Source organism: Lacticaseibacillus chiayiensis (assembly GCF_004123795.1).
Classification (GTDB): domain Bacteria; phylum Bacillota; class Bacilli; order Lactobacillales; family Lactobacillaceae; genus Lacticaseibacillus; species Lacticaseibacillus chiayiensis.
The window spans coordinates 1-115,343 of the sequence record NZ_MSSM01000001.1; the positions used below are offsets into that span (position 1 = coordinate 1).

Below are 115,343 nucleotides of genomic sequence, written 5' to 3' on the forward strand. Positions count from 1 at the left end.
AACTGGTCATTTGAAGCGTTGCCGACAAACGACAAACGAAAAGTTGAGGTGCCGGTTTTTCAGCGATTATTTGCGGCCGACTTTAAAGAACTTCCTGTGTCAGCAATCAAATCAAGCGGTTATGTGGTTGATACGCTAGAAGCAGCCTTTTGGGTGGCGAGTAATGCTCCTGACTTTAATACTGGTATTATGACTGCTGCTAGTTTAGGCGAAGACACCGATACAATTGCGACCATTGCCGCGTCATTGATGGCTGCCAGCGGGCGTGATGTCATATCGGCAGATTGGTGGCAAACGATTGTTAATCGTGCGTTGGCTGAAAGTTACTTGATGCCTTTCGCTGAAAAGTTTGGGGATGCAACCGAAGTAGATGAAAGCGATGGTGTGAAGAAGTAATGGACCGACATGAAGCATCTTGGATTGAAGAAAGTCATCAGGCAATGCATGGATGGGATTTTAGCCACTTAAAGGGTCGTTGCGAGACAGAAGCTCTGCCATGGGATTACCGTGGTTTAGTTCAACAATATCTAAAACCGAATGACGAATGGTTGGATATGGACACAGGTGGCGGGGAATTGATGAGCTCATTTAAGCATCCCGCTGAAAAGACTTCGGTCACAGAAGGTTGGCAACCGAATATTGATTTGTTGAAACGTACCCGGGTAGCACAAGGGATAACGCTCTATGCAGATCCGGAAGGCAAAATGGCGGAAGTGCCGAGTGACCATTTTGAAGTGGTGACGAATAGTCACGGCGGGTTGCCAATTGCTGCAATTTTGCGTGTCTTGCGTCCTGATGGTGTTTTCATTTCCCAACAGGTTGGGGCAACCAATAATTATTCATTATCGAGGTTCTTAAATGGAAAATATGCTCCTGCCTTTCCTGATAACAATCTGTTACAGGTTATAACGCAACTACAGAGCAGCGGTTTCCGGATTCTCAAGGCAGATGCATCTTTTGTTAAAATGCGTTTTACGGATGTTGGTGCCATAGTGTACTATGCGACTGTCATTCCGTGGGAGTTCCCTAACTTTGACGTTAACCGAGCTATGCCGAAACTTCACCAATTACAGGACATCATTGCAAGTGTCGGTGCCATTACAACTTTTGAAGATCGCTTTATCATTGTGGCAAAGAAAAATGAAGACTGAAGTAGGGAGGGAGATTCGGGAGTAGCATTGGTCGCAGTAAGCAATTAATAAGTGAAAAAGGTTGTAAAATCCAAATTAACTTCCGGATTTTACAACCTTTTTGTATTTTTTTAGATGTTGCAAAGCTGATCAAAGGACCAAGTGCTTGATTATTCATATTGAAAAAACGGAGCAAGCCTCTAGCGCTTAGGTGGGTGAGTCTCCAACAAAAGCTCGACTAGTTTTAAAATAGTTGCCCCTGCGACCGGCTGATTCATCAACTCGATGAGAAACGCTTTATTCTTTTTGTTGACGATTGCTTTTAGCGTATCTTCTTCTTTTAAAATTTCAGCAAGTTTCGCAAGCGCTGGATCAATTTTTGCTGGCACTGCTTTGGTCTTTGCAGAGGCCTTTTTGCGTGATTTCTTCGACTGCGGGAACATCTTTTTCAACGTCGCGTTAATTTTATCCCTGTTGAATTCATCCCCACGCATGCCATCATCCCTGCGGCTGTCTTCTTCAAAATTGGCGCCACGGCCGGTTAAGCAATATGGCACAAAAGGCACAGCGGTGGTGTCGGCCTCGATGATTTTTTCCAAGTGAATTTGATGCTGCCAATCGTCGCCGAAGTCATATTGGTAGATCAAATTGCCGAATTCCAGCTCATCTAGCGCTTTGACGTCACTTTCCAGCTCTTCATCACCCATGAAGTCTTCATCAAAGCTAGGAACAAAGAAAAGGTCGCGTGCCTGCGTATTCCAGAACTGATGCAAATGAGCATTTTCCCAACCAAACAGTACCTGAATAACAAGATGCAGCTTGTCGAGGCGCATGTCATCCGGAATGAGCACGCGGCGCCAAACTGGGGGATGCGTATCTTTAAGGGTGATTTTGAGCTGTAAGTATTGACCGGTTGCCATCAGTTTAATCCTCCGTTTTCCTGGAAATCATAGTTGTGTGAGTTCTTGCGTGATTGCCTGCACTTCAGCAAGATTATCCGCAACGGCGCCACTGGCTAGCGGATGACCACCGCCACCGTGACGCACGGCTAGCGTGTTGATCTCCTTGGTTTTACCACGAAGCTCGACGCGGTACTTGCCGTCTTGCCGTTCCGTGAACACGACCCAGCGATCAATGCTGGCGAGTTTGCCGATGTTACCGACTACGCGCTGTTCTTCGCCATATGCTAAATCGAATTGTTTCAGCACGGCTTGTGTAATGATCAAGGAACCGGCGCCGCTTGCAGTAATAATAACATGTTCAAGCGCCCACCCGATGAGACGGCCGACTTTTTCCGGAAATTGATCTTCGCGGCGGCCAATCGCCGGGGCATCAATGCCCGTTGTCAATAGATCTGCGGCTGCCTGGTGTGTACGGGCAGTGGTCAAGTCATATAGAAAACGGCCGGTGTCCCCAATGATGCCGGCATACAAGGCTGCCGCTGCCGGCTTGTTGAGGGTCAACTTTTGGCTGCGCCGGGTCAGCTCCCAGACCATTTCCGAAGCGCTTGAAGCGTTGGTGTCGACCCAGTTGATCGAGCCGAGTTGATCCTCGTTGAGATGGTGATCGATTTTAATGAGCATCTCGCCTTGGTCAAAATGCGATCCGGCCACACGTGAACGGTTGGCAGTGTCAATAACGACCACCAACGCGCCTTTATAAGCAGTCAGCGGAACATCTTGCTGCGGGCCGATCCACGCCAGATTCGGTGCGGGTGGGCCAGCCGTATAAATCACTTTTTGCGGATAAGCGGCCCGAAGCAGCAATGCCAGCCCGGTTTGCGAACCGATAGCGTCTGGGTCGGGGTTGATGTGGCGGTGGATAATGATCGTATCAAAATGGGCAAAAGCGGCTAAAATATCTTCAATATCGGCTGACATAACAGGTTCCTTTCAATGCTGCGGTTATGTAAGATTGTGCTTCTCGCTTGCTAAAATAGCAGGCCTGTACACATACTTAATCGTACTGGTATCAGCGGAAAACACAACTGTTATAATTAACAAAACCAAACTTATTGGGGGAATTTCGGTGAAACGTATTTTAAAATGGCTGGCGATGATCGTTGGCGCCGTCCTGCTGGTTGCAGGTGGGTACCTAATTTATCTTTTTACGACTTATTACCGCTTACCAGATGATCAGGCGCTGAAAGTCAAAAACCAGCAAAATGCCCAGTTTAAGCCAGGTCAGACATACACGGCGATGACCTATAACATCGGCTACGGTTCCTACCCGCCCAGTTATAGTTTCTTCATGGACGGCGGCAAGTATTCGCGCGCTTATAGCAAACAGGCGGTGCGTAAAAGCATCCATGGTATCATTAAAACTACCCAAGCGCAGAATCCTGACATCGCCTTTTATCAGGAAATCGATCCGGACGGCGATCGTTCCCGGCACGTGAATGAAGTGAACATGGTCACGCAGGCGCAAAAACAGTATGCTAATGTTTACGGCCAAAATTACGATTCCGCTTACTTGTTTTATCCGTTTAACCAGCCAATCGGGAAAGCCAAGTCAGGGATTTTAACGTTGAGCAAGGCAAAACTGGACAGTTCACGCCGCTATAGCCTGCCGGTGGATACCGACTTCAATAAGATTATCGACCTTGATCGCGCGTTTACCGCCACAAAAACCACGGTCGCTAATGGCAAGCAATTCATCATGGTCAACATCCACATGTCGGCGTTTACGCCAAATGTTAAGGTACAGCAGGCGCAATTTGCCAAATTATTTAAGTACATTGATCACGTCTACAAGCAAGGCAATTACGTCATGGTCGCCGGCGATTATAACCATCGACTGTTGAAAAACACCGCCGAAGTTTTCCACACCAAAAATCTCGAAGAAACCTGGACCCACTTATTCCCTAAGTCGAAATTACCTGCTGGTTTCCACATTCCGACGATGGGCTTGGCAGAAGCTAAAGTTCCTTCCGTCCGCGCACTTGATCAACCGTATCGACCCGGAAAAAGCTTTGTGACGTTAATTGACGGCTATATTCTGTCACCCAACATCAAAGCCGAAAGTGTTCATGTGGTGTCGACCGGTTTTCAGTACTCCGATCACAATCCGGTCGTGCTGAAGTTCCAGTTGCAATAGTATCTGCATCCTTAGTGGCCTGAAAATAGGGTCACTTTTTTATGCATTCGTTCGTTCCAGCGCCGACGTAAAGCGGTTCGTTTTCCCGTACACATTCATGTGGATACAGATGCAGCAAGCTGTTTTATTGATAAACTAGCTTTCGCCTCCCAATTGGTACACATTATATCCCTCTGTTACACAAGAAACTGCATTTCAGTGTTAACTTTTATAATGCAAATACTTGAAATGCAGTTTCATATGGCGCCATAATCAAGTTGATCGATGAAATCTTATTAGGGAGGGGAAACATCATGTCGATATCTGCTTTTGCACTTATTTTTCTGACGATCTATGTGGGTTTGGCGCAACTCGATGCACTCTCATTGAAGATCGGATTATTTTCACCGGTGTTTGGTGGTGCAGCAACTGGTCTAGTTATGGGCGATCTCAAAACCGGCTTGATTGTCGGTGCGACTCTGCAGTTGGCAACGTTGGGGGTCGCGACTTATGGCGGTGCAACGGTACCGGATTTTCTTTCCGGTTCGGTCATGGGCAGTGCATTTGCGATTATGTCCGGGCGCGGGGCTGCTTATGGCATCGGGCTGGCGATTCCGATTGGCTTGTTGCTGACGCAAATGGATATTCTGGCACGGATGACCAACACGATTTTTCAGCATCATGCTGATCGTTTGGCACTTGAAGGTGACTATAAAGGCGTCGAAAGGAACAACCTTTATGGGATCATTCCGTGGACGGTTTCACGAATGTTGCCGGTTTTTGTCGGCCTGTTCTTTGGCTCGGCGGTTGTTAAAGCCATCAATGCCTGGATTCCAGCGTGGTTGATGACCGGTCTGAAGACGGCCGGGATTATTTTGCCTGCGATGGGGATCGCGATCTTGATGCGATACTTGCCGATCAAGCGCTATTATCCTTATTTCATCCTCGGTTTTGTCTTGATGGCGTACTTCACGAAATCATTCTCTTTGTTGGGCACTGCGCTGGTGGGCTTCGTCTTCGCGGCGATTCACGTGATGGATGCCAATGAGCGTAAGAACAATGGCCCGAGCAAGCCTAACGACAACAGCAACGATAGCGGCAACAGTGACGATGAGGAGGTCGAGATCGATGTCTGATTTGAAATTAAACAAGTTAACTAAAAAAGATCTCAAGCATATTTTCATTCAAAACGTCTTGGGACTGCAGTTGGGCTGGAATTACGAAAAAATGCAAGGCTTAGGCTATGCGTATTCAGTGATGCCCGCTTTGAAACGGCTGTATAAAGACGACCCTGCTAAGATGAAGCAAGCGTTGAACATGGAGATGGGCTTCTTCAATACCACCCCGCAAATGGCCCATTTGATTGTCGGCGCGGATGTTGCCTTGCAGGATCAACTGGGGATGAACGATGAAAATGAAAAAGCCATTGCCGGATTGAAAACTGGGTTAATGGGTCCTTTTGCCGGCGTTGGCGATACCATTTTCGTTGCGATTTACAATGCGATTATTTACTCCATCACGGCCTACCTGGCATTATCGAATCAACCGATCGGCCTGTTGATTCCGGTGGTTGGCTGCCTCGCCATTTTATGGGTGCGCTGGAAGTTGTTCCAAGTCGGGCTGGCACAAGGCACCCGGTTGGCAACGACCTTCGCTGACAGCATGGCGATTTTCACGGAAGGAGCCTCGATTCTTGGGTTGACGGTTGTCGGCGCCATGATTCCAGCCGTCATTAATTACAAACTTGATTTGACCTATAAAGTCGGCAAGGTCACGATGAATGTGCAAAGCATGCTCGATAAAATTATGCCGGCACTGATTCCACTAGCGATTGCTTTATTCTCGTACTGGATTCTGGGGCGGAAGCATATGAATTCAACCCGGCTGATTTTCGTTCTGATTCTGATCGGCATGGTGCTAGGCAACCTTGGCGCGATTTTTGGGTGGATCGGCAGCTTGGTTTAATTTGATAACGATAACGCGTTCACCGGCGCAGAAACCTGCGTGTAAGGATCTCGGTAATGGCCTAAGCCCGGGCCATCACGCCCAAGGCCACTTACACTCCGGTTTCTAAGCGTGCCGGTTCACGCTTACTGAAAGGAAGTGGCCTTTAATGACAATTGTGGCAGCACGGGTTGACGAACGGATGATTCACGGCCAGGTAGCGATGGTGTGGACGAACACAGTCGGCGCCAATCGACTGATGGTCGTCAACGATGAGGTTGTACACGATGACATGGCGATTCAAGGCTTGAAGATTGCTCGGCCGGCTGGGAAAAAACTGGCGATCAGTTCAGTAGCCAAGGCGGTCGAAAATTTGCAAAACGGAAAATTTGCCGCGGATCAGGTGTTTGTGATCACCCGCAATGTTTCAGACATGGCAAAATTAATTGACGGCGGCGTGCCGATTAAGTCGTTTAACGTGGGCAATCTGTCGGAAAAACCCGGCACCAAGAAAATCAAGCCATCGGTGGCGTTATCGCCTGATGATATTGCGACTATTCGGCGTTTGCTTAAACAAGGGGTAACCATTACTGCGCAGATGGTGCCTAACGAAAGTAAAACGTCCATCGCCACCTTTATTGATAAGGCCGAATGACGCCACTTTTAACGCGGGTGCAGGTACGACTTGCGCAGTTAAGCCCGGTTAACCGTGCTTTGGCCCGCCACGTACTTGCCGATCCGGAGGCTTTCGTTGCCCAGACAACGGCGCAAATTGCCAAAGCCAGTGGGGTATCGGCGGCATCCGTGATCCGCTTTGTACGGTTATTTGATTACGATGATTTGCAATCGTTCAAGCTTGCCTTGGTGCGTGACACTAAGACAACAGACGATCCGCAGCCGCTTGATCCGCTGGTGCAAGACGATGATGATTTGCCGACCATGATGCGCAAACTTAGTCAGACAGCGGTGGCTGCAGTACGTGGTTTGCCGGAAGCGTTGGATCAAGATGCAGTTCAGTCGGCAATCACCATATTGCGGCAAGCTCGGCACATTTATCTGATCGGGATCAGTGCATCGGCGTTAGTGGCCCAGGATCTTTATTTAAAACTGATTCGCGCCGGTTATCTGGCAATTTTTGATCATGATGCGCATACAGCGTTGGAGCGAATGTATTATGCGACTTCGGCTGATGCGGTGGTGGCCTTTTCCTATAGTGGGCTGACCAAAGAAGTTGTGTTGGCAGCACAACAGGCACGGCGTAATCACACCCCGGTGATCGCCGTGACCCGCCACGAGCCCAGTCCGTTGCGGGATGCAGCGAGTTGCGTGATTGCCTTGCCGCCAACAGAACCGCTTTTGCGTATCGGTGCCGTGACATCGATGTTCACGGAAACTTATGTTGCCAATATTTTGTTTTTGGGCGTGGTGCATGGCGAGATTAAACGAACCGAACAGAATTATCGGGCGACATCCCAGTTAACCGGGAAATTGAAAATTCGAGGTGAACAATATGGCAATCGCAGACCTAATAACCGAACAAAGAAATCCGGCCAGCATGCACATCGACACGATGACGACGCCTGAGATTGCGGCGTTGATCAACCACGAAGATGCCAAGATTGCGCCGGCGATCGCTAAGGAAGAGGCCCATATTGCCGCGGCGATTGACGAAGCCAGCCAACGCTACAATCGCGGTGGTCGGCTGATTTACGCCGGAGCAGGTACATCGGGGCGGCTGGGCGTTTTGGATGCGGCCGAGCTGGTGCCGACTTATGGCATTCCGCCAGAACGCGCAGTTGGCTTGATCGCTGGCGGCATGTCAGCGATGTTTAAGTCCGTGGAGGGAGCCGAAGATTCTGCTGAACTGGCCGAACACGACCTGAAACACTTGAACCTGAATGCCAATGATACGGTGATCGGGATTGCCGCGTCCGGACGCACGCCGTATGCAGTCGGCGCCTTGACTTACGCGCAACAGATCAAAGCGCTCGCCGTATCGGTCACCTGTGTCGCAGACAGCGAACTGGCCGCCCACGCTAACATTGCGATTGCGCCAGTGGTTGGCCCAGAAGTCATTACCGGTTCAACGCGCATGAAGGCCGGTACCGCCCAGAAAATGGTTCTGAACATGTTGTCGACAGGCGTCATGATTCGCGCTGGAAAAGTATTTAGTAACTTGATGATCGATGTGCAGCCAACGAATGCCAAATTGGTCGATCGTGCGGAACGGATCATTGTTGAAACAACCGGCGTCACTAAGCCTCAAGCTGCTTCCTTGTTGAAAGCCGCGGCGCATAAAGTACCGGTTGCGATCGTCATGGCCAAAACCGGAATGGATGTGGCCGCCGCAACTCAGGTTTTGGCGGCACATGATGGGGTCGTGAGTGCCGTTTTAACCGCGTGGGAGGCTGAACATGGCCGTTAATGCTGACCTAGAAACGCCCATTACCCAGGCCATTCACAACAAAGCTGTTTTTGGGGCCTCTTTTAGTTTGGTTGCGCCGGATGAAAATGCGTTATATTTTCTGGGTTATCAAGGTACCGGTGACGATCATCTACCGTTAATGCCACAGGATCGCTATGATCTGGCATCGCTGACCAAAGTGGTGGGAACCACGACGCGTCTTCTACAATTGCTGGTGGCAGGAGAAATCCGGTTAGATCAGCCGATCGGTTCGTTTGTGTCCGGTTTGCGATACCCACAGCTAACCGTCAAACAGCTGATGTTACATCGCAGCGGGCTACCGGCAGATGTGGTCAACGCACATGACCTAGATCGTGCTGGTTTGATTAAGGCGGTGAAAACCATGGCAGCGATCGCTCCGCCAGACACCGTGACCATTTATTCGGATTTGAATTATATCCTGTTAGGCTGGGCAATTGCGCAAATCGAAGGTTCGTTAGCCACCAGCCTGAAGCAGCACATTTTCGAGCCATTGGGAATGAAGACGACAGGCTATCAACCGCACGGCATTTCCCCGGATGAATTTGTTCCGACTGAAAAGGTTCCCGATCGCGGCGGGATTTTGCGCGGGACGGTTCACGACCACAAGGCATTTTTGCTGGATGGGATTAGCGGTCACGCCGGTTTATTTGCCACGTTAGGCGATTTGACGACTTTCACGCGTCTGTTGGCAGGATTGCCGGTGCGAAATGGTGAAAGCGTGCTGCCGCCTGCTGCCTTTTCCTTGCTTGATCATTTTTGTGTTGGCGGACGCACGTTAGGTTGGCGCTGCTGGTCGGCAAAGTATCATCAATACTGGCACACAGGCTTTACCGGTACGTCGATCGCTTTTGATCGCGACACCCAGCGTGGGTTTGTTTGTCTGACGAATCGGATTTATCCAACTCGCGTCAACCGCAAGTGGGTAAGGGTGCGCATGCAACTGCTCACCCGATTTTTCGGTGTCACCACCTCATGGCCGAATGACTGACAAACAGACGTCATGTTATCTTTTGGTGGACACTAACAATGCCGCCGTTATTGGGTGTATCATCGGAAGTAACTTGGGCTTTGTGCTAGCCGTTGCCTGTTGGGTGAATCACGATGAGATTGCCTCTGCTGATTTGAAACTATGATACGATGGAAAATCAGCGCCCAACCAATAGCTGGCATTTGGCTTGTGATCGGAGATAGGGATGTATGAGCCATGACCATTTAGTTGAACGACTTAACCAGCTGCACCATCAGTTTGCCGAACCGCACGCATTGCTGCTGGCTGATAGAAGCCATCTACTTTTTGGCGCCCACACTGATAAATTGTTCCCGGCTGCCAGTTTAATCAAGCTTGGCATTGCTGCTTATATTAAAAAGCGTGCCGAAGCGGATCCTTTTCAATGGAATCGCATGGTCGAACTGCCAAAAACGGTTGGCGGAGCCGGCGTCTTGCGTTTTATGACGGAACCGTCTTGGTGTGTGCGCGACTTGGTGACGCTCATGCTGATGGTTTCGGATAATCTTGCCGCTAATGCATTGTTGAAATTATATGGCTTGCCGACCATTTCGCGATGGTTGGCGGAGCATTTTCCCGGCACCCAATTGAACCGGGCGTTGATGCAGTCGCACGTGGATAACGATAATCGGATCACGGCCGAGGCGACTTGGCGTCTGCTGCATGATTTGTTAACCCCGACCCAGCAGTCAGCCGATGGGGATTGGTGTGCGCAGGCGTTACGTCATCAGCAAAACCGCACGAAACTTCTGCTGGCGCCAACCATGCAAGCCTTTATCGGTTGGACGGCCGGCAAAACCGGTGAGTTGCCACACTGCGAACACGACGCCGCCTGTTTTGCAGCGGAAGGCGAGCAACTCTACGCCGTGGTCTTGACCACCTTCAATGATCGACGTGAAGACGCCATGCGCTTCAATCAGCAAGTCGGGCAGTTAATCTTGGACGACTTCCAGCAACGGCGGGATCCGCTGTTGTGAGCAGCTGCGAAGGGATGCTAATGCAGTTGCAAAACAAAATGAAAATAGCTTTGGATACACGCGAGATATGGTGGAAGGCGCTCGCGTGTTTTTTGATGGCCTAGTTGTGCGTTGCGAGTCTCCTTTTAGGTTCATAGCACCATCAAATGCTTTGTTTCATTTTTAAACGATACGTTTTACAGAATGCTTACATAATTAATACACCGGGTTGACATCAATCTTTACACAGGCTTGGTAGGCTGTGCCTAAGGAGTTGATGATGAATGAGTATTCGATTAGCGAACATATCAAAGGCTTTTGGCAACACCAAAGTACTTTCCAATATTTCCGTTGAGATCGAACCGGGTGAGTTTTTTGTTATGGTTGGTCCGTCTGGTTCCGGCAAAAGCACGCTTCTGCGAATGATTGCCGGCCTAGCCAGCGTGACAGAGGGACGTATCTATTTTAATGAACGTGATGTCACCGATTTGCCATCCAAGGATCGCAAGCTGGCGATGGTCTTTCAAAACTATGCGTTGCTCCCGTTCATGAATGTCGCGCAAAATGTTCGATTCGGCTTGGAAAACCAAGATCTGTCTGATGATGAAAAGACTGAACGTGTTGAATGGGCGTTGAATTTGGTCCACATGGCAGATTTAAGCGATCGCAAACCCAAAGAACTTTCTGGCGGGCAACAGCAGCGGGTGAGTTTAGCACGTGCCTTGGCCACCAAAGCGCCGGTTGTCTTAATGGATGAGCCGCTATCGAATCTCGATGCGCAATTGCGAACTGAAATGCGCGAAGAAATTGCTCGATTGCACCGTGAAATTGGCATGACACTGATCTATGTCACACATGACCAGGTGGAAGCCATGACGATGGGTGATCGGATTCTAGTATTAAATGACGAAAAAATCCAGCAACTCGGCACACCACTTGACTTATACAATCATCCGGCTAATGAGTTTGTCGCGAAGTTTATCGGCAGCCCAGAGATGAATTTATTGCCGATCACAGTTAATGATGAAGGTGATCGTTTCAGTATTGGGGACGCCTTTTGGACAGACAATGCCTTCGTTTTACCATTTGACTTACCGGCTGGTTCTTACCATCTTGGCATTCGTCCTGAGAAACTTGTGCCGGTTTCGATTGCGAACCCGGACACCATCACCGCGAAAGTCAAAAGTTTGCAACAGCTTGGTAATGACACTTTGATTTTTTGCGATTATGACGGGCAGTCGCTTGTTAGCCGAGTGCCTGAGCAGTTCACGGTGGCCGTCGGAGCTGAGCTGAACTTATTGTTACCAGCTAGTGCTGACGAATGGCACCTCTTCAACGTCGATGATGGCGAGCAGATTGTTGCGGCACCAGAAGAGGGGGCAGCAACTTATGGAGCTTAATAAAGAACTTAATAAAACGACGACCGATTCAAAGGGCAATGTAGTGACCAAGATTCGTGAAAATAACAAACCGGCCTTTTGGTTTTTGATGCCGTCGCTATTGATCCTGACTTTATTTACGTTTTATCCGATGATCATGACGATTTACAACAGCTTCTTTGCGACCAACATTCGTGGCGAGTCGGCAAAATTTGTGGGGCTAAACAACTATTTCGATATTTTTAAAGATCCGTTATTCCTAAAGAGCTTAGCTGGAACCTTGGTCTACGTGGTCTTGTTTGCACTGGTGACAATTGTGCTTGGTGTTGTCTTGGCACGACTGGCAACAATGAAGTTGCGGCGGATCGGTTGGTTTCAGACAGCTTTTGCTGGCACGATGGGCACGAGTGCTGCTGCGGCCTCCATTCTTTGGTTGTTTTTGTTCAACCCATCTGTTGGGATCGTCAGCTTTGCCTTGAAAGCGATGGGCGTCAGCAAGACCAACTTATTAGTTGATCCGACTGGTGCCATGATTGTCATTGTACTTGCCAGTGTCTGGATGGCATTGGGGTTCGCTTTTCTGATTTTGCTCAGTGCGTTTCAGAGTGTACCACCGGAATACTATGAAGTTGCTGATATCGCAGGTTGGTCTCAATTCAAGCAAACGCTGAAAATTACGGTTCCTATGATTTCACCAACTTTGTTTTTCCTCTTCGTTGTTGAAATTATCGATGGATTCAAAATGTTTGCGCAGATCGACTTGATTACTGGTGGCGGTCCTAACAATGCTACAAACTTTTTGGCATATAAGATTTATCAAGATGCATTTGTCTTCCATAATTTTGGAACGGCTAGCGCGGAGTCAATTGTCTTAACCGTCATTATTGCGTTGGCAACATGGATCCAATTTCACTTCACAGAACGGAAGGTGTATTACGCATGACACATGTCAAAACTGGCGCGCGCTACTTACTGTTGACTGTAGTGGCGGTGTTACTTCTGTTCCCGATTTTGTTGGGGATTTGGGCGTCACTGTTACCGACTAAGGACATCGCGGCGGGCAACTTCTTATCGACTAACATTTCGTTGAACAACTACTGGCAGGCGTTTGTGACTACGCCAATCATTCGTTACATGATCAACTCGTTTGTCACTGCTGGACTGATCACCATCGGCCAGTTAGTTCTATGTACACTTGCGGCTTATGCATTTGCGTTCATGAACTTCCGGTATAAGAAACAATTGTTCTTTGCTTTTCTTGTTACGATGATGCTGCCTTTTGAAGCAGAGATCATCCCTAATTTCCAGACAGTGAAAGCATTTGGCTGGTTAAACAATTACGCTGGTCTGACTATTCCGTTCTTCACGTCCGCATTCGGGGTCTTCATGTTGCGGCAAGCCTTTTTGCAAATTCCCACGGATCTGGTGGATTTTGGCAAGTATTTAGGTCTCAGTCGCTTGCAGTTTCTTTGGAAAATTGCAGTGCCTTATAGCCGTAGTATGATGATTACCTTTGCGCTTTATACATTCCTAACTCATTGGAATCAATACCTGTGGCCGTTGATTACGACCTTCACGGATGATTTCCGTCCGGTACAAGTTGGGTTGAAACAGTTGCAGTCCGAAGATACGTTTGCTAATTGGGGCATGGTCATGGCAACCGCAATCATCGTGTTGCTGCCAACCCTCATACTGCTACTGATTGGTCAGAAGTTCTTCAAGCGTAATTTGAATGCAGGGGGGACGAAAGGGTGAAAACCACATATAAGAAAATAATCGCGTTGATCGCAGCGATTGCGGTGATCTTAGGCCTTGTCTTTTTCCTGACCGAGCAACATAAAACCGAAGCGGCTGCGGATAACGGGCGCACAACGATCACCTTTTGGCACTCAATGAACGGGCCGAATGAAAAGGTGTTGGAGAAGTTAGTGGATCAGTTTAACAAAAGTCAGACTAAGTACACAGTCAAGCCGATTTATGCGGGCAGTTATGAACTATCCATTATGAAATATGCCAATACGGTTGGCAGTAACGTCTCTCCTGACTTGATTCAAACTGATCAAGCCAATCAATCAATGATGATTGGACTTAAATCAACGATTCCGGTGCAAAAATTCATTGATCGTGACCACTATGATCTTAGCCAGCTATATCCTGGGGTAACAGCGGCATACAAGATCAACGGTAAACTAGCATCGATGCCGTTTAATTCGTCTAGTTCGGTCATGTATTATAATAAGTCCCTCTTTGAGAAATACGGTATTCCGGATTTGCCGATGTCGCCAACCTATAGCGACATCACCAATGCGGCTGTGGCGTTGACCAAAAAAAGCAAGGGCGCTGTCAAAGGAATGACCTTGCAGATTTATGGTTGGTTACCAGAAGAATTGGTGGCGAACCAGGACGCGTTGGTGGTTAATCACGAAAATGGACGTGAGGCGATGGCGACAAAAGCCACTCTGAATTCACCAGCAATGGTCAAAAGCATGAACTGGCTGCAGGATGTGATCAAGCAGGGGGCTTTCCAAAACTTCGGTACCGGTTCAGCCGCTGGTAATAACCAAAGTGCCGCATTTTTGGCACAAAAGGTCGGAATGTTCATGCAAAGTTCCGCGATGCTTGGCCAATTAAAAAAGAATGCCAAATTTAAATACGGCATTACTTTCACACCCCATCCCGACGGCACCAAAGCCAATGGGGTCGCAATTGGCGGAGCCAGCCTTTGGATCACCAAGGACAAACCGACTGCTGTTCAAGATGGCGCTTGGCAGTTTATGAAATACCTCATGACGCCTAAAGCGCAGGCCGCTTGGCAACTAGGAACTGGTTACTTCGCTGTCAATCAAAAAGCGAACAAGGTTAAGACATTAGCTGACGCGATTAAGAAGAATCCTGCCTTGGCCGTGCCGATTGAGCAACTCAATCAAGGTAAAATCAATGCAGCTACAGCTGGTGCTTTCTTCAGCAACATTCAGCAAGAACGGCAAAACGTTGAGTTAGCTATGCAACAAATTTATGACGGAACGGATGTCAAGAAGGCACTAAACGAGGCTGAAGCAGACACCAACGCTGCGATTGCCAAGACAAACGCTGTTAGCGGTAATTTACTCGATTACAAGCGCTAACTTGTCCAATTCTGACAGCATTGCTGAACATCCAACAGACGCGTATGATCGAGATAACAAATTAAGAAGTTATCCTTTTAAGGGAGTCGCGATGATGCCGAGAGTATATTTTCTATGTACTGGCAATGCCTGTCGAAGTCAGATGGCAGAAGGCTTTGCCAAGCAACTGCTGGGACCTCAATGGCAGGTAAAAAGCGCCGGGCTTGAAGCTCACGGCCTCAATCCGCTTGCCACGCAGGTCATGGCGGAAAAAGGGATCGATATCGCCGGACAACGGTCAAAAGTGATCGATACCGAGGCGTTGCAACATGCAGATCTGATTGTGACACTGTGCGGCGATGCGCGTGATCGCTGCCCGGTGACGCCGCCAGCGGTTCGCCGGTTGCATTGGCCGCTAAAAGATCCGGCCGCAGCTACCGGTTCGCTAGCAGAAGTCATGCAGGCATTTCGCGATGTGCGCGATGAAATCGAAATCCGCGTGCGCGCGTTGGCAACTTTTGCGAATGACAGCCAGAATCAAGATTGAAGACCACAAAGGATCAATGAACGGAGGGTAAGCATGACAGTAGCAATTTATGGACATCGCGGGTACCCTGCCCGTTTTCCGGAAAACAGTCTGCAAGGGTTCGAATACGCCTGTGAGCACGGCATCGATGGGATCGAAACCGACGTCCAAATGAGTGCAGACGGCCACCTCGTCATCATGCATGATGAGCGGGTTGATCGCACCACGGACGGTACCGGCTGGATCGCCGACCTCACGCGGACACAGCTCAAGGGGATGCGGTTGGCCAATGGGGAGCACATCCCGTCGCTACGAGAGGCACTGACGGTTTTTAGCCATTATGATGTGATGGTGAACATCGAATTCAAAACAGGCAAAATCCGGTATCCGGGTATCGAGGCGCTGACGCAGGATTATGTCGAGCAGTTTGACATGCAAGATCGCGTGATTTACTCTTCGTTTAACCACGACAGCATCAATGTGATCCATACATTGGCTCCAAAGATGAAAACCGCTTGGCTGACCAGTCGAGTGCTCATGGGATCGACCTTGCCATCTTACTTAGAAGCCGTGCACATCGAGCATTACAACCCACGCCTCGACAAAGCCCAGCGTGTCTGGACGGTAGACGACCCGCTGAAAATGAAACAACTCATGCGCGAAAAGTATGTCGTCGGGCTCATCACCAACCGCTTTGAAGAAGCAATGGACATGCGCGAGCTGGTGGCGAAAGAGGAAAAGTCGCCGGTGTGAGTGTTTAGAAAAAGAGGCGTTTCGAGATTAGCTCGGAACGCCTCTTTTGCATTTTAAAATTGGAACCCTTAGATGAATTTTGTTAAATCCATCGACTAAAAAGTGCCTTTGCAGCTCGTGCATAAAGGCCTTTAGGGGAAAAACCTTCCCTTTGAATAATTGGCAACAAGCGTCTTATAAATGCACGATTACATGCTGCGCTTTTCATAGAGAATCCTTGAAAACACTTATCATGTTCGCGGCAAGCTTGATCTAGGTTATGAACCGGTCGTTTGTTCCATCCTTTATTACCAGCACCGCAATAATTCCCCCATGCACCGATCGGAAACAGTGCACGTTTTACCCTTTGGACTGTGTCCTCGACGCCTTCTGACTTTACGGAATTAGATAAGGCGTTGATCTGGTTTGCATATTTTACGGTTTCCTCAGATGAATTGGCTTGAAATGCTGCTTCTACATTGACTTCAGGGATCCCATTGTCGTCAAATTCGATAAATTTCTCAACTGTTTCAACAGCAGCGCGCTGTGCATCAGTGAGGGAATCATCTAAGCCCGCGCCTTGCGTCGAAGCTGAGACTGATTGCCCTGAGTAGAGAAATACCCCTAGTAAAGCTCCCAAGATAACAATAATTTTCTTCATTTGAACTCCTGTCCAGAAAATCAATAATTTGCGCCAAATAAAACAATGAACAAGAGGATATATACATCTCCAGCCAACATTACAAAAACAGTTAGATAAAGAATGATCTTTAACCATTTAGGTATTGCTTGCTTTTAAAGGTACTAACAGCAAAAATAATCAAAAAGACGAATACTAGGAGTGGAATTAGTGCGATAGACAACCTCTCCCTTATAATTGGCATGTGACCTCCTTTCGAAGAACAGTTGATGCTGCTGAACTGTAGCGCTTACATTGTGACCGACACACCCCTAAAAGTCAAGTGTAATCATCGAAAAACGCATAAAATATTTATTAATAATATTTTTAGAAACTTATATTATTAAACTAAAACTTGGCAGACTACATAAATACCAATTTTACATTTATTAGATTGTTAATAGAATTGTCTGAGAATGCTAAATAAATATTACTTGTTTGTCATGAGCAAGTTAACGGGAATATAAATAAGCTAGACCTGGTAACTAACTCAAATTTTTTTAAGGGCAAAACCATCGTGTCAGACGCATTCATTACCGAATACCGATCTGTTACAGAGTATCTGATGACATCGCAAAAATGGACTGCCGCTGGATATGAGCAGTGGACTGGTGATTATAATAAAGCCGATCCATGGTTAATCGCGTGTGCCTTGAACAAAAAGATGACCATTATCACAAATGAGAACAAGACTGGCCCTAATGGTCTTCCAAGCAAAGTAGAGCCCAAGATTCCATACGTCGCTAATAAATTGGGTGTTGCTACAATGAACTTTTGGGATTTTCTTGATAATGAAAAGTTCATTGCTGAATAAACATTTTCACCCAAATTTTCCCCTCTTGAATTGGCAATGCCAAATTTAAAGGGGTATTTTTGTATTTGAAGCTGCGGTTTAGCAGTGAATGACACGGAAGTCGAATCTGTCGCGCTCACTTAACTGGCACTTTCGACACTACCAATTTCAAACAAGGAGTTGAATCCATGGCCGATGAATTTGTCGCCCACCCGCTAATTACCATAACCAATGTGATTTGGAGCTTTTCCCGTAGCACGCATCAGCTGCAGATTTTGCTGATTCACCGTGCTGATGAACCGTTTGCCGGTTACTGGGCGCTGCCGGAGACGACGCTGCGGATTCGGGAAAGTGCCGATGCGGCGGCTATTCGTTTGATTCGCGATAAAATTAGCGTTCATGTCAATCGCGGGTCGACCGAACAGCTGGCCACTTTCACCGATCCGGCACGCACGCCAGGGGAACGGGCACTGGCGCTCACTTACATGACCTATCTGCCGACCATGCCGAAATTGCGGCCGGGCTATGGCGCCACCGATGCGCGTTGGTTTGCCTTCGAGGCCGTCGCCGGGGATGAACAGCTGCAAAATGGCCGCCTGACGTTTCACGTGAATCAGCAAGCCGCCGACCTAGCATTTGACCACGCGCGGATCCTCAGCGTTGCCATTCAGCGGATTCGCAACAAGCTCGATTATCAGCCGACAATTTTACAAGTCCTCGGGCCTACGTTTACGTTAAAAGAAGCGCGCGAGGTTTACGCACCGTTTCTCCATACCACCGCCTCCGCAATCGATAACTCTAACTTCAAAAAGACCCACCAGCGGCTGTTTATTGAAGTCGGCATTGCCCATGACCGCAGCCGCAGCGGGCGACCGCCGAAACTTTTCAAGTTGGCCTAGTTGAAAAATACCAAAAGACCGCGTATCGTTGTCACCAAATAAAAGTCTTCCGTACTTTTATGCAACCTTAGTTTAAGTAAAAAGTACTTTAATTAGAAAGGATTGTTCTTGATGGCACATTCACATGAAGCATTGCTGATCATTGACTACACCAATGACTTTGTCGCTGATAAAGGCGCCTTGACTTGTGGGAAAGCCGGACAGGTACTGGCACCTACGATTGTTAAATTGGCTGATGAATTTCTTCAGCAAGATGGCTGGGTTTATTTGCCAACTGACGTACACACGCCACATGATCCCTATCATCCGGAAAGCAAATTATTTCCGCCGCATAATGTTCGCGGTACTTGGGGACGGGAATTTTATGGCGCATTGGCACCTTGGTACGCTGCCCATCATGATGAGGAACGCGTCAACATGTTCGACAAAACGCGCTACTCCGCATTTGCCGGCACGCCTTTAGATCTACGATTACGGGAACGCAAAATCGACACGGTCCATTTAGTTGGCGTCTGCACCGACATTTGCGTGCTGCACACCGCAGTCGATGCTTATAACCTCAACTATCAGATGGTTGTGCACAAAAATGGCGTGGCGGCTTTAACCCAAGCAGGACAGGACTGGGCCTTGGACCATTTTGCCCATGTGCTTGGCGCTACCGTTACCGAATAAAATCGTTTATGAAACAAAAGAAGGCTTAATTTATGAATATGAACCAAGCGATGTTGACGGATCTTTATGAATTTTCAATGGCCAATGGGTATTGTGCTACCTTGCCGCATGAGGACCAGGCAGTTTTTGATCTCTTTTTCCGCACGGTGCCGGATCAAGGCAGTTTTGTCATCGCGGCTGGTCTGCAGCAAGTGGTTGAAGCGTTACGCGACTTTCACTTTACCGATGCAGATATTACGTACTTGCGGTCACTGAAGCTTTACTCCGAGACCTTCTTGGACTATTTGAAAAAAATGCACCTCGACTGCACCGTTTTGGCCTTACCTGAAGGCACACCGGTCTTTCCGCGAGAGCCATTGTTAACCGTTCAAGGGCCATTGATGCAGGTCCAGTTGCTGGAAACGCTACTGCTGAACATTGTCAATCACCAGTCACTGATTGCGACCAAGGCGCGGCGCATCACGGCGGCTGCAGAAGGCCGGCCGGTCATGGAATTCGGGGCGCGGCGGGCGCAAGGGCCTGACGCCTCGGTTTATGGGGCACGCGCGGCCGTTATTGGCGGGTGCAGCAGTACCTCCAACGTGTTGGCTGCCCAGCAATTCAACATTCCGGCAGCCGGAACCATGGCGCATAGCTGGGTGGAAGCATTTCCAGATGAATTAAGCGCATTTCGGGCATGGGCGAAGGTTTATCCCGACAACAGCGCCTTGCTGGTCGATACGTATGATGTTCTTAAATCCGGTGTACCCAACGCCATTACGGTCTTCAAGGAGCTCAAAGCAGCTGGCCATCATCCAGTGGGCATCCGCATTGACTCCGGCGATATTACCCAGCTGGCCAAGCGAGCGCGCCAGATGCTAGACGCTGCCGGTTTCCCGGATGCCAAAATCACGGCCTCTAATGCCTTGGACGAAACCGTGGTTCAGTCCTTACTTAAGGAAGGCGCCCCGATCGACAACTTTGGCATTGGCGAAAACTTAATCACAAGCGCCTCGTCACCGGTTTTGAGCGGCGTGTATAAAATGGCTGCCATGCAGTCAAATGGTCAATGGTTACCGAAAATCAAAGTTAGTGCCAGCCGTGAAAAAACGACACTGCCAAGCCACAAACAGGTTTATCGCCTGTATCACCAAAATAGCAAACAGGCCTTCGCTGACATCATTGCCTTAGCCGATGAAACGCTGCCGCAAGAAATCGCCGCAGTCAGCGCCAACCCATTGGCCACCCACCCACAAGTCACACTGCGCGACTTTTCCGCCCGCCCGCTTTTGAAGCCAGCCTTTGATCCGGCCAAGGAACTACCTGTGACAACCGATGTCTTTGCCATTCAAAAATATGCGCGTCAAGAATTGGCTCAGCTGCCTGAGGCCACTCAACGACTCGTCAATCCCGATCTCTACCCGGTGTATCTGACGCCTAAGCTGGCAACTTTGCAACAACAGCTCATTGACGAGCATCATCAGAAGTAATCCATTTAGCTTTCGCTGTTTCTTGGAAACGTCATCTAGAACAATTTAGATGACGTTTTTTTTGTACTTTTTAAAATAACGTTGACAGCGCCAACAGAATGAACGCCCCTAAAATGCTATTCAGGCAATGTGTTATATTATTGACGTTTGTTAACAACTCTAACCGATCCTTAAGGGCGAGAAGATCGTAAATGAGGTGAACCAAGGTTGGGAAAAAGCACTACTTGGAGGATACTATCCGTTGTTTTGTTAACAAAATGTAAGTAGATGTCAAAAAGATACAATCGTCGTTATATCAGCCAGTTTAAGCCCTTTAGGCCACTTTACTATTTAATAAATTGAATTGTATTGTAATATAATTATTTAGATGTATACTAATGGTGGATCAAAAAGCGTATGTGTTTCGCGCCAAATGGGTCTGCTGATAAGTGCTCAACTGATTTGGCACAAAACACGTGGTTGTTATAAATTGGAGGGGATACAAATGTGGAAACATGCCAAGCTATATGTTTATAGCGCAGCTGTTTTATTCATGACGACACTTGTCATGTTATGTGTACCCGGAACCAGCGTGTCGAATGCGGCAAGCAATAGCAGTACTGGTTCCGGTTCTGAAAATGTCTCAACTCGAGCGAAGGTGGTCAAGGATACCAGTGTTACCAATCTAGTACCGAATCCTAACAACGACAACAACTCACTTGAGAAGAATGGTGTAGCAATTACCACTCAGTTTAAGACCACATATAAGAATGGTTCGAGTGTGATTACACCAGTATCCACTAACTCAGACTCAATCACGAACTTTACGGATCTGAGTAGCTTTGCTGAAATCGGCACGATGAAGAACAGTTCTTCAAGCGCGAAAAATATCAATGCGGTTTTTGAAGCGACGAACTTTAATAATGTTCCCAAAGAAGACATTCAAGCCGATGTTTCTGGAGCACCAGTTTTCAGCCAGGATATGACTAAAGCAGGCCTTAAGGTGTTCTATAGTGCCAAACCAGGCGAATATCTTTCGAAGAGTGATTATCTAAGCAAGTATTCTTCATGGAATAAATTGATCGCCGTTCAGATTACCGGTAGTTTAGCTGCCAAAACCACGGTGACGATGACAACACCGCTTGCTTTGAGTAATACAACGGACACCACGATTGGAGCGGCCTATTATAATCTTTCGACTGTGACCGTTGGGACGTTGGTCTTTGGCGATAATGGCATGGGATCGCGGACGAATACCCGATTCTCCGTACCATTTCCGTTGAACATTACCGGTTATTTTGCAACCAAGAAAGATTCGGATACAAAATATACCGCTCTGCCTGATTCAATTCAAAAATTGATGCCAACGACAACGCCTAATGCGGATGTCACAGGTTATAATTTCTCCTATCTACTTGATCAACCGGATAAAACCGGCACCTTATACAAAGGCGGGTTTTTCTCAGTTGATTTAACACGGATCATGAATGCCATCAAAGATCAGGGATTGTCAGTCGATGTTGGTGAGAATGGCCAGTTCGTCTCCAGATATCTGTACGATACTGAATCTGAGCCTGAGGTTGTGATTGTTGATGAAAATGGTAAGCCTATTCGCATTCCTAAGAATGATTGCTACGTTGAAATCCATCAAGTGATTGATACCAAAGATACAACGATTAAGGAAGGTAGCACCTGGAATCCTAAAGATAATCTTGTATCGGCAATTTCACCTAAGGATGGCAGCAATATTTCATCCCAGATCAAGACAACTGGCACAGTTGATACCGGCAAGCCAGGTACTTATGCCGTTAAATATAGCTACACACTAGGTGGCGTGACAATTTCGAAGACGGCGCATGTCACGGTCTCCAAGCCGGCTCCGGTTAAAGGCGGCAACGTCACGGTTTCCTATGAGACGACTGACGGTACGAAGTTAGCACCAGATGTTACCTTGAGTGGCAATGTCGGTGAAACTTATACGGCAACTCAGAAACAATTTGAAGGTTATAAGTTTAAGTCAGTTAACGGCCAGCCAACCGGGAAGTTCACTAGCGACCCGCAGAAGGTTGTCTTCATTTATGAAAAACAAGGGGTTCTGCCAAGCACTGGTGGTAGCAGTTCCAGCTCAAGCAGCTCGACCGCTCCCAGCTCAGGTTCCAGCTCAAGCAGCTCAAGCGTTGAACCAAGCTCTAGCGAAAGCAGTGGTTCGAGTGTTCCGAGCTCCAGCGTAACGCCCAGTGAAAGCAGCGGCTCGAAGGTTCCAAGTTCCAGCTCGGCTTCTAGTGAAAGCAGCAGCTCGAATAAACCAAGTTCCAGCACAAGCAGTAGCTCAAGTAGCTCGAATGAACCAAGTTCCAGCGTAAGCAGTAGCTCAAGTAGCTCGAATGAACCAAGTTCTAGCGTAAGCAGTAGCTCAAGTAGCTCGGAAAAACCGAGTTCCAGCACAAGCAGTAGTTCCAGCAGCTCAACAACGCCAAGCTCCAAACCTAGTGCAGGCGGCGTCATCACACCGGGCATCAATGACAACGGCGGTCATGGTGGCAATGGCCCACAATTACCTAATGTGACAGGCAATGACAATGGTACCAACAAGCATCGTTTGCCACAGACCAGCGAAGCCATTAACACATTCGTTGGTATTGTCGGCGCCATGATCGTACTGATTGGCATCGTTGGCTTGACTGCACGTCACTTGGCACGCCGAGCAAAATAATGAGGTGGCTAAGAGATGGTTTCAAAAGTAGCTTTTGGAATCTGTTGATATGACCATCAAAAGAGAACGCGTAGACATTTAATCTGCGCGTTCTTTTTGTGCGTTCAGATGCCAATTCACAACATCCGTGAAAGAAATGAGCCTGGCTCTCATGAATATGAAAATTATAATCGAAAAAGTGCAAGGCCATTTTCAGAGGAACTGAACCTTAGCGGGGTCGCTTGATATATAACACGCGTTGGAACAAACTCATGATAAAAATATTTCTATTTTCGGAAAAATATTTCAGGAAACCGATTTTTCCTCCTCATCGAAAGAACTTTCCAGTTGAAAACAACTCGTGAATGCGGTTACAATTCGCTCAGGTGGTGCCAACCACCTAAATGATATGTTTTGCGAGGGTTATGCAAACGTTGAGGAGGAGTTTCTCGATGCACCAAGGGTCAAAGAAGCAGCAATATCGGGTGCCACGTTCGTTGTTATACAGCAGTGCAGTTTTATCATTGACGGCGACTGCCATTTATTATACCAGCACGATCCCAGTGTCGGCGGTTAAGGCGGCAGATCCGTCTAGCAGCAAAGCAATTGCCAAGGAGGCCACAAGTAACTTGCAGATCATCAGTGTGACGAAACAGGCGCACTATTTTGAAATTACTTATTCGAATAATCTCAAAGCGCGGTTATTCGTGTTGGCGGATAATCAATTCCGCTTTTACGCCGATCCGAGCGGTAAGTTTGCAGCGCCGGCGCAATCCGGCGATGGGCTGAATGCGAAAATTTTCACCAAAACTGTTGATACGTCGGCCACCAAGCCGTTTGATGCTGCACAATTGTCGAACGACGCTAAGGGCTGGCAGATTCAGACCAAGGCGATCACGATTGACTTTGATAAGGCAGCGGCCACGTTGCAGGTTTTGCAAGGCAACAAAGTAGTGATGGCCGAACAGCAGCCACTTGCAATTGCCGGCAACCAGACAACACAGATTCTAAAACGCAGCAGCCAGGATCATTTCTTTGGCGGCGGCACGCAAAACGGGAATTTTACGCTGACTGGCAAAAAGATCAAAATCCAAAACACCAACAACTGGGTCGATGGCGGCGTTGCGTCGCCTAATCCGTTTTACTGGTCCACAGCTGGTTACGGCGTGGTGCGCAATACCTTTACGCCAGGGACGTATGATTTTGATGCGGCTGGGGATGGTCAAGTTAAGACTACCCATCAGGAAGAGCGGTTTGATGCCGTGTACTTCTTTGATGCCAAGCCGTCAGATTTACTGAAAGACTATTATGATCTCACCGGTGCACCGGCGATGATGCCGCGGTATGGTTTTTATGAGGCGCATCTGAATGCCTATAATCGCGATACCTGGGTGCCGGTGACGGCCGATACGCCGGGCGCGATTAAATTTGAAGACGGCAAGTATTACAAGGAATATCAGCCGGGCAAGGTGCCAGCGGGGCAAAGTGGCATCAAGGAGTCGCTCAATGGTGAGCTGAACAACTATCAATTCAGCGCTCGTGCCGTGATTGATCGCTATGCCAAGAACGATATGCCGCTGGGTTGGGTGTTGCCCAATGACGGGTACGGTGCCGGCTATGGCCAAACCGATTCGTTGGCTGGCAACTTGGCCAACCTCAAGGAATTTGCGGATTACGCCGACAAACATGGCGTCGCAACCGGTTTATGGACCCAACAAAATCTCTCGCCAGTCGATCCAGCGCATCCCAAACCGGACGACCGCGACTTTGCCAAAGAAGTGGCCAATGGCGTCAAGGCGTTGAAAACCGATGTGGCCTGGGTCGGCTCCGGCTATTCTTTTGGCCTAGACGGACTGGAAAAGGCTAAGCAGATGCAGACCAAAGTCAAAGGCGATGATTTACGACCGTTTGCAATTACGCTTGACGGCTGGGCCGGGACGCAGCGTTATGCCGGTATTTGGACTGGCGATCAAACTGGCGGTCAATGGGAATACATTCGCTTCCACATCCCGACGTACATCGGCACAGGCTTATCCGGCCAGCCGTATGTCGGTTCCGATATGGACGGCATTTTTGGCGGCGGCAATCCGATTGTCAACGCCCGCGATTTTCAGTGGAAAGCTTTCACGCCGATTCAGCTGAATATGGACGGCTGGGGCAGTAATCCCAAGACGCCATTTTCCTTCGATGACCAAACGACCGCCATCAATCGCGCTTACAACAAGCAAAAGACAATGCTGATGCCTTACAACTATACCGCCTCAGCGCAAAGCGTTTTCGATGGTAAGCCAATGGTGCGTGGGTTGTTCATGGATTATCCGACAATCCCCGAAGCCTACACGGACTTGGTGAAGTACGAATACCTGTGGGGCGACAACTTCCTGGTGGCACCGATTTACCAAAACACCGCGGCGGACGCTAAAGGCAATGATGTCCGGAATGGTATTTATCTGCCCGATAAAAATCAGGTATGGGTCGATTATTACACCGGCAAGGAATATCGCGGCGGCCAAGTGCTCAACAACTTTGACGCACCGATCTGGAAGCTCCCGGTTTTCGTCAAAAAAGGTGCCGTGATTCCGACCACGCCAGCGCACAATACGCCAAAAGCCTTTGATCAAACCAAGCGGCAATTCCAGATTTTCCCGGCAGCAGGCAAGAATGACTTCACGGTTTATGAAGACGATGGCATTTCGCAAAAGTATCTAAAAGGAGCCCACGCACAGACCAAAATCACCAGCGAACTGCAAAAAGATCAGCTGCAAGTCACCGTTGATCCGCTCACAGGCGATTACAGCGGCTTGGATCCGGACCGCACCAGCGAATTCGCCATTCGTATCAGCGGCCAGCCGAAAAAAGTCACGGCAACGGTTGGTGGCAAGGAAGTCACGCTAAAGGTCGTCGACAACCTTCAAGATTACGAAGCCGGCAGCAACGTTTACTTTGTCAACAAACAGTACCACACCAATACCTATCTGGAAAAATTGGCCGACAAGCAAATTGACCAAAACTTCGTGCAGGTGAAGCTGGGCAAAACGAACGTTAAAACCAATGGCATTAAGTTAACCGTGTCTGGCATTGACGCTGCTGATGACCCAAGCACCGAAAACCTGCCGGAAAGCGATCAGGTACTGGTGCCAAGCGATGTGAAACAAGACGATAAAACTACCACGGATACGGCGGTTGGCATTAACTGGAGCCCGACTAAAGACGCGGCCAGTTATGATGTGAAAGCAGATGGCGTCATTTACCGTAATCTCCAACAGCCAGCATTTGTGTTGAGCCAAGTCAAAGAGAAGTCCAAGCACACCTTCCAAGTGCGGACTGTCACGACCAAGGCTGTGTCAAAATGGAGCACTGAGCAGACGTTCAGTTCCAAAGAAAATCCGATGCGTCTAGCCGTGAAAATGCGCAATCCCAAAGTGACCTCGCCGATCAAAGATACTCCGGTTTGGCAAGGCAAGGACACCGTCGACAACCTTTTCGATCAGGACTTGGACACCATGGCCCACAGCAACTGGTTCGCGGATACGCCAAAGCAGTCGCCAACGCCGATGACGATCACCACCGAATTGGATGGCGTGTATGATCTCGATCACGTCACCTATGTCCCACGTGAAAACGGTGGTAACGGCAATCTGTCAGCACTAACCGTTGAAACCAGTCTGGATGGCATTCACTGGCATCAGGCCGGTGCAGGCAAAGGCTGGAAATGGGACAGCACTGACAAAACCGTTCACTTTGGCGAGAACGAAAAAGCCAAGTACGTCCGCTTTCTGATTCCGGAGAAGTCGACGGTGGGTGATTTTGTCTCCGGCCGCGAGCTGCTGCTTTTCAAACGGGATGGCACCAACAAGGCCACACTGGGCGATATTACCAATGATGGCCAGGTGAACGATGACGATAAAACGTCCTTGATGAACTATGCCGGCTTAACCGCCAATATCGATAGCGATTTTAACGGTTATGTCCAAAATGGCGACCTGAATCGCAACGGGGTTATTGATGCGTTTGACATTAACTATGTCATGACCAAGTTGGGCAAGGAGCCGGTGACGAAACCGGATAAAATCGCGCCGGCCGGAACCTTGTCGTTGCAGACCGACAAACCGACTTATGTACCGGGTGAGACGATGACATTAACGTTGGTCGGCAATCATCTGGACAAGGTGAACAGCCTGTTTGCGCGCTTGCCGTTGACGGATGCAAATGTGGACTTGGTGAAAGTCGAACCGACCAAGGCAACCGCTAACATGGTTAACTTCAGCAAAATCAGCACGCACGGTGACAACAGCCGCGATGTGTATCTGATTTTTGCCAATGAAGGCCAGCAACCGCGCTTATCTGGGAACCAAAAGTTGGCAACCATCACGCTGAAAACCAAAACCCAGATGCCCAAAGTGGACCTGCAATTTGCGTTGCGTGATCTGATGTTGACAAATCAATGGGGACCGGGAACCTTGCCACAAGACCCTGCGACCGTGGCTGTGCAACAATCTGCAAGCGAACAGGCGCAGGCTAAGACTAAGTTGGCGGCATTGTTGGATGCGGTTCATGCGCTAAATCCGAAACTTTTCACCACCAACAGCTGGCAGGCAGTCGCAACCGCTCGCGACATGGCCGCGCAGTTAGTGAAAGATGATACTGCTTCAACTGAAGCGCTCACGAAGGCGTACACTGATTTGCAAAAGGCCTTGCAACAGTTGGAGGCTGATCGCGGCGTGACCCTGGCGCAGCTAAAAGGACTCATTGATGCAGCTGAGACCCTGAAACCCGACGTATACACGGAGGCCAGTTTCGCCAACCTGCAGGCAGCGGTTGTCGCGGCTAAACCGGTCAATGCTGACGAACATGCCACCCAAACGCAGATTCAATCGGCTATTCAGGCCATCACTGCGGCATGGGTGGCATTGGAACTCAAGCCGCAGCCAACGCCGGTCACCGATCTGGCACAGTGGCTTCAAGTTGCTGCAACGTTTAAGGCAAACGACTACACACCTGCCAGCTATGCCAAATTAACCGATGCCATTACAGCAGGCAAAAAAGTCGCCGCGGATTCAAATGCGTCTTCAGCCGAACAACAGGCGGCGGTCGATCAATTAAAGGCAGCCATTGATGCGTTATTGCCACGCGCCAACAAGCAAGCGCTGGAAACGGTCATGGCAACGGCCGACAAATTAAGCGCCAGCGCCTACACTGCAAATTCCTACGCCAAACTGCAGGATGCGTTAAAAGCAGCCCTCCCGCTTTTAACCGATCCAAACGTCACCCAGGAAGCAGTCGCGCAACAAACGACCGCGGTCTGGAACGCCATCAACCAACTCGTCAAACTGCCGGATAAAACCGAGCTGGTCAAATTCATCACGCAGGCAGCCGGGCTGAAAAAAGCTGACTACACAGAAGCAAGCTTTGCCGACGTCGAAACGGCTTTGGCACAGGTCCGCACCGTTCAAAAAGATCCGGATGCAACCGAATCACAAGTAGCCAAGGCCGTTGCCGATCTCAAAACGGCGATCGATCACCTTGTGAAAGCGGCGCCGGAACCGGGCAAAAAGGATCCGATAACGCCGCCAGCACCTGCACCGAAGCCGAGACCGACACCAGGCGGCTTCCAAGGCGGCAAGCCAAGCGCGTCTGGGGAAATACCGGCAAAAGGGAAAGAAACAAATGATTCTGACAACATTCCTAAGACAGGCGAACAAACACAGTCAGTCTTGGCTGTTTTGGGCGCTGCCTTAATTGGGGTATTAGGGTATGTTAAGTTGCGTAAGCGTAAGCATGAATAGTTGATTGTAGCATTTGTTGTGTGACACAATAGGTCGACATCTCCTGTGAGGTGGCGGCCTTTTGTTTGCTGAGCATGAGTTGGCCCGCTTAGAAGTCGGAATGTAAGCGGCCTTGAGCATGATGCCCTGGGTTTAGGCCATTGCGACCAAGGCCCTTACACGCAGATTTCTGGGCCAATGAACGCGTTATGGCGAGAAAAGGTTTGGCAGTGTTGGGGCATTTTCTCAGACGAAAAGACGAAAATTTAAACGGAGGTAGGTAAATTGAAGCATAAGGGACTTTGGCTAACAAACGGGATTCTGGCAATTGCGTTACTTGCGCTAATCATCACAGTATTGGTGCGTCAAGTTGATGGAACCGATCATGTTGAGACATTCCAATCACGTCTAATGTCGCTCGCAGTCATAGCGGTGGTGATACTGGTGATTGTCCTTGTAGAAGGCATTTACTTGTTGCTTTCCAAGCGGCGTTCATGAGCACTGACGGACTAATATCAAGATTTGGCAGTCCATAGACCGCACGCATGTTTTTAGATATTAAAAAACCCGCGATATGATTGGTCGCGGGCGTAACATCTGATAAGCTATGACTGGCAGAGAGTTATAAGCGGTGGCGCTTCGCAATCGAAAGAAGGTGATGCCGATGGTTTTAGGACTATCGAACCACATTCCTACGAAAGGAGGTGCCGGTTTGTCTGTGATTGACGCATGTGCGGCAATCACGACTTGTCTCGGCTCATTCATTGTTGTGGTCAGCGTGTCTACACGTCTGGTTACGGCTTTGATAAAACTGTGTCATGCAGTTTACGAGCTGAAGCAAGCGCTCGGAAAATTCCGAGAAAAGTAGGCAGACTAAAAGCCGCGTTAGCTTTGGCAAAAGATCGCGGCTTTTAGTTGCGTAATATGCCACCGTACTTTTAACGGTTCTGCTGTACCACAAGGGGCGTCTTGTTAGCGCAAGGCACCTCTTGCTTACAGATTTATTATAACAGGTTCGAATTCATAGCGGAACCCGTTTATGACGATTCGGGTTCCTGACTTGCTATCGATAAACAATGCCTTCAGGTTTACTTAAATTCATCGCCAATTGCCTCATTCCTGAAATGTCATCAACTACAATGGTAAGCGAGGTGATGGGATGGCAACGAAGGATTTGAATTTGCTAATCGCACAGCTGCAAGCCATTGCACAGTCCGGGCGCTACTATACAAAAGATGTCTTTGACCGCGAACGCTACGATCAGTTGGCGGCGACTACTAAGCAGCTGGTCATGCTGCTAGGCGATGCTACTCCAGAACAAGCCCGACTATTTGTGGATCAAGACATTGGCTATGTGACGCCAAAAGTCGATGTGCGAGCGGTCACGTTTATCGATGATCGCCTGTTAATGGTTCAGGAGCGTGCTGGCGAAACGTGGTCTATACCTGGTGGCTGGGCCGATTTAGGCTATAGTGCCGGCGAAATCGCGGTGAAAGAAACACGCGAAGAGGCCGGCTTGACGGTTAAACCCACGCAGCTACTGGCCGTCTATTCAGTGCGCAAACGCGACTATGCACCACAGAGCACTCGCGATGTGTACAAGTTTTTCATTGCCTGCGAGCCTGTGACGCATACTTTAAAAACGGGGGTTGAGACTGAAAACGTCAAAACTTTCAGTCGTGAAGAAGCGCTGGCACTGCCGTTATCGCGGCAACGAAATTTGCCTGCTGATGTTGCTATGGCGTTTGCGGCACACGCTTCTGAGCAGTGGGAGACGGAGTTTGATTGATCGGTTGCTAGCGAAAAGGAAAGACGATTGAAATAAAAAGACGTTCCCAAGTACAAATTTTCTTTACACATCGGCTAGTGCGTCTCGGTTAGAGGTCTTACATTTTCATACCGTTTCATAAAGGATGGACGGGGCGCAACTGGCTGCATTGGACCCCATGCTGAGTCGTACTCATCATGCTATCGGCACAGTCATTACAGGAGGAAAGCCATGCAAATTAAAACGCGTAAACAGGGGAACTCCCTCACATTGATAGTTCCGAAAGAATTCAACATTGCACCCGGACAAAGAGTTGTGCCTAAGTTAAGAGCTAACGGCATTTTCTACCGGTTTGTTGACGATAAAGACGACTTTTTTGACTTTTCGACGGATGTTCTCAAATCCTTAGTTGCCCAAGGTTTAACAGGCAATGAACTAGTTAGCGAGTTTAATCGTCAAAAACACGCCATTTCAGCATCATTAAGTACGTTAGCTAACGATTATGATGTGATAACTCTTTCTCGTAAAGAGTTGAAGAAAAAAATTGGCCTCTGATATTGAACGTATCAAAAGACCGAATATGGCTCGCGTACAAGGCTAGATCTTCGGCAACCCTTATCATACTCTTGGCCGGATCGCATGAAGAATTCTATACTTCATTGAAAAGGCTGCTGTAATTCGTTTTTTGCTTAGTAAAAGCTGTGTCAGTTAAGCTGTAGACCAACAGGACAACTGACCCGACACCACATTGCAATAAAAGTGATGTGATGCTCGGGCTTTTTAGTACACTTAACTTCAACTGAGGCCATTGAAGTAATGCCAGGCTGTTTGCGGTTATCCGGATGGTAGCCCGACCCTTTTTAAATGCACTTCACTGAAGGCGGTCTGGGGCAGTCCCCACGCAAAAGTTGTTAGGGGACCTATATGTATACGAATGAACAAGTTAAACGATTTCAGCTTGTCAAGCTGCAGTTAGCCATTGCTGAGGCAAAAGCTTTTTCGCAGCCATCACTTTTCAGTTTGCTGGCGCGAATCGGCTATATTCAGCTTGACAGCATTAACGTCACCAATGCTAGAAGCGAGGAATTAGAAGTGCACCTATCATTTGGGAATGTGCTCAACATAAGTTAAAAAAGTTTTCGCTCGTTAATCCGTGGCAATCGTCTTCCCAAAATAAACGTAATGACAGTCAAAATCACCACAATACCAAGACTGACCAACCGAACCAGCGAGTAACTGATCACGACTGATGAATGCGCATTGGCTTGATCAAAAAGGCTGGTCAAGTCTGTATGGGTTAAAAGAGCGGCAATTAAGCCACCGAAAACGAGCATGGCTTGTAACAGAATGCTTCCTAAATAAGCATTTCGATATTTAACAGCGAGGCGGTTCGCTGGGGTAGATAGGTTGAATCGGTAAACTTGATGGTTAAGCAAAATACTGTTTGCGCTGCCGATGAAGCCGATCAGGAAAAATCCGGCTGGGGAGACAACGGGGACAAGCATAAGCCAGCTTCCCAGCATGAACCCAAGCAATTGTAGCTGCAAATTTGCGATGTGACGAAATTTGTTTTGAATGGCTTGTCTCACAACCTGGGCTAATATGAGTCCAAGACCATATGCGATATAAGCACCTATCATTAAGCCTTGATCATGGATCGCAAATAAAATGTACAACATAGCAAAGGTTTCATAGACGCCATTGATAAACGAGCTTTGAATGAGCCACCATGGAAAATCAATCCGAATTTGGTGATGCAGGGCAATACGTAAAATGAATAGAAAGAAGCCAAAGGTAAACACGACCATCAAGCCGACACCGAGCGAATTTGCAAAGAAACGGGTAAAACGCAGACAGAAAACAATCGCGGTCAACCAAAAGAAAAGTTCTAAATCAGTTTTTGATGATGTTTTTGCAACAAAGGTAGGAGTCTGCAACGACTTTGCGAACTTAGGAAGGCATAGCAAAAACACCAAGCCACCAGTCACAAATGCCAATAACACCCAGAAGCCTGTTCGTATTTGGCCGCCCAATAGAATCAAGCCTAACGTTACGATGCTGTAAAGCAGAAATCCCAGCATTTCAATCGTAGCAAAGTTCCAATGCCAAACGCGCCGCTCACGGTAATAAACGGCTTGATAGGCTGGCAAGAAAGCACTGGCACCGCACCCTAGAACAAATGCTGCCGTATCTTGAATGACTGGCTGCGACGATGCATTGAGCAAAATCAAAGATGCAACACATAGCCATAAACAATTGCGAGCTAGACGATAAGCATTTTGGACATCACCAAATCCATTCACCAGTAACAGACCGGTTTTCGTTCCAGTATAGAAGAAAATATAAGGTAAATAAGCTGTAGGCGATTGATCACGATAGAGTGTTGCAAAAACAAGCAGCGGCAACAAGGAAATTAGATTAGCCACTGCAAACAAACCGCCCTGAAGCCACTTACCACCAGTTGTTAAAGGTGTTACATTCATGTTGGTCAACCTTCTTTATGTTCGGCTATTGGAATAAGTCGAGCTTAAAGCAGATGATCGCTGAAAACAATAGAAGGAAGGTAGTCCGTCTGTATCGAGAGTTGACGTCATTGACTGTAACGCAGGTGTGGACGGAGTAGACCAGCTAGTGGCTCTCTTTGTCCTAGAGAAAGTGTTCGCATATCGTTTTCTACATGCAAAATTGCCTTTACTAAATGTTCCGGGCGATTAACCCACAGCTGACGAACAAAACTATCCGTCTTCACTTCCTTGATGCCTAAACCGCCAATTGTTGGACTTGCTTTGAAAAAAGTACTTGGTTTGAGTTTTTTGGGCTCTTCGCCATGGTGCCGTCGCCGGTAATTTTGGTACTTTTTTAGCCAATCTGGCTCTGCGTATAACTGTATCGCTTCGATTTCTGGACGAGTTACAAAATACTTAGTTTGACGGATCTGTCGTTTATACAAATATGGTACAGAGATTTCCCGTTTAAGACTGTCGAGAATCACTAATAAATCAATCCCTGTACCAAAGTCTCTTTGTAAATACTTTTCGGCTAATAATTGCCCTTTTAACAATCTGGGAACAACCCTCTCATCTGAGATTAGGTCATCCGGCGTCACAGTTAAGCAATCATTTTCTAAAAGAATCTCGAGAATGGCTGTTTCGGCGGTTCCTTCCGCAACAATCAATGATCGCGTCATTTAGCAGCCCTCAATGAAACCTCAAAAGGCATCTTTTCTGCAAGCTCTTTTTTTAAAGCAGCAAGGTGTTCATCGCTAGGTGCTGTGCCGCCAATATAATTCGATTTGAACACTTCGCTCTTCTTTAGATCCCCGCGAATGTCAAGGTCACTGTATCTATAAACATGAGTTCGTTCTCTTCGCGCCAAAATGTAGTTTTCATCTTTACGTTCAGAATCGTCAATCAGTTCAAGATAGTGTGTTGAATAGACCAAGGACGCTTTAGCGATGTTGATCCGTGGATTCTGAAAAAAAGAAATGAAGTCTTCAACAATGCGCTTATTAATGTGTAGCTCGACCTCGTCAATAAGCAAAGTGGCTCCAAACCTGATTGCATTGTACATTTGGTAAAACAAAGTGATGCCACGAACAGTACCTGAGGAAAGATAATGCATGATGCCTTGAAAGGTGGGAGCAACATATGGCTCGTTTTGCCCTTTGAATTTCAATTGAACATCAATTACGCGACGAGTTTTTTTGTCAGTTTTATAATGCAAATATTCGATAGAATCATCTAGATACTGAATTAAGCTCATCGGTGTCACATCGATAAACGTCATGACGCGATTTGTGTCGACTTCGCTGACCATAGAAATGACCTCAGAGATCTTCTCACCTCCCTTAAATGCCCGGAATGATGAGTCTTTGGGGCTAAGCATCGCACTGACCTCGGCACTTAAATCAGATCGTTTCTGGACTAATTGAGAAGTCTTAAAATCAAATTGATCTTTTTTGCGGGCTGAGATCCCTAGCTTCTTTCTATATATTTCCTCAGCAGCAACAACCCACTGACCGTCTTCATCCTGTGCAAAAACAGTTTGAATCTGGTACCGCATCCCGCTAGTAGCAGCAATGTCAGCTATTACGGTAACATTGTCTGCACCGCGCAAACTATACTGCAAAGCCGTTTGATCAATCGACTGGTCCTCTAGATAAAAGGCGCTTAATCCATCAAATAAATTGAAAAGTGTACTTTTGCCAGAAGCATTTACGCCAACAACGCCAATCGTCCTGTTGAGATATAACGCGTGTCCATAATCAATAACTCGGTTAGCTGTCGTGCCATTATTTTGTCCGATTGCCTGAATTGAAAACTTTGTGCCGTCTTCAAACAAGGCATGCCCCGAGATTTCAAAACTGACGAGCTTAATCATAGCGTCCTCCTTTAGCGCGGATGTTACGTCAATAATGAAATTATAAAGCACAAAAAGAAATAAGTACAGCAATTGCAACGTTAAAATCGTTATAAATGTTAATAGCAGAATGGCGTGGCAACAAAATATTCGCCTTCTGCCTGCCAAAAAAGAGACGGGAAGTTTGTATATAGACTTTTGAACGGCAAACGGTGCACACTCTGCGGGTAGGTTCACACTAATTCCCTCGCTTCAATGTGGTTGACCAGTTTAAATAGCGAGTTATAGCAAGGCGTGTAAATATTTGCAAATTTAATTGGTATTTTGTAAAAAATAAAAAATAGATTTGTTGACCCTCGGTGGCAAACGTACACGAATAGCCTATCATGAATAGGGACATGTCATCCATATTCCAGTAGTCACCGAATGTTTCCCGTGAAACATTCCTCGCACCCTTGCAATTAGCTGAAAAAATACTATGATCTTGGTTAAACTCTTTTGAAAGCAGGGATGCGCATGTCAACACCAACTCATGAAGAAGTGATTCGTCCCATGACAGCAGCCGATGATGCACCGGTTGCTGCGTTGATTCGTGAATGTTTGAAGGCCGCTGATTTGGATCGACCGGGAACGGTTTACTTTGACGCGGGTCTGGATCATCTGAGCCAATTTTACGGCGCAAAGCCAAACCGCAATTATTTTGTTGCGACCCGTGATGGCCAAGTGTTGGGTGGCGTCGGCATTGCCGAATATGATCCGACGCATGGTGTTGCCGAACTGCAGAAATTTTATGTACATGGTAAACTGCAAGGCCACGGTATTGGCAAGCGCTTGTTGCGTCACGCCTTGGACTATGCCCAACAGGCAGGTTATCAGTCGGTTTACCTTGAGACCTATCACACGCTGAAAACCGCGGTTCACGTTTACCAAGAGTTCGGATTCACTTCCTTGTCTGGTCCGCTGGTGACGGCGCAGCATCAATTGATGGATCAGTTTTTGCTGAAGAAGTTTGCTTAACGTGCGGATTTTGTTGGCAGGCGAAGCAAATGATGATCGAGCAACAACGTCATAACCGTATGCTCGGCAGCGCCTTTTTCCTTATTCACAGATTACGCACACTACAACCTTTACCGCTTTTTTGCAACACAAAACCCCCATCCGCCATAACCATGACGAATGGGGGTTTTAACTTCATATTTAAGAGGCCGAGTTAATCTAGCTTACGCGCCGCAACATCAACCCACCGACGCCGCTTGACGCTCACCCTTCTGAACGCCAGCCGCATCTTCCAACGCCTTTGCCGCCAGCAGATTCTCTTCAGCCATCATCGGCACGCGACCCAGTGGATCGAGGCCGATGTTGAGCAGGTAGTTGATGCCGAAGTCGTTGAGATGTTGCTTGTAGCGGAAAAGTGTCCGCGGCGTTTTCCAGTTTTGATCGTGGTAGGAAAAGCCCCACGAATCATTAATGGTGCCCGCGGTTTCGTACAAGCCCAGCGGTGACGGTTTGAAACCGGCGATGTCGTTGTAGTCCACATCGGTTTTGTTCATGTCTTCTTTGTGTTTCGGAATTTCGTTGTCGCCGAGTGAAACATAGTCGTATTTGCCGTTACCCAGGCGCGAGTTGATCAGGCAGTTTGGCTGTAACTCGCGAACCGTGTCGTAAATCAGCTGGCTTTGCGTTTCCGACAGCGTCATCGGCACATCGAACCAAGCCGTGGCGATGTCGCCGTAGTTGGTCATGATTTCCTTGATTTGCGGCAGGATTTTGCGATCAAAACAGCGGTCGAAGTTTTTCTGGGTTTCATCCGGGAAGTCCCAACTGTTGTCCCAAGTTGTGCCGGCCGTGTCGAGGTGGTTGGACTTGTAGCCGCCGCCGTCTGGTTCATGCCAGTCCAGATCTTGCGAGTAGTAGAGGCCGAATTTGAGCCCAGCGTTGCGACAGGCTTCGGCCAGTTCGCCGATGACGTCGCGGTGGAACGGGGTGGCGTCGTAAACATTGTACGGATCGACTTGCGAGCGGTACATCGCAAAACCGTCGTGATGTTTGGTGGTGACGACGAGGTACTGCATGCCGCACTTTTTGGCTAAAGTCACGATGGCATCGGCGTCAAAATAAACCGGATTAAACGCGGTGGCAAGGCGGCCGTATTCAACATTGGAAATCTGGAACTTGGATTGAATCCATTCGGCATAGACACTTGATGACTCGCCGCGGTATTCCCCAGCGAGCACTGAGTACAAACCCCAGTGGATCATCATGCCGTACTTGGCGTTTTTGAACCATGTCACTTGTTCGTTCACAACAATTGCCTCCTCTATTAAATGGTCAGTTGATCTTTTTTAACAACAATCAGGTCGTACGCGGCGAGGAGGACGAAGAAAAGGCCGCTCCACAGAATCATGTTGCCTGGTCCGGCATTGCCGACCATGCCGCCGAAGAATTGGAAGAAGTACGGGGCCACCAAGCCGCCGATGTTGATGCCGATGATGATAATGGAGGTCGTGAAGTTCATGGAGTCTTTTGGTGAGTAATGCACCATTCTCGCTGTCAGCGCCGGGTGGACGATGCCATTGCAGAAGCCTGAGACCAGCACCAGCACCAGTAACAGCGGAATCGATTCGGTGAAGGCCATGACGATCATGGTGGTGGCGACGATGATCTCGGCAATCGCCACGGTGTACTTGCCGAACCACTTGGCAATTTTCTCGAATGCCACGCCGGAGACGATCGAGCACAGCACCAGGAAGCCGAAAATGCGGGTTGCGTCTGCCGCGGTGCCGACGTGGTTGTTGACCATGTAACTGGCGAGCTTCAACCCGATCGCCGAGTAGAAAAGGCAAACGAACAGGAAAATGATGGCCAATTGAATCACGCCGCCGTTAGTTGTTGGCTTAGCCTTGGCCACTTCTTCGACAACTTCGCCACCTTCTTCAACCACGATATTGTCGTATTGCTTAGGCACCAGCAGCATGACCAAAATAATCGGTACCAGCAGGAAGAGGAAAACTAAGTAAGTCGTGTGCCAGCTGATGTTGATCAGGAAGCCGGCAATGAACAGCATGATCGCATCGCCAATCGAGCCGATCGAATTTCGCCAGCCGAGCAAGCGATTCCGCGTATCCTCTGGAAACAAATCGGTGATGTAAGACACACTCAGCGGCGTGAAAACGCCCATACCGACGCCAAACATGGCCCGGGAAATTAAAATCGCCGGGTAGCTGAAGAAGAACGCCGGAATGATGCCAAAAATCAGCGAGATCGTTAAACCGGCGATCACCGTATACTTTTTACCCAATAAGTTGGAGACCAGGCCGCTGATGACGGTGCCCAGCAGAACGCCGGCAGTTGGAACCACCACCAGTAGTTCCACGTTGGCGCGGGAAACATCGGAAAAATATTTTTCCATTAACGGAATCGTGCCAGATACGGCATTGCTGACCGATATCAGAAACGAAATCGATAAAATACCAAGCGCTAAGAACGGCGAGCGCTTGTCTTCGGGGACGTTGGTAGATGTTAACATGATGCCACTTCCTTCGTTAAGTTTTGTCGCGTTTCGTTACCCAACCAGAAAAAAATGCGCCGGCAACGTGCTAAATTAGCACGGTTTCCGGTGACTTAACAACTAAGGCGCCTGTCAAAATATGAATATTTTAGTATATACTAGTTAGTACATACTGATTATAACCGGCCACTTGTTGAAAAACAAGCAAAAATGAAAGGGCATTCATGTGCGTCATGAAGCGAGTTTTAAGCGCCTGTATGAACGCGGTGCCGATTCAGGAGGATTTTTAGGCAGCGGCTAGGCTAACTAATGAACAGCAGACTTTTTTAATTAACGTAAACGGTTGCAGTTTAAAAGCAGATCAAATAGTATATACTAAAAAGTATAGATGCAAGCGGATCATGTTGACTTGATCAAACCACCGTAGCGACAGTCCGCCAACCAAGAAAACGGAGGCTAATGAAATGGCAAAATTTGAAGAGGTCGCAGATGCGTTGAGTCACCGGGTGCGCGATGGCATTTATACCACGAGCCAGCGCCTGCCGTCTGAATATGATTTAGCCAAAGAATTCGGGGTGAGTCGGCTAACGGTGCGCAAAGCAATCGACCTGTTGATTCGCAAGCAGCTGTTAGTGAAATCGCCAGGCAAAGGCACGTACGTCATGTCGTATTCGGATAAAGTTGAAAGCGGGCGGATGGGGCTACAAGGCTTCACTGAAGCAGCCAAGGCGTATGGCAAGGAAAGCCGCACCGAAGTTTTAAGCTTTGGCTCGCTGGATCCGATCCCGGAAGAAATCGGCCGGGTGCTGGGTTGTGATCAACAAGTCCACAAAACCGTTGATTTGCTGGTCCGCCGCCGCTTTTGGGATGAAGAACCGATGACTGTCGAACACGTCGCCATCTGTCACGAGTACATCGACGGCTTGAAGGCGAAGGATTTTGAAGGCTCACTGTTTGCCTTGCTCGAAAAGCGGGTCGCAATTGCTTACTCGCACCAGGAAGTCGAAGCCGTGCTGATGGATCCGGATCTGGCGGCGTTACTTGACGGGAAAAAAGGCGATCCGCTGTTGCTGGTCCATTCCGTAACCTACACCGCCGACGCCAAGCCGATTTTGTATGACATTTCGTACTACCGCGCCGACAAGTATTCTTTCAAGTCAACGTTGACACGCGATCACGTATGAAAACGGAGGAGCGGATGCCGTTGAAAAAAGAAACGTTAGCTGCCTTGTATGATGTCCATCGCACGGAATTCATGACGGCACTGCGCTCAGTCATGCAAATCAAAAGTGTCCGCGGGCCGCGTTGTCCCGATGCCCCGTTTGGTTCCGGCCCGCGCGCAGCCCTAGATGCAGTCGCCGAGCTTGGCACAGCGTACGGATTTCAAACCAACGTAATTGAGTCAGCCATGACGACCATTCAATGGGGTGACGATGACGACCATTACATCGGCATCGTTGGCCACTTGGATGTCGTTCTGGCTGGCGAAACCGCGTGGCATTTTCCACCATTTGATCTGACCGAGCAAAATGGCCGCTTATACGGACGCGGGATTCTCGACAACAAAGGGCCGAGCATGGCATGCTTGTTTGGGATGAAGCTGCTAAAAGACGCTGGCTACCAACCGCGAAAAACGATCCGTCTCATCTTGGGATCCGATGAAGAAAGCGGATCGGCTGACGTGTCGCGTTACCTTGCCAGCCAAGCACCGCCTGAATTTGGCTTCACGCCAGATTGCAAGTTTCCGGTGGTGTACGGCGAACGCGGCATCGTGAACTATCAATTAACGACGCCAATCACAGACGGGTCACTTGATGACATCGGCGAAATTCGCGGTGATCAGGCCAGCGATCATGTGCCCGATCAGCTCGAAGTGACAGTTAATGGTGAAACCATCAGTGCGAGAGGCAGACGGGCACCCAGCAACGCGCCGGAACTCGGCCAAAACGCGATCACGCAACTAGCCGAAAAGTTACTTAATCAACGAGCCGTGCACGGGCAACTCGCCACTTACTGCCAGTGGTTAGTCAACAAGCTAGCTAAGCAACATGATGGCGCCGGCTTAGGGATGGCGTTTGCGGACGCCGCCAGCGGCAGTCTCATCGTCACCCCATACCAGTGGCAAAAGTCCGGCCAAACGTTGACCATACAGCTGGCCATGCGCTACCCGGTTTCCTACCACGAAGCCGATGTCACGCAAGCCCTGACCGCGGCGGTATTACCAAGCACAGACATCAAAGTCATCCGCAGCCTGCCCAGTGTTTTACACGATCGACAGGATCCCCGCCTGCAGGATTTGACCCAAGCATACGAACAGATCACCGGCCAACCCGGGCAACTCGTCACCACCACCGGCGCAACATACGCCCGCGTGATGCCGAACATCGTGGCGTTTGGGCCATCTTTTCCCGGGCAAAAGGGCATTGCCCATAACGCGGATGAATGGATGGATAAGTACGATCTTAAATTAAATATGATGATTGATATGGTAGCGATGATGAAACTAGGAGGGATGACTGATTGAATAAGACAAACTGGGGCGCGATTGCTACTTGGCGCATGGCACATGATGGCGTCAAAAAGGCCAGCAAACTGCTGCAGGCCAATGGCGACGCCGGGGATGCGGTCGAAACGCTGATCAAAACTGTTGAAGCTTATCCCTATTACAAATCGGTCGGATACGGCGGTCTGCCCAATGAAAATGGGGTCGTGGAAATGGACGCCGGCTTTATGGACGGCGACACCTTAGCCCAAGGCGCCGTTGCCGGCATTCACGATGTTTTCCATGCCGTCTCGGTCGCACGCGCGTTGAGCCGTGAACATTACAACAGTTTCCTGGTTGGCGAAGGCGCCACCCAATACGCCCAAGTTAACGGGTTTGAGATGCGCAACATGCTGACAGACCGCGCCAAGCAACGTTGGGAAAAGCGGCGCCAGGAAATTGCTGATGCCAAGGTCAAACCTTATGACGGCCATGACACAGTCGGGGCAATCACGCTGGCGCCAAGCGGATCCATGGCCGCGGCGACGTCAACATCCGGCTTGTTCATGAAACGCCCCGGCCGCGTCGGCGATTCCCCACTGTCCGGCTCCGGCTTCTACGTCGACAGCGACATTGGTGGCGCGGCAGCTACCGGTTTAGGCGAAGACATCATGAAAGGCTGCCTGTCCTACGACATCGTTCGCCGCATGGGTGAAGGCCGCACACCGCAACAAGCCTGCGATGAAGCCGTCTATCCGTTCATCGAAAAGCTCAAGCGCCGCTATGGCAAAGCCGGTGAATTCTCCTTAATTGCGCTGAATCACACCGGCAACTGGGGCGTGGCAACCAACGTGGAATTCACCTTCAGCGTCGCCACCGCCACCCAGGAACCGGCTATCCTCATCGCACATCCAGGCCCGAATCAGACAACCAAAATCGAACCGATCACCCAGGCATGGCTCGACGCGTATGAAAAACGCATCAAGGCACCGATTGATCAGCAAGGACATTGATCAAGTTGGAGAAAGAGGAAGCAACATGAAGCAATACCTAGCTATTGACGTCGGCGGCACCATGACCAAATATGCGTTGGTATCCGAAACCGGCGACTTGTCCGAGCAAGGCAAACAGCCAACCGTCCACAGCAAGTTGACTGATTTCACCACGGCCATGGTTCAACTGATTCAACGCTATCAAACCCGAATTGCCGGCATCGGTTTGGCCTTACCCGGCGTTGTCGATCCGTCATCCGGCACCGTCAAAGCTTGCGCCGCCTTACCGTTTTTGGAGAATGTTGCGTTAACTGCTCGGCTCACGAAAGCCGCCAAAATTAAAGCACCGATCGTCATCGAAAACGACGGCAACGCTGCAGCACTAGCCGAATTTTGGCGCGGTCAACTCGTTGGCACCACCAACAGCGCCATGGTCGTCTTAGGAACCGGTGTTGGCACATCACTCTTCATCAACGGCCGCCTCTACACCGGCAGCCATCAAGTCGGCGGTGAATCCAGCTTCATGGTCACCAACGGCTTGCGTCCGATCACCCGCGACCAGACTGCAGCCGGTCTCTCCGCCGTCAAAACCGTCAACGCCATGGCCGCTGCGCTCAACATCCACCGAACACCACTTGGCCCGCGCGTTTTTCAGGCACTCAAACCCGATACGCCGGCCGCCGCCATCCTCGATCGCTTCACCCGCGGCGTGGCAGCCATGATCTACAACATGCAAACCGTGTTGGATCTGGAAAAAATTGTCATCGGCGGCGGCATCAGTGCCCAGCCGCGGGTCATCGAAGCCATTCAAGCAGAGGTGGCTGCTTATCGCAAAGTTACGGAGCTTGCTGCCAAGACGATTCACATGCCCATCATCGAAGCCGCTAAATACCGCAATGAAGCCAACCTCATCGGCGCGGTGGTACCGTTACTGCAGGAAAACGTTTAATTTCAGCACGATCGCAAGTCCCACGTGCCCAAAAATCGACAAGCAAGCTTTCAAAAAACCGGTACTAGAGAAAAAATCGCTCTAGCACCGGTTTTTTTAGTCTCTTGGGATGCAATCAGATCATCACGAATCCGCCGACGAGCCATCTTTCCGCGGAATCTTCTTAATCACCCGCGCAGGATTACCAGCCACCACTAAATTCGCACCAAAACTATGCGTCACCGTGGCATTGGCACCAATCACCGTATTATCGCCAATCGACACACCCGGCAACACCACAGCGCCACCGCCAATCCAGACATTATTGCCAATCGTAATCGGGGCACCTTCGCCCATCCGCTCACGACGGCCCGCCGGATCAAGCGGATGCGACGCCGAATAAAGCTGCACCAACGGCCCAAACATACAATCATCGCCAATCGTAATCGGCGCAATATCCAACATCACATTGTTGTAGTTGCAAATAAAATTGTCACCCACATGAATGTTATACCCAAAATCACAATGAAAATCAGGCTGCACATACACATTCGCGCCAACACTACCAAACAACTGCCGAATCAACGTCTCCTTATGCGCGTCATCCGTCGTACAACGATTCATCTCCCGACACAACCTCCGCGCCCGCTCCTCATCCGCCGCCAACTCAGCATCAAAAATCCGATAAGGCTGACCAGCAAGGAACTTTTGCTTTTCTGTCTTCAATGATGTCACTTCCTTGGTTTAAGTAAAGCGGTTTCTTGGGGGGTGGGGCAAGGGCAGGAGGTTGTTTGGTTGGGACAGAAGATTGGATTTAGAAATTTATTGCAGTAAAAAATATTTAGAGGGAAAAAGTACTGACCGCTTTAGCTTGAGAACGGTACCTTTTCTATGAATTGAGAGTTTGAAAAATCAGACTATATTTTTCATTCGTGTCACTACATCAAGCTATATCGATTTGTCATCACTTTCATTTAGTCGAACAATGACACGATAAGTTTCCGGCTTAAGCGCCCAGAGCATACCCTTGTTGATTTCTGATAAGGGAACAGTACCTGCGATTAACGGCTTTACGTCCACAGTACCGTTGTTTAGCAATTTCATGGCTTTAAGAAAATCACTTGAGTCCGAATTTGCGCTCCCCATTAATTTTGTCATTCGACGATGGAGCGTGTGTGGGCTAATAGAAATTGGCGTATCTGGATGAAAAGAGCTGTAGAGAATAACGCGTCCGTCAATGGCCGCCATTGACACTGCCTGTTCAGCGACGGGCGAAATAGGCAGTGTGTCAAATACAACGTCTGCGCCATTTCCTTCTATCAGCGTTTTAATTGTGTTAACTGGATCCACAGTTTTTGGGTTGATTAAATCATCGAAACCAAGTTGTTTCAAAAATTTTTGACGATTTTCATCTGGTTCACTGATGATGACCCGCGCTCCACGCTCTCGTGCGAGGATCGCATGAAATACGCCCATAATACCTGCACCGATGACGACTACATCATCACCTAGTTCAACTTTTGCGGTGTCCACGCTATGAACAACGCAAGATAAGGGTTCGGTAAGGGCCGCTTCTTCATACGTCAATTGATCACCAATTTTAAAAAGTTTGGTTACCGGAACAGCCAAATATTCTGCTAGTCCGCCCATACCGCGAATATTTAACCCACCCACATGATTTTCGTAGGAAAAACGGGTGCAGCTTCCTTCGTGACCTGTTCGGCAATTGTCGCAGTAACCGCAAGAAGTTAAGAGACCAACGACAACACGGGTTCCGACCCGCCATAAATCTGTATCTACTTTTGGCCCAACGTCAACGATTATCCCAGACTCTTCGTGGCCACCAATAAAAGGAAAGTGAACTTTGTTAATTCCTGTGAAAACTCGTTGCTCCCAAGTACAAAGGGCACACGCTTTTAGCTTTACGAGAACCTCGTCGTCCTTAATTTTTGGCTTATCAATTCTTTCGACATCTAATTGCTTGATGCCACTGAAAACTGCTGCATTCATAGTTGTCATCATGTTAGCCCTCCTTGACTGAATTTCTCTCATATTTTTTATAAATCGCAAAGGCCTCGTCTGCATTCGCATTATTATGAACCAATGCATTCAAGGCAGCCACTGTTCCAATTGGGTTTCGGCTTTGAGTGATATTCCGCCCCACAGCTACACCACGAGCACCGGTCTGCATACAATGTTGAACAAACTTGAAGTAGGTTAATGTGTCCGTTTTAGGTCCGCCCAATGCTAGAACAGGCCGACTAGTATTATTTATGATCAGGGCATCTGCTTCTGCACCTGTAAATCGAGTTTTTATGATGTCAGCTCCTAACTCGGTACTCAGTCGGGCTGCAGTTGCAATGTAACGTGGATCATTTGATTTTGAAGAAGTAACGGGATAGCCAAATGGCAAAGTTTCTGCAATCACCGGCATTCCCCACTTTGCTGACTGATGGGCAAGCTTGACCAACATTTTGTTGGAAGTGGCTTCTCTAACAGCGGTACCGGGAAAGGTCATGCAAACAACGCCGGATGCGCCGATTCTAAGTGCATCTTTAATATCGAAGAAGAGGTGAGTATCAGGTACTGACGAGTCATAAATATCAGCGCTTGCGTCGACACGAAGCACTGTAGTGACGTGAGCTAGTTCACGCTCATAAGTTTGTGCTTGACCGTATGTCACTAAAGCGGCATCTAAACCAGCATCAACTAATTGACTAACCTGTGTAGTTGTCTCATCAATACCCGCTGTCCTCATTGAGAAAACGAAACCGTCTAATGCTGCCACAACTGCGCGCCCATCTGAAGCAAATATCTGATTCATTCTTCTAAGCTTGCTCATGATAATTTTCCTTTCATCAAAAAACGCCCAAAAATCCCTGAAATAGAAATTTTTGAGCGTCTCCTTACATTGCTCTAAGCGAATATTTAGTTTTTCTTGAATGAGAGCTTGCCATTTTCATTACGTCGGTATCTTTAATCCTAGTCAGCCGGATTCAGTGGTTTTTGAAATTCATGATGACCACAAGTTTTGTCGGCTAGTTGCAACAAACTGATAACCTGCCGAGAATGCTAACTTAACTTGATCCTCTGTTTCTATCAAGCCACTTGCGATCAACGGCTTATGCATAAACACGTGCTTGAGGTGGTCAGTCTCGTTGACTGCACAGATAGCCGGTAGAACTTGAACAGCGTCATAGTTGTCAGCATTTTTTAAAATATCGGCCGCTTTTGCCAAAGAAAGTGAATCTATTAAAGGAAGCCGATAGACCGTGGTCATTCCTAAATGCTTTCCTTGAGTGAGTGCGCGAACATTGCTGGTTAAAATGCCGTCTAAATGATAGAGATTTTTAAGCAAGTGCATACCAACGTCGTCCGCTTTAAAACCAGCCAAAATGTCAATGTGGACGACCGCCTGTTTCTTCTGCTTATGAATGGCCTGAACAAAGCCCTTCAAATTTCCAATTGAAACACCAGATAATAAAATGACTTTTGCTGGTGCCTGTAAAGCATAATTGAGATTACGCCCGTTTATCGAGGAGGGGATGATCATCCGTGTATTAAAAATAACCAAATCACCTCTCTTTACGCGATACAGCAAAACAATTGTAACAGAATCTGAATGGGCAAAAACGGTCACTTACTAAACAACGGCTTTTAACAGTTTAGTGACCTGTGCTTGTGGGTCAGGAGCGTCAAAGACATAGGAGCCAGCGACAAAAATATTAGCACCGGCTGCTGCGCAATCTTTGATCGTTACATCGTTAATACCACCATCAACTTCAATATCAAACTTCAGCCCCAGGCTGTCTCGTTGCTTAGCCAGCTCTCTAACCTTATCGACCATTTGAGGAATAAACTTTTGCCCGCCGAACCCGGGATTGACGGTCATAATCAATACTTGATCCACCAGTGGCAACACTTCTTTAGCAGCATCAACAGGTGTCCCTGGGTTCAAAACCAGGCCGGCTTTTGCGCCAGATTTCTTGATTTCTTGAACAACGCGGTAGATGTGAACCGAGGCTTCTAAATGCACCATGATCATATCACCACCAGCTTTGGCAAATTCTGGTGCGAACTCATCGGGATTGTCAATCATTAAGTGACAATCAAGTTTTAATAAAGTTGCTTTATGAAGGTCGGAAACCATTTTTGGCCCGAAAGTAATGTTTGGGACAAAATGACCATCCATGACATCAACGTGAAGCATGTGAATGCCAGAGTCTTTAACTTTATCGATATCGTGCATCAAGTTTGAAAAGTCAGCACTTAATATTGAAGGTGCGATTTCGATTGACATTTTCTTTCCTCCGAATAACTCTGTCTAATTTAGATAATCCAGAACACACCGCCAACGACACCAATTCCAACAAGAATGAGTAAGACCGTAGTTGGCTTGAACTTTTTACGCAACAAATAGTAGGTGAGCAGCGTAACGGCCATGGGAAGTAACCCGAGAACCAGTTTATCAAGTATTCCCGTTTGGACTTTCATAACAGTCTTACCCAGGTGTAACTTCATCGGTGTAGAAATTTTAACAAAGGTTGCTGACAAGGCGCCGATGACAATAGGCCCTAGTGTTTGCGCATACGTCATAACGGTGGGTAATAACGAACCCTGTAAAATTTTAGCGATGCCTTCCTTACCTAAGTTATAACCTTGCATCCAAGCAAGATACCCAATAGACCAAATAATCGCTAAGTGTAAGACGGCAAATAAAACTGGTCCCATTAAAATGTTCCCTTTTGCCGCAAAACTAATAGTAAATGACAATAAAATTGGAATTAAAGTACCTTGCCATAAGGTATCGCCAATTCCTGCTAAGGGCCCCATCAGACCAGTTTTCAGACCATTAATCGTTTCATCAGTAATCGGTGCACCATTGGCTTTTTGTTCTTCCATGGCAATGGTAACCCCAAGGATTGAGCCGCCAAAATGTGGTTCAGTGTTGAAAAATTGCATGTGGCGCAGTAAGGCAGCTTTCATTTCTTCTTCATCGTCACCGTATAACTTTTTGAAAATGGGTGAAAGTGCATGGATGACCCCTGTGGCCTGTAAACGTTCATAGTTGTAATTAGCGTGTGAGAAAAATGTCCACCGCCAAAAAGCTTTAACCACATCACGCTTACTCAACTTTTTTGCATCAAGCTTTTTTTCTGAAGGCAATTCTTTTTCTTCGAGTTCTTTTTTGTCTTCTTCACTCATGCTTGTTCACCTCGTTTCAAGAATAACTGGGTGTAAATGTAGGCAATGATTGCTGCAAAGATAGCAATTGGTAAAATTGCGAGCTTTGAATAAACAGCAACCATGAATCCCAAAAGAAAGAATACAATGGTTCCTTTACTACTCATCGCATGTAAGTTCATCGCAATTCCTAAAGCTGGTAAAATACCACCGATAACCGTTAATACATGCAATGGCGTACCGGCTAATCCTCCAATAACCTGTTTAACCGGGCCTGCACCGAAGTAAGTTGCCAGCATAGCGGGGATGACAGAAAATAGAAACATTGTTATTTGCGGCGGCCATACATGCAAGAAATCAATCCGATTCAAATTGCCTTCTTCGGCTGCTTTATCTGCCATGTGAACGAAAGTAATATCAACCGTCATATGAAGAACCCAGATCATAGTTCCTACAAGACTAATAGGAACAGCCAGTGTGATCGCGACTGATGGCGAAACATTTGATGCCATGCCTAATGCGGTACCCAATGTCCCAGCTAATGCCGTATCCATGGGGACAGCGCCACCTGCGCCAATCCAAGCTAGAAACGGTAATTGAATGGCGGCACCATAGATGGTTCCTTTAACCGGATCGCCAAGAATCAAGCCAACTAAGGCACCATTGACTAGAGGACGCATGATGGTATGAGTGCCTGCCAAGGAAACCCAGGGCGTCCCCATCTGACCGAGGTAGTAAACAACCCCAATCAGGAAAGCTTGCCAGAGATGAATTGTCATATCTCTATTCCTCCGTTTTTACTTCAACAAGTTTTTGACATCTGTTGCTCCATCGCTTGGTACAATTTGGATCTTGACGTCGACACCTGTATCAATCAGCTTCTGCATAATAGCTTTCTCATCGTCTGAAGCAGAAATGTTCTTGTAGAACTTTTTCCTTTGAGGATTTGCACCCATACCACCAATTACCACTTTATCAAGACTGACCCCAGCATCCACCAAATCAAGATAAGCTTTTGGCGTTTTTGCCAACAAGAGTAGTTTGTCGTTACCATGATCCGCCTTAAGAAAGTCCGGCCCCTCAGCAACACTTAAAACATCTAACTTAATTCCTTGAGGCACTGACATGGACATGATGCTCTTCAAAAAATCATCTTTTGCTGTTGCATCATCAACAATAACAATGTGGTTGCCCTCCGTATACTGCAACCACGCAGTCATGACTTGGCCGTGAATTAGGCGATCGTCAACACGAGCTAATACGATTTTTGACATGATATTTCCCCCTAACGTTTTGTTTGCGAATTGCGTGCGTCTAGTTCATCCCAAAAGTTTTTGATACCAACTTTTGCGGTTTCAAATGCAGCATTCGTGATTTGTTCAATGTTTTGCCCCATCATTCGTGCATTGATTGCTTCGATAATCATCGGTAAGTTAACGCCTGTGATCAGTTGGATCTTGACGTCCTTAATTCTGCTTGCGCAAAGTGCTGCCTGATTATATGGGCTAGCCGCAAAGAGATCGGTGAATACAATGACACCATCGCCTTCATCCTCTTTTCGGATTAATTTTTCCAACTTCAACCCAAATTCAGAAACATCATTGCCTTCAAATAAACCAATTTCGCCAATGTTTTCTTGCTCGCCAATAATTAGCTTAACTGCGTCCAGAAAACCTGATGCTAATTTTCCATGAGTTGCAATGACAAAACCAACCATATTCTCAACTTCCTTCTTTCATAGAATCATCACCGTTCGTAATCGACCTTCAATCGTTACCATTCAAATTTAAGAACGGCTTTGTACCAAGCCTTACTTGCAACAATGTCTTCAAATGCTTTATTCAAATCAGATGCGCTTCTGATGATTGTTTCTTTTTCAGGCAGTAATTTACGAAGCGTATCTTGATATGCTTGACTTTGACTCATAGACTTAACAACTGCTTCAAAATCAGGCGTTGTAGAACGGCTAGTGCCATAGAACGTCAAACCCTTTTCCAAAATATCTCGTGTGTCAATCGGTACGAGATCTTCACTAACACCCATGAGGACAAATTTGCCTGTGCGTTTGATGACTTTAATGCCTTCGTTAATGGCACTTGAGCTAAAGTTTCCGCCAGTTGCTTCGAAGATCACATCAAACTGTTCGCCGGCATTGTCAAAATCATAGTCCGTTACCAATTCCTTATTAGCAAAGTCAAATTCGTTTAATCGATCAGGAACTGCTCCGAATACAGTTAAATGGTCCTTGTCGATACCACGAATATAATGCAAAACTGCTGCAGCCATGTAACCGACAGGGCCATCACCGAATAATGCTACTCGGCAATTCGGTTTTGTTAACTCATCAGCAACATGACTGGTTGCGTGATAGCCAACAGTGCTGACCTCTGTTAAAATCGCAATTTCATCTGGAATGTTTTCTGGAAGGGGAACCACTGCCCGGTCTGGCTGAACTAAGTCGCTTTGTGCAATCCCATCATAACCACTGCTCAAAAAGACAGAGTCAGTGCTGTAATTGTCAGGGACTGAGTCTTTCTTTGTTTCTCCACGCAACATATAACCAGGAACATTTGGAACGATGACAACGCGTTGGCCTTTTTTGAATTTGTCACTCATGGTTTCTTTAATCGTGCCGATGCCTTCATGTAACAAAGCCATTGGTAATTTTTTGGCTAATGCTTCTGGACGACGTTTACCAGCGAAGTAACGATCGTCAGCATGGCAAACACTTGCCATTAATGGCTGAATATTGACAAACCCAGGCCGCAGTTCGTGCTTTAGCATTACTTCTTCAATATCGCCAGGCTTCAGCAATCTGTAAGACTTAGATGTAATTTCCTTACTTTCAACAGTGTTCTTTAACATGATTTAGCCTCCATATTTTTTGCAACCGTTTTCATGGAGGACTATAACACGGTCTTTTTAACTTTGCAATATTTTGCACTCGAAGATTTTGACATTATTTGCAAAGCAATGAGCAAAGGCTAGCTCCATCAAGTATCGGATGACACGAAGGAATGTTAATATTGCTTTATACTTTTGGCATACTTAGGCAATTGAATTAATATTTGGAGGCGGTCCCGGTGAATTACATTGAACGACAGCAAAGCATTTTAAAAAAATTGAACAGTAATGGCAGCGTCAGTATTTCGGATTTAGTGAAAGATTTATCTGTATCACGCGAAACCCTAAGAAAAGACATTGCAGAGTTAGGAAATCAGGGGAAACTAAGAGTGATTCGAGGTGGAGCTGTCCTGAACAAACCTGTAAATGAAACAATTTATGACCAAAGACGCAAAGAGAACTTCCAAGAAAAGCTCTCGATCGCAAAGAATGCCGTCAAACTCATATCTGAAGGTGATTCCGTTTTCGTAGGCAATGGAACAACTGCTGCCTTGGTTGCTCAAGAAATCAAAGCACGTGGCTTTAAGGGGATTGTTGTTATCACAACATCAATCAATGTTCTGCTAGAACTGCGATATGACGAAACGATTCAACTGGTTTTGCTTGGCGGCGGATTGCGGCGTATTGAAGGCTCATTGTCTGGCCCGCTAACACTCGCTAACATTGATGGTGTCTTCTGCGATATCGGTTTTTTTGGATCTGGAGGTGTAAGCATTAGTAGTGGTGTGACCAATCATTACTTTTCTGAAATTGAGGTAGACAAAAAGATGATGCAACACTGCCGCAAAAAGGTGTTGTTGGCTGACCACTCCAAGTTTACTAAGATGAATCCCTTTAGAACGGCTTCAATAAGCGATTATGACGTTATTTTGTCTGACAAAGGCCTTAGCTCAGCAACCATTACAGCGATGGAAAGACGCGGTGTTGAAGTTATCGTGTGATAATCAAGCCGGAATTGCCATTGATTGAATTAAACGAAAAATAAATCTGAAAGGGGTTTCAAATTCTTATTTGTGTGGTATTATTGCTGTGCAAACAAATGCAAAGTTTAGCAAAGGAGATTGCCAATTATGGACGAAACAGTTGAAAAGACCACCGATTATTCATCGAAAGCCTATCTGGATGAAGTCGACAAATATTGGCGGGCAGCGAACTACCTGTCAGTGGGCCAACTATACTTGAAAGACAATCCGCTGTTGAAGCGGCCGTTGAAGGCATCAGATGTGAAAGTGCATCCGATTGGCCACTGGGGCACGATTTCAGGTCAAAACTTTATCTATGCACATTTGAATCGGGTCATTAACAAATACAATCTGAACATGTTTTACATTGAAGGTCCGGGTCATGGTGGCCAGGTGATGGTGTCGAATTCCTATTTGGACGGCAGTTATTCCGAACTGTATCCAAAGATTGAGCAGAATGCGCAAGGCCTACAACGCTTATTCAAACAGTTCTCGTTTCCTGGCGGCGTGGCGTCTCATGCCGATCCGAAGACACCAGGTTCCATTCACGAAGGCGGTGAGCTGGGTTACTCCATTCTCCACGGTGCCGGTGCTGTATTGGATAATCCCGGTTTAATTGCGGCAGTTGTTGTTGGTGACGGCGAGTCGGAAACCGGTCCGTTGGCGACCTCTTGGCAAGTCAATAAGTTTCTCAACCCAGTGACGGATGGCACGGTGCTGCCGATCCTGAACCTGAATGGCTTTAAGATTGCGAACCCGACTGTTTTGTCGAGGGAATCCCATGAAGAGCTGGAAGATTACTTCAAAGGTTTGGGCTGGGATCCGCATTTTGTCGAAGGCAAGGATCCGGCTAAGATGCATGTTTTGATGGCGGCTGAAATGGACAAGATCATCGAAGAAATCCAAGCAATTCGAAAGAACGCTAAGGACAACGATGATGAAAGCCGTCCGGCATGGCCGATGCTGGTCTTCCGTGCACCCAAAGGCTGGACGGGTCCGAAAGAATGGGACGGCGAACCGATTGAAGGCTCGTTCCGCGCCCACCAGATTCCGATTCCGGTCGACCAAGGCGATATGCAACATGCCGATCAACTGGTTGACTGGCTGAAGTCCTACCGTCCGGACGAGTTGTTTAATGATGATGGCACCTTGAAAGTCGACATTAAGGCGATCATTCCTAAGGGTGACAAACGCATGGCGATGAACCCAGTTACCAACGGCGGGAAGTTGGCTAAGCATCTGGAGAAACCGAACCCATCTGATTACGCTTTGGACAATAAGGATCACGGTGCGATCGAAGGTCAGGACATGATGGTGCTCGGTGCCTATATCCGTGATCTGATCAAATTCAATGAAAAAAACAAGAACTTCCGCGGCTTTGGGCCGGATGAAACCCTGTCCAACCGCTTGAACAAGGTCTTCGAAGCCACCAAGCGGCAGTGGCTGGAACCAACCGATCCGCCGTATGATGCCCTTTTAGCAACCCATGGCCGAATCATTGATTCCATGCTTTCTGAACACATGGACGAAGGCATGTTAGAGGCCTATACCCTGACCGGCCGCTATGGCTTCTTTGCCAGCTACGAATCCTTCCTGCGTGTGGTTGATTCCATGCTCACTCAGCATTTCAAATGGTTACGCAACGCCCATGAAGAAGCTGATTGGCGTGCCGATGTGCCATCTTTGAACGTCATCGCTTCTTCCACGGCGTTCCAGCAGGATCACAACGGTTACTCCCATCAAGATCCCGGTGTCATCAACCACTTGGCCGAAAAGAAAACCAAATATATTCGCGCTTATCTGCCTGCCGATGCCAACACGCTGGTTCGGGTCTTTGATAAGGCTGTTGACTCCAAGCAGTTGATCAATCTGATTGTTTCCAGCAAACATCCACGTCCACAATGGTTCACCGATACCGAGGCTAAGGACTTGGTTGAAAAGGGTCTGGGCATCATTGATTGGGCTAGCACCGATCAAGACGCGGAACCGGATCTGGTTATTGCGGCTGCCGGTTCTGAACCAACGCTGGAAAGCCTGGCCGCCATCTCCATCCTGCACAAGGCTTTACCAGACCTCAAGATTCGCTTCATCAATGTCGTTGATCTGCTTAAGCTGAAGAAAGACGATCCGCGTGGCTTGTCCGATGATGAATTCGATATGTACTTCACCAAAGACAAACCGGTCATCTTCGCTTATCATGGCTATGATGACCTAATCAAAGACATCTTCTTCGATCGCCATAACCACAACCTGCATGTTCACGGCTATCGTGAAGAAGGCGACATCACGACCCCATTTGATATGCGGGTACGTAACGACCTGGATCGGTTCCACTTGGTCAAGGAAGCTGTCTTAGATGTGCCGACCTTCACCGAAAAAGGTGCTCATCTGATGCAGGAAATGGATGATCTCCTGCAGAAGCACCACGATTATATTCGGGAAGCCGGAACGGATCTGCCGGAAGTTCAGGAATGGCAGTGGGCTCCGTTGAAGTAATGTTCATCCTCCTTGGGAAATTTGGTAAATATTCTGAAGGCGTTCTCTCGTGAAGGGCGCCTTTTGTGTTGTTAGCCGTCAAAGCAATGGATTATTGTGGATCTTTTTAAAGGGTAAAGCAAAGCCGAGATAAATAGCTCACTGCCATTTGAATCGGAGACAAGGTATTTGCGGTGGATGAAAGACTTAAACATAGCCAAAATGTGTATAAATACTTTGTTTAAGGTTCGACACTTCATCACTGGCCCATGAGAGATTGCAAGACTCATGGGCTTTTCGTTTTTAAAATGGAATCGATACCATATCCATGTATTAGAAAAAGAATGGTTTCAAAATTTATAGCAAACTTGAAACGAGGCAGTTTCCGTTCATGAATAATCGCGTATGTTAACATTTTGTATCATCACAACAGAGCCACTTTTAGGCAGGTAATGGAGCAATTATAAATTAACAACTTTTAAAAGGCCAATTCATAAATAATACATAAAATTATATCCATTTCCCGATCGTTAAAATCCAAAAAGAGTTGACATGATCATTTAGCATTTGGTATTTTGGCTTTGAAAGATGCGTTTCGTAAGAAGTGCTTTTTTTGTTTTCAATCACTTGGGCGGTTCAGAAGATAACTTTTTGATGAGATGCTTGCTTTTGAAAGGTATTGGAATTGCCAAATCTACTGGAAGTGCTATGGGGAAACTTAATGGTCTAACGTGCATGGGGTTGAGGGTGAATGGGAAGCTTAAAATGGTATGCTGGCGGCAGTGATCGGGCTGAACAGGCTATACGGATCATCGATGAACTGTTTCGTGAATTAGAAGGCGATTCTCAAACCGAGCCTTTACAGCAGATGTTACGGAAGTATAAGGATGCTTTAGTGCAAACACAAGCAGCAGTTCCATTTATTCTGAGTCGCATGAACATGGAGATCTTGAACGTTCTGATCTGCAACAAGATCACGTTAGCGAAACCGCAGTCTGACAAAATTGGTCAGCTTTCTTCCTTATTGAACATCCGGTATGGCTACTAGTGGCGATGCGTTGTGGCAGCCGGGTTTTAGAGCGTATGGAAACAGCCTTTAAACGCACTTAAAACTGTAGGCTTAACAATTGGTGACAACAAGCTGGTTTTCTAGCCGGAAGTAAGGGTTTCTAAGTTTAAGAAGGCGAGTCAGTTTAAAGTCGTCTTTTTGAATTTTTTCGGCGTTCAACCGATGAAGGGGCTGAGAGGACACTTAGATGAAAATGAAAGCGATGGCATCGCGGCTGTTGACAGCGTATCAAGCGATTAAAGGCACACTGTTCATTTGTTTGACGATCAGCATCGGTTATTTGTTTCTGTTTATGCTGGTTTCATATTTTCGCGTTTCAACAGCTGATTTTCTAATCAGCGTTCCTTTAACTAAAGAAGGCCAGTTGTGGCGATCTGTTCCGTCTCTCCTGTTTCATGCTAACTGGGTTCATTTTTTAAGCAATCTCTTGGGCATTATCTTACTAGGCCCATTTATTGAAAGGCGGATGGGTGCGTTTGGGTTTGTGGTGGCGTTTATCGTGATCGGATTTGCGTCTGATTTAATTTATGCATACCTTCTTGGACCCGTCATTGAAGCTTATCTTGGTCCTGTTGCTTACGTTTCTACTGTTCTTGGTGCTTCTTCGGCTGTGATGGGATTGATCCCGTTGGCCCTTATGACAGCTGCGATTAAGGCGCCGCCGATGTCAAAGTTTAAACGGGTTTTGTTTGGCGTCATCATTTACTTCCTAGTCTTATCGTCTTTGCCATTTTGGAGTGAGGGGATTGAGGAGCAAGTTAGCGACTTATGCCATCTGGCCGGCTTGCTTAGCGGCATTTTTGTGAGCGTTGCGATTTTAGTTGGTGCGTTCTTTCAAAAATTAAAAAAGCAGGACAGATGGCATGACAAAAAGATGGATACGCCGTGTCATTGAGTTGGTGATCATGACTTTGGCGATCGCTGTTGCGGCTTTTGGCATTGCACCAGTACCGGCTGATGCAGAAGAAGACGGTTACGCGTCTTCTTACCAGTTGCAGGATCAAAATGGAGAGGCGATCTCATGTTAGGAGTTGGCTGTGTGGCGACAGGCTTGATGGGTAAAGTGAATGTCGGATGGTTGCCACAACATTTGAATCCGTTTAAATGGATTGGCTTGACTGATTATTAGAGTGTGGTGGCGGGACAGAGACTTGTAGATGGTTATATAGTAACGATAATTATCATTATATCGACACGCTCAATGTGTCTTGTGTATTTAAAACAACAGACGAAAGGACAAAAACGGTGATAATTAAAATGCTATAGTGCTTTTCCGTTGACGTTGATGTGGCCAAAAAGTAACGTAATAAACACAGGAGGGATATATGAATTTTGCAACAATGAACTTGCGAGGGTTATTGGCGGGAAGAGGTACAAGGTATACCTAAGAAATACGCTTGTTGGAATAGCAAACAGTTTCAGTGACGTTGCGGTAATTTTCCTCTTTTAAAAAGATTCATATAAGCGTGTCGTAAGATGCAGAAATACGATCAATTTAAAAATGGTCGTCACCTCACCATCTTTTAGAGTGACAACTATTTTTACTAGGACGTACAGCAATGGTTTAGCTTTTTCACACATGGTGTAAAGTTTAAGTGGGTGATATGTGAATAGACAAAAAGGGAGCGAATCCCTTCGTGCTAGAATGTTAATTGCAAGAAAAACAGCTAGCTATTAGGAGGAATTCGCTCTTGTCATCTATGGTACAACAAATCAGCGCAGATATGGTAAAACAGTTCAGTTCTTGACGCCGTCTTTTTCACAGACACATGACGCCGTCTTTTTCACGGCCCTAGTTGACAAACCTCTAACAAAATGTAAAATATAGAGTGTTGTTGTGATGTAATCGCTTTACGCGAGCATGTGCGACTTTTCTTGATCTAACTCATGAGTTAACCAAATATTGATAAGGTGCGATCGTTAAGAGCATGACTTGTCCTAATTAAGGGGTGTATTTGGCCTTCATTAGGGTAAGTCTTTTTTCTTCAGCATCAGCAAGGAGGGAGTCTGCCTGTGGTCATCGAACGTGTTTTGAATAACAACGCATGCCTATCTGAGAATCACGATGGGCTCCCGGTTTTGTTAATGGGTAAGGGACTGTGTTTTGGGAAGCGAAAGGGCTCACCGGTTGACATGGACTTGGTGGATAAGACTTTCATTCTTAAAGACCATGACACCATGAACCAGTTCACTGATCTGGCGATTGATGTGCCGATGAATGAGATCATGATTGCAGAGAAGGTCATCAATTATGCGAAGATTCGCACCGGGAAAAAGTATAGCGAATCGATTTACGTTAATTTGACGGACCATTTGCATAACACGATTAAACAGGCTAAAGAGGGAATCCAGTTAAGCAATCCGCTAAAGTGGGATATTGCTCGGTTCTATCCGGATGAATACGCTGTTGGTCAAAAAGCTATTCAAATCGTCAATGATGAGATAGGTGTGGCCTTGAAAGACGATGAAGCGGCGTTTATTGCCTTGCATTTTGTGAATGCGGACACTTCAAATGGGACCGAACAAAATCGTGCTTATGACGTGACCAAGATTATGAAGGAAGTCGAGGGCATTGTTAAGGACTTCTTTAACACCGAGTTTGATGAGAATTCGCTCGCTTACTACCGTTTTATTACCCATTTGAAGTTTTTTGCACAACGTCTGCTAGAAGGACAGCATTATGAAGACGATGATTTGGATCTACTCGAGACGATCAAGCGTCGTTATCCTCGTCCTTATGCCTGTTGCAAGCAGATTCAAGCCTATATTCAGAAGAAGTATCATTTTAATGTGACTGATACTGAAATGATGTATATGACAGTTCACATCAGTCGTCTAGTTAAAAATCTTTAGGGTGTTATCTTAGTGAAGAGCATGACCTAAATGAGTGATAGGATTCTTATCGCTTGTTTGGGTCTTTTTATTTGGAAAGGAAGAATAAATATGGATTATTCTGAAGTAGCGCGTTCGATTGTCAAAGCAGTCGGCGGCAAACAAAACATCAGGTCGTTGACGCATTGTGTCACCCGACTACGGTTCTACTTAAAAGACGAACAAAAGGCTTCTGATACAGCCGTTAAAGATATTGATGGAGTTTTGGGTGTCAATCATCAGTCAGGTCAATATCAAATCATTATTGGTAATGGCGTCGGCACTTATTATGACAATATTATGGCTTTGGGTGGTATTCAAGCTGCCAATGCTGATACCACGAGTGATGCGGCTGAAGATGAAACTAAAGGCCACACGAATTTATTTGACACGTTTGCCAACTTTATCTCCTCGTGTATGTCACCCTTGATTCCTGCGTTAATTGGCGGTGGCATGATGAAGGTCATTGTCATTCTATTGCCACTGATCCACGTGTTAAGTACCAATAGTCAAACCTATAAGATTCTTGCTATTTTCGGCGATGCGCCGTTTTATTTCCTACCCGTCATGCTTGCCTTTACAGCTGCGAATTACTTCAAAGTGTCCCAGATCCTGGCAGTGGTGATTGCAGGCATCATGATTCATCCGGATTTCTTAGCAATGGTCAATGCGGCCAAACCGGTACATTTCATCGGTATCCCTGTGACCTTATTTAATTATTCATCTTCAGTGATCCCGATCCTAATGGTTGTGTGGGCGATGAAATATATCGAAAAGGGTCTTAAACGAGTCATTCCAAATTCGATCAAGAGTATCGCATTGCCGCTACTTGAAATTTTCATCATGGGTTTTTTGGCGTTGATCGTCATTGGCCCAATTGGATCATTTGCTGGTAAAGGATTGTCTGCCGCCATTCTTTTTATTCAATCAAAAGTCGGTTGGTTGGCGATGTCATTGATGGCGGCTTTCATGCCTTTGATTGTCATGACTGGGATGCACTGGGCTTTCGCGCCAATTTTCTTAGCCGCCTCAGTAGCCACTCCGGATTCTTTGATTTTACCTGCGATGTTGGCTGCTAATGTGGCTCAAGGTGCAGCGAGTCTAGCCGTTGCCATTCGAACCAAGAATGAAAAGACACGTCAAGTTGCGGGTGCAGCCAGTATCTCAGCATTACTGGCAGGCGTGACCGAGCCTTCATTGTATGGTGTCACCTTAAAGTATCGTCGTCCCCTTTATGCTTCAATGATTGCGGGTGGCATCACCGGACTCTTCATGGGCATTGTCCATCTGAAGGCATTTGCCTTTGCTGTGCCATCTTTTGTTGCCTTGCCGCAATTCATGAGTAACGGTCAAACTCAGAACTTTATGTTTGCCTTAATTGCTTTAGTTATGTCATTTGTTATGTCATTTGTTTTAACGTTGGTCCTTGGCTGGGATGATGGGCCTGAAACAACATCAGTACCAAAACAAAAATCGAATCTAGCAACTAACGAACCGGCTTTGGCACTCGCTGATGATACTGGCAGTAATGGCACTGTCACAGAGAGTGAGACGGATTCTGATACAGTCAGTTCTGGTGTCCGGACAACGAAACGGATTTACAGTCCGGTTCAAGGTGAATTGATCACAATGGCAAGCATTCCTGATGATACTTTTGCCAAAGGAATGTTAGGGAAAGGTTGCGGCATCATTCCTGAAGATAATCACTTCTATGCACCCTTTGATGGTACGGTTGAAACGGTATTCCCAACTAAACATGCCATTGGTTTAAAGAGCAAGACTGGCATCGAACTATTAATTCACATTGGATTGGATACGGTTGATCTGAAAGGAAAACCATTTACGGCGCATGTCAGTCAGGGTGACCATGTCAAGCAAGGTCAATTATTAATGGATGCTGATCTGAAAGCCATTAAAGCAGCAGGGTATGATATCACCACACCACTGGTTGTAACAAATTCCAAAGACTTTGTTGAAGTGACGACGAGTGATAAGACCCAAGTTTCAACTCAAGATCCAGTTCTCTACATCATCTAGGAGGAATAAGAATGACTCAATTTCCAAAAGGCTTTTTATGGGGCGGTGCTACTGCCGCCAATCAACTTGAAGGTGCGTACAACGTTGACGGTAAAGGGCTGTCTGTTGCCGATGTTTTACCTGGAGGCAAGGAGCGTTTCGCCATTGTGAATGATCCACATTTCGATTGGCGTATTCATGCTGACAAGTACCATTATCCTAACCATGAGGGGATCGATTATTACCATCACTACAAGGAAGACATTGCGTTGTTTGCCGAGATGGGTTTTAAGTGTTACCGTTTTTCAATCGCATGGAGCCGCATTTTCCCGAATGGCGATGAGACGACGCCGAATGAAAAAGGGTTAGCATTTTATGATGATGTTATCGCGACTTGCCTTAACTACGGCATTCAACCGGTCATTACCCTATCTCATTATGAAATGCCACTCCATCTGATTACTAGCTACGGTGGTTGGAAGAATCGTAAACTGATCGATTTTTTCAAGCATTACGCAGATGTTGTCCTAACCCGTTATCGTGATCAGGTTCATTACTGGATGACGTTCAATGAAATCAATAGTGCAATGACCATGCCAATTATGGGTCAGGGATTGGCACCAAGTAATGGCAGTGAAAGCAAACAAAATATTTTTCAAGCTTGGCATAATCAGTTTGTCGCTGGCGCCTATGCGGTTTCTAAAGCTCATGAATTGAACTCGGAAAATAAGATTGGTTGTATGTTGCTGTATGCCACCAGTTACGCATTTGACAGTAATCCAAAGAATCAACTGGCGACACTGAAACATAATCAAGCCTTCAATCAATTTTGTGGGGATGTACAGGTACGCGGTGAGTATCCCGGTTATTCAGATCAATTAATGGCGTCATTTGGATTCAGGATATCTGATTTAGACATCACAGACGCAGATTTAGCTTTACTTAAGGCTAATCCAGTTGATTACATCGGCTTCAGCTACTATATGTCAACGGTTGTCGATGTCGTCGACAAAAACAAGCCTCAAGCCAATGGCAATCTTATTGGTGGCGTTGCTAATCCGTTTTTAAAGTCCAGTGACTGGGGATGGCAAATTGATCCCACAGGTCTACGGATTGCGTTAAACGAGCTCTACTACCGCTATCAAAAGCCTGTCTTTGTGGTTGAAAATGGCTTAGGAGCAGTTGATAAGCCAGACCAGCATCACTTTGTTCAGGATGATTATCGGATCGATTATTTGCGTCAACACATCCAAGCCATGGCGGGTGCGATTGATGATGGTGTTGATTTAATGGGCTACACACCGTGGGGATGCATTGATCTGGTCAGTGCAACGACTGGGCAGATGTCTAAGCGGTATGGATTCATTTATGTTGATCTTGATGATGATGGTCAAGGAAGCTTGAAGCGGTACAAAAAGGCATCCTTTGACTGGTATCGGCGAGTTATTGCGACTAATGGCGAAAAGTTGTAGGGGTCGTAATAGGCATGCTAGAAACACATTAAAGGAGCACGGCCTTTTAACGATTGTGGATAATACTTTTCTGACGCCTTATCTCCAGCAACCGCTTAATCTGGGTGCTGACATTGTGATTCACAGTGCCACCAAATATTTAGGCGGACATAGCGATGTTTTGGCGGGGCTGGTTGTGACCAAGGCGCCGGCGTTGAGCAAACAAATCGGTTATTTGCAGAATGCACTGAGCCCAATATTAGCGCCGGAAGCAGCCAATCTCGCTCGGCGTGGCAATGAAACCCTTAGCTTGCGAATGGATCGGGAACAGGAAAATGCGTTGGCAATTGCGCAACATCTAGAAGCATGCTAAAACATTCGCAAAAAAGGATTAGATATGATACGATTCACTCACCGAGACCTAATTGACAAGGTTTGTGGGTTGATGGAAACTACAAGATTATTGCTCATCATTCAGTTGATATAGAGGCAACAAGCGGATAATCCTGCGGTGAGTGGGGCGATGATCGAGCCAAAAAGTCACGCATGACAACACCTCCTTGCGAGGCGGTTGCCATTTACGAGCAGCCTTGTTTGTTATTGGAAAATAGTCGTCAACTCGCTTTCTGAGAGACGACTATTTTTTTGTACTGGTTCGGATCGCTCGTATTGTGATAAAGGTCAGCGGGTAAAAACGTGAATGCTGAACTAAAGCATCAAAAAACAGGTATCGTACCAGCAAGCAAATTGCCCGTACAATACCTGTTTCTTCATATTCATAAGCGTTAGACACGGAAATAGAAATATAATGCTCTGCTATCATCCAAGCTCATGCCATATGATCGCCATGCACAACCTCAACATGATACCCATGCTGCTCAAGGACATCCGCATAGTTATCAGGTAATTGCTGATCAAACCGGAAGCGGATGAGCGGCTTGAATGTGCCTTTATCGGTTCGTGTACCAAAAGTGTGATCATCGCCTGGACCGCTGGGTAAGTGATCAATGACAACTTGATGTAGGTCGCCGCGTTGACGCGCTTGGATTAGGGCGGTTAAGAGGCGATCGAGATTCGTAATGGTCACTGGCTGCATCATGCTCATCTCCTCGGTGATTAACAGCTTTGTCTGTTTCGCTTTAGTTTAGACGCGCTTTTTTCGGGATGCAAAGCCCATGAAGCTGAAAATGCTGACGATGGCGAGACCGATGGTAGCTAGCGGGCTTTGTGTTTCACCAGCTTGCGGCATGGTTTTACCGGCTGCAGCTTGTTTGGTTTCGTTGGCTGCGGTGCCGTTTTTGGCAGCAGGCGTGTTGTTTTGGCCGCGATGCTGGTTGTCGAGAACAACCAGTTTCGGACCTTGCTGACCATTGTTGCCGTTATCAGTTATTGGCGTGCCATTGCCGGTTGACGGATTTTGGCCGCCATCGTTGCTACCATTACCGCTGTTGGTGCCAGTACCAGTGGTTGGTGTGGTTGCGCCCGTGCCAGTGGCCGGATTTTGGCCGCCGCCAGTACCACCGTTGTTGCCTTGATTGCCACCATTGCCGGTTGTACCGCCGTTACTGTTACCGCCTGGCTGACCGTTGTTGCCGTTATCGCCAGGTGTTGGCGTCGGTGTTTTAACCTTGACGACATGGAAGACTTTGGTGACTTTATTGCCGACCATATCGACGGCGGTGACAGTGAAGTAGTTGTCGCCGTCTCTTAGTGTGTAGGTTTGGCTGAAGTCGGCCGCACCATATGGGTTGGAAGTCGTTGATAACGGATCGAGATGGTTATTGAAGCCGGCCAGATTCCTTTGGTGAACCACGTTATCGCCGTTGGTGTAAAGCCGGTAGCCGTTGATGTTGTCGTTGACGGTGCCGGAAACGGTGAAGGTGTCGCTGGTGGTGGTGATGTCATAGTTGCCTTTGTCATCAACCTTCAGCGTGTCGGCTTGCGGCATGTCGAGGGTTGGGAAAATGGTGTCGAGGTAGATTTGCAGTTCGCCGTATGCGGTCTTGGTTGACTTTGAACCATCGGTAGCCGGTTCGGTTAGCCGATAGCCAATCGATTGCTGTTCGGCGGCTTTGAAAGGCACGGTGAAGCTGAACTTGCCGTCTGCACCGATCGTCACGGTTTTGGCCGCTTCGGTGGCGCTGGTGACGGTCAGGATTTTACCAGCCGGGTTATCGACGTGGCCGGTGATGGTGAGTTGACCGGTTTGGGCGTTGTAGATGTCGGCGACTTGATCGGCACCAACCAGCGTGAAGGAATTGTCGTTGAATTTATCAAATTTCAAACCGGCAGTTGGCTGGGCGTGGGTCGTGATTTGGGAAAAGGCGCGGCCTCCTAGCACTGGCGCTCCGCTTGTCATCCTAGCGTTGGCCGCAGCCGTAGCGTTGTCTTGCAACGGGATGAGAACATGAACGTTCTTCTGGCTGAAATGGCCGTAGCCGGCAGTGCCATTAGCATCCAAAAAGACAATCATTTCATCACCGTCTGCGCGGCCAGCTTCTTCATAAGTTCCGAAGTCTGCAGTCGGCGAAAGGACGGTGCCGATAAAGTCTCCATATGGTGCAGATTCAGTCAAATTGAAGGTGACTGTCCCGGTCTTTGGATCGACCGTGCCAGGGAAGACTTTGCCGGTTTGTGCATCAGTGGCATAGACGATCCAGTCGACACCAGCGGGTACTTGAGCATAGGCCGTAAAGCTGGTTTGGTCAGAAACTGCCTGGATGAATCCGTCACTACCACGCCAAATATTGTGAGGACCGTCGCCGACTTTCCAGGTGAATTGCGGGGCGATATCGGATGTTGGCATGGTTGTATCGGTTTGATGTGTCCCGGTGGTTGCTTGTAAGGAGACGCTGGTTTTGTTACCAGCGACGTCGGTTAATGTCAGCGTCAGGCTGCCGTTGCTGTTTTCAAGCGCGGCTTTTTGGGCAGCGCTTAATTCAAAGCTTAGTGTGCCGTCATTATTTTGGCCGTTGTTGTTTAAGTTCACGCCGTATGCTTTGTTGCCGATTTTCAGAGCTACATCGCTAAACTTGGTGAACCCGGTGCCTTGGTCGTCGTAATGGAAGGAGACGCGACCGTCTTGATAGCTTAAGCCGGAGAGCGTCGGGGCAACCGTGTCGACGGCGACTGGCAAGTCATAGTCCTGATTTTGCTGGGATCCGGTGTTGTATTGCTCGGTCACCAGCCGGTATGTGTACTTGCCGTCCGGAGCAGTGACGTATTTGCCAGTGGCCTGATCGTAGACTTTGCCATCCCAGGTGAAGGCATTGGGATCAAGCCGCATGTCGGTGCTGAGGCCGAGATCGGAATTGAAGTCGTTGCCGTTTTGCAAGTAGGACTTCGACGTGTTGTTTTCCTTATCCAGCACGCGCACCACATGTCCTTGGGCATCTAAAATCTGAATGGTTACGGACTTTAGGTTCTGCTTGGAGAAGACGTACGGGAAAATAGTATCACTGGCGCCATCGCCGTTGGGGGAGAACGATACTTTCTTGTTGTCAACATAAGTTGGAATCAGCGTCCAGGTGTACTTGCCGGTGGTATCGGTGTTGACGAGGTTGCTGAGTGAGGCGGCATCCGTGACGCCCAGCGGATTGTTGTTGTTATCGACTAAGTAGCCGCCGTTGAAAATGGATTCACCACTGTTGGCCGGAGCATCGATGACTTGTTCATTGGTGAGATCACCATAGTAGCCGAGATACGGGACGCTGATCGTTTGCGCGGCATCGGTGGCTTTAAATGTGAGGTAACCTTCGACCAGCTGATCAGGGGACACGGTATCGTCAAGCGATAACGTGAAAGTGACTTGTTTGGTTTCGCCGGCTGCCAAGGTGAAGTTGGCCGTGTCGGTGTTGACGGTTGCGCCGACCAGCGTTTGATCGTGAACGGTGTTGCCGTTGCTGGCATCCCGGACTTGGGTGAGCGGGCCGCCGTTGGTATCCACCACATAATTTTGGGCGATTTTGCCATGGTTCGTCAGGGTGACGGTGAAGGTTGTGGTTTTCCCGATTTTACCTAAGGAAACGGAACCGGCGTCTTTGTTGCCTTCAGCACTGACGGTCAAATCGCCGGCTTTGGCAACATCAATTTGGCCAGCACCTTGCCGCCGTGGCGAGATGTAGGTGTCCGGATAATTGATGTCTTTCATCGGTTCAGCCGCGTTCATGAGCGCTAACTTAACGGCTTTGACAAGGTCAGCGCCTTTTAAGTCAGGCTGAGTGGCCTTGATTTTTTGCATCACGAGCAAAGCTGCACCGGCGTTGAATGGGCCGGCCATGGACGTGCCGGATTCGACGGCATAGGTTTGCGTGTTGGTGGCTGGATCAATGGCAGTTGACGTGACGTTGTCGCCAGGTGCGGCAATGTCTGGTTTCAACGTGTAGTCGGCCATGGGTCCCCAAGATGAAAAGCCATCCATTTCGGACTTATCGCCAGTGGCACTGGTTTCGGCTGCCACGGTCATCGCTGAAGCGGCAGCACCGGGATCGCCGATGGTGGAGTCGTTTTTCGGCGCGTAAGCCGTGGAAATATCGTTAGGCGTTTTGGCGCCGATGATGCTGCCGGCGATGGCGTTGTTACCAGCGGAAATCGAGACGAAAACGCCGTGCTCGGTAGCATATTGAACCGCAGCCTGTTCTTCATCGGTTAAGTCCTGCTCGGTGACCCCGATGCCGAGGGACATCTGAATGGCGTTGGCGCCGAGTGTGACAGCATCGCGAATCGCCCGGGAAATATCGTTGGCATTTTCATCCGGGAATTCGTCGATGACTTGCATGGCGAGGATCTGAGCTTCTGGAGCCACGCCTTTGACATAAGTAGAAGCATCTTCTTTGCCGGTGGCGCCGTCTACGATGGTGCCATTCGCGGCAATGATCCCGGCAACGTGCTCGCCGTGGGTGGAGCCTGACTCGGTGATGCCGGTGTTGACGCTATCGTTATTCACATAATCGTAGGCAAAAGGGATCTTGCTGTTGACGTAGGTGCCATAGCCCAGCTTGGCAATCGCGGCTTCGGCTTTTTCTTTGGTGATGGAGGCGGTGCTGTCGTCACTGAGACGGAGGTCGGCATGCGGCTGAACGCCGGAGTCGATGACGGCGACGACCATGCCCTGGCCTTGATAGCCTTCATCCCATAGCCCTTTGACGTTGCCTTTGGTCAGGGTGTCTTGATTAGCTGGCCCGGGATCAGCGGTGGCAACAGAACTGGCTTGGCTCTTACTGTCCGTTGTGGCCGTGTTGGTTGCGGTTGCCGTGGCGCTTGCTTGGCTAGTGGCCGTTGTTGCCGTTTGGCTGGCACCGCTACTGGTGTTTGGTTGCGTGGTTACGCTAGACGCCGCTGCGGTAGTTTTCGCTGTCGCAGATGTGGCTTGCTGGGTCGCAGTTTGCGGCTGACTAGCACTACTCTGCGTATTTTGGGCAGGTGCTGCTTGTCTCTGAGTTGCGCTACTTTTGGTCGCTGCAGTTTGCGCTGCGTTGCTAGTGGCATCGCTTGCTGTCGCCTGGTTGGCAGTTGTTTGAGCAGCTGGTTGCGCCTGCGCATTGGTTGATTGAGCCGTCTGACTCGCCTTTTCTGTCAGTGTTGTCGTTGTATCGGCGGCAACGGACTGGGTGGCGGTGCCGCCCAAGACAATCAAACTCGTACCAAAAGTAATGATCCCGGCAGTCATCCATTTGGTGCCCGCCTTATACATCTTATAGTGTCGCTTCATTTCGGTCGTCGAATTTTTATTCATGTACGCCCGGCCCCCTTAGATTTTGTATTAAAAAAATGAGACTTGAAAGAAATGCCCAAAATACCCAAAATTTTCACATTTTAAAAACAGTTTCTTCTCATTTGTTCTTAATAGCAAAAAGCTTATAACCCGAGGTGGCTTCTGTCAAGACATGGACGGGATTTTTAGCAGTGATGCTGCGAATTTGCTTGTCATTTTGTTTTTTGAAAAATTATATTTCTTATGTTGACTGTAATCGAAAGGAAAACAGTCGAAGTTTTGGTGAACGCTTAAAAGCCCGATATCTGCATAGCTTGAACGCAAACACCGGACTTTTTGAAGCTGGAGTATTAAAAAATCTGTTTTTAAGTTAGCCTAAATCATGAATAAGAAACAAGACTCATGAAGCAGCTGCGAACTCAATCTATTCTTATAACCGAATCGCGGTTGGACTGATCTGGAAGTAATCGACTAAGTAACTTGCGACCCCATCATCGTCGTTGGACGGCACGGTAATGTCAGCAATTTTCTTAATGGCTGGAATGGCATTGCCCATGGCGACACCGATGCCGGCGTACTCGATCATATCCTTATCGTTTTCCTCATCACCAAAAGCGGCAAGTTGCTCACGCGGAATGCGGTAAAAGTTGAGCGCTGCTTTTAACCCATTCATCTTGTTGACATTTTCAGGCATGATTTCCAACAATGTCCGGCGTGAACGAGCCACGTTGAGATTCTTCAGTGATTTTGCAGCAGTCGCGGCGGCATCGACCATGTCAGGTTCACCGGCGATCACAACCTTGAAAATCGGCAACTTAGCCGGGACCTTATCGAAGGTCGTGTCTGTAAAAGGCATCAGCTTAGGAATTAGCGTTTGGTAACTTGATTTACCAAACTCGGTCAATGAATAAACTTTATCTTCGCCGACAATGTCCAGCTTAAAACCATTTTCTTTGACCAGCTCATAAACCGGTTCGACTTGCTCCTTGGTCAAAGCCGTTACCTTAATCACGGTATGCTCACGAACCAGCCGAACCAAGCCGCCATTGAAGCAAACGCAAACGTCGTCATTTTTGGTGACATGCAGTTCCTCCAAGAATGGTTTCAATGTGGCAAACGGTCGGCCTGAACAAAGAATAATGCGGATACCTTTGCGATTCAGGTAACGAAGCACGTCGCGATTCGTGACGCTGAGCTCCTTCTTGCTGTTAAGTAACGTGTTATCCATATCAAGTGCGATGGCTTTAAGCATAATTAACTCCCTTTCTAACTTTACGCAGTTCACGCTTATTATATCAGAGTTTCTAGTTCTAAAAACGTTTTCAGAACTGGCTAAACCAAAATTGACTCTGGCCGACTCTTATTGATTTACGTAAAAATGGTATGGTAATAGATTTTAGAGGATGTGTTGAGAATGTTTGACAAGTTGAAAAGCCCGTATACTAGTGTTCTCGCTTAACCTAAAACATGTTGACACCTGCCATGGTGCACGATTTTTCATCCACGAAGGAAAATGACTGGATTAAGTTGCGTTCAAGTAACCGCTACCATGAGTGTCGAAAGATGAAAAGGAGCGATATTTATGACTGATTGGTTAGGCTTGGAAGGTAAGACGGTTATTGTGACAGGCGGTTCATCAGGGATTGGCGCTGCTATTGTCGAAGAGTTGATTCACAACGGGGCTAACGTTGTCAATGGCGACCTTAAGGAAGGCGACTTCAAAGATCCAAAGCTGATTTATGTTGCGACCGATGTGACGGATACGGATGCAGTTGAGAAGCTGGCTGCTACTGCCGAAGAGATTAACGGTGAGATTTGGGGCGTTGTCAATAATGCCGGCATTAACAAACCACGGGTATTGGTTGATCCTAAAGCGCCGCACGGTAAATATGAGTTGGATGTGCCGACATTTGAACAAATTTTCAGTGTCAATGTCAAAAGTGTGTTTCTGGTATCGCAGGCAGTTGTGCGGCGGATGATCAAACAAGGTCATGGTGTGGTGGTCAACATGTCATCTGAAGCAGGCTTGGAAGGTTCTGTTGGTCAAAGTGTATATGCTGCCAGCAAGGGTGCGATTAACGGGTTTACCCGTTCTTGGGCCAAAGAGCTGGGCAAATATCATATCCGCGTGGTTGGTGTTGCACCTGGCATTATGGAAGCAACCGGCTTGCGAACCCCTAGTTATGAGGAAGCCCTGGCCTATACCCGAGACACGACAGTTGAAGCGATTCGGGCAGGTTATAGTTCTACTTCAACCACCCCACTTGGGCGCAGTGGCAAATTGAGTGAAGTAGCTGATTTGGTTAATTACTTCTTGTCGAATCGCGCCAGCTACATCACCGGCGTAACGACCAATGTTGCAGGAGGCAAATCCAGAGGGTAAGCATTTGGTAGGAGGAGGTCAACCTGATTGAATAGTTTGGATTATCGACTTTTGCGCTATCTTCTGGCAAATGGCACCTCCAGTTTGGATGAATTGGCTGAAAGCGAAAATGTTTCGACCCGAACGATGCAAAAATATATTCATGAACTCGGCGAGTCACTAGGAGACGCAGCGGAAATCCGCATCAACAAAAGCGGCTATTTTCTGCATATCCTGAATTATCGCAAATTTTCGCTCATTCAATCAGGCGTCTTCAAACAAAATATTGACAATAACGACAAGCAAAAGCGGCAGGCAGAAATCTTGTTTCGGCTGATTCAAGAGCGCGAGTTTGTACCAATGGACGACATTGCCGATCAACTAACGGTAAGCCGCGGGACTCTGCTGAAGGATTTAACGGCATGTCGTATGTGGTTGAAGCCTTATGATCTCAGCATCGAAAGCGCCACCAGTCGTGGAATTAAGCTTCGGGTTGGTTCGACCGTTGATTTAACGATGCTGATTTATAATCGGTTGTTTGACTATGTGCAGGCGCGGCTGTTCAGTGATCAAACGCTGGTGGCAGTCGTCATTGATCGTTTGAACGCAGCTAAAATCAAAACAAGTACCACCCAGATCTTTGAAAAGGTGATGCAAATTGTTGTGTTTCTTAAACAACATCATTATAAACTCAGCGGTATCAGTCCATACTATACGAACTTAATGGAAGCATCGCCGTTGTTCATTAATATCCTTGAAGATATCGAAGATCGTTGTCACGTGACGTTTACCCAAGAAGAATACAATTTTCTGGCTTTCCCATTTAACCTTTATGCCAACAAATTGCTGTCAGCGGAAAAGTTAAAGCAAAAAGTCGAGGCTAACAAAGTGATTTTCGATCAGGTTGCTGACGAGATCCGCAGTTTGGTCGATGCCAAGATCGATTATGAGCAGTTTTATCAAGCAACCAAGTATCATCTAATCTTTTTGATTAATCGCGGCATTTTCCATATTTCTCCGTCTGACTATTTAACCAATAAAATGTTGCAGCGGTTTCAGCTAGCGGCGGATATGGCGATGGTGATGATTGATAAGCTGGAAGAAATTCTAGGGATTCATATTGCCGATGTCGAGATTAATTATCTGACGGTTTACTTTGAAATGGCGTTGCAGCATGCGGATAATGTGTCGCCGGATCAGCCACAGGTCGGATTCTTTTCCAGTATGGGGCAAAGTGTTTTGCGCTATTTACAAAATCAACTGGATACGATGTTTGAATCCAAGGTGCGCATTCGCACATTTCAGGATGAAACCGATATTTTGACGCATCAGGATCAACTGATCATGGTTTTTACCGATCGACCGCTGGCATTCCGGCTGAAGATTCCGGTGGTGATGATGGGCGATATTTTCCGCGATCGAGTGTTGGAAACGAAGGTGCGGGCTTCGGCGGTGCAACATGAAATTGATGCCGGGCGGATTATCTGGCGGGCGCAGACGTATGCGAACCGACCGAATCAATCCTATGAAGCGGTCTTACGTGCGACGTTGAAGGCTGACAGTGAAGCTGGTTTGGTCGACGCCGGGTTTATTGATCGCTTGATTCAACATGAATCCACAACGAAATTTGTGTTGGATAATGGTGCGGCTATCCCACATGCCATCGCTGACATTGATCAAAATCGCCTGTTTTTGCATCTGAGTGTGTTGACGCATGCGATGACGATTGGCGGAAAGTCTGTGAGTTACATTTTTGTGATCGGTATTCCCCGCGTGTTAGGTAAGAAGGCTTTGGAAGATTTATCGATGCTTTATGACTTACTCTTTTTGCTGGCAGTCAATGAAACTGCAATGGCAAATTTACGCAAGATTTCCGATAACCATGATCCTTTGACCGTTGTGACGGAGGGCTTATAAAATGAATGTTTTGATACTTGGTATTTTCGTTGCCGCAGCATTCTTGTTGCAGGCTTTGATGGTTTATTTTCAGATCCGCAACTTTGCCCACAACTATCATGAGGTGCGCCAAGGCGGTCGCGTGTTGATCGGCAAAAATCCGCGACGGTTTCGGCAAGGCAGCTTGATGTTAATCGGACTGGATCCTGATGATCGGATTCAGGAAATTCGGATTATGAAGGGGCTCACGGTTTTCAGTCGATTTCGCGAGGTCGATCGGTTCGATGGCGAATCGGTTGCTGAAGTCGGTGCTGATTACGCGACGTTGCATAAGCTGAGCCGCACCGAACGAGAATGCTTTCTAAACGCGTATCGCAATTATGTGAACTATAAAACGAATAATCTCAGTTTTGAAGACTTTGATACGAGTCGCGTCAGCATGTTTTCGTTGCCGATTTTTAGCGAAATCAGCATGAAACTGAAAGCGATTCCGCAGATGCTGACACATATATTCAAGAAAAAGATAATTTAGGGGGATGACATCATGCAATATATTTCTGATTTTGCCGCTGGATTCATGAAGCTGTTTCAAACTGGCGGAAAAACGTTTATTAGCTGGATGACCAGCATTGTGCCAGTGGTTTTGCTGCTGTTGGTTCTGATGAATACGATTATTGCGTTCATTGGGGAAGCGCGTATCGAACGGTTTGCGCAAAAAGCCAGCCGTAATGTGTTGATGCGCTATCTGGTTTTACCGTTTCTGGCGGCATTTATGTTGGGTAATCCAATGTGCTTTACACTGGCCCGTTTCTTGCCGGAATATTACAAGCCAAGTTATTACGCAGCCCAAGCACAGTTTTGCCATACCAGTAATGGTGTATTTCCCCACATTAATCCAGGTGAATTGTTTGTCTGGTTGGGGATTGCGCAAGGCGTGCAGAAGCTTGGTCTGAATCAAATGGATCTTGCCATTCGCTACATGTTGGTCGGCATTGTCATGAACTTCATCGGCGGTTGGGTCACTGATTTCACAACAGCCTATGTATCCAAGCAAACTGGAATTACGCTCAGCAAGACGGTTGACTTGTCAACGAGAGCATAAAGGCGGCAATTACAATAGCACTTTCAAATCAAGGAGGCTTTATGAATTATGGCCGAACAAAAATGGCATAGCATTCAAGTAGTCAAAGGATCAGGTGGTTATGGCGGTCCATTGACGATCACACCGACTGAACAGAAGCATAAATTTATCTATGTAACCGGTGGCAACCGCCCCGCCATCGTCGATAAGATTGCGGAATTAACCGGGATGGAGGCCGTAGACGGATTCAAAACGTCCATCCCTGAAGACGAAACAGCATTAGCAATCATTGACTGCGGCGGTACATTACGTTGCGGTATTTATCCAAAGAAAAATATTTTAACGATTAATGTTTTACCGACTGGGAAATCCGGCCCGTTGGCAAAGTATATTGTGCCGAAATTGTATGTTTCAAACGTTGATGTCGATCAGATTACGGCATTGCCTGATGATGCTGTTCCTGATCAGTCCCTGAACGGCGTGCCGCTTGATCAACGCGGCGAAGCGGGTAAGCAACAGGAAGCCACTGCTGAATCAACCGCCGCACTTTCTTCGACGGGGGAAACCTCAGAAGCAAAGGCAGATGAAGCGGCCGCTGAAGCTCGGGAAGCTAAGTTTGACACGGACAAGACGATTACGGCGCAAATGAAAAAGCCTAATTTCATTGCGCGAATCGGCATTGGCGCTGGGAAAGTAATCGCAACTTTTAACCAAGCCGCTAAAGATTCAGTTCAGACGATGTTGAACACGGTTATTCCATTCATGGCCTTTGTTGCCTTGCTTATTGGGATTATTCAAGGATCAGGCTTAGGTAACTGGTTTGCTAAGCTGATGACACCGCTAGCTGGCAATATTTTTGGATTGATTGCGATTGGCTTTATCTGCTCATTGCCATTCTTATCACCGATTCTCGGTCCGGGCGCAGTTATTGCCCAAGTTATCGGAACGCTTATCGGGGTCGAAATTGGCCGCGGTAACATCCAACCGCAATATGCGCTGCCAGCTTTGTTTGCGATTAATACGCAGAACGCGGCGGACTTTATTCCCGTTGGACTGGGACTTGAAGAAGCAGATTCAAAAACGGTTGAAGTTGGCGTTGTTTCCGTTTTGTATTCACGCTTCCTAAACGGCGTGCCACGTGTTGTTGTTGCGTGGCTAGCAAGTTTCGGGCTGTATGCAAAGTAAGCAGTATTTTTGAGAGGTGAGGATAGTGTCGTCAGTAGCAGAAAAAACAAAATATGAAACAAGGATTCTAGAGGTTGGTTCAGACGCGCGGGGTTTCAAAGATATTAACATGGCTATTCTTTTCGGTGATGAGGCGCCGGATGCTTTGCGCTCGTCTTGCTTCATCATTCAAGTCACCAAAATTCTAGAACCGATCCAGGCGGGAGACGTGATGGTATTTGGTGATCAGGCTTATACCATTACGGCAGTTGGTGATGAGGTGAATACAAATCTAGGCAACCTCGGTCACACAGCAGTGGTGTTTGATGGTTCGACCACACCTGAACTTGCCGGATCGCTTTATTTAGAACAAAAACCATATCCACAACTAGACGTGGGCACTGTCATCAAAATTATTAAGGAGGTCTAGGTCATGTTCATTGATACAGCCAATCTCGCACAAATCAAGGAAATGTTGGGATTTAACCAATTTGAGGGCGTTACCACAAATCCCAAGCTTCTTCTAAAAGAAGGCAATCCACGATTTGAACAATTGACTCAGATTCGGGCGTTAAAACCGGGTGTTCTTTTTGTCCAGTTGGTAGGAGATACTGAAGCAGAATTATTGGCAGATTATCACGAATTACGTAAACGTTTTCCAGACACTGACGACACGCGAATGGCGTTTAAGGTGCCATTATTTGAACCGGGATACAGAGCAATTTCGACAATCCGCTCTGAAAAACCGGATGAGTGTCTATTAGGCACGGCTGTTTATTCCGTTCGCCAAGGTTTCATGGCATGCGTTGTTGACTGCGATTATATTGCCCCGTACGTGAACCGCATGGAGCAGTTGGACATCGATCCATATCGCATGATTGCCGAGACTCACGCTTTTTATCAGAAAACCGACACGCACATTAAGATTATGGGTGCAAGTTTCAAAAATGCGTCACAGGTGATGGCGGCAATCAAAGTTGGTGCAGAGAACGTTACGATCAGCTATGATATTTTCCAACAGTTGATGACCAATGCTGCAGCAGATGATGCCATCAGGGTCTTCAATGCAGAAGGCCGGCAGCTGGATCAAAAAGCAGGTGTCTAAAGCATAGACAGATGCGCTAAAAGAAGAAGGATTAAGCACATGCCAAGCATAAGAAAGCGCCGTGAAGTTCCGAGTAGTTGGGACTGCATGGCGCTTTTTGCGTGCCAGCATCAAGTTTAAATGGTCGGATCATATGGGAAGCGAATGGCGTTACCACCTTTGATAAACCAAATATTGACAACTACTCGATTGATTTTCCTTGTTATTTTATAAAATTAAAGCAGGAATTTTGCACGAATTGAACGGTCGCATTGTGAAACCAACAAAGCTGCCAATTTTTAATGTTCCAAAACAAAGACAGTTCCGCCAACCTGTTATACACCGGATAAATGCTAATTTATAAGCATCTTAATAATAAACTAACGAACCATCATCAGACCGCAATTTACATAAATGGAACAGACCAATCAATTTTTTGTTGACCCGATCACATATTATTGCACGATTAATCGTGCAAACATTTCCTGTTGTTTCGTTTGAGAAAGCGCTTTACAGTAGTGATAGACATGAATAGCAAAGGGGGTGAACAGATGCCATTAAGCAACCGGCAGCGACAACTTGTTTTGCAGTTGTTGAATGCCGAAGGGGCGGTGACGGCGAAACAGCTGGCTGAGTCGGCGGCGGTGAGTGTGCGGACCGTGAAGTATGATCTGACCGATATTCGTGATTGGTTGGCTGCGAAAGGTTCGGCTCTGAAGAGTGCCCCACGCAAAGGAATTTGGATTGAAGCCGATGATGCTGCTAGGGCGGTTCTGCGTGAGAAAATCGATGAACAAATTGCCGATCATTATTTAGCGCCGAATGAACGGATCATCCGCATGATTTTGATTCTTGCGCAAACCGGTGATTATACGACCCAGCAACAGTTTCAAGCGTGGGTCAATGTCAGCCAGACAACGGTGAACAATGATCTTAAGAAACTGGCGGTTTATCTGCAGCAGTTCAACGTGAAGCTGACCAGTAAAAACTACTATGGTTACAAGCTCAATGGCGCGGAACTCGATATTCGCCGCTTGCTGGAACAGCTGATTACCCAACAGTTGAATCGCAAGACGCTGATGGCCGAATTGGTGGACAGTCTCAGCACGAAAATCGAACCGAAACGAGCCGTGATGTTAACTGGCGAGGCCACGTTTGACCATGCTTTTAACACGATTTTGAAGGAAGCCATTCACCTAGGCAAAACAGAACCGCGCATCCCTGATCCTAGCGTGCTGATTGCGATGATTATTCGGTTGACGATTGGCGTGATTCGCCAAGGATTCAACCAGTTAGTGAATAGTTATCATCGCGTTGAGCAGCCTGCTGCTAACCAGCATTTTGTCGACAAGCTGATGATGAGAACGCTGGATTTTTATAATCTGCCAGCGCTGACGGATGATGTTGCGTATTACCTCGGTCAACGCGATGATGAACAGCCAGTGGCGCAGGATCATAACTTAGTGGCGATGACGCATCGAATCATTTTGGCGGTTGGCGCGCTGGTCGATCACGATTTCAGCCATGACAGTCAACTGCAGGAAAATCTGTACCTGCACCTGAGCCAATCTTTGGGCGAGAAGAGTCAGCTTTTGGAATATAGCCCGTTCACGCAAGACATTAAGCAAGAATATCCGGACTTATTTGCGGCCATCGAAAAAACCGTCAACAAGGAGCTGGCCGATGATCAAGCGGTGTTGAGCGAGGCATTTGTTTCTTTTATCGCGTTGCATTTCATGGTGTCGCTTAATCGTGACAGTCAAATGCGGACGGTGCGGGTTGCCTATGTTTGTGCGACGGGCATCGGGATTACCAACCTGATTCAGCAACGGATCGCTTCGGCCATTCCGAACATCGAACTGGTGGGCTTTGCGTCCATTGACGATGCCCGCGCCTTAATCGCCCGCGAGCAACCGGAATTGGTCATCAGCGTTTTCCCACTGAAAAATGTCGACGTTCAGGTGATCGAAGTCCAGCCACTGCCGAATGCTACCGACATTGCCGCCATTCGCCAGGCAGTCGCTAAAAAATTGCAGGTACCGCTGACGCAAATCAAATCGCAACACCCTGTCGTCTCGATCAAGCCCAAACCTAATCTGGAGCAGCAGACCCAGCAGACGATTTTGACGATGTTCAGCATCTATTCCGAACTTAAGCTGCAACTACCGACCAAAATCGATCCGTACTATGGCGACGCGTTCATGATCCACGTTTTTCTGGCTGTTCAACGCATTATGTTTAACAAGCAGTATCAGGGAAAACCGAATCATGATGATCCGAAACTGGTTGGAACCGTCGAGCACGTCTTTTCCGATCATGGGCTGGCGATTAATCGAGCTGAGGTGCATGCAATTCTGGAATACTTGAGTTTGAGTCACGCATCATCATAGAAGGGGGATGACACCACTGGAAGCCAACGATGAACTACCGGAAGAAGTCCAAATGATGATCAAGCAAAGCAGTGATACCGAGGCGGCGGAAGCACTAGTTCATTATGTGATTAAATTGTCCGCTGCTGCGACGATTCATTTTACCGATGTTCAGTTGCAGGTGCTCACGAATCACCTGATCGAAATGCTGAACCGTTCACGGTCGGGTGAGCAACTCCCAGCGGTCGATCCGCAAATGTTTGCTGACGTTTCGCAAAAATCGCTGGATTTAGCTGATCAAGTTGTACGGCATATCGGACATTTGGCCGTTGCCGAAAAGTATATTTTATCGATTCATTTTGAAGCAGCACAAAACAAAATTTGAAGATAACGCGTTCATCGGCGCAGGAGCTTGCATGTAAGGACCTTGGTCGCAATGGCCAAAATCGGGCCATTACGCCCAAGGCCGCTTACACGCCAGCTCCTAAGCGCGCCGGTTCACGCTCAAGGAGGATTTTATCATGGTTAAAGTTGTTATCGCAGATCGCATGGGTAAAGGTCAAAACGTTGCCAAAGGGGTTGAAGCAGCTGGCGGTACCGCTGTTGTCGTACCGGGCATGGGCGCTGATATGCGTTTGGGTCAGGTCATGGATAAAGAAAAAGCCGATATGGGCATCAGCTTCTGCGGTTCTGGCGGTGCCGGTGCGATTACCGCGCATACGCAATTTGGCTGGCCGGAACGTCACGGGATGCGCTCGATTCAAGAAGGTGTGACCGCGATTGAAGAAGGTAACAAGGTGCTCGGTTTTGGATTTATGGATCAGGAAGCGTTGGGCAAAGCTTTGGTTGAGGCGTGGGAAAAGAAGTATCCAGAAGCTTAAGGAGGGAACGAGATGACGGTCGTGAATGAAACCAAACGTCAGGTGATTACCGTTTCCGGCAAAGGCGAAACCAAACAACAGGCATTTGCCGCCGCTTTTAGCAGCATTCAAAAGCAGCTGGTTGGTGAGGCAGACGAGGCCATTTTACGGATTATTCCGGAGAAAGTTGAACCGCTTAAGTTAGTTAAGTCCAGTTATACCGAAAAATTTCTGTTTTTCTTTTTCAAGCGGACACGCACGACTTATGCGGTTACGCTGGCCGTGACGGTTGCGGTGACCGCGATTGATCTTGATGCGTTGACGTTTGAAGATGTCACGGCGCCGTCACCGGATGCACTTTCCTTGCCAAATTTGAAAAATATGTTGAAGGGTGTGAAATGAATTGCCAATCTTAACAATCTTATTCCAGTCAATCATTATTGGCGGACTGGTAGGTTTTGCGGCAGGCGTTGGGGCAGCGCGGATGTTTACGGCACCGAAAACCCAGGCTTTGGGCGCATTCCGTACCTTGGGCGAAATGAACGCGGCAGAAGGCGATCCGGCTTCGCATTTTAGCTTCGGCCTTGGGTTCTTCTTCAATGCGTGGGCATCAACGGTTGGTGCTGGCGCGTTTACTCAGGATATTACCCATCGTGTGATCCCTAACTGGGCGGCGGCAGGTTTATTGATGAAAAATCGCAATGTCGAACAGACCATGCACAATCCTAAAAAGATGGGGATTGCCGGTGCGATTGTTGGCGCACTGGTCGTGGTTTTCCTGAACGTCACTTCCAGTTCGATTCCGGAGTCACTGCAGGTCACAGCGGTGAAGGTGCTGGTACCAGCGGCAAATCAATTGATCAATCTGGTGATGCCGATTCTGTTCTGGCTGGCAGCGATTGATGCTGGCCGCCGTTCAGGATTGTTCGGAACCGTTTTTGGCGGACTGTCGGCGATGATCATGGGCAATGCGGTGCCAGGCGTGGTGCTGGGCATTTTAATCGGCAAAGGGGTCGACGAACTCGGCTGGACGCGGATTACCAAGTCCATTTTGGCCGCCGCGATTCTGTTGTTCGTTCTGTCTGGCTTCTTCCGTGGTTTCGACTTGAACTTGCTGAAGTCGTTTAACCTGAATGCACCAGGCTGGTTGTCGAATGTCCATCAAATGATAGGCGGAAAGTAGAGGTGTTGACGCATGGCGGATAAACAAACCACCGCAACTGCTGACGAGGAATTAAAGGCGGTTGCGAACGAACATGACTTTTGGCACGCAGACTGGGGCTTCGTGGTGATTGTCGCATTGATGTCGGCCGGGGTCTTTGCCGGAACGTCAATGTACTACAATTATGGTGTCGGTGCCTTCAATGAAGTCGCAATCGTGGCGATGTTGAAGGCAGGGATGACAGGCGGTTCTTATGGTGCCGCGGCGGCGTTTGGTGCCAGTTTCCTGTTTGCCCGAATTTTGGAAGGGTCACTCGTCGGCATTCTGGATCTTGGCGGGTCAATTCTAACCGGTGTCGGCATCGGAATTCCCGCGATCCTGCTGTCGGTTGGCGCTAAATCCTTAGTGTCCAATTTTGGCTTGGCGCTTTTGACCGGTGCGGTGTTGGGATTAGCAATCGGCACGATCATTTTCCTGGTTCGAAAATTTACGATTAATCAAAGTAACGCCACGTTTGGCGCGGATGTCATGATGGGCGCCGGGAACCAAACCGGCCGTTTCCTTGGCCCGCTGATCATCTTAAGCGCGGTCACCGCCAGCATTCCGATCGGGATCGGCAGCACGATCGGCGCAGCACTTTTCTATGCTTGGAAAAAACCAATTCCAGGCGGCGCGATTATTGGGGCTATGATTATGGGGTTTTTCTTCCCGGTCAAGTTGTAAGAGCGAAAAGGGTTTAGAAAGGCAGGTCCTCACTTGTGTTTGATGTTTTAATCAAGAACGGTAAAACGGAACGCGAACAGCCGATTGAAGTCGGCATTAAGGGAAACCGCATTGCGGCGATTGCGCCTAAGTTGGAAGGTGCTAGCGGCGAAAAAGAAATCGACTTGCACGGGCAGTCGTATGTCAGTGCCGGCTGGATTGACGATCATGTGCACTGTTATGAAAAGTTAACGTTGTATTTTGACGATCCCGATGCAAATGGTTACAAAACCGGCGTCACCACGGTCATCGATGCCGGCTCAACCGGTGCGGACAATATCCGGGATTTTTATAAGATCACCCGCGACAAGAAAACCAACGTCTATGCTTTGATCAATATCGGGCGTACGGGCATTTTAGCACAAGACGAATTAGGCGATATGGACAAGGTCAGCAAAGAAGACCTATTTGATGCCGTGGTTGATTTGCCTGACTTCATCGTCGGGATCAAAGCCCGCGAAAGCCATTCAGTCGTGATTGACAATGGCATCAAGCCGTTACTGGCGGCGCGCTCGTACGCGGCGTTGCTCGGACACTTGCCGATTATGGTTCATGTCGGCGCCAACCCGCCGGAACTTAAGGATATTCTGCAAGCGATGGGCAGCGGCGATGTTTTGACGCATGCTTACAATGGCAAGCCAAATGGGATGATTGATGAAAACGGCGAAATCAAGGACTTTGTTTACGATGCGTATGATCGCGGTGTTGTTTTCGATGTCGGCCACGGAACCGATTCGTTTAATTTTAAAACCATGAAAATTGCCCGCGACCATGGGCTGGATCCGAAGTCGCTGAGCACCGATATTTATCACCGCAATCGGGAAAACGGACCGGTGTATGACATGGCGACAACGATGGAAAAAATGTTGCAAGTCGGCTACACGCTGCCAGAAGTGATTCGGATGGTGACGTTTGCGCCGGCCGATACGTTCCATCTGCTGAACAAAGGACGACTGCGGCCAGGCAAAGATGCCGATATAACCATTTACAATGTCACGCCGGGTGATAAGGTATTAACGGATTCGAATGGCAACACGGAAACCGGCCATCAATTGATCACCCCGATCTGTACCATTGTTGGCGGGACGGTATACGACTTGGAGGCACAGCGAGCATGACAGATTATTACAGCACTTACGATTTGAAGCACGTGATTAACGCCAGCGGCAAAATGACCATTTTAGGCGTGTCCAAAGTTCCGGAAGCCGCGATTGAGGCGCAGCAGTTTGGTGACACCCACTTTTTTGAAATGAAGGATCTGACCGACAAAACTGGTGCCTTCATCGCTAAAAAATTAGGAACAGAAGGCGCGCTGGTCGTGAACTCCGCTTCTGCCGGTATTGCCGAAGCGGTGGCTGGCATCATCGGCCAAGGCAGCAAGTATCACGCGTACCATCCCTTTTCACCACGGTACACGAAGCGCGAGATTATCCTACCAAAAGGCCAAAATGTCGACTATGGCACGCCGGAAGAAGTCATGATCGAACTCGGCGGTGGCCAGGTGGTTGAGGCCGGCTATGCCAATATGTGCACGCCGGAACACGTGGAAATGATGATCACCGAGAACACCGCGGCCATTTTCTATGTGAAAAGCCACCATGCCGTGCAAAAGAGCATGTTGACGATTGAAGAAGCGCTGGCAGTGGCACATAAGCATGAGCTGCCGTTGATTCTCGATGCGGCAGCGGAAGAAGATCTGAAGAAGTATGTCGATATGGGCGTTGATGTGGTACTGTTCTCCGGAGCCAAGGCGATTGAAGGTCCAGCGTCCGGCCTCGTTTTCGGCAAGGAGCCGTATATCAGTTGGACCAAGTTGCAGGGACTGGGCATCGGTCGCGCGATGAAGATCGGCAAGGAAAATATCCTCGGCTTCACCACCGCACTCATGCATTATCTCGACAACGGCCCGGAATCCGGTGAAGCGATGAAAGTCCGGCTGCACCCATTCGTGGCGGCGCTCAATGACGTCCCGCACCTCAACGTCAAGGAGGTCCAAGACGCTGCCGGCCGGCCAATTTTCCGCGCCGCTGTGACCGTCGAAGCGTCCAGCCCGAAAGACGCCAAGCAAGTCACGGCCGAACTCAAAGCCGGCGATCCGGCAATTTACACCCGCGAATATCGCGCGAACGAAGGCATCATCGAGTTCGACATCCGCGCCGTCGACCAAGCCGAAATGGATCTGATTGTGAACCGCCTCAAGGAAATTCTTGCATAGAAAGGATTGCTCCCATGAATCTAATCCCAAACTATTACAAAAATCGTGTTGCCCTGAACGTTTTGGCTGGATCCGTTGAAAATTCCAAAGAAATTTACGAAGCCGCGGAGGGTCATGTGGTGGTCGGCGTTCTGACCAAAAACTACGCCACCGATGAAGCCGCGATTGAAGACATGAAGCAATACCAGGCCGTCACCGAAAACGGCTTATCAGTCGGTCTCGGCGCCGGCGACCCGAACCAAAGTGCGATGGTCAGCCGTGTCTCCAAGGTCTTACAGCCGCAACACGTCAACCAGGTTTTCACCGGCGTCGGTACCAGCCGGGCACTGCTTGGCCAAAGCGACACTGTGATCAACGGCCTAGTTTCGCCGACCGGTAAAATCGGCGTAGTCAACATCGCCACCGGTCCCAAAAGCAGTCAAAAAGCAGCCGGCGAAGTACCAGTCGCTACGGCCATCGCGTTGCTACAAGACATGGGCGGCACCAGCTTCAAATTCTTCCCCATGGGCGGCCTGAAGCATGAAACCGAATATCGGGCCGTCGCCAAAGCCTGCGCCGAAGAAGGCTTCAACCTTGAGCCAACCGGCGGCATCGATCTCGATAATTTCGAACCGATTCTCCAGATTGCGTTGGATGCCGGCGTTAAGCAGATCATTCCGCATGTTTATAGTTCGATCATTGACAAGGCGACTGGTTTGACGCGTCCGGAAGATGTGGCTGAGTTGTGGGCGATTACCAAGCGGTTGGTGGATGCTAGCGAGTTGGTGGCGGCGGAGTAGGACGGTTTTTGTAGCGAAGCGTATTTGAAAGTAATAGAAGTTAAGAGCCTACAGATCGAGCAAGCGTTCCTCGCGTGTTGCTTGATCTGTAGGCTCTTTTGAACATTAAAGTCTTCTTGGCTGGCGAAACATTCTTGATTAAGCAATTCGACGGAGTTCTAGTCCTTGCCTATAAGTTAGTCCTAGTTGCAATAACAAAAAAATGCCGAAGATTATGACCGAAATGGTATTTTGAGAAAAATCAATAAAGTGCTGAAGTGCCTGTGGCAAGAGAAACATTGCAAGAATCATAAGCGTCATCAATAAAATGCCATGACGATTTGGTTGAATCGTATAGCGGGCGTTTGTTTGAATAATCGTGTAAACTTTCGAACGATTAATCAGACTTTGGACAAGTCGAATTTGATCCCCTTTCTTCAGATCGAGTTTTAAAGCTAGACCTTCATAGACAGAGCCAACTGGTTGACCATTGACGAAGACTAATGTGGGAGCATTACTCCGCATTGGCGATTTTGGTCGTTGCAAGATGATCATTTCTTTACCCTCCAATTGAAACCAAGAACTTAAACGCAAACCAAGCTTAAGCACAAAAGAAAACGCTGTCAAATAAATTTACTTAAGACAAAATTGTTTACAAAACAGAAGAAGCAGGTTAAAATCTGTGCGTAAAATGAAAGCGTTATCAATTGGCTTTTTGGAGAATGGAGGAAAGATGATGACAATCGTCAATGTACGAGTGGATGGTCGGTTGATTCATGGGCAAGTGGCACGAATTTGGACGGGTGCTATCAATGCAACACGCATTATGGTACTCGGTGATAAAGTCGCAAGTGATGATTTGGAAAAAACCGCATTAAAGCTTGCAAGACCAAGTCAGGTGGCCCTGAGTATTCTGCCGCCGGATCGAGCAGGAGCAAACTTTCTTGCCGGTCGTTATAACAGTCAAAATGTTTTCATTGTCACGCGTGAGCCAGAAGCACTTCTTAACTTGGTGGAAGCAGGTGTTCCGATAAAGGAGGTCAACGTTGGCAATTTGTCGACTGGAGAAGACAGAACATCAATCTTTAAAAGTGTCGCCGTTTCAAATGACGAGGCTCAAATATTTAAAAAGTTAGCAGCACATGGTGTTCGAATTTACCATCAAATGGTTCCAAATGACCCTCAGGAAGACTTTATGGCAGCCTTAAAGAAGGAGGAGTCTTCATTATGAATCAATTGAGTATGGCTCAAATTATCCTACTGTCGTTATTTGCTTTTTTTCAAATTAATGAAATCATCACATTGGGTATCGGTTTTGGGAACCCGGTTAATGCTGGTTTAATTGCTGGTCTGATTGTTGGTGACATGAAACTTGGGCTGGCGGTCGGTGCAACATTGCAGTTAATGATCCTTGGTGTTGGCACTTTTGGTGGTGCTTCAATTCCGGATTATGCTACAGGAGCAATTATTGGTACTGCCATCGCGCATATTTCTGGTAAAGGGATTAATTATGGGATTGGTGTTGGTATTCCTGTTGGCTTGCTGATGGTGCAACTGGATATTTTGGCACGGTTTGCTAATACGTATTTTGCGCACCGAATTAATCGTGCAATCGGAAAGAATGACGACAAAGCAGTGGTAAGAAATTCGCTATATGGTGCAATACCTTGGGGGATTTCTCGAGCATTGCCGGTATTCTTAGTCTTGATTTTTGGCGAGTCCTTTGTCAAAAATGTTCTGAATTATTTGCCACAATGGCTGATGGGTGGGTTGAAAGCAGCTGGAACCATGCTGCCAGCAGTCGGTATTGCAATTTTAATGCATTATCTACCGATCAAGAAATTTGCAGCTTATATTATTTTTGGATTCATCGGCGCTGCCTATCTGAAGATACCGATGCTCGGTGTGGCTTTGGCCGGTGTTGGTTTCGCCATTCTTTACTATCAAAAACTAATGAATAGTAATGGTGAACAGCCTCATATTAAGGGAGACGGGTTAGATACGGAGAAAGCGAAGGAACTCGGTATTGGAGAGGAGATTACGGGCGATGAAGAATGAGACAACAGCTCGACCTGTACAAAAGCTGACCAAGAAAGATTTAAGAAGTGCAAATATTCGCTGGATTTTTACCTCATCCCTTAGTTGGAACTATGAAACGATGATGGCGCCGGGATATGTTGGTTCACAAATGCCTATTTTGCGTCGTTTATATGGTAATGATCCTGAGAAGATGAAGCGGATGATGGCGCTGCAAGCTGAGTTCTTCAATACAAGTCCGCATATGGGGTCCATTATTCAAGGAATTGACATTGCATTAGAGGAACAGCAAGGAACTGCGGCCGAAGATGCAATTCGTGGCGTGAAGACTGGTTTGATGGGACCCTTTGCTGCTGTGGGTGATACGTTATTGGGCACTGTTCAGTCAACCATTTTTGGGGCAATTGCTTCTTACATGGCGCTGAAAGGGAATCCGACCGGTTCCATTTTATGGATGGGCGCTCTGGCTGCCCTATATATCTGGGGATTTACTTGGATGCCGTTTGCTTATAAACGAGGTGTTGAACTCGTCACAACGATGAGTTCACGTTTAGCAGCTTTGACTGATGCCGCAACTCTCCTCGGCGTAACGGTTATTGGGGCGTTGATTCCAACTGTTATTAATATTAATGTCCCATTTGTATTCAAAGTCGGCAAAGTAACGATGAAGCTGCAGACCACGCTGAATCAGATCATGCCATCGCTAGTTCCAATTTTGTTAGTCGCATTTGTTTACTGGTTGCTGGATCGTAAGCATATGAATTCTACCCGTGCGACATGGTTCGTTTTGATTTTAGCGATAGTTCTCTATAATTTGAAAATTGTTGGCTAACTTAAAAAATGGCTCAACTTAAAAGGTTGGGTCATTTCTTTTAAAGAATAGGTGGTGTCACGATGGAAGTGATTTTGTTAAGCCATGGGCGATTTGCTGAGGAAATTCTAAAAAGTGCGGAAATGATTCTTGGCAACTTAGACAACTTTACTGCTTTAGGCCTTCAACCAAGCGAAGGACCAGACCAGTTGGCCGAACGAGTAAAAAAGTTAATTGATTCGAGTGGTGATCCAGATAAATTGATTATTGTTGATTTGTTGGGTGGAACACCGAGCAATGTTGCGATAAGCATGATGGCTCAGAATCCAGATCTGCGTGTGCTGAGCGGGTTAAATCTTCCGATGATTTTGGCCATTGTCAATCAAACGTTATTAGGACAAAAGCCATCAAATCAGGAAATCATTCAAGCTGGGCAACAAGGTGTTTTAGATGTTAGGGAAGCTGCAAACAATCTAAACGCTAATGAGGATGACGAAACATGAACGACACAAGGGTTATTCGTTAAAGAGGGAAGTTACTATGGTCAGTATTCGTAAAATTGCAGAAGAAGCAAACGTTTCACCTGGAACCGTTTCTAGAGTTCTTAATCATGACCCAACACTGTCTGTGACGGCGCAAACGCGGTACAAGATTGAGATGATTGCGAAACGACTGAATTATTCTAAGTTGGCGCGTAAGACACCACTGACCATTGCGTTGGTGACGACAATGGATTTAGACGAAGCTACATCAAACATCTACTATCAGCACGTCAAGCAAGGGATCCTAGGTGAATTAAAAAGAATCGGTGCCAGATTAGGCCCCACGGTGTATCTCAGTTCGGCGGTAACGCAACCAGCATTCGATAGTATTAAGTATGCGGACGGGGTTATTGTGATTGGCGGGTTAACGCGGAACGGCCTCGAACGTGTTCTTGAATTAAATGAACATGCAGTCGTCATTGACGACCGCTACGAATCGATTCAGGTTGATCGCGTTAACGCTGATTCCGCCAATGGCACAAAGCAGGCATTGGCGAAATTGGACGAGTGGGCAAAAGGCGATATCGTTTACGTCGGTGGCAAACGGTACGTCACTGATCTTGATGGCACTAAGACGAAGACTGAAGACGAAATTCGTTTAAAGACTTACCAAGCATGGATGCAAGTGCACACAGACAAAGATGGTAAAGCTATTCTTGTGGGTTGGGATTGCAATGCCGGATATGAAGCTGCAAAACGTTTAGCTGGATTGCCGAACCTTCCCAAGGGCATCTTGGCCGGTAACGATACGCTGGCAATGGGCATTATGCGCGGGCTTCATGAAGCAGGTTACCACGCGCCCGATGATTATCACATTATTGGGTTTGATGACATTCGGGAGTCACAGTACTTTATCCCGCGGCTGTCGTCAGTTCACATTCCTGAAGAAGAACTGGGTCGGACGGCTGTTCATAGTGTTCAGGCTCGACTAAACGAGTGGCGTTCTGCAACGTCAACAAATTTGTTGAGTGTCGAGTTGAAGCTACGAGAAAGCACAGGTGATGAACATTATGGTAGACAACGAGATGATGAGGAGGAAAAGATAAAATGAAGACTGTTATAACGCCGAAAATGTTGCCAGGCAGCCGCTCTAGCGAATTGCTTCAAAATCCGGACAGAGGGTTTCGACTTGAAGTATATTTAAATGTTGCAAGCAACAAGGGCATCTATGAGTATGCTGATTGGAATGCGATCGATGCACTTAAACATGAGGTTTCATTGTACAGAGAGGAACAACCAACCATTGCCCAAGTTTACTTTTATTTAACGGACTATCGCGATAGACCACTTGATCAAACAGCATTCCAGAATATGCAAGCTTACTTCGATGCCATCAATCAGCTGCATTTGAAAGCATTGCTTCGGTTTGCTTATGTTTGGGACGATGCCAATCCAACAAGGCAAGCGGCAACGCTATCGATGATGAAAACGCATCTTCAGCAGCTAGCGCCATTTCTGCAAAAGAATCGTGCGGCAATTTATGCTTTACAAGCCGGGATGATTGGTGCGTGGGGAGAGTGGGCGTTTCGTTCAAGGGAAAGGATTGACGAAACTGAGCTGCTCAAGAGCCTTTTGGTTAATACGCCAGATGATCTTAAAATTCAGGTGCGGTATCTAAATATTAAAAATCGCAACCTAAATGTTGATGATGCCGTTAGCCTAAGTCGAATTGGATTCCATGATGATTTTTTGATTGGTATACCGCATATTTGGAATACGGCTGGCAAAAATGAAAAATCAAGTGAGTATCAACAACTATTGCGTGATTCGAAACAGACATTAGTTGATGGCGAAATGAGCTGGTTCTGGGCAAACCCTATTTATCTGAAGACACCGTTCATTGACCCCGTGATGATGGTGAACCGTTTAGTGAAAGGCTCATTCACTACGTTTAGCTTGGCACATAATTATCAAGAGGGAGAAACCGGATCGTTTACTTCAACAACATGGAAAAACGAACTCAAACGCGCTGGTGTCTCAGAAGAAGAATTACCTTCTGGCGGATCGCTTGCTGAATGGAAGGACGTGCCAATCACACCACAAATTTTGCACGATCACCATTGGCCATTTCAGGAAAGCTGGTTCGTTGACGAAAAGCAAAAACCCATTCAGCGTAATTACTTTGAATATATCCGTGATTATTTAGGATATCGTATTTCAGTAAAAAGCATCGCCTATGGTCCCAAGACTGACATCGTTCAGGTCATTTTGCGCAACGACGGTTTTGCTGCACCGCTTGGACTTGATCGTATCAGTTTGATGGTAATTGGCCAATCTCATCAGACGCTGGGAGAAGCAAATATACCTAAAGCTTCTCTTGTCAGTGGCCAAGATGTGAGCTTTGTTGTGCCAATTCAAAGAGGACAGACACCCATTAGTCTTGGCATCTTACTTAGAGCTACAAACGGCGAAACAGCGAGGGTCGCCAATTTGGCTGAATTTGCAGATGGGATTAACTGGTTTGCATTTTCGTGAGGTGTATTGACATGAGAAAAACGATTAAGTTGGTGTCTCTGATCGGCTTGTTGTTGATTGGCATAGCCGGCTTTCGCGGTTCAAGCAATGCACAAGCGGCGACTAGCAAAGACATTGCTGTAAAAGCGCTGACTGCTGGCGAAGACCATCAGCTACTAAACAATCAAGATCGTGGTCTCAGACTGGAAGTGAATTTAGATGTTCATTCTGGTATGGGGCTTTGGGGAAACGCCAATAAAACTGGCATTGACCAACTCAGTCAAGCCGTTAGCAACTTTAGCACCGATCAACCCAAGTTGGCTCAAGTTTATTTTTATCTGACAGCTTACAAGGATAAGCCGTTAGATGAAAAGGCATTTTCTGAAATGAATGATTATTTCCAAGCGCTGGCGCAACATCATATCAAAGCAGTTTTGCGTTTCGCTTATATTTGGGATGATGCTAATCCAAAAGCGCAAGAGCCGACAACAACCACGGTTTTGCAACATTTACACCAGCTGGAGCCGTGGATTAAAGCTCACCGCGACCAAATTTCTGTTCTGCAAGCGGGCTTGATTGGCTCATGGGGCGAATGGGACGGCGGCGCGCGCAGAAGAATGGACGAAAAATCCATTTTACGAACCTTGCTTGCGGTCACGCCGAAAGATCTGCCGATTCAGGTGCGGTATTACAATATTAAGGCTAACGATGTCGCTAGGAGTTCGGCTGACTGGAATCGTGTTGGCTTTCATGACGACTATCTCATTGGAAACCTTCATGAATGGAATACAGCGGGGAATGACCCAAACTCCGCGGCTTGGAAGGCAATGGCAACTGAGTCCAAGACAGTGCCTGTAGATGGCGAAATGATTTGGGGTGTCGCTAATGCTAGCGATCATGGTGGGAAACTCATTTCGGCCAAATTAAGCGCACAGCGTTTAGCTCAGCATCATTTTACGTCCCTCAGTCTAGCGCACAATTACAAAGAAGACGGCCAACCATATTCGATGATGAGTTGGCAACACCAGTATATAAATCGTGCTATTTTGGATCGGTTGGGGTTACCTTATCAGCCATCTTGGTTCAAAAAGTCAGATGGCGAGAATGTAAATCGAACATGGTTTGATTACATTCGTGATTATTTAGGTTACCGAGTTGCCTTGACTAAGGCAAATGAAGCGACTGTTAATGGGCAAACCACGTATCAACTAACCTTAAAAAATTACGGATTTGCTGCCCCGATGCTAACCGCACAAGCCAAGTTTGTACTGCTTGATAAAGACAAAAAGATAGTTGCTGAAAAGTCCGTTGATAATTTCAAGGATCTTCAAACTGGCAGTGAAGAGACAACAAATTGGTCCGTAACGGAAACAAATCAGACGAAAGCCAAGTATCTTGCGTTCTTTTTCGCCGGTTATGACGGCACGGGAAATCGCTTGGCTAATGATATGACATTTTCAGAAGGTTACAATATCATTTCGACATTTTAAGAGGATAAGGTCATGAAAATCAAAACAGAAATGCAGCTTCTTGGCTTATTCGTCATTATCTTGAGTGGCTGCTATCTAGTTGTTAGTTCGCGGTCAATTGTGGTTAACGCAACGGCTAGTGAACTGGCGCCATCTAGCAATCTAACACCAAAAGTTTCCGCCAGTGGCGTGACAGGCGTTGAGGGTACAAGTGATAGCAACTGGTCACTGCTTGCAAATACCAGCAATACGCAAGATGTGAATTTTAGGAAAAGTGACAATGCTTATTTTCAGTATGATTACGAAGAACCCGTTGCAGTTGCCGGGATCCGGTTGACAGGATGGTGGCCGAATGGTCAGGGTATCAGTAACCTGACGTTTGCTTCGAAAAATGCAGATGGCACTTGGCATAAGAGCGATCCAATTGCGATTGCGTGGACCTCCCAAGGTGCTGGTCCTGAAACGCTCCAGATCGCTTTGAAGACAATCGTGAAAGCACAAAGTTATCGGATCTATATTAATTCGGCTAATCATACATGGGGAGATAAAATCACGATGCATCAACTTCAACCCATTGTTAAACAAAGTCAGAGTGCCGTAACGGCGCCAGAAGTTACGTTTGATGGTTTGGCAATCACCGCCGGAACTGCCGACAACCTGGTTAACAATCCCACGCATCATGACATCGATTTTGTGCCAAGCAACAGACAGAATAGTATCAGCTATCATTATGCGAGTTCAGTCTATGTAGATTCACTGAATTTGATCGGCTGGTTTCCGAAAGACCAAGGCGTGAAGACGCTCACTGTTCAGTATGAGGAAAATGGCACTTGGAAAGATGCCGGTAATGCCAATATTCAGGTGCCGTGGAAGACACCCGCTGGTCAGGCGAAAGAGGAACCTTTGAGTTTGGCTCTAAGAAATCCGATTATTGCCTCAAATTTTCGCATCGTGATTAATGACTATTTTGCAAGCTTTGGCAAAAAAATCTCAATGAGGCTCTTGGCTCCGAACCCAATCAGGGTTGGACTGGACATGCCTGCTGCTGATATTAATTCCGTTTATAGCGCCATTAAGAATTTCGGATTAATTGGTACAGCAGCAGGTGAATTTCAAGCACAAGCGGCGGCTGACTTTATGGCTAATAGCCAGGCAATTATTGGGAAATTAAGCGCCGCCACAGATGATCAACAACCGGCATTAAAAAAACAATTTACGGATGAGGTAGTAAAATTAGCCGCAACTCAACAGGATCATGAATCTGAGCTGTCCCTGCAAAATGCTGACTTAAGTGAACTCACACCGTTAAAGTGGCTCTCCGATCAGCAATTAGGCACGTTCATTGACCTTACTTCGTCACCATCTGGAGCAACGGTCAGCGTCATTCTGAGGTTGAAAAACAATCAAGCTGTTTCGGGTTTGACACTCAATGTGCCTGATCAAAAGTATGCGCCTAACCAACTTCGAATCTTTGCAAATGTGAACGGTAGCTGGCAGTCGATATATGATGATTCGTTGACATGGTCAGCTGATTGGTTTGATGACGACAGTGTTGCAGGGCAGAATGTGCCATTTTCCAGTACTGTTAACACGAATGAGCTTAGAATCGATTTGCCTGAGGGGAGATCTAAGATAAGTGAGTTGGCTATCCAGTAGTTCAGCTTGTTGAGGTTAATAGTTGCAGTTAGGACGATAGCGGTGTTAGTGCTGAACAAGCATAATAAGTTCTGGAAGGATAGAATGTGTTGTTTAAAAACTAGGGTAGTGGCGGTGGAATTAAGCAAGCACTTACTTAAAAGTAGGTGCTTTTCTTATGCCTTTTGCCAGTTGTCTCATCCATGTCCACAAACATCATGTCCAAACCTCTGGACATCAGTTTATGTGGATCAATCGAAGGCACCCGTATACTGTAACTGTAAGCGTTTGCAGTGGTGAGGAGGTGTTTAACAAGTGAATCATATTGGCGATCTCGATCAGGCACTGCTGGATTACTTGTCCCGGAATAGTGGATTTGTGAACGCAAGCGAGGTTGCAAGGGCGTTAGGAACATCGACGAAAACCATTTATCGCCACATTGATCAGATTAATGAACGATCTGACGAGCCGGTTATTCAGATGATTCGCGGAAAAGGGGCACGTCTTTTACCCAGTGCGTTGCCGGATCTAAAAGCGTCGAATGAAGCCGTTGATGGCACCAATCAGAGCAGCCTTGAGCGTAGAAACCAAATCTTAGAGCAGCTATTGTTTCGCGCGCCGCTAAAGATTTCGCTGACAGACTTATACGCTGACCAATATGTGAGCGATGCGACGATTGACAATGATCTGTTGTATCTTAAACGTCGCTTGCTTAAACAGAAACTGCACCTTGTCCGTGTCAACAACACGGTTCATCTCGAAGGCGAGGAGACGGACATTCGGGAGCAACTAAGCAGTGTTTTACAAAATATGTCTGCTATTACTAACGGCGGTAAGATCGAGGGCATTACGGATTATGATCAACAATTTATCACTACCCAGGTTCAGGTCATTGAACAGGCGACGGGTGGCAAGCTGGCCTATCCATACAATGTCAATATTTTGTCGCATTTGTATATTCTGATCCAACGTGTTCGTCGTCAAGGCAAGGCTGAGCAGCTCAAAATTGTCAACAGTGGTGAAGTTCGGAAGTTGATGTTGAAAAACCTGCACCTTTATCGATTGGCAGAAATCGTGATTAACAATACGGAAAAATATTTAGCTAAGAAGTTGCCACCTGAAGAGACGGATTATCTTTTCCAATATCTGATTTCGTCGCGAATCGATGACGGAGCACCGAATGTCAAGATGCTTTCATATAGCCAAAAAGTTCTCGATGTCTCGCAATTCTTAATTCGTTATGTCAATGAACATCTACCAGTTGCACACATTCAGCTAAAGGCATGGCGTGAGTTGGCTGGGCATGTCGCGCCGCTCATTAATCGGCTTGAAAATAATATCGCTGTCACAAACGGCCTGTTAGCGGATATTAAGCGTGAATATGCAAAGTTGTTTGAGGTGTTGACTGCTGGAACCCAAGCTGCCGCAAAAGAATTTCAATTGCCGGAAATCTCGGCCAATGAAGTCGGTTTTATTGTGATGTATTTCGCGCGTTTCTTGGAGCAACAGGATCACAAAATTCAAACACTCGTCATTTGTGCCAGTGGGATTGGTACTTCTGAGTTGTTACGCGTGAAGTTAGAGAAAACTTTTCGCGAATTGAAAATCGATCAGACGGCGACAGGATTGTTGTCAGACATTGATCTTAATTCGTTGAAAAACACGGACTTGATCGTCTCAACGATTGATCTCAAGGGTTCCCAGTATGACAAGCTGGCAATTCCAAAAGTGTTAGTTAGCGCTGTGTTGTCGAACTTGGATAAGGAGAAAATTCGTCATGCCATTAAAGAAATCAAGTGATGTGCCGTTAGTTAGGTTGAAAGCGCCAGTGAATCAGAAGCACCTTTTTGAACTGATTGCCGAAGTCTTGCATCCCGAGACACTTGATCTGACACCCGCTTTGGTCGAAAAGCTTGTGACTGAACGCGAACGTGAAGGCGAGACATATATCGGTTATGGGACGATCATTTTGCACTTGATTTCGGAAAAAGTTATGCAAACCACGGTGCTCTTGGTCAAAACTGATTCGCTGCTGAACTGGCACTCAGACTACTCTGGCGAAGTGCATCAGATAAACAAACTTGTTGTATTAGCTATCTCACCACATGACCAGAACGGTGAGCGTTTTCGCCCTGTTATGCAAAAACTGGCTGATGCAGATTCAATTAATCAATTGTTTGAAATGGAGTGAACGTTATGGAGAAGACACGTATCAATCATTTCTTCTCGGATCAGGTAATTGACTTTAATCAGTCTTTCCCTGATCGAAATGCAGTATTGCAGTCGGTTGCAAATCGTTTAACTGATGTCGGCGCAGTCAAGCCGACTTTTGGAGATGCCATTATCGCTCGAGAGAAAACATATCCAACAGGGTTGAAGCTTAATGATGGTGTGGGAGTAGCTATCCCGCATACTGACGCTGATCAAGTATTGCATGATCAAATCGGTTTTGTCGCATTGAAAAAGCCGGTTACATTCCGGCAAATGGCAAGTGCAACTGAGGTGGTAGAGGTCAGTTATCTGTTTGTCTTAGCATTAAAAACTGCCCATCAGCAACTGGATATGCTTCAAAAGTTAATGGGCCTATTTTCGGACGACAACGCCATGGCAGCATTTCAACGAATCACAACAGTTGCGTCATTCGTTGATTTTATGACTGAACGTGGTATCGAGTAACAGCTGGTATTGAAACCAAAGGAGGAGAGCTCAAATGCAAGTGATTCAATGGATCGTCAACCTAGGCGCAAGTGTTTTCTTGCCGATATTGCTTTTTCTTTTCGGATTAGCGCTGCGAATTAAACCAGGCAAGGCATTTAAGTCTGCGTTAACGATCGGTATTGGTTTTATCGGGTTAAATCTTGTGATTAACCTGCTGACAACAAGCCTAGGACCGGCGACAAAAGCGATGATCAGTAACTATGGCCTGCATCTTAGCAGCATTGATGTTGGTTGGCCAGCTGCTTCAGCAATTGCGTATGGTACGGCATTAGGTGCCATGGCGATTCCGGTGGGCGTAGGCACGAATATCATCTTACTGATTTTGGGCCTAACCAAAACGCTGGACGTCGACATTTGGAATTATTGGCATGTGGCATTTGCCGGTTCAATTCTGTACACGCTGACAGGCAATATGTGGTTGGGACTGGCTACGATGGTTGTGGTGACCATGTTTACCTATTTCTTTGCCGATCTGAGTGCGCCGACTGTTGCCAAGTATTACGGTCTGGAGGGCATTTCGTTTCCACACGGCTTATCTGCGCCAGGTTACGTCTTCGCGCTTCCTTTTAACTGGTTGTTTGATCGCATCCCTGGTATCAACAAAATTCATCTCGATGCCGAGACCATTCAAAAACGTCTAGGTGTATTCGGCGATACCACAGTTATTGGCGCTGTGATTGGATTGGTTATCGGCTTACTGGCGCAACAACCGATTAACAAAGTGTTGAACTTAGCTGTCAGCATGGCCGCGGTCATGATGCTCATGCCTCGGATGGTTTCACTACTGATGGAAGGTTTAACCCCGATTTCGGAAGGCGCCAATGACATGATCAAAAAACACTTTCCAGGTCGAAAACTATATATCGGTATGGATAGTGCACTGGCGATCGGCCAAGGCTCCGTATTATCTGCAGCATTGCTATTGGTACCGATCACGCTATTGCTTGCAGTTGTGCTACCAGGCAACAAAGTATTACCTTTTGGCGATTTAGCAACCATTCCGTTCTTCATTGCGTTGTTTGCAGCTGTTTTCAAGGGCGACATTTTCAGAACTGTCATTGCCGGCACCGTTGATATTGCTATTAGTCTCTATGTTGCCAGTTGGGCTGCACCACTAATCACCAAGCTAGCAAAAGCGGCAAGTTTCAACATGGGCGGCAACAATTCGATATCTGCATTGAGTGACGGCGGTTTGTGGACCAACTTTATTTACCTGATGATGGGTGAAAAGTTTCAGTGGATCGGCATTGCGGTTTTGTTCCTAGTTGCCTTGGGATTGCTATTCTGGCTTAACAAGATTCGCGATAAAAGTGAAAAAGTAACGGCATAAAGTTTAAAAAGGAGAGAACAAACATGACCAAAAAATTATTAGTTATCTGCGGAACTGGTGTGGCAACTTCAACGGTTGTAATGGGTAAGTTAAAGACGTGGCTTGAGCAACAAGGACTCAGCAAGAATGTCAAGTTGTACCAGAGCAAGGTTGCTGAAGAAGTCAATCACATTGATGATTACGATATTGTTGTTTCGACGACATTGGTGCCAGATTCGATTAAAGAAAAGGTTATTGATGGCGTACCGCTGTTAACAGGTGTAGGTGCAGACAAAGTTTACGCAGAAATCAAACAGGATATTGAAGACGGGGAGGCTGCTAAATAATGCTCATTTCTTCGAAAGATTTGTTGCTGACGGCACGCGCAGGAGGGTTCGCGATTCCGCACTTCAACTTTTGGGATGAGATATCAGCTCGAACACATGTTGCAGCGGCAGAGCAGAAGCATGTACCGATTTTACTTGCTTGGGCACAAAAACACGAAGCTGACATCAGTATTGATGAAGCCTTGAATTTAGGTAAATTTTACGGTGCCCAAGCGAAAGTACCGATTGTGCTGCATCTAGATCATGGTTTTTCGCCTGATTTAGTGAAATATGGTGTGAATCATGGTTTTACGTCCGTGATGATTGACGCCTCGGCTGAGAAATTCGATAAAAATGTTGCAATGACCAAAGACGTGGTCGATTATGCACATCAACGCGGCGTGGTTGTGGAAGCCGAGATCGGGCATGTTGGAACTGGCTTGAGTGAGGATGATGCCAACCAATATACCGAAGTCGAGGCGGCAGTTGAGTTTGTTAAACGGACTCAAGTTGATTCGTTGGCGGTTTCAATCGGGACTTCCCATGGCGTTTACAAGAGTGCAAAAACGCCACATTTGAATTTTGAACGCCTCAGTGAGTTGCGAAAAGCGGTTCCGATTCCCTTAGTTTTACATGGCGGGTCATCTTCAGGTGACGACAATCTTAACAAAGCAGCAAGGTTAGGTATTACTAAAGTCAATATTTATACTGATTTGGCCAATGCTGCGCTTCATGAGGCACAGGCGCAAAAATATGCAAGTGTTCTTAAAATGATTGAAGCTGAACAAGACGCCATTAAATCACTGGATGAACATTACATTGATGTTTTCGATACCGTCAAATTGAATCAGGTCGAAACAGCAACAGCACTTGGCGCTCTATAGTGGTCATTTTCAGGAAGGGATGATGTTGGTATGGCAAAGATCAAGAAACCATTTTTCATTGTGAACCCTAAGTCTTATCTTTACGGGGATGATGTCGTCAAACTCGCGAAAATTGCGGACAAAGTTGCGAGCCAGTATCACTTAGACTGTTTGTTTACCGGTCAATTAATTGACCTGCCGCGCATCAAGGCTGCGACAACGCATCTGACCATCACGGCACAGCACATGGATCCCTTACATCCGGGACGGGGCATGGGTCATGTTTTACCAGAAGCCTTAAAAGCAGCAGGTGTTGAAGCGGTTGTATTGAATCATGCAGAAAAACCGCTTGGCATCGGCGTTTTGGATCAAACGATTACGCGTGCCAAGGCAGTGGGCCTCATGACGATTGTATGTTCTGACACGCCATCCGAGAGCAAGGCAATCGCGACCTTGCATCCGACCATGATGATTTGCGAGCCAACCAGTCTGATCGGTACCGGCAGCATCAGTAATGGGGATTATATCAAGTCAACTAACGAAGCGGTGCGTCGTGTTGACCCCGACATTTTAATCATGCAAGCAGCTGGTGTTAGCACCGGTGAGGATGTGAAGAAAGTTCTGCAATTAGGAGCAGATGGTACCGGTGGGACAAGTGGCATCATTGAGGCGCCAGACTGGCAGGCAAAGTTGGAAGAAATGATGGGCGCTATGGCAGCTTATAAGGAGGCACAATTAGCATGACCGTTAAAAGTGAAGTGCTAGACTTAACATCAAATGGACACAGAGTTACTTTTCACAATGTAACTGATCAAGTCAAACAATTCGTTAAAGATAGTGGTGTTCAGAACGGTATCTGTGTCGTTCAATCACCACACACAACTTGTTCGGTAATCTTTGAAGAATTCACCCACGACCGAGACTTTAATGGCGATGAATATTTGCTGGTTGATATGAGTCGTCTGTTAGACAAACTTGTTCCGCGTGAACTGACAGAAAATACAAACTATAAGTATCCTGGTCCGAAACACATTGATTTCCTGCACAGCATTCAAGACAATCCCGCATATAAGGGCAATGATGGCACGGTGCTAAATGGCGATGCCCATATTCGAGCGTCAATGTTTGGTGCCAGTGAAACCTTTGTCATCCGCGATGGTGTGCTTCAAACGGGTACGGTTGGTTACATCTACTTTGTCGACTGGGATCAAAATCGCGTCCGGACTCGGCACTGCAATGTGTTAGTGGAAGGTGAAGCGTAAGTGGTGATCTTGTTCAAGTGCTGAAACAATGATCTCATGGCAGAAAATCTGCGCGGGCACGACTGTTTCAGCAGTTGAAACCTGGTAAAAGAGAATTCATGGAATTTTGAACGTCCGGGTTATGGCCACGGGCGTTTTGCTTTAAAATATGTGGATCGTAGGACACTCACAGCTCCTGTCGTTTATCTGCCCGATTCGAGATCTTGGCTAGTGTTCTGGCCTGCTAGTATGTGCGGCTGTGAACGATATAGTGAGTCCATGGGCAGTCAACCGGATTCTTTGAAAATGTACTTGAAAATGTGCTACGTGTCAGAGCTTAGTACACGTTCTCTTTATCAAAGTCGCCTAGCTTTTCATTATCCATTCGGTGCGTGACGACATCCAGTGTGCCTGTCCGATGCAGAAATGCCAACTCTTCCAATTCTCTATAACGAGATTTGTTTAGCAAGACAACACTCTTATTGGAGCCTGTTAGCTGATCGAGGGTTACCCCTATTGCTTCGTTTCCGACCGCCACTTTGTTCAGTACATCGGACAGGTTTTTATGCAATGCTGCAGGCGTATACGTCTTCATAGCGAAAGCCTCCTAATTTAATTGTTTTGTTGACATCAAGATTACGGGAATATGCGCTAGTTAGCAATTTAAAAGTACTATAGGGCGAAAAGTTCTGATAAAATCAAAGGGTAAGGTGTTCGGTGCTTATGGCATTGACAAAACACAGCGAAACAGCGTATTCTACCCTTTGTAGACAGTAATCATTACTATTTAATTTGCGCATAAGTGAACATTGTGAGATTGTTATACACTTTTGGTTGTTTCTGTTGGAGAAGCGGATAATGAAGCGAGGGTGTTAAAGATGAAGGATTTGTTGATCAAGCACCAATTGGAAGAATGTCACCCGATTCGTGAATATAAAGCGCAGATGATCCTGAAGGCAATGACGGCGACGGCAACCATGTCTGAGCCCAAGGCCAAATTGGAGGCTTTGCGCCAGGCCAATCAACGCACCAATGCGGTCATCGAAAAAGTTGTCGATCAGGTTAAAAAAGATCGGACCGTATTTTGTCGGGAACAGTGCGGGCTGTACCAGCTGCGTGAGCAAAAAGTTAATCGGATTCTGAGTGAACTTATATCTGAGTCAAAATAGCCTTTATGGGAAAACAGCAACAAGGAGTTTGCTGATTTACAAAGGCTACGCGGCATGCGTACGTATATTTCCACGCTAAAGCCGATTTGAAATTAAACACTTAAATTTATCATGAGGTGAACTTTATAGCGGCTGAAGATCAGATCACTACGACAATTCGTCTCGGCACGGCCACAAAAGAGGCTGCAGAAAAGGTGTTTAAGGCTATGGGCATGGACTTGAACGCTGGCATCAATATTTTTCTAAAGCAAGTCATTCGCGATCAGGCATTGCCTTTTACGCCAACAGCCAGAGACCCACTTGATCAAGCAACTGAAAATTCACTTCAGGACTTAAAAGATGGTAGATTTCAAGATTTTGAAAATGTGGAGAGTCTTTTTGAAGATTTGCATGATGAAATTAACAAATGAGGCTATGGAGTCGTGCGAAATGCACGACTCTTTTCTTTGATTCAAAATTTATGTGCTGTAAAAGTCGCCTGTATTTCTTGAGATACTGGCAACCAAAAAAAGGCGGTACAACTTCATGGGGCCATTTGAAGTTGTGCCACCTTTTTGGCTGATCAGTCTGTTTGATCAGCATGTTCTTCAGCCTGATCTGGTTCTAAATCAGATCCATTCGTTGCAATGACATGCTGATACCAATAGAAGGAATCTTTTTTAAGCCTGCGATCAGAGCCTTTGCCATTGTTGTCCCGATCGACGTAGATTAAACCGTATCGCTTTGCCATTTCTCCCGTGCTGGCAGAAACGAGGTCAATCGGGCTCCACATTGTATAACCAATGACGTTGACACCGTCTGTGACAGTTGCAAGCTTCATCTGTTCGATGTGATCGTGCAAATACTTAATGCGATAATCATCGTGAACTTTACCGTCAGAAGTCAGCTTGTCATAAGCGCCAATGCCGTTTTCGACAATCATAATCGGTTTGTGCCAACGATCATTAGCCCAGTTAAGGATATAGCGCAGGCCAACTGGATCAATTTGCCATCCCCATGCTGACTTTTGCAAATAAGGGTTCGAAACTAAATCATGATGTTCGTCAAATTCAACTTTGCCGTCTTGCCGCGCTTCGGTTGCAAAGGAGAAATAGTAGGACATACCCAAAAAGTCAGCAGTTCCTGCTTGTAAATCCTTTTTGTCACTTTCCGTCATGGTGATGTCGTACTGCTTACTCTTGAAATAATTTAAAAGCCAAGCCGGATAGTGTCCCGTTAACTGAACGTCGCCAAAATAATAGCGATACTGCATAGCGCGTAATGCAAACATTTGATCATCTGGTTTGGCTGTCAAGGAATAGATAGGCACCATAGCTAGCATAGCGCCTACTTGTAAACTTGGATTGATCTTGTGTGCGGCTTGAACGGCTTTGGCACTTGCGACCATTTCGTTATGGGCCGCTTGGAACATAGCTTCTTCCCAATTGTCGGTGGCATCAAGCTGTAGCCCTGAATCTTGAAGGAGGTGCTGCGGAAGTCGCCAATCGGATTGATTGTCGATTTCGTTAAAAGTAAGCCAATATTTTACCTTGTCTTTATAACGCTGAAAGACCGTGGTAGCAAAACGTACAAAGAATTCAATTAATTTACGGTTTCGCCAGCCGCCGTATGCTTTGACTAAATGATAAGGCATTTCAAAGTGCGATAACGTGATGACCGGTTGGATGCCTTTCGACAGAAGCGTATCGAACAGGTCGTCATAATACTTGAGACCTTCCTCATTGGGTGTTGTTTCATCACCATTCGGGAAGATTCTGGTCCATGCAATTGAGGTGCGCAAGACTTTGAGGCCTAGATCGGCAAATAAGTCGATATCTTCGGGATAGGTTTTGTAGAAGTCAATCCCCCAGTGATTTGGGTAATTTTTTTGCGGATCAATGTGTTCGGTTACCTGACGAACAGGCTGGTCCCGACTCGCTGCAGTCATGATATCTGCAATTGAGACACCCTTGCCACCAGCCTGCCAGTTTCCTTCCACCTGATGGGCAGCCATGGCGCCTCCCCACAAAAAATTGGGAGGCATTGAGGTTTTCTTTACCATAATCATTAAACTTCCTTTGATGGAGATTTTATAAATATCCAGTTTCTGTTTGGGCTTGTTTTGCAAATATTGCCCCTGCATTTCGCTGTTAAAAAATTAAGCTGATACGATTCACCTGACATCAGACTAATTGGATGTTTTAGCGTCAGCCAATCTCTTGTATAGATCCACAATCTCACCAGCAAGATCGCGAAAAGTGATGGCGTTCATTAAATGGTCTTGTGAATGCACCATCAACAAAGTCACGGGAACGTGCTTTCCTTGGGCTTCATTGGTTAACATGCTTGACTGTGAGTTGTGGGCTTTGGCCAAAAAGTCATCCGCTTCTTTCAGCTTACTATCTGCTTCTTTAAATTTGCCTTCTTTTGCAGCAGAAATAGCTTCAAAGGCAGAGCTTTTGGCATTGCCGCCGTTTACAATCAGACCCATGACGGTTTCCAAGTTGTTATCATTTTCGCTTGGTTTGGTGTCTGTCTCTTTTGACATTGTTTTGCTCCTGTTAGTTGTCTTCTTTGTTGATGATTTTGAGTGCTGCCTGTAAAACATTTTCGCCGTTCATCATGCCATAGTCCTGCATGTTGATCACTTCAACTGGAAAATCATATTTGGCAGCCAAGTCTTTTTGCATATAACGAACTTGAGGCCCGAGCATCATCACATTCGGATCGCCATCGCTGATTTTGTTGTTGATATCAGCTGAAGCCGTTGCCGAAATATCGACATCAATATTGTCCTTTTCTGCAGCTTTTTGCATCTTGGTTACCAATAAGCTTGTTGACATACCGGCATTGCAAACGAGTAGAATCTTTTTCTTAGCCATTGTATTTAATCTCCCTTGGTAAAATTCAACGATTAAAAAGCAACCGTTTTCAAACAACAGCCTAAATATAATTCATGGGTATCAATTTTGCAAGTGCCCATGAATTTTTATTTAGTGAGTCTAACCCCTCACGATTGATTTGATGAGTGCTAATGTTCTTTTATTGCGTGGGTTGTGGCAATATAGAATTAACTTGAATTCGTTTCTAGGAAAGGGATTTTTTGATGACGAAATATCAAGAAATTGCGGATAATATCGCGCAATCAATTCGTAATGGGGAATATCCAGACAAGTTGCCGACCGAAGCAGATTTAATCAATCGATATCAGGCTGGACGAAATACAATACGCCGAGCGATTGATGTTGTTTATCGCAGCGGGCTTCTTAGGCGTGTGCAAGGTTCGGGTTTTTATGTCAATCACATGCCGGCAACGTCTAATACCATTATCAACTTAGTCACACGCGCTGACGTAGCGATGCATAATAAGCATCAACATCTGACCTCTCACGTGATTACTTTTGACAAGATCAAAGCGGGTGCAGATTTAGCCAGATCACTTGACGTTTCAAAAAGTAGTGAATTGTATCGAGTTGTCCGACTACGCTACCTGCATGCTGCCCTTTATTGTTTAGAAGAGGCCTATTTTACCCTCAAAGCGGTTCCGTTTTTGTCGCCTGAGGCCGTTAATCATTCTATTTTTGATTTTTTGCATGACGCTTATCAGATTCGGATCTCTGAGTCAGAGAATCTTGTCCGGCTCGCAATGTTGACAGCGGAGCAAGCAGCAGTTATGAAACAACCAGAAGGCAGGCCGGTGCTTGCACTGGATCAGACGAATTATTACGGAAAAGGGGTTCCGTTTAATTATTCGACAAGCTATTACGTCTATCCTGACTTGGGGTTTTATTCACGATCATTTCCGGTCACAGCCGGTTAAAAGTCGGATTGGCACTTTTTGGTTGATGTGATAGTTGTTCAATTAAAATAACCCATCAAGGATTCGGAATTTTGGCTGAATCCTTGATGGGCTATTTGTATTTGACGTTAAGAGCGGTGCAAGCTCGTAAGCAAAGCTTCTGTTACCAGGTGTCGGGCGGGTTAATGCTAACATCAGCAACCATATTACTTTTTTGATACGGAAAATGCGTTTTGGAGTATTCGAATGGTTCGCCTTCTTCCGTGTAACTAATTTGTTTAATGACTAGGACCGGATCATTTATGGGGACACCCATAGCTTTGACGTCTTCTTTACTGGCTTTAGCGGCAGCAATAATGCGGTGTGACCGCGAAATTCGTAGGTGGTCGACTTGGGCGAGGTGTTTGTAGATGGAACCCTCAAGTACTTTTTTGGTTAGTGTTGTTAACTTTGTGGGCATAATCGTATGTTCATAGGCAAAAACTTCACCGTCAATATATCGCACCCGACGAATGACATAGACAGGTTCGTTGGGGCTGATAAGCAAGGCTTGTTGCTCTTCTTTGGTTGGCAACCGCGCGCTTAGTTCAAGGACTTTACTTGTCACGTTGCGTCCGGCATATGTTCTGGTCGCACCAACCGGCTTATCGATGGATGCCTCTAATTTGCTTTGATGAACATCCTTGCGTAAAAAAGTGCCGGCACCACGTTTAACATAAACAACGTCATCCTGAATGAGTTGTTCAATGGCCTTACGTATGGTCAGACGTGTGGTGTTGAATTCGTTAGCCAGACTTTCCTGATCAGGCAATAAATCACCGGGCTGATAAGAGCCATCGGTGAATTTTTTTCGCAATTTTTGAGCAATTGTTTGATATTTATACATTGGTGTTCTGACACCTCCTTATTTCCTGAAACTTAATGAGGTTTTATTTATTATTTTACGGCAATTACGCTGTTAATTCGAGTCCCATTTTGTTATATGTATACACTTATTTAAAAAATTGTGTTTACATGAATGACGACCCGTGCCATAATGTAACCGAATTCATTGAGGATTCAAGGAGTAAGCGTCACTGCATCAATGTAAAAGCTTTCTTGTGGGTTGTTTTACCAATGTCTGTCAACTCATTTTGAGACGGAACACCCCTGATACAGTGAACGTTCAGTCACATTAACGTGTTCACCAGTCCAGAAACCTGCGTGTAAGGACCTTGGTCGCAATGGCCAAGTTCGGGCCATCACGGGCCAAGGCCACTTACACTCCAGTTTCTAAGCGGGCTGGTTCACGCTCACATTAACGCGTTCACCAGCCCAGAAACCTGCGTGTAAGGACCTTGGCCGCAATGGCAAAGAACGCCATCATGCCCAAGGCCGCTTACACTCCGGCTTCTAAGCGGGCTGGTTCACGCTCGGGAGGATTATAAAATGTCTCAGCCACTACCCCGCGGTTTTCTGTGGGGAAATTCAACATCAAGTATGCAAACGGAAGGAGGATGGGATGAAGGCGGAAAAGGTCGATCCGTTTATGACATTCGATCAGCCACCAACAATAGCAGTGACTGGCGTGTCGCGATTGACGAGTATCATCGCTACGATGAGGATATTGATCTCATGGCGAATCAAGGCATGAACTGCTATCGTTTTCAGATTTCGTGGAGTCGAGTGTGCCCAACCGGAGATGGTGATTTCAACGAGGAAGGTATTCAGTTCTACGACAATTTGATCAACAAACTTCTGGACCACAACATGACGCCGATGATTTGTCTTTATCATTTTGACATGCCATTAGCTTTAGCAGAAAAGTATAACGGCTTTATTGATCGCCATGTCGTAGATGCATTTGTTCGTTTCGGAAAAGAAATGATCAATCGGTTTGCTGACAAGGTTCCGTACTGGATTACTTTTAACGAACAAAACCTTTATTCGATGTCTGAAGTTTTTCGAATTTCGGGTTATCTAAAGGGCTCGCAGTCCGATGCCGACCTGTATCGGATTAGTCACCATGTGATGGTTGCGCACGCGAAAGTTGCGAATTATTTGCATGACCACACGCACGCCAAGATTGGTGGCATGTTGGCATATCAGGAGGTTTATCCGGCAACGTCTAGACCACGCGATATTCTTTATGCTCGAAGAATTGATGAATTTCTCAATCGAAATTTGTTAGATGTTTTCGTTCATGGCCGTTACTCATCGGAAGTTTTTGCTTTTCTGAAGAATCACCATATTGACCTAGATTTGACTGAAGAAGATCAGAAAGCTTTTGAGCAGTTACACAGTGATTTTATTGCGTTTAGCTATTATCGTTCTTTGCAAATCAGCAGCGATCACGTGCCAATTGGCATTATTCCCAATCGATATCTTGACTTTGGTGCAGGAGAAGTTCCTGGACTGCCGGTCAATGAGTGGGGCTGGAATATTGATCCAATGGGGTTCCGCGATATTTTGACCAAAACGTACAATCAATATCACTTACCGATGTTTCCGATCGAAAACGGCATTGGCATGCGTGAGCAGTATAACGGTTCAATGATTCAAGATGATTATCGAATTGATTATCATCGTCAGCATATTCAAGCGCTAAAGAAAGCCGTTTTCGAGGATGGCGTTGATGTTATCGGTTACCTTGGTTGGGGATTGATTGATATTCCAAGCTCTTCAGGAAACATGGATAAGCGGTATGGCATGGTTTATGTTAATCGAACGAATCATGACTTGAAGGATTTAAAACGGATTCCTAAAAAAAGCTATGGATGGTTTAAACACGTCATCAAAACCAATGGCGCCGATTTGGATCAATAAAACTTTTGATTTGTTCCATCAATAATGGGAGATGAATTGCATGGGTTTAGAGAATTCAAAATTTGGGCAGGCATTTGTTAAATTCGCTGTAAAACTGGGTGACGAAATTCACTTGCGATCATTGCGCGATGCTTTTGCAACGATTATGCCTTTATATATCTTGGCAGGGTTGGCAACACTTTTCAATAACACTGTATTTACTTGGATCTTTAAAGGTAAGACGTTGCTTCAGGTACAGTACTGGGGCACCATGTTGTCCAATGCAACGTTGAACGTTTCGAGTTTACTCATTGCGACGATGATCGGTTATTTTTTGGCCAAGAATCGCGGGTTTAATAATCCGATTGCTTCAGCGATGGTTTCAATGGCAGCTTTAATTACCATGATGCCAAATACGGTTTCCTTAATTCCGACTGGGAGTAAGAAAGCAATCGACGTCACGGGTGCCTTGTCATTTAGTAATATGGGCACAACCGGCATGTTTGCCGGGATTATTATTGGCTTACTTGCAACAGAATTATTCATCTGGGTATCCCATATCAAGCACTTGCAGGTTCATTTGGGCGATCAAGTGCCACCGGCTGTCGGTAATTCGTTTAATGTTTTGATTCCAATCATTCTGGTTCTTTCGTTCTTTGCTTTCATCTCAACCGTTCTGTTTGATACCACTTCAATGAACCTGATCAGTTTGATTACAACGTTTATTCAGGAACCTTTACGGCATATTGGTACTGGCGTTGTCGGGACCATTATTATTTACACGTTGGCCAATCTGCTATGGCTCTTTGGTATTCACTTCTCGGTCATTTACAGTTCGATTCTGGAACCATTATTGATCATCAATATCGTTCAGAATACAGCGGCTTATAGTGCCGGACATGCGATTCCTAACGTCATTAATTTGTCGCTCGTTCAATCATTTGGATTAATTGGTGGTTCAGGCGGTACGCTTTGCTTGCTGGTAGCGACTTTTCTGGTTAGTCGGAATAAAGCTGCGCGCAACGTTAGTAAACTTGCGGCTTTACCAGGCGTCTTCAACATCAATGAACCCGTTATCTTCGGTTATCCGATCGTCTATAACGTTTCGCTGATTATTCCATTCATTTTACTGCCTTCAATCGGTATCTTTATTGCTTGGTTAGCGACAACATTAGGGTGGATGAGTCCGATGGTGATTCAAGTTCCTTGGACGACACCTGTTTTCATGAATGCATTTTTGGCTACGTCCGGTGACTGGCGTTCGATTGTTGTTCAAGCTGTCGTTGTCCTAATTGGCATCTTACTTTACATCCCATTTGTCAAAGTTAATGACAATGTTGTGGCACGACAGGCGGCAGAAGCTGCTAAAGAGGACTAACAAGTCAAAAAACTGAATTAGTTTGGACAAGATCAAAAAACTTCATTTTTAAGTCTTATCTCTCTGATCAAAAGGACAGACACATCTGCGCTTTTGATCAGAGAGTTTTCATTTCGGATGAATGCTGGCACGAAACATAAACATTAATTGCAGAAATATTAAAAGCTCTGTTGGTGATTGGACCCGGTTGCATTACATTTGACTTGTTGGTCATGTTAACACCATTTCTAAAAAGGAAACCTAGCGCTTGTAGTCTCGATTGGCGAGGCACAATTTTCCAGTGATTTGGCTCGTTAACAATATCGACACAAATCAATATAAAGCATTTTTTAGAAGGTGACGACTGCTAATAACATAAGCCAGCTACCACAATAACCGTCCAGGAGTGTGACCTTGGACGGTTATTCGCGTGGGTTGATGAGCTAGAGAGATTTGTTGACCTGAGGCTAGTTTTCGTCAGTCAGTTGTTGAATGGAAGCACGTTCGACAATTTTGGGTGGAAATTCAAGACTGTTAACTTTTTGATGCGCAAGTTGTTTAAGCAACATTTCTGCCGCGGTAATACCCATTTGGCTTTTTGGGTGACTGGCGGTTGTTAACTTGGGGGTGATATATGCCGACATCGTGTAGTTGTCGAAGCCAACAACTGAGATGTCTTTGGGAATCAGATAACCTTGGTCTTGTAGCCAAGCAATCAAACGAATGGCCAGTTGATCATTATAAGCCGCAATTGCTGTGGGAGGATTGGTGGAATTGAGAAAAGGCTGCAATTTGAGCGCGAGATTTTCAAATGATTCTTCTGATTGGTAAAGAATCAGATTACTGAAGGTGGTTAGCTCAGGATGGTTTTGATAGGCCCTTACAAATCCGTGCATCCGGTCAACACCTTGTTGGTCATCAATCTGGAACATACCAAGGATGGATTGGTGTTTGGCTTTAAAAAGCAGTTGCATCAAATCGTATTCAGATTGTTCGTCGGCTGTTTTAATGACAGGGACATCTAGTTCGGGATATTTTGCGTGAATAAAGATCATGGGGATGTGACGACGCAACAATTCGCGGTAAATGTCAAGGTTTGGGCTTAGTGTGGCGCTTTTTGTTGGTTCAACAATCAGACCGTTAATTGGCGTATCCAGCAAGGTCATTAAATTTTGACGTTCTCGTGCCACGTCGTTATGCGTGTTGCTCAAAATAATCGAATAGTCTTGTTTAGCGAGAACTTGATCGATCCCTAAAATTATTTTGGGGAAAATATAATCAGCTAAATGTGTCGTCAAAACGCCGATCAGTTTTTGGCTGTTAGGTGGAGCAACTGGTTGGCTTGGATCGCCAACGAAAAAACCGCTTCCTTGACGAGAAACAATGTAACCCTCAGCTCGCATCTTTTTTAGAGCTTGACGCAGTGAATAGCGAGTCACTTTGAGCATGTTAAGCAGTTCTTGCTCAGTTGGGAGCTTGTCGCCTACTTGATAGTCACCAGACAGGAGCATCGCCTTTAACGACTTTTCGACTTTTGTAATGTCAGATTTCATAATTAGGTCCTTTCGGAAAGAGATCTCTGCTAATTTTAGTTCGAACTAATTCAGGAGTAAACAAATAATTCAATAAAGCTGTTGACTTTTGAAAGCGATTGCGCAAAAATAATTATATGGGAACGGTATTTCCTAAAAAGAAATTTGTGGGAGGGATATTTTTGATTAAAATGGTGAGAATTGACGAGAGACTTGTCCATGGTCAAGTGGCGCTCGTCTGGAGTCGCAATTTGGGAGTTGACCGCATTTTAGTGGTTAATGACAAAGCGGCAGCTGATCCAGTTCAGACTGCTACTTTGAAAATGGCAGCTCCGGACACTGCTAAACTAATTGTTTTGGATCGTTCTAAGGCAAAAACGTTACTTAATGACCCAAGACTGAATGACTTTAAGGTGCTTGTTGTTGTTAACAATCCGTCAGATGCTCGTTTCGTTGTGGAAAATGCCAACCATGTTGATCTAGTGAACATTGGTAATTTTGGGAAAGTTGACAAAGACGCAACGAGAAAGCGTATTAATGACAACTTGCTTCTCAATGATCAAGATATTGCTGATCTTAAGGCAATTGCTGCAAAAGGAATCAAGGTTGAATATCAGCTAGTACCTGATCAAGGTAAGACTTCACTTGATCAAATCATTTCTCAGGAGGCAAACTAATGGTTATTAAAGCGTTACTAGTAGGAATCATTATGTTTTTTGCCAAGTTCTTTGATTGGGGTTACTTTAACGTTCAACTTCGTCCTATCATGCTTGGACCAATCGTTGGCTTGGCTTTGGGTGATTTACGTGAAGGCGTGCTCATGGGTGCTGCTATTGAAGCGGTTTTCTTGGGAACGTTTTCTGTTGGGGGATCAGTTCCTTCCGATATTGCGTCAGCCGCTATTTTTGGTACAGCGTTCGGCATTCTGTTGGGTAAAGGCACTTCAGCTGCCGTTGCCTTGTCGGTGCCGATTGGGTTACTAGCAAATTTACTGTTTAACTTCATTGCTGGATTTATTTTTAATTTTGTTGTTGCATTTGAAGACCGGGCAGTCGCTGACCATAAAGATAAGCTATTCACGTTTTGGCACATATTTGCCATGCTCTTCTACCCTACTGTTTTCGGTGTCATGGCATTCGTCGTTATGATGATCGGTGTTCAACCCGTTCAGCACTTTATGAATGCATTGCCGCCATACATTAATAATGCGTTAACTGCAATGTCCGCTGCTTTGCCTGCATTAGGGATGGCGATTCTAACGAATTCGATGTGGGATAAAAGTATTCTACCATTTTTCTTCATCGGATTTATTCTTGCAGCTTACCTCAAATTGCAGACGATGCCGATCGCCGTTCTCGGTGCTGCAGTTGCTGTTTATTATGTTTACAATGACTTTCAACATCGCAAAGAAATTAAGGCGCTTAAAGCTAGCGGTGTTGGGTCGAAGTCAGATAAGGGTGAAAATGGAGAAATGGAGGACTTCCTGTCATGAGCTCAATTACTGCGAAATTATCTCCTGAAGAAAGAAAAGATGTCAGTCGCATTTACTGGCGTGGCTTTACTGTCATGAATGAAATGACTTACGTACGAATGCAGGGACCAGGTTTTGGTTGGACCTTGATGCCTTTGCTGCGTAAGATTTATAAAGATGATGATGAATACTATGAAGCCCTTGCGCGACATATGCAGTATTTCAACACCAACCCGGTTTTCCTGCCGTTTATCCAAGGTATTGTCTATTCAATGGAAAAGCAAAATGCTAAGAAGCCAATTGATAATATCGAGGAATCTGTTCAAGGCTTGAAAGTCGGCTTGATGGGACCATTGGCAGGCTTAGGGGATTCCTTCTTCACTGGTACATGGCGCGTGATTACCACTGGTGTTGGCTTAGGCTTGGCGTCGAAAGGGAATGTTTTAGGCGCAATTCTCTTCTTCGTCTTATTCCATGTTCCTTACTATCTAGTCCGTTACTATAGTGGTTTCTTTGGCTACTCTGTTGGTGCTAGTTTCATCAGTAAAGCGCAAGAAAGTGGTTTGTTAAATTCGATTACTCGTGGATGTTCGATACTTGGTTTGATGATGATCGGAGCCATGACATTCCTGAATGTGCCTTTGAAGTTTAGCTTTGCGACGAAGCTAGGTGGTGTTCCGTTCAAACTCCAGACGCTTATGGATGGTATTTTGAAAGGGTTACTGCCATTATTGGTTGTCTGGCTTTTGATCTGGTTGATCCGCTCCAAGAAGGTTTCCGTGACCGCGCTGCTTATTGGCGTCATTGTTATCTCGGCGCTACTCGGCGGATTTGGTATTATTGCATAAACCGGCAGCTGCCTGAACTCAAAAAAGTGTCACAAAATATATTGAACTGAAACCAGTTCATGCTATGGCACCAAGCAATTAGTTTGGAATAAAACTTGATTGCTTGGTGTCTTTTGGCTCAACAAGGCGTAATGAAAATATTTTAAAGAGGGGCATCGAGTTAGTATGATTATTCAAGGCACGTACACTTCTGAAGTGTTGCAAAGCAAACGGCCTTTTGTAGCAGTTTTACCAGAAAAGCCGGACGATGACACAAAAACGATTTTCTTGTTACATGGCGTTGGCACTGATTATACCGAGTGGCTGATTAATGTGCCGTTAGAGCAATGGGCAAAGGACAATAACATTGCCTTTATGTGTCCAAATGGCGGCAATACGTTTTACACGGACCATGCTAACAACGAGAATTATGGTGCTGCCATTGGTGATGAGTTTTATCATGTGATGGCGAGAACCTTTCCGTTTAATATGCAGTATGCTAACACGTCCATTGCCGGTTTCTCAATGGGTGGTTATGGCGCGATCCGTTTAGGCTTGAAATATCAGCATTACAGCAACATTGGAGGGTTCTCTCCGGCGTTTGTCTTTTACAAGCGGCACCGTAATGATCCCTTGTTCAAGGAAGTCTTCTACAAAGGGCTTGAAGGATCTGACAATGACTGTGTGAAGCTTTATCAGGATCGTCTACAATCAGGAGCTGCGATGCCAGAAATCACACTGTTTTGCGGCAATGAAGATCCGCTTGATAAGTATACCCAAGAGTTTTATCACAACATTACGGCGATTAAGCAGCACCATTTAATTGCTTATCATCAACAAGCTGGATTCCATAGCTTCGATTTATGGTTACCCGCGTTGAAAGAATTTATCAAAAACAAGATTGTTGGTCAAAAGACTGACACTGGAGACGTGTGGCAGACGCTGACAAATTGAAAGCTTGAGATAAGTCCCCTTCGTATTTAGGGTGAAGTCCGCATATAAAAAAAGCGGCAGTCAAATTTTTTTGGCTGCCGCTTTTTTATCAAGAAAAACGCTATAGTGATGAATGTTGCCTCAATAGGCCTCCAAAAGGTTCATCGGTCCATGGCAAGGCTATATCGCGTTGGCGTTTCCCAGTGATTTTGATTGGTAGAATACTATATCCAGAATGTTTGAGATCATAGCGTTTCCAATGATCCATCAGCAGATAAGGTTGCGAGTCAACGGTAAAGATATAAGCGGGTTGACCATCGTAGGTTGTCCTTGACATGGGGCCTTCGCACGGATTATCAATTAATTTCTGACCAGAAAAAAGGAAATGGGAGCGGGAGAACAGAGCAGGATTCGGTGACCAACCAGTGGTGCCTGAGGTGATCATGAAGTACCAAGCGCCTTGATGCAGGATTGTTGGAGCCTCACGCTCTTGATCCTCAAAAACTTTGGCCATGAAGCCGGTGCAATTAAGATAATCGTCGGTTAATTCACTGAAGTAGATGGTCTTGTTCATGTCAGACGAATGCACAAGATATGCTTTATCACCGTCTTGGTAAAGCGTCATGTCACGGCTATCTTTTTGGTTAGGTCGCAAAATATGTTGTACCGTAAATGGTCCTGTGGCGCTGGCAGATGTTGCGACGATGCAACCAGCAAATTGATAATTGGCGGTGTCATAATGGGCCCACATCACAAAATTGTGATGTTTTTCGTTAAAAAGTACTTTCGGGCGTTCAACGATGCTGTCTTTGGTAATGGTACCAGTTTTATCGGAAGCGACTGTTAACACGTTGTTTTTGAATTTCCAATTTTGTAGATCAGTTGATTCGTAACAGCTGATACCGACAAAAGGGATAGTGTTCAACCCGTTATCAGATTGGACATTGGCTGCATCTTTATTTTCACCATACCAATAATAGGTATTTTCATGTGCGATGATACAACCACCATGAGCTTGAATGAGATGACCGTCTTGATCTTGCCATGGCTGGCCATTTTGATTTGCCATAAGATTAAAAACTCCTTTCAAAAAACATACGGTATGAATTAATGCCCATACGATCATTGAAAACGCTAACTGGCTCTTGCAACCTACATGTTTTTGCAGTGATTAGATATTTGCAGCTATTGTTGTGTCAGTCAATCGTGACCGAACTATTTTGAAGCAAACCTGTTCGTCTGGTGCCGGCATCAACATGTCATCCTTGAAGTGCTTTCACCAAAAAAGTTCCGGAAATTACAAGGCATTTCCAGAACTTTTGTTTTTAAAGCGTATAGTCAATGAAAGAAAAGATTAGAGGGACTGTCATTCGATTAGCGAGTTAGATAGCCACCATCAACAGGTACAATGGCACCGTTAATATAGTTAGCAGCATCGCTTGCTAAGAAGACAGAAACACCCATCAGTTCATAAGGTTCTGCCCAGTGGCCAGCTGGAATCCGGCTAAGAATTTCGTCATTACGTTCCTTGTCAGCGCGAATCGGTGCCGTGTTTTCAGTCTTGATGTAACCAGGGGCAATGGCATTAACCTGGACATTGTAAGCGCCCATTTCAGAAGCAAATGCCTTCGTTAAGCCTGCGACACCATGTTTACTTGCCGTATAAGAAGGAATGTATTTACCACCTTGGAATGACAGCATCGAACCAATGTTAATGATCTTGCCAGATTTTTGTTTAGCAAAGACTTTGGAAATCGCTAATGACATGTGATAAACAGCAGTCAAATTAATCGCAATAACCTGATCCCAGTCTTTATCTTTAGATTCAAGCAATGGGTTACGACGAATCATGCCAGCGTTATTAACCAAAATGTCCACGTGACCCATTTTTTCAACAGCTTCAGCAATCACTTTGTCGGCCACGCCTGGTTGTGTCAAATCAACATCGGTAAACTCAACTTTGCGGCCGCGCTTTTCGATTAAGCGACGAGTATTGTCCCATTCGAGTTTGCCAAAAGTTGGGATAAAGATATCGGCACCGGCTTCTGCCATGGCAACTGCATACCCTTGGCCTAAACCAGTGTTGCCGCCTGTAATAACGGCAACTTTACCAGTTAAGTCGAATTGTTTCATTTTAAAGTGATCGAGCTCTGCTTCGTGACGCTTGATTTCTTCTTCAGATTGATGAATTTGTGCCATATTATATAAACTCCTTTAATTGATTAAATGCCATTAACGCAACTCGTCCATTGGAACTTGATCCATGTCATCGTAGGTTTGGTTTTCACCACACATTGCCCAGATGAAAGCGTAGTTGGTTGTGCCTACACCACAGTGGATCGACCAACTTGGATTAACAACTGCTTGCTCGTTAAACAGGGTGATGTGACGAGTTTCCGTTGGTTCGCCAAGAAAATGAAAGACACGGGTATCTGGCTTTGCAAAT

Annotated in this window: 111 protein-coding genes and 1 pseudogene (1 of these 112 running past the window's edge); 81 read left to right on the forward strand and 31 right to left on the reverse strand. The window is 46.6% G+C overall.

The window, feature by feature from the left end; genetic code table 11:
• Both BVJ53_RS00005 and BVJ53_RS00010 read left to right on the forward strand, forming a co-directional pair.
• Positions 1–396, forward strand: a 396-nt coding sequence (locus BVJ53_RS00005) for an ADP-ribosylglycohydrolase family protein (RefSeq protein ID WP_191983417.1), incomplete at its 5' end; no start/stop codon positions are given.
• Entirely contained in the window at positions 396–1,151 is a 756-nt protein-coding gene (locus BVJ53_RS00010) for an SAM-dependent methyltransferase (RefSeq protein ID WP_129300580.1), read from the forward strand. The genes BVJ53_RS00005 and BVJ53_RS00010, both read left to right, overlap by 1 nt.
• A gap of 179 nt (positions 1,152–1,330) precedes the next feature.
• On the opposite strand, the gene BVJ53_RS00015 is transcribed toward BVJ53_RS00010, so the two are convergent.
• Entirely contained in the window at positions 1,331–2,050 is a 720-nt protein-coding gene (locus BVJ53_RS00015; protein ID WP_129300581.1) for a plasmid pRiA4b ORF-3 family protein, read from the reverse strand.
• Between the two features lie 27 nt (positions 2,051–2,077).
• Positions 2,078–3,010, reverse strand: a complete 933-nt coding sequence (locus BVJ53_RS00020) for a DHH family phosphoesterase (protein ID WP_129300582.1) — start codon at positions 3,008–3,010, stop codon at positions 2,078–2,080.
• Between the two features lie 148 nt (positions 3,011–3,158).
• Between BVJ53_RS00020 and BVJ53_RS00025 the strand changes: the two genes are divergently transcribed.
• The 14 genes from BVJ53_RS00025 to BVJ53_RS00090 all read left to right on the forward strand — a co-directional run bounded on the left by BVJ53_RS00025 (position 3,159) and on the right by BVJ53_RS00090 (position 16,319).
• Entirely contained in the window at positions 3,159–4,226 is a 1,068-nt protein-coding gene (locus tag BVJ53_RS00025) for an endonuclease/exonuclease/phosphatase family protein (protein ID WP_129300583.1), read from the forward strand.
• Positions 4,227–4,519: 293 nt separating this feature from the next.
• Positions 4,520–5,341, forward strand: coding sequence for a PTS mannose/fructose/sorbose/N-acetylgalactosamine transporter subunit IIC (locus BVJ53_RS00030; protein WP_129300584.1), 822 nt, complete (start codon positions 4,520–4,522; stop codon positions 5,339–5,341).
• Positions 5,334–6,170: a PTS system mannose/fructose/sorbose family transporter subunit IID gene (locus BVJ53_RS00035; RefSeq protein ID WP_129300585.1), complete on the forward strand. Its 837-nt coding sequence runs from the start codon at positions 5,334–5,336 to the stop codon at positions 6,168–6,170. Before BVJ53_RS00030 ends, BVJ53_RS00035 begins: the two co-directional genes overlap by 8 nt.
• Before the next feature lie 148 nt (positions 6,171–6,318).
• Entirely contained in the window at positions 6,319–6,804 is a 486-nt protein-coding gene (locus BVJ53_RS00040) for a PTS system mannose/fructose/N-acetylgalactosamine-transporter subunit IIB (RefSeq protein ID WP_129300586.1), read from the forward strand.
• A complete protein-coding gene (locus tag BVJ53_RS00045; protein WP_129300587.1) occupies positions 6,801–7,733 on the forward strand; it encodes a MurR/RpiR family transcriptional regulator in 933 nt (310 codons plus the stop codon). The genes BVJ53_RS00040 and BVJ53_RS00045 overlap by 4 nt, the downstream gene beginning before the upstream one ends.
• Positions 7,660–8,574, forward strand: a complete 915-nt coding sequence (gene murQ / locus BVJ53_RS00050) for an N-acetylmuramic acid 6-phosphate etherase (protein ID WP_129300588.1) — start codon at positions 7,660–7,662, stop codon at positions 8,572–8,574. The genes BVJ53_RS00045 and murQ overlap by 74 nt, the downstream gene beginning before the upstream one ends.
• Positions 8,564–9,583: a serine hydrolase domain-containing protein gene (locus tag BVJ53_RS00055; RefSeq protein WP_129300589.1), complete on the forward strand. Its 1,020-nt coding sequence runs from the start codon at positions 8,564–8,566 to the stop codon at positions 9,581–9,583. Before murQ ends, BVJ53_RS00055 begins: the two co-directional genes overlap by 11 nt.
• Positions 9,584–9,792: 209 nt before the next feature.
• Positions 9,793–10,578 carry a serine hydrolase gene (locus BVJ53_RS00060; protein WP_129300590.1) on the forward strand — a complete coding sequence of 262 codons (786 nt, stop codon included), beginning with the start codon at positions 9,793–9,795 and terminating at the stop codon, positions 10,576–10,578.
• Positions 10,579–10,841: 263 nt separating this feature from the next.
• Positions 10,842–11,957 carry an ABC transporter ATP-binding protein gene (locus tag BVJ53_RS00065; RefSeq protein WP_129300591.1) on the forward strand — a complete coding sequence of 372 codons (1,116 nt, stop codon included), beginning with the start codon at positions 10,842–10,844 and terminating at the stop codon, positions 11,955–11,957.
• Complete coding sequence (locus BVJ53_RS00070) at positions 11,947–12,879, forward strand: carbohydrate ABC transporter permease (RefSeq protein ID WP_129300592.1); 933 nt, start codon at positions 11,947–11,949, stop codon at positions 12,877–12,879. The genes BVJ53_RS00065 and BVJ53_RS00070 overlap by 11 nt, the downstream gene beginning before the upstream one ends.
• On the forward strand, positions 12,876–13,691 hold the full coding sequence (locus BVJ53_RS00075; protein WP_129300593.1) for a carbohydrate ABC transporter permease: 816 nt from the start codon (positions 12,876–12,878) through the stop codon (positions 13,689–13,691). The genes BVJ53_RS00070 and BVJ53_RS00075 overlap by 4 nt, the downstream gene beginning before the upstream one ends.
• Positions 13,688–15,061, forward strand: a complete 1,374-nt coding sequence (locus BVJ53_RS00080) for an ABC transporter substrate-binding protein (protein ID WP_129300594.1) — start codon at positions 13,688–13,690, stop codon at positions 15,059–15,061. The genes BVJ53_RS00075 and BVJ53_RS00080 overlap by 4 nt, the downstream gene beginning before the upstream one ends.
• A gap of 94 nt (positions 15,062–15,155) precedes the next feature.
• The gene (arsC, locus tag BVJ53_RS00085) at positions 15,156–15,587 is read left to right on the forward strand and encodes an arsenate reductase (thioredoxin) (protein WP_129300746.1); all 432 of its coding nucleotides are present in this window, start codon (positions 15,156–15,158) and stop codon (positions 15,585–15,587) included.
• 33 nt (positions 15,588–15,620) lie between these two features.
• The gene (locus BVJ53_RS00090) at positions 15,621–16,319 is read left to right on the forward strand and encodes a glycerophosphodiester phosphodiesterase family protein (RefSeq protein ID WP_129300595.1); all 699 of its coding nucleotides are present in this window, start codon (positions 15,621–15,623) and stop codon (positions 16,317–16,319) included.
• An 82-nt stretch (positions 16,320–16,401) separates the two neighbouring features.
• On the opposite strand, the gene BVJ53_RS00095 is transcribed toward BVJ53_RS00090, so the two are convergent.
• A complete protein-coding gene (locus tag BVJ53_RS00095; protein ID WP_129300596.1) occupies positions 16,402–16,959 on the reverse strand; it encodes a phospholipase in 558 nt (185 codons plus the stop codon).
• A 535-nt stretch (positions 16,960–17,494) separates the two neighbouring features.
• On the opposite strand from BVJ53_RS00095, the gene BVJ53_RS00105 reads away from it, so the two are divergent.
• From BVJ53_RS00105 to BVJ53_RS00155, 10 genes are all read left to right on the forward strand, one after another.
• Complete coding sequence (locus tag BVJ53_RS00105) at positions 17,495–17,791, forward strand: DUF4411 family protein (protein WP_202864833.1); 297 nt, start codon at positions 17,495–17,497, stop codon at positions 17,789–17,791.
• Between the two features lie 167 nt (positions 17,792–17,958).
• The gene (locus BVJ53_RS00110) at positions 17,959–18,669 is read left to right on the forward strand and encodes an NUDIX hydrolase (RefSeq protein WP_129300598.1); all 711 of its coding nucleotides are present in this window, start codon (positions 17,959–17,961) and stop codon (positions 18,667–18,669) included.
• A 111-nt stretch (positions 18,670–18,780) separates the two neighbouring features.
• Complete coding sequence (locus tag BVJ53_RS00115) at positions 18,781–19,341, forward strand: cysteine hydrolase family protein (RefSeq protein ID WP_129300599.1); 561 nt, start codon at positions 18,781–18,783, stop codon at positions 19,339–19,341.
• 32 nt (positions 19,342–19,373) lie between these two features.
• On the forward strand, positions 19,374–20,810 hold the full coding sequence (locus BVJ53_RS00120) for a nicotinate phosphoribosyltransferase (protein WP_129300600.1): 1,437 nt from the start codon (positions 19,374–19,376) through the stop codon (positions 20,808–20,810).
• A 484-nt stretch (positions 20,811–21,294) separates the two neighbouring features.
• Positions 21,295–23,502, forward strand: a complete 2,208-nt coding sequence (locus BVJ53_RS00125) for a MucBP domain-containing protein (protein ID WP_158280546.1) — start codon at positions 21,295–21,297, stop codon at positions 23,500–23,502.
• A gap of 431 nt (positions 23,503–23,933) precedes the next feature.
• Entirely contained in the window at positions 23,934–29,267 is a 5,334-nt protein-coding gene (locus BVJ53_RS00130; protein ID WP_129300602.1) for a TIM-barrel domain-containing protein, read from the forward strand.
• Positions 29,268–29,531: 264 nt separating this feature from the next.
• The gene (locus BVJ53_RS00135; protein ID WP_129300603.1) at positions 29,532–29,744 is read left to right on the forward strand and encodes a DUF3923 family protein; all 213 of its coding nucleotides are present in this window, start codon (positions 29,532–29,534) and stop codon (positions 29,742–29,744) included.
• A 661-nt stretch (positions 29,745–30,405) separates the two neighbouring features.
• Positions 30,406–31,035 (forward strand): NUDIX hydrolase N-terminal domain-containing protein, encoded by a 630-nt coding sequence (locus BVJ53_RS00145; protein WP_129300605.1) that lies wholly within the window; start codon positions 30,406–30,408, stop codon positions 31,033–31,035.
• Between the two features lie 210 nt (positions 31,036–31,245).
• Entirely contained in the window at positions 31,246–31,569 is a 324-nt protein-coding gene (locus BVJ53_RS15245; protein WP_191983418.1) for a hypothetical protein, read from the forward strand.
• Positions 31,570–31,938: 369 nt separating this feature from the next.
• A complete protein-coding gene (locus tag BVJ53_RS00155) occupies positions 31,939–32,145 on the forward strand; it encodes a hypothetical protein (protein ID WP_129300606.1) in 207 nt (68 codons plus the stop codon).
• On the opposite strand, the gene BVJ53_RS00160 is transcribed toward BVJ53_RS00155, so the two are convergent.
• The 3 genes from BVJ53_RS00160 to BVJ53_RS00170 form a co-directional block, all read right to left on the reverse strand.
• Complete coding sequence (locus BVJ53_RS00160) at positions 32,142–33,497, reverse strand: hypothetical protein (RefSeq protein WP_129300607.1); 1,356 nt, start codon at positions 33,495–33,497, stop codon at positions 32,142–32,144. The genes BVJ53_RS00155 and BVJ53_RS00160 overlap by 4 nt on opposite strands.
• A gap of 107 nt (positions 33,498–33,604) precedes the next feature.
• Entirely contained in the window at positions 33,605–34,201 is a 597-nt protein-coding gene (locus tag BVJ53_RS00165; protein ID WP_129300608.1) for a hypothetical protein, read from the reverse strand.
• Entirely contained in the window at positions 34,198–35,394 is a 1,197-nt protein-coding gene (locus BVJ53_RS00170; protein ID WP_129300609.1) for an AAA family ATPase, read from the reverse strand. The genes BVJ53_RS00165 and BVJ53_RS00170 overlap by 4 nt, the downstream gene beginning before the upstream one ends.
• Before the next feature lie 495 nt (positions 35,395–35,889).
• Between BVJ53_RS00170 and BVJ53_RS00175 the strand changes: the two genes are divergently transcribed.
• Positions 35,890–36,390: a GNAT family N-acetyltransferase gene (locus tag BVJ53_RS00175; protein WP_129300610.1), complete on the forward strand. Its 501-nt coding sequence runs from the start codon at positions 35,890–35,892 to the stop codon at positions 36,388–36,390.
• A gap of 218 nt (positions 36,391–36,608) precedes the next feature.
• Here the strand turns inward: BVJ53_RS00175 and BVJ53_RS00180 are convergent, their stop codons facing one another.
• A complete protein-coding gene (locus BVJ53_RS00180; RefSeq protein WP_129300611.1) occupies positions 36,609–37,676 on the reverse strand; it encodes an alpha-L-fucosidase in 1,068 nt (355 codons plus the stop codon).
• Positions 37,677–37,693: 17 nt separating this feature from the next.
• Entirely contained in the window at positions 37,694–38,899 is a 1,206-nt protein-coding gene (locus BVJ53_RS00185; RefSeq protein ID WP_129300612.1) for an MFS transporter, read from the reverse strand.
• A 446-nt stretch (positions 38,900–39,345) separates the two neighbouring features.
• Here BVJ53_RS00185 and BVJ53_RS00190 point away from each other — a divergent pair, with 446 nt between their 5' ends.
• From BVJ53_RS00190 to BVJ53_RS00205, 4 genes are read left to right on the forward strand one after another with little or no spacing between them, the layout of a single operon-like run.
• Positions 39,346–40,065, forward strand: a complete 720-nt coding sequence (locus tag BVJ53_RS00190) for a GntR family transcriptional regulator, LSA1692 subfamily (RefSeq protein WP_129300613.1) — start codon at positions 39,346–39,348, stop codon at positions 40,063–40,065.
• A 20-nt stretch (positions 40,066–40,085) separates the two neighbouring features.
• Complete coding sequence (locus tag BVJ53_RS00195) at positions 40,086–41,405, forward strand: Sapep family Mn(2+)-dependent dipeptidase (protein WP_129300614.1); 1,320 nt, start codon at positions 40,086–40,088, stop codon at positions 41,403–41,405.
• A 35-nt stretch (positions 41,406–41,440) separates the two neighbouring features.
• Positions 41,441–42,376 (forward strand): N(4)-(beta-N-acetylglucosaminyl)-L-asparaginase, encoded by a 936-nt coding sequence (locus BVJ53_RS00200; RefSeq protein ID WP_414467410.1) that lies wholly within the window; start codon positions 41,441–41,443, stop codon positions 42,374–42,376.
• Positions 42,377–42,401: 25 nt separating this feature from the next.
• Positions 42,402–43,304, forward strand: coding sequence for an ROK family protein (locus BVJ53_RS00205; RefSeq protein WP_129300616.1), 903 nt, complete (start codon positions 42,402–42,404; stop codon positions 43,302–43,304).
• A 123-nt stretch (positions 43,305–43,427) separates the two neighbouring features.
• Here BVJ53_RS00205 and BVJ53_RS00210 read toward each other — a convergent pair whose 3' ends face one another.
• From BVJ53_RS00210 to BVJ53_RS00255, 10 genes are all read right to left on the reverse strand, one after another.
• Entirely contained in the window at positions 43,428–44,009 is a 582-nt protein-coding gene (locus BVJ53_RS00210) for a sugar O-acetyltransferase (protein ID WP_129300617.1), read from the reverse strand.
• A 222-nt stretch (positions 44,010–44,231) separates the two neighbouring features.
• Positions 44,232–45,302, reverse strand: a complete 1,071-nt coding sequence (locus BVJ53_RS00215; protein WP_129300747.1) for a zinc-dependent alcohol dehydrogenase — start codon at positions 45,300–45,302, stop codon at positions 44,232–44,234.
• 4 nt (positions 45,303–45,306) lie between these two features.
• Positions 45,307–46,125: a class I fructose-bisphosphate aldolase gene (locus BVJ53_RS00220; protein ID WP_129300618.1), complete on the reverse strand. Its 819-nt coding sequence runs from the start codon at positions 46,123–46,125 to the stop codon at positions 45,307–45,309.
• Between the two features lie 171 nt (positions 46,126–46,296).
• On the reverse strand, positions 46,297–46,857 hold the full coding sequence (locus BVJ53_RS00225; RefSeq protein WP_129300619.1) for a glycerol-3-phosphate responsive antiterminator: 561 nt from the start codon (positions 46,855–46,857) through the stop codon (positions 46,297–46,299).
• Positions 46,858–46,926: 69 nt separating this feature from the next.
• The gene (gene rpe / locus BVJ53_RS00230; RefSeq protein ID WP_129300620.1) at positions 46,927–47,583 is read right to left on the reverse strand and encodes a ribulose-phosphate 3-epimerase; all 657 of its coding nucleotides are present in this window, start codon (positions 47,581–47,583) and stop codon (positions 46,927–46,929) included.
• 29 nt (positions 47,584–47,612) lie between these two features.
• Positions 47,613–48,488 carry a PTS system mannose/fructose/sorbose family transporter subunit IID gene (locus BVJ53_RS00235; protein WP_167470146.1) on the reverse strand — a complete coding sequence of 292 codons (876 nt, stop codon included), beginning with the start codon at positions 48,486–48,488 and terminating at the stop codon, positions 47,613–47,615.
• The gene (locus BVJ53_RS00240; RefSeq protein WP_129300621.1) at positions 48,485–49,246 is read right to left on the reverse strand and encodes a PTS sugar transporter subunit IIC; all 762 of its coding nucleotides are present in this window, start codon (positions 49,244–49,246) and stop codon (positions 48,485–48,487) included. The genes BVJ53_RS00235 and BVJ53_RS00240 overlap by 4 nt, the downstream gene beginning before the upstream one ends.
• 18 nt (positions 49,247–49,264) lie before the next feature.
• Positions 49,265–49,741: a PTS sugar transporter subunit IIB gene (locus BVJ53_RS00245; RefSeq protein WP_129300622.1), complete on the reverse strand. Its 477-nt coding sequence runs from the start codon at positions 49,739–49,741 to the stop codon at positions 49,265–49,267.
• Between the two features lie 11 nt (positions 49,742–49,752).
• Complete coding sequence (locus BVJ53_RS00250; protein ID WP_129300623.1) at positions 49,753–50,184, reverse strand: PTS sugar transporter subunit IIA; 432 nt, start codon at positions 50,182–50,184, stop codon at positions 49,753–49,755.
• Positions 50,185–50,240: 56 nt separating this feature from the next.
• A complete protein-coding gene (locus tag BVJ53_RS00255) occupies positions 50,241–51,332 on the reverse strand; it encodes a zinc-binding dehydrogenase (RefSeq protein ID WP_129300624.1) in 1,092 nt (363 codons plus the stop codon).
• 218 nt (positions 51,333–51,550) lie between these two features.
• Between BVJ53_RS00255 and BVJ53_RS00260 the strand changes: the two genes are divergently transcribed.
• From BVJ53_RS00260 to BVJ53_RS00295, 9 genes and pseudogenes are all read left to right on the forward strand, one after another.
• A complete protein-coding gene (locus tag BVJ53_RS00260; RefSeq protein WP_129300625.1) occupies positions 51,551–52,312 on the forward strand; it encodes a DeoR/GlpR family DNA-binding transcription regulator in 762 nt (253 codons plus the stop codon).
• A 129-nt stretch (positions 52,313–52,441) separates the two neighbouring features.
• The gene (locus BVJ53_RS00265) at positions 52,442–54,829 is read left to right on the forward strand and encodes a phosphoketolase family protein (protein WP_129300626.1); all 2,388 of its coding nucleotides are present in this window, start codon (positions 52,442–52,444) and stop codon (positions 54,827–54,829) included.
• 730 nt (positions 54,830–55,559) lie between these two features.
• On the forward strand, positions 55,560–55,856 hold the full coding sequence (locus BVJ53_RS00270) for a bacteriocin immunity protein (RefSeq protein WP_129300627.1): 297 nt from the start codon (positions 55,560–55,562) through the stop codon (positions 55,854–55,856).
• Between the two features lie 208 nt (positions 55,857–56,064).
• Positions 56,065–56,772: a rhomboid family intramembrane serine protease gene (locus BVJ53_RS00275; protein WP_129300628.1), complete on the forward strand. Its 708-nt coding sequence runs from the start codon at positions 56,065–56,067 to the stop codon at positions 56,770–56,772.
• On the forward strand, positions 56,741–56,905 hold the full coding sequence (locus BVJ53_RS14915; protein ID WP_158280547.1) for a hypothetical protein: 165 nt from the start codon (positions 56,741–56,743) through the stop codon (positions 56,903–56,905). The genes BVJ53_RS00275 and BVJ53_RS14915 overlap by 32 nt, the downstream gene beginning before the upstream one ends.
• Positions 56,906–57,890: 985 nt before the next feature.
• A complete protein-coding gene (gene licT / locus BVJ53_RS00280; RefSeq protein ID WP_129300629.1) occupies positions 57,891–58,730 on the forward strand; it encodes a BglG family transcription antiterminator LicT in 840 nt (279 codons plus the stop codon).
• A 90-nt stretch (positions 58,731–58,820) separates the two neighbouring features.
• Complete coding sequence (locus BVJ53_RS00285) at positions 58,821–60,785, forward strand: beta-glucoside-specific PTS transporter subunit IIABC (protein WP_129300630.1); 1,965 nt, start codon at positions 58,821–58,823, stop codon at positions 60,783–60,785.
• Positions 60,786–60,796: 11 nt separating this feature from the next.
• Positions 60,797–62,236: a glycoside hydrolase family 1 protein gene (locus BVJ53_RS00290; RefSeq protein WP_129300631.1), complete on the forward strand. Its 1,440-nt coding sequence runs from the start codon at positions 60,797–60,799 to the stop codon at positions 62,234–62,236.
• Positions 62,237–62,267: 31 nt separating this feature from the next.
• Positions 62,268–62,579 (forward strand): annotated as a pseudogene (locus BVJ53_RS00295) (PLP-dependent transferase); the annotation flags it as partial.
• 465 nt (positions 62,580–63,044) lie between these two features.
• On the opposite strand, the gene BVJ53_RS00300 reads toward BVJ53_RS00295, so the two are convergent.
• From BVJ53_RS00300 to BVJ53_RS00310, 3 genes are all read right to left on the reverse strand, one after another.
• Positions 63,045–63,311: a hypothetical protein gene (locus BVJ53_RS00300; protein ID WP_129300749.1), complete on the reverse strand. Its 267-nt coding sequence runs from the start codon at positions 63,309–63,311 to the stop codon at positions 63,045–63,047.
• Positions 63,312–63,359: 48 nt separating this feature from the next.
• The gene (locus BVJ53_RS00305) at positions 63,360–67,949 is read right to left on the reverse strand and encodes a S8 family serine peptidase (protein WP_129300633.1); all 4,590 of its coding nucleotides are present in this window, start codon (positions 67,947–67,949) and stop codon (positions 63,360–63,362) included.
• A gap of 409 nt (positions 67,950–68,358) precedes the next feature.
• A complete protein-coding gene (locus BVJ53_RS00310) occupies positions 68,359–69,180 on the reverse strand; it encodes a Cof-type HAD-IIB family hydrolase (protein WP_129300634.1) in 822 nt (273 codons plus the stop codon).
• Positions 69,181–69,510: 330 nt separating this feature from the next.
• Between BVJ53_RS00310 and BVJ53_RS00315 the strand changes: the two genes are divergently transcribed.
• The 16 genes from BVJ53_RS00315 to dagF all read left to right on the forward strand — a co-directional run bounded on the left by BVJ53_RS00315 (position 69,511) and on the right by dagF (position 83,662).
• Positions 69,511–70,311 carry an SDR family oxidoreductase gene (locus BVJ53_RS00315; RefSeq protein WP_129300635.1) on the forward strand — a complete coding sequence of 267 codons (801 nt, stop codon included), beginning with the start codon at positions 69,511–69,513 and terminating at the stop codon, positions 70,309–70,311.
• Positions 70,312–70,338: 27 nt separating this feature from the next.
• Positions 70,339–72,207 (forward strand): HTH domain-containing protein, encoded by a 1,869-nt coding sequence (locus BVJ53_RS00320; RefSeq protein ID WP_129300636.1) that lies wholly within the window; start codon positions 70,339–70,341, stop codon positions 72,205–72,207.
• A gap of 1 nt (position 72,208) precedes the next feature.
• Positions 72,209–72,718, forward strand: a complete 510-nt coding sequence (locus tag BVJ53_RS00325; RefSeq protein ID WP_129300637.1) for a transcriptional regulator GutM — start codon at positions 72,209–72,211, stop codon at positions 72,716–72,718.
• A gap of 12 nt (positions 72,719–72,730) precedes the next feature.
• Positions 72,731–73,288: a PTS glucitol/sorbitol transporter subunit IIC gene (gene srlA / locus BVJ53_RS00330; RefSeq protein WP_047106950.1), complete on the forward strand. Its 558-nt coding sequence runs from the start codon at positions 72,731–72,733 to the stop codon at positions 73,286–73,288.
• Positions 73,289–73,336: 48 nt separating this feature from the next.
• The gene (gene srlE, locus BVJ53_RS00335; RefSeq protein ID WP_129300638.1) at positions 73,337–74,452 is read left to right on the forward strand and encodes a PTS glucitol/sorbitol transporter subunit IIB; all 1,116 of its coding nucleotides are present in this window, start codon (positions 73,337–73,339) and stop codon (positions 74,450–74,452) included.
• A 25-nt stretch (positions 74,453–74,477) separates the two neighbouring features.
• The gene (locus tag BVJ53_RS00340) at positions 74,478–74,861 is read left to right on the forward strand and encodes a PTS glucitol/sorbitol transporter subunit IIA (protein WP_129300639.1); all 384 of its coding nucleotides are present in this window, start codon (positions 74,478–74,480) and stop codon (positions 74,859–74,861) included.
• 3 nt (positions 74,862–74,864) lie between these two features.
• Positions 74,865–75,536, forward strand: a complete 672-nt coding sequence (locus tag BVJ53_RS00345) for a transaldolase family protein (RefSeq protein ID WP_129300640.1) — start codon at positions 74,865–74,867, stop codon at positions 75,534–75,536.
• A 530-nt stretch (positions 75,537–76,066) separates the two neighbouring features.
• Complete coding sequence (locus BVJ53_RS00350) at positions 76,067–77,905, forward strand: BglG family transcription antiterminator (RefSeq protein ID WP_129300641.1); 1,839 nt, start codon at positions 76,067–76,069, stop codon at positions 77,903–77,905.
• Between the two features lie 7 nt (positions 77,906–77,912).
• On the forward strand, positions 77,913–78,269 hold the full coding sequence (locus BVJ53_RS00355) for a transcriptional regulator (RefSeq protein ID WP_129300642.1): 357 nt from the start codon (positions 77,913–77,915) through the stop codon (positions 78,267–78,269).
• 136 nt (positions 78,270–78,405) lie between these two features.
• Complete coding sequence (locus tag BVJ53_RS00360) at positions 78,406–78,765, forward strand: SFCGS family glycine-rich protein (RefSeq protein WP_129300643.1); 360 nt, start codon at positions 78,406–78,408, stop codon at positions 78,763–78,765.
• Between the two features lie 12 nt (positions 78,766–78,777).
• On the forward strand, positions 78,778–79,146 hold the full coding sequence (locus BVJ53_RS00365; RefSeq protein WP_129300644.1) for a DUF4312 family protein: 369 nt from the start codon (positions 78,778–78,780) through the stop codon (positions 79,144–79,146).
• Between the two features lies 1 nt (position 79,147).
• Positions 79,148–79,927 carry a DUF4311 domain-containing protein gene (locus BVJ53_RS00370; protein WP_129300645.1) on the forward strand — a complete coding sequence of 260 codons (780 nt, stop codon included), beginning with the start codon at positions 79,148–79,150 and terminating at the stop codon, positions 79,925–79,927.
• A 12-nt stretch (positions 79,928–79,939) separates the two neighbouring features.
• Positions 79,940–80,629 carry a DUF4310 family protein gene (locus BVJ53_RS00375; protein ID WP_129300646.1) on the forward strand — a complete coding sequence of 230 codons (690 nt, stop codon included), beginning with the start codon at positions 79,940–79,942 and terminating at the stop codon, positions 80,627–80,629.
• 35 nt (positions 80,630–80,664) lie between these two features.
• Positions 80,665–81,786: an amidohydrolase/deacetylase family metallohydrolase gene (locus BVJ53_RS00380; protein ID WP_129300647.1), complete on the forward strand. Its 1,122-nt coding sequence runs from the start codon at positions 80,665–80,667 to the stop codon at positions 81,784–81,786.
• Positions 81,783–82,883 (forward strand): DgaE family pyridoxal phosphate-dependent ammonia lyase, encoded by a 1,101-nt coding sequence (locus BVJ53_RS00385; protein WP_129300648.1) that lies wholly within the window; start codon positions 81,783–81,785, stop codon positions 82,881–82,883. Before BVJ53_RS00380 ends, BVJ53_RS00385 begins: the two co-directional genes overlap by 4 nt.
• 14 nt (positions 82,884–82,897) lie before the next feature.
• Entirely contained in the window at positions 82,898–83,662 is a 765-nt protein-coding gene (gene dagF, locus BVJ53_RS00390) for a 2-dehydro-3-deoxy-phosphogluconate aldolase (RefSeq protein ID WP_129300649.1), read from the forward strand.
• A 138-nt stretch (positions 83,663–83,800) separates the two neighbouring features.
• On the opposite strand, the gene BVJ53_RS00395 is transcribed toward dagF, so the two are convergent.
• A complete protein-coding gene (locus tag BVJ53_RS00395; protein WP_129300650.1) occupies positions 83,801–84,196 on the reverse strand; it encodes a hypothetical protein in 396 nt (131 codons plus the stop codon).
• Between the two features lie 181 nt (positions 84,197–84,377).
• On the opposite strand from BVJ53_RS00395, the gene BVJ53_RS00400 reads away from it, so the two are divergent.
• The 16 genes from BVJ53_RS00400 (at position 84,378) to BVJ53_RS00475 (ending at position 99,067) form a co-directional block, all read left to right on the forward strand.
• Positions 84,378–84,872: a PTS system mannose/fructose/N-acetylgalactosamine-transporter subunit IIB gene (locus BVJ53_RS00400; protein ID WP_129300750.1), complete on the forward strand. Its 495-nt coding sequence runs from the start codon at positions 84,378–84,380 to the stop codon at positions 84,870–84,872.
• A complete protein-coding gene (locus tag BVJ53_RS00405) occupies positions 84,869–85,699 on the forward strand; it encodes a PTS mannose/fructose/sorbose/N-acetylgalactosamine transporter subunit IIC (protein WP_129300651.1) in 831 nt (276 codons plus the stop codon). Before BVJ53_RS00400 ends, BVJ53_RS00405 begins: the two co-directional genes overlap by 4 nt.
• Positions 85,689–86,510: a PTS system mannose/fructose/sorbose family transporter subunit IID gene (locus BVJ53_RS00410; RefSeq protein WP_129300652.1), complete on the forward strand. Its 822-nt coding sequence runs from the start codon at positions 85,689–85,691 to the stop codon at positions 86,508–86,510. Before BVJ53_RS00405 ends, BVJ53_RS00410 begins: the two co-directional genes overlap by 11 nt.
• Before the next feature lie 62 nt (positions 86,511–86,572).
• Positions 86,573–86,992: a PTS sugar transporter subunit IIA gene (locus tag BVJ53_RS00415; protein WP_129300653.1), complete on the forward strand. Its 420-nt coding sequence runs from the start codon at positions 86,573–86,575 to the stop codon at positions 86,990–86,992.
• 37 nt (positions 86,993–87,029) lie between these two features.
• The gene (locus BVJ53_RS00420; protein ID WP_158280548.1) at positions 87,030–88,082 is read left to right on the forward strand and encodes a LacI family DNA-binding transcriptional regulator; all 1,053 of its coding nucleotides are present in this window, start codon (positions 87,030–87,032) and stop codon (positions 88,080–88,082) included.
• 47 nt (positions 88,083–88,129) lie between these two features.
• Positions 88,130–89,506, forward strand: coding sequence for a DUF4874 domain-containing protein (locus tag BVJ53_RS00425; protein ID WP_158280549.1), 1,377 nt, complete (start codon positions 88,130–88,132; stop codon positions 89,504–89,506).
• 11 nt (positions 89,507–89,517) lie between these two features.
• Complete coding sequence (locus BVJ53_RS00430; RefSeq protein ID WP_129300656.1) at positions 89,518–90,975, forward strand: DUF4874 domain-containing protein; 1,458 nt, start codon at positions 89,518–89,520, stop codon at positions 90,973–90,975.
• Between the two features lie 12 nt (positions 90,976–90,987).
• Entirely contained in the window at positions 90,988–92,610 is a 1,623-nt protein-coding gene (locus BVJ53_RS00435) for a hypothetical protein (protein WP_129300657.1), read from the forward strand.
• Between the two features lie 294 nt (positions 92,611–92,904).
• Entirely contained in the window at positions 92,905–94,389 is a 1,485-nt protein-coding gene (locus BVJ53_RS00440) for a BglG family transcription antiterminator (RefSeq protein WP_129300658.1), read from the forward strand.
• Positions 94,367–94,780 (forward strand): PTS sugar transporter subunit IIA, encoded by a 414-nt coding sequence (locus BVJ53_RS00445; protein ID WP_129300659.1) that lies wholly within the window; start codon positions 94,367–94,369, stop codon positions 94,778–94,780. Before BVJ53_RS00440 ends, BVJ53_RS00445 begins: the two co-directional genes overlap by 23 nt.
• Positions 94,781–94,785: 5 nt before the next feature.
• On the forward strand, positions 94,786–95,265 hold the full coding sequence (locus BVJ53_RS00450) for a PTS sugar transporter subunit IIA (protein WP_129300660.1): 480 nt from the start codon (positions 94,786–94,788) through the stop codon (positions 95,263–95,265).
• A gap of 34 nt (positions 95,266–95,299) precedes the next feature.
• Positions 95,300–96,637, forward strand: a complete 1,338-nt coding sequence (locus BVJ53_RS00455; protein ID WP_129300661.1) for a PTS galactitol transporter subunit IIC — start codon at positions 95,300–95,302, stop codon at positions 96,635–96,637.
• Between the two features lie 23 nt (positions 96,638–96,660).
• Complete coding sequence (locus BVJ53_RS00460) at positions 96,661–96,963, forward strand: PTS sugar transporter subunit IIB (RefSeq protein ID WP_129300662.1); 303 nt, start codon at positions 96,661–96,663, stop codon at positions 96,961–96,963.
• Positions 96,963–97,826, forward strand: a complete 864-nt coding sequence (locus tag BVJ53_RS00465) for a class II fructose-bisphosphate aldolase (RefSeq protein ID WP_129300663.1) — start codon at positions 96,963–96,965, stop codon at positions 97,824–97,826. Before BVJ53_RS00460 ends, BVJ53_RS00465 begins: the two co-directional genes overlap by 1 nt.
• A gap of 30 nt (positions 97,827–97,856) precedes the next feature.
• The gene (locus BVJ53_RS00470) at positions 97,857–98,549 is read left to right on the forward strand and encodes a triose-phosphate isomerase (RefSeq protein WP_129300664.1); all 693 of its coding nucleotides are present in this window, start codon (positions 97,857–97,859) and stop codon (positions 98,547–98,549) included.
• A complete protein-coding gene (locus BVJ53_RS00475; protein ID WP_129300665.1) occupies positions 98,546–99,067 on the forward strand; it encodes a YjbQ family protein in 522 nt (173 codons plus the stop codon). Before BVJ53_RS00470 ends, BVJ53_RS00475 begins: the two co-directional genes overlap by 4 nt.
• 316 nt (positions 99,068–99,383) lie before the next feature.
• On the opposite strand, the gene BVJ53_RS00480 is transcribed toward BVJ53_RS00475, so the two are convergent.
• Complete coding sequence (locus BVJ53_RS00480; protein ID WP_129300666.1) at positions 99,384–99,641, reverse strand: prevent-host-death protein; 258 nt, start codon at positions 99,639–99,641, stop codon at positions 99,384–99,386.
• A 283-nt stretch (positions 99,642–99,924) separates the two neighbouring features.
• Between BVJ53_RS00480 and BVJ53_RS00485 the strand changes: the two genes are divergently transcribed.
• Complete coding sequence (locus BVJ53_RS00485; RefSeq protein WP_129300667.1) at positions 99,925–100,215, forward strand: hypothetical protein; 291 nt, start codon at positions 99,925–99,927, stop codon at positions 100,213–100,215.
• 116 nt (positions 100,216–100,331) lie between these two features.
• The gene (locus tag BVJ53_RS00490) at positions 100,332–100,625 is read left to right on the forward strand and encodes a type II toxin-antitoxin system RelB/DinJ family antitoxin (RefSeq protein ID WP_158280550.1); all 294 of its coding nucleotides are present in this window, start codon (positions 100,332–100,334) and stop codon (positions 100,623–100,625) included.
• 152 nt (positions 100,626–100,777) lie between these two features.
• On the opposite strand, the gene BVJ53_RS00495 is transcribed toward BVJ53_RS00490, so the two are convergent.
• From BVJ53_RS00495 to BVJ53_RS00505, 3 genes are all read right to left on the reverse strand, one after another.
• Entirely contained in the window at positions 100,778–102,256 is a 1,479-nt protein-coding gene (locus BVJ53_RS00495) for a 6-phospho-beta-glucosidase (RefSeq protein WP_238150111.1), read from the reverse strand.
• Positions 102,257–102,382: 126 nt separating this feature from the next.
• Complete coding sequence (locus BVJ53_RS00500; protein ID WP_129300669.1) at positions 102,383–102,742, reverse strand: PTS lactose/cellobiose transporter subunit IIA; 360 nt, start codon at positions 102,740–102,742, stop codon at positions 102,383–102,385.
• Positions 102,743–102,755: 13 nt separating this feature from the next.
• A complete protein-coding gene (locus BVJ53_RS00505; RefSeq protein ID WP_129300670.1) occupies positions 102,756–103,076 on the reverse strand; it encodes a PTS sugar transporter subunit IIB in 321 nt (106 codons plus the stop codon).
• Between the two features lie 224 nt (positions 103,077–103,300).
• Here BVJ53_RS00505 and BVJ53_RS00510 point away from each other — a divergent pair, with 224 nt between their 5' ends.
• Positions 103,301–104,014, forward strand: coding sequence for a GntR family transcriptional regulator (locus BVJ53_RS00510; protein WP_129300671.1), 714 nt, complete (start codon positions 103,301–103,303; stop codon positions 104,012–104,014).
• 142 nt (positions 104,015–104,156) lie between these two features.
• On the opposite strand, the gene BVJ53_RS00515 is transcribed toward BVJ53_RS00510, so the two are convergent.
• Positions 104,157–104,879: a GntR family transcriptional regulator gene (locus BVJ53_RS00515; protein WP_129300672.1), complete on the reverse strand. Its 723-nt coding sequence runs from the start codon at positions 104,877–104,879 to the stop codon at positions 104,157–104,159.
• A gap of 542 nt (positions 104,880–105,421) precedes the next feature.
• On the opposite strand from BVJ53_RS00515, the gene BVJ53_RS00525 reads away from it, so the two are divergent.
• Positions 105,422–106,798: a glycoside hydrolase family 1 protein gene (locus tag BVJ53_RS00525; protein ID WP_129300673.1), complete on the forward strand. Its 1,377-nt coding sequence runs from the start codon at positions 105,422–105,424 to the stop codon at positions 106,796–106,798.
• A gap of 40 nt (positions 106,799–106,838) precedes the next feature.
• Positions 106,839–108,155 carry a PTS sugar transporter subunit IIC gene (locus BVJ53_RS00530; RefSeq protein WP_129300674.1) on the forward strand — a complete coding sequence of 439 codons (1,317 nt, stop codon included), beginning with the start codon at positions 106,839–106,841 and terminating at the stop codon, positions 108,153–108,155.
• A 446-nt stretch (positions 108,156–108,601) separates the two neighbouring features.
• Here the strand turns inward: BVJ53_RS00530 and BVJ53_RS00535 are convergent, their stop codons facing one another.
• Entirely contained in the window at positions 108,602–109,687 is a 1,086-nt protein-coding gene (locus BVJ53_RS00535) for a GntR family transcriptional regulator (RefSeq protein WP_129300675.1), read from the reverse strand.
• A gap of 170 nt (positions 109,688–109,857) precedes the next feature.
• Between BVJ53_RS00535 and BVJ53_RS00540 the strand changes: the two genes are divergently transcribed.
• From BVJ53_RS00540 to BVJ53_RS00555, 4 genes are all read left to right on the forward strand, one after another.
• A complete protein-coding gene (locus tag BVJ53_RS00540) occupies positions 109,858–110,343 on the forward strand; it encodes a PTS system mannose/fructose/N-acetylgalactosamine-transporter subunit IIB (RefSeq protein ID WP_238150119.1) in 486 nt (161 codons plus the stop codon).
• Positions 110,343–111,158, forward strand: a complete 816-nt coding sequence (locus BVJ53_RS00545; protein WP_129300677.1) for a PTS mannose/fructose/sorbose/N-acetylgalactosamine transporter subunit IIC — start codon at positions 110,343–110,345, stop codon at positions 111,156–111,158. Before BVJ53_RS00540 ends, BVJ53_RS00545 begins: the two co-directional genes overlap by 1 nt.
• Positions 111,155–111,985, forward strand: coding sequence for a PTS system mannose/fructose/sorbose family transporter subunit IID (locus BVJ53_RS00550; protein ID WP_129300678.1), 831 nt, complete (start codon positions 111,155–111,157; stop codon positions 111,983–111,985). Before BVJ53_RS00545 ends, BVJ53_RS00550 begins: the two co-directional genes overlap by 4 nt.
• A gap of 165 nt (positions 111,986–112,150) precedes the next feature.
• On the forward strand, positions 112,151–112,918 hold the full coding sequence (locus BVJ53_RS00555; protein ID WP_129300679.1) for an alpha/beta hydrolase: 768 nt from the start codon (positions 112,151–112,153) through the stop codon (positions 112,916–112,918).
• A 100-nt stretch (positions 112,919–113,018) separates the two neighbouring features.
• Here the strand turns inward: BVJ53_RS00555 and BVJ53_RS00560 are convergent, their stop codons facing one another.
• From BVJ53_RS00560 to kduI, 3 genes are all read right to left on the reverse strand, one after another.
• Positions 113,019–114,023, reverse strand: coding sequence for a glycoside hydrolase family 43 protein (locus BVJ53_RS00560; RefSeq protein WP_202865299.1), 1,005 nt, complete (start codon positions 114,021–114,023; stop codon positions 113,019–113,021).
• A 248-nt stretch (positions 114,024–114,271) separates the two neighbouring features.
• Positions 114,272–115,096 carry a 2-dehydro-3-deoxy-D-gluconate 5-dehydrogenase KduD gene (gene kduD / locus BVJ53_RS00565; protein ID WP_129300680.1) on the reverse strand — a complete coding sequence of 275 codons (825 nt, stop codon included), beginning with the start codon at positions 115,094–115,096 and terminating at the stop codon, positions 114,272–114,274.
• A 33-nt stretch (positions 115,097–115,129) separates the two neighbouring features.
• Positions 115,130–115,343, reverse strand: the 3' end of a protein-coding gene (kduI, locus tag BVJ53_RS00570; protein ID WP_129300681.1) for a 5-dehydro-4-deoxy-D-glucuronate isomerase. The gene runs 632 nt beyond the window's last position; only the last 214 of its 846 coding nucleotides appear in the window; its start codon lies off the right edge, out of view; it ends in the stop codon at positions 115,130–115,132.

Coding starts and splice junctions, on each gene's coding strand:
- BVJ53_RS00075 (WP_129300593.1), top strand. CDS start 12,876: ATGACACATGTCAAAACTGGCGCGCGCTACTTACTGTTGACTGTAGTG.
- BVJ53_RS00555 (WP_129300679.1), top strand. CDS start 112,151: ATGATTATTCAAGGCACGTACACTTCTGAAGTGTTGCAAAGCAAACGG.
- BVJ53_RS00365 (WP_129300644.1), top strand. CDS start 78,778: ATGACGGTCGTGAATGAAACCAAACGTCAGGTGATTACCGTTTCCGGC.
- BVJ53_RS00410 (WP_129300652.1), top strand. CDS start 85,689: ATGAAGAATGAGACAACAGCTCGACCTGTACAAAAGCTGACCAAGAAA.
- BVJ53_RS00120 (WP_129300600.1), top strand. CDS start 19,374: ATGAATATGAACCAAGCGATGTTGACGGATCTTTATGAATTTTCAATG.
- BVJ53_RS00090 (WP_129300595.1), top strand. CDS start 15,621: ATGACAGTAGCAATTTATGGACATCGCGGGTACCCTGCCCGTTTTCCG.
- BVJ53_RS00475 (WP_129300665.1), top strand. CDS start 98,546: ATGACCGTTAAAAGTGAAGTGCTAGACTTAACATCAAATGGACACAGA.
- BVJ53_RS00540 (WP_238150119.1), top strand. CDS start 109,858: ATGGTGAGAATTGACGAGAGACTTGTCCATGGTCAAGTGGCGCTCGTC.
- BVJ53_RS00420 (WP_158280548.1), top strand. CDS start 87,030: ATGGTCAGTATTCGTAAAATTGCAGAAGAAGCAAACGTTTCACCTGGA.
- BVJ53_RS00175 (WP_129300610.1), top strand. CDS start 35,890: ATGTCAACACCAACTCATGAAGAAGTGATTCGTCCCATGACAGCAGCC.
- rpe (WP_129300620.1), bottom strand. CDS start 47,583: ATGTCAATCGAAATCGCACCTTCAATATTAAGTGCTGACTTTTCAAAC.
- BVJ53_RS00245 (WP_129300622.1), bottom strand. CDS start 49,741: ATGTCAAAAATCGTATTAGCTCGTGTTGACGATCGCCTAATTCACGGC.
- BVJ53_RS00160 (WP_129300607.1), bottom strand. CDS start 33,497: ATGAATGTAACACCTTTAACAACTGGTGGTAAGTGGCTTCAGGGCGGT.
- BVJ53_RS00265 (WP_129300626.1), top strand. CDS start 52,442: ATGGACGAAACAGTTGAAAAGACCACCGATTATTCATCGAAAGCCTAT.
- BVJ53_RS00480 (WP_129300666.1), bottom strand. CDS start 99,641: ATGAAGACGTATACGCCTGCAGCATTGCATAAAAACCTGTCCGATGTA.
- BVJ53_RS00505 (WP_129300670.1), bottom strand. CDS start 103,076: ATGGCTAAGAAAAAGATTCTACTCGTTTGCAATGCCGGTATGTCAACA.
- BVJ53_RS00220 (WP_129300618.1), bottom strand. CDS start 46,125: ATGAGCAAGCTTAGAAGAATGAATCAGATATTTGCTTCAGATGGGCGC.
- dagF (WP_129300649.1), top strand. CDS start 82,898: ATGAATCTAATCCCAAACTATTACAAAAATCGTGTTGCCCTGAACGTT.
- BVJ53_RS00030 (WP_129300584.1), top strand. CDS start 4,520: ATGTCGATATCTGCTTTTGCACTTATTTTTCTGACGATCTATGTGGGT.
- BVJ53_RS00450 (WP_129300660.1), top strand. CDS start 94,786: ATGGAGAAGACACGTATCAATCATTTCTTCTCGGATCAGGTAATTGAC.
- BVJ53_RS14915 (WP_158280547.1), top strand. CDS start 56,741: ATGACAAAAAGATGGATACGCCGTGTCATTGAGTTGGTGATCATGACT.
- BVJ53_RS00190 (WP_129300613.1), top strand. CDS start 39,346: ATGGCAAAATTTGAAGAGGTCGCAGATGCGTTGAGTCACCGGGTGCGC.
- kduD (WP_129300680.1), bottom strand. CDS start 115,096: ATGGCACAAATTCATCAATCTGAAGAAGAAATCAAGCGTCACGAAGCA.
- BVJ53_RS00525 (WP_129300673.1), top strand. CDS start 105,422: ATGTCTCAGCCACTACCCCGCGGTTTTCTGTGGGGAAATTCAACATCA.
- BVJ53_RS00435 (WP_129300657.1), top strand. CDS start 90,988: ATGAAAATCAAAACAGAAATGCAGCTTCTTGGCTTATTCGTCATTATC.
- BVJ53_RS00070 (WP_129300592.1), top strand. CDS start 11,947: ATGGAGCTTAATAAAGAACTTAATAAAACGACGACCGATTCAAAGGGC.
- BVJ53_RS00240 (WP_129300621.1), bottom strand. CDS start 49,246: ATGACAATTCATCTCTGGCAAGCTTTCCTGATTGGGGTTGTTTACTAC.
- BVJ53_RS00550 (WP_129300678.1), top strand. CDS start 111,155: ATGAGCTCAATTACTGCGAAATTATCTCCTGAAGAAAGAAAAGATGTC.
- BVJ53_RS00355 (WP_129300642.1), top strand. CDS start 77,913: ATGACACCACTGGAAGCCAACGATGAACTACCGGAAGAAGTCCAAATG.
- BVJ53_RS00495 (WP_238150111.1), bottom strand. CDS start 102,256: ATGGTAAAGAAAACCTCAATGCCTCCCAATTTTTTGTGGGGAGGCGCC.
- BVJ53_RS00345 (WP_129300640.1), top strand. CDS start 74,865: ATGTTCATTGATACAGCCAATCTCGCACAAATCAAGGAAATGTTGGGA.
- BVJ53_RS00145 (WP_129300605.1), top strand. CDS start 30,406: ATGGCAACGAAGGATTTGAATTTGCTAATCGCACAGCTGCAAGCCATT.
- BVJ53_RS15245 (WP_191983418.1), top strand. CDS start 31,246: ATGCAAATTAAAACGCGTAAACAGGGGAACTCCCTCACATTGATAGTT.
- BVJ53_RS00375 (WP_129300646.1), top strand. CDS start 79,940: ATGGCGGATAAACAAACCACCGCAACTGCTGACGAGGAATTAAAGGCG.
- BVJ53_RS00130 (WP_129300602.1), top strand. CDS start 23,934: ATGCACCAAGGGTCAAAGAAGCAGCAATATCGGGTGCCACGTTCGTTG.
- BVJ53_RS00485 (WP_129300667.1), top strand. CDS start 99,925: ATGAAGGATTTGTTGATCAAGCACCAATTGGAAGAATGTCACCCGATT.
- BVJ53_RS00445 (WP_129300659.1), top strand. CDS start 94,367: ATGCCATTAAAGAAATCAAGTGATGTGCCGTTAGTTAGGTTGAAAGCG.
- BVJ53_RS00255 (WP_129300624.1), bottom strand. CDS start 51,332: ATGTTAAAGAACACTGTTGAAAGTAAGGAAATTACATCTAAGTCTTAC.
- BVJ53_RS00350 (WP_129300641.1), top strand. CDS start 76,067: ATGCCATTAAGCAACCGGCAGCGACAACTTGTTTTGCAGTTGTTGAAT.
- BVJ53_RS00125 (WP_158280546.1), top strand. CDS start 21,295: ATGTGGAAACATGCCAAGCTATATGTTTATAGCGCAGCTGTTTTATTC.
- BVJ53_RS00405 (WP_129300651.1), top strand. CDS start 84,869: ATGAATCAATTGAGTATGGCTCAAATTATCCTACTGTCGTTATTTGCT.
- BVJ53_RS00360 (WP_129300643.1), top strand. CDS start 78,406: ATGGTTAAAGTTGTTATCGCAGATCGCATGGGTAAAGGTCAAAACGTT.
- BVJ53_RS00465 (WP_129300663.1), top strand. CDS start 96,963: ATGCTCATTTCTTCGAAAGATTTGTTGCTGACGGCACGCGCAGGAGGG.
- BVJ53_RS00325 (WP_129300637.1), top strand. CDS start 72,209: ATGAATGTTTTGATACTTGGTATTTTCGTTGCCGCAGCATTCTTGTTG.
- BVJ53_RS00310 (WP_129300634.1), bottom strand. CDS start 69,180: ATGCTTAAAGCCATCGCACTTGATATGGATAACACGTTACTTAACAGC.
- BVJ53_RS00015 (WP_129300581.1), bottom strand. CDS start 2,050: ATGGCAACCGGTCAATACTTACAGCTCAAAATCACCCTTAAAGATACG.
- BVJ53_RS00430 (WP_129300656.1), top strand. CDS start 89,518: ATGAGAAAAACGATTAAGTTGGTGTCTCTGATCGGCTTGTTGTTGATT.
- srlA (WP_047106950.1), top strand. CDS start 72,731: ATGCAATATATTTCTGATTTTGCCGCTGGATTCATGAAGCTGTTTCAA.
- BVJ53_RS00510 (WP_129300671.1), top strand. CDS start 103,301: ATGACGAAATATCAAGAAATTGCGGATAATATCGCGCAATCAATTCGT.
- BVJ53_RS00040 (WP_129300586.1), top strand. CDS start 6,319: ATGACAATTGTGGCAGCACGGGTTGACGAACGGATGATTCACGGCCAG.
- srlE (WP_129300638.1), top strand. CDS start 73,337: ATGGCCGAACAAAAATGGCATAGCATTCAAGTAGTCAAAGGATCAGGT.
- BVJ53_RS00055 (WP_129300589.1), top strand. CDS start 8,564: ATGGCCGTTAATGCTGACCTAGAAACGCCCATTACCCAGGCCATTCAC.
- BVJ53_RS00060 (WP_129300590.1), top strand. CDS start 9,793: ATGAGCCATGACCATTTAGTTGAACGACTTAACCAGCTGCACCATCAG.
- BVJ53_RS00165 (WP_129300608.1), bottom strand. CDS start 34,201: ATGACGCGATCATTGATTGTTGCGGAAGGAACCGCCGAAACAGCCATT.
- BVJ53_RS00385 (WP_129300648.1), top strand. CDS start 81,783: ATGACAGATTATTACAGCACTTACGATTTGAAGCACGTGATTAACGCC.
- BVJ53_RS00185 (WP_129300612.1), bottom strand. CDS start 38,899: ATGTTAACATCTACCAACGTCCCCGAAGACAAGCGCTCGCCGTTCTTA.
- BVJ53_RS00300 (WP_129300749.1), bottom strand. CDS start 63,311: ATGCAGCCAGTGACCATTACGAATCTCGATCGCCTCTTAACCGCCCTA.
- BVJ53_RS00500 (WP_129300669.1), bottom strand. CDS start 102,742: ATGTCAAAAGAGACAGACACCAAACCAAGCGAAAATGATAACAACTTG.
- BVJ53_RS00110 (WP_129300598.1), top strand. CDS start 17,959: ATGGCCGATGAATTTGTCGCCCACCCGCTAATTACCATAACCAATGTG.
- BVJ53_RS00170 (WP_129300609.1), bottom strand. CDS start 35,394: ATGATTAAGCTCGTCAGTTTTGAAATCTCGGGGCATGCCTTGTTTGAA.
- BVJ53_RS00530 (WP_129300674.1), top strand. CDS start 106,839: ATGGGTTTAGAGAATTCAAAATTTGGGCAGGCATTTGTTAAATTCGCT.
- BVJ53_RS00115 (WP_129300599.1), top strand. CDS start 18,781: ATGGCACATTCACATGAAGCATTGCTGATCATTGACTACACCAATGAC.
- BVJ53_RS00095 (WP_129300596.1), bottom strand. CDS start 16,959: ATGAAGAAAATTATTGTTATCTTGGGAGCTTTACTAGGGGTATTTCTC.
- BVJ53_RS00250 (WP_129300623.1), bottom strand. CDS start 50,184: ATGGTTGGTTTTGTCATTGCAACTCATGGAAAATTAGCATCAGGTTTT.
- BVJ53_RS00315 (WP_129300635.1), top strand. CDS start 69,511: ATGACTGATTGGTTAGGCTTGGAAGGTAAGACGGTTATTGTGACAGGC.
- BVJ53_RS00205 (WP_129300616.1), top strand. CDS start 42,402: ATGAAGCAATACCTAGCTATTGACGTCGGCGGCACCATGACCAAATAT.
- BVJ53_RS00215 (WP_129300747.1), bottom strand. CDS start 45,302: ATGACAACTATGAATGCAGCAGTTTTCAGTGGCATCAAGCAATTAGAT.
- BVJ53_RS00065 (WP_129300591.1), top strand. CDS start 10,842: ATGAGTATTCGATTAGCGAACATATCAAAGGCTTTTGGCAACACCAAA.
- BVJ53_RS00155 (WP_129300606.1), top strand. CDS start 31,939: ATGTATACGAATGAACAAGTTAAACGATTTCAGCTTGTCAAGCTGCAG.
- BVJ53_RS00515 (WP_129300672.1), bottom strand. CDS start 104,879: ATGTATAAATATCAAACAATTGCTCAAAAATTGCGAAAAAAATTCACC.
- BVJ53_RS00470 (WP_129300664.1), top strand. CDS start 97,857: ATGGCAAAGATCAAGAAACCATTTTTCATTGTGAACCCTAAGTCTTAT.
- arsC (WP_129300746.1), top strand. CDS start 15,156: ATGCCGAGAGTATATTTTCTATGTACTGGCAATGCCTGTCGAAGTCAG.
- BVJ53_RS00275 (WP_129300628.1), top strand. CDS start 56,065: ATGAAAATGAAAGCGATGGCATCGCGGCTGTTGACAGCGTATCAAGCG.
- BVJ53_RS00395 (WP_129300650.1), bottom strand. CDS start 84,196: ATGATCATCTTGCAACGACCAAAATCGCCAATGCGGAGTAATGCTCCC.
- BVJ53_RS00035 (WP_129300585.1), top strand. CDS start 5,334: ATGTCTGATTTGAAATTAAACAAGTTAACTAAAAAAGATCTCAAGCAT.
- BVJ53_RS00235 (WP_167470146.1), bottom strand. CDS start 48,488: ATGAGTGAAGAAGACAAAAAAGAACTCGAAGAAAAAGAATTGCCTTCA.
- BVJ53_RS00020 (WP_129300582.1), bottom strand. CDS start 3,010: ATGTCAGCCGATATTGAAGATATTTTAGCCGCTTTTGCCCATTTTGAT.
- BVJ53_RS00200 (WP_414467410.1), top strand. CDS start 41,441: ATGGCACATGATGGCGTCAAAAAGGCCAGCAAACTGCTGCAGGCCAAT.
- BVJ53_RS00535 (WP_129300675.1), bottom strand. CDS start 109,687: ATGAAATCTGACATTACAAAAGTCGAAAAGTCGTTAAAGGCGATGCTC.
- BVJ53_RS00415 (WP_129300653.1), top strand. CDS start 86,573: ATGGAAGTGATTTTGTTAAGCCATGGGCGATTTGCTGAGGAAATTCTA.
- BVJ53_RS00045 (WP_129300587.1), top strand. CDS start 6,801: ATGACGCCACTTTTAACGCGGGTGCAGGTACGACTTGCGCAGTTAAGC.
- BVJ53_RS00400 (WP_129300750.1), top strand. CDS start 84,378: ATGACAATCGTCAATGTACGAGTGGATGGTCGGTTGATTCATGGGCAA.
- BVJ53_RS00010 (WP_129300580.1), top strand. CDS start 396: ATGGACCGACATGAAGCATCTTGGATTGAAGAAAGTCATCAGGCAATG.
- BVJ53_RS00305 (WP_129300633.1), bottom strand. CDS start 67,949: ATGAATAAAAATTCGACGACCGAAATGAAGCGACACTATAAGATGTAT.
- BVJ53_RS00460 (WP_129300662.1), top strand. CDS start 96,661: ATGACCAAAAAATTATTAGTTATCTGCGGAACTGGTGTGGCAACTTCA.
- BVJ53_RS00290 (WP_129300631.1), top strand. CDS start 60,797: ATGACTCAATTTCCAAAAGGCTTTTTATGGGGCGGTGCTACTGCCGCC.
- BVJ53_RS00545 (WP_129300677.1), top strand. CDS start 110,343: ATGGTTATTAAAGCGTTACTAGTAGGAATCATTATGTTTTTTGCCAAG.
- BVJ53_RS00270 (WP_129300627.1), top strand. CDS start 55,560: ATGGGAAGCTTAAAATGGTATGCTGGCGGCAGTGATCGGGCTGAACAG.
- BVJ53_RS00560 (WP_202865299.1), bottom strand. CDS start 114,023: ATGATCGTATGGGCATTAATTCATACCGTATGTTTTTTGAAAGGAGTT.
- BVJ53_RS00285 (WP_129300630.1), top strand. CDS start 58,821: ATGGATTATTCTGAAGTAGCGCGTTCGATTGTCAAAGCAGTCGGCGGC.
- murQ (WP_129300588.1), top strand. CDS start 7,660: ATGGCAATCGCAGACCTAATAACCGAACAAAGAAATCCGGCCAGCATG.
- BVJ53_RS00455 (WP_129300661.1), top strand. CDS start 95,300: ATGCAAGTGATTCAATGGATCGTCAACCTAGGCGCAAGTGTTTTCTTG.